Below are 115,343 nucleotides of genomic sequence, written 5' to 3'. Positions count from 1 at the left end.
AGGAGGGCGGAGGGTATGTCGTCGCCGATGACGTGGTGGAAGGTGCCTCCGAGGTCCTCGACGAGCGTGCGCTGGACGGTCAGCTCCTTCGGCGAGGCCGACGTCAGGCCGTCGCTGCGGGCGATGTAGACGGCGAGGATCTCGCTGCCTGATCCCTTGGCCGCCATCCGGGACGCGCGGCGGATGAGGGTGCGGCCCTCGGGGCCGCCGGTGAGACCGACGACGATGCGTTCGCGGGCCTGCCAGGTGGTGCGGATGTTGTGCTCGCCGCGGTACTGCTGGAGGTACTCGTCGACCCGGTCGGCGACCCAGAGCAGGGCCAGCTCGCGCAGGGCCGTGAGGTTCCCGGGACGGAAGTAGTTGGAGAGCGAGGCGTCGATCCGGTCCGGCTTGTAGATGTTGCCGTGGGCCATCCGCCTGCGCAGCGCCTGGGGCGACATGTCGACCAGTTCGAGCTGGTCGGCGCGCCGGACCACTTCGTCGGGCACGGTCTCGCGCTGGCGCACGCCGGTTATGGACTCGACGACGTCCCCGAGGGACTCCAGGTGCTGGATGTTGACCGTGGAGACCACATCGATGCCGGCCTGGAGGAGTTCTTCGACGTCCTGCCAGCGTTTGGCGTTGCGTGAGCCCGGCACATTGGTGTGCGCGAGTTCGTCCACCAGGGCGACGGCCGGGGCCCGCTCCAGTACGGCGTCGACGTCCATCTCGGTGAAGGAGGCCGAGCGGTACTCGATCGTGCGCCGCCGGATCTGTTCCAGGCCGTGCAGCATGACCTCGGTGCGCGGCCGCTCGTGGTGTTCGACGAAGCCGACGACGCAGTCGGTGCCCCGCTCCACCCGGCGGTGCGCCTCGGAGAGCATCGCGTACGTCTTGCCGACGCCGGGTGCCGCACCGAGGTAGATCCGAAGTTTGCCGCGCGCCATGGCCCCATTGTCTTCCTGAAACCGGTTCTGTTCACCGAGACCGGCGGCGGCCCAAGCGGCAGCCACCGTCGAAACTACTCCGTGGATTTCCGCCATAACGGGCGCGAGCTGCGGGCCCGGTCCGTTTTGACGTAATTCTGATGCCCGGGCGCGGCCCTCACGGCCGGACCCGGGCATCCGGTGCGTTCAGCCCGTTCCCGTGTCGCGCACGAGCGCCCGCAGCGCGATGTTGAGCTGGAGGACGTTGACCCGAGGTTCGCCGACGAAGCCGAGGATGCGGCCGTCGGTGTGCCGGTCGACGAGCTTTTCGACCTGTGCGGCGTCGAGGTGGTTGCGGGCGGCGACGCGGTGCACCTGGAGTTGTGCGTAGGCCGGGGAGATGTCCGGGTCCAGTCCGGAGCCGGAGGAGGTGACGGCGTCGGCCGGCACCTGGGAGGGGCTGACGGGGTGGCCGGGGACGGAGTTGTCCTTGACGACGGCGGCCTTCGCCGTGGTGACCCAGTCGATGAGCTCGTTGTTGTCGCCGGAGCGGTTGGTGGCGCCGGAGAGGATCAGGTCGTACCGGGTGTTGACGCTGTTGGTGCCGAGGCCGTTGGAGGGCCGGGGCTGGAACCACCTGAGGTCGGGGTCCGGGGTCTCCTGGCCCTTCCTGAGCGGGAGGTCGTAGCGCTGGCCGATGAGTCCGGAGCCGACGACCCTGCCGTTCGCCGAGACCTCGGATCCGTCCGCACGACCGGGCATGAGGCCTTGGGCGACGCCGGTGACGGCGAGCGGGTAGATGACGCCGCAGACCAGGGTCAGGACGAGAAGGGCGCGCAGTCCCGCCCAGAGGAGTCGGGCGGAGTTTCCTACGGAGTTGTTCATGGCAGGTCAGCCGATTCCGGGGATGAGGGAGATGATCAGGTCGATGATCTTGATGCCGATGAACGGGGCGATCAGGCCGCCGAGCCCGTAGACGCCGAGGTTCCGCCGGAGCATCGAGTCCGCACCGCTGGGCCGGTAGCGGACACCCTTCAGGGCGAGCGGCACCAGCGCGACGATGATCAGCGCGTTGAAGATCACGGCGGACAGGATCGCGGACCGCGGTGAGGACAGGTCCATGATGTTGAGCTTGTCCAGGCCCGGATGGACCACGGCGAACATCGCGGGGATGATCGCGAAGTACTTCGCGACGTCGTTGGCGATGGAGAACGTCGTCAGTGCGCCGCGGGTGATCAGCAACTGCTTGCCGATCTCCACTATCTCGATCAGTTTGGTCGGGTCGGAGTCCAGGTCCACCATGTTCCCGGCCTCCTTGGCGGCCGAGGTGCCGGTGTTCATGGCCACGCCGACATCGGCCTGGGCGAGCGCGGGGGCGTCGTTCGTGCCGTCGCCGGTCATCGCGACGAGCCTGCCGCCCGCCTGCTCCCGCTTGATGAGGGCCATCTTGTCCTCGGGGGTGGCTTCGGCGAGGAAGTCGTCGACGCCGGCCTCTTCGGCGATGGCCTTCGCGGTCAGCGGGTTGTCGCCGGTGATCATGACCGTACGGATGCCCATCCGGCGCAGTTCGGCGAACCGCTCCCGCATGCCCGCCTTGACGACGTCCTTGAGGTGGATGACGCCCAGCACCTGGGCGCCCTCCGCGTCCTGGCGGGCCACCAGCAGCGGGGTGCCGCCGGCCGCGGAGATGCGATCGGTGAGGGCCTGCGCGTCCGGCGAGACGGTGCCTCCCCGCTCCTTCACCCACGCGACGACCGATCCGCTCGCGCCCTTGCGGACCTTGCGTCCGTCGACGTCCACGCCCGACATACGGGTCCGGGCGGTGAACGTGACCCACTCGGCGTGTGTGAGCTCGCCCTGGTGTCGTTCGCGCAGGCCGTACTTCTCCTTGGCGAGGATCACCACGGACCGGCCCTCGGGTGTCTCGTCGGCCAGCGAGGACAGCTGGGCGGCGTCCGCCAGTTCGGCTTCCGTCGCCCCTGCGACGGGGAGGAACTCGGCGGCCTGGCGGTTGCCGAGAGTGATGGTGCCGGTCTTGTCGAGCAGCAGCGTCGAGACGTCGCCTGCGGCCTCGACGGCCCGGCCGGACATGGCGAGCACGTTGCGCTGGACGAGGCGGTCCATGCCCGCGATACCGATCGCGGAGAGCAGGGCGCCGATGGTGGTCGGGATCAGACAGACCAGCAGCGCGGCCAGGACGATCATGGACTGCTCACTGCCGGCGTAGATCGCGAACGGCTGCAGGGTGACGACCGCGAGCAGGAACACGACGGTGAGGGACGCCAGCAGGATGTTGAGGGCGATCTCGTTGGGTGTCTTCTGCCGGGCGGCACCCTCGACCAGGGCGATCATGCGGTCGATGAAGGTCTCGCCCGGTTCGGTGGTGATCCTGACGACGATGCGGTCGGAGAGCACCTTCGTACCGCCGGTGACGGCGCTGCGGTCGCCGCCGGACTCCCGGATGACCGGGGCGGACTCGCCGGTGATCGCGGACTCGTCGACGCTCGCGACGCCCTCGACGACGTCCCCGTCGCCCGGGACGATGTCGCCTGCCTCGCAGACGACGAGGTCGCCGACGCGCAGCTCGGTGCCGGGGATCCGCTCCTCGTTCGCGCCGGTGACCCGGCGGGCGACGGTGTCGGTCTTCGCCTTGCGCAGGGTGTCGGCCTGGGCCTTGCCCCGGCCCTCGGCGACCGCCTCCGCCAGGTTGGCGAAGATCGTCGTCAGCCACAGCCAGAGGGCGATCGCCCAGCCGAACCAGTCGGTCGGGTCCAGCACCGCGAGCGCGGTGGTCAGCACGGAACCGACGGGCACCACGAACATCACCGGTGCCTTGACCATCACCCGTGGGTCGAGCTTGCGTATCGCGTCGGGGAGCGAGGCGATCAGCATCCGGGGGTCGAACAGCCCGGCGCCGACGCGCCCTTCGGGAGCGGACCCGGCCGGTGCGTCCTGGTGCGGTGCGCGGGCCGGAGTGGGTGTGGACATCGCGTCCTCTTGCTTCGTACGGATGGTCATGACGCCAGCCCCTCGGCCAGCGGCCCCAGGGCGAGGGCCGGGAAGTAGGTCAGACCGGCGATGATCATGATGGTGGCGACCAGCAGGCCGCTGAAGAGCGGTTTGTGGGTGCCGAGGGTGCCGACGGTCGCCGGTACGGGCCGCTGCCCGGCCAGCGAGCCGGCCAGGGCCAGGACGAACACCATGGGCAGGAAGCGGCCCAGCAGCATCGCGAGGCCGATCGTCGTGTTGAACCACTGGGTGTCGGCGTTGAGCCCCGCGAACGCCGAACCGTTGTTGTTGGCCCCGGAGGTGTAGGCGTAGAGGATCTCCGAGAAGCCGTGTGCGCCCGAGTTGGTCATCGAGTTGCCCGGCGTGGGCAGGGCCATCGCCACGGCGGTGAAGCAGAGCACCAGGGCCGGTGTGATCAGGATGTAGCAGGCGGCGAGCTTGATCTCACGAATACCGATCTTCTTGCCCAGGTATTCCGGCGTACGGCCGACCATGAGACCGGCGAGGAAGACGGCGATGACCGCCATGATCAGCATCCCGTAGAGGCCGGAGCCGGTGCCGCCGGGTGCGATCTCGCCGAGCTGCATCCCTAGCATCGTGATGCCGCCGCCGAGGCCGGTGTACGAGGAGTGGAACGAATTGACCGCACCGGTCGAGGTGAGGGTGGTGGCCACCGCGAAGATGGACGAGCCGCCGACGCCGAACCGGTTCTCCTTGCCCTCCATCGCTCCGCCCGCGATGTCGAACGCGGGCCCGTGGTGGGCGAATTCGGTCCACATCATCAGCGCGGTGAAGCCGAGCCAGATGACGCCCATGGTGGCGAGGATCGCGTACCCCTGCTTGAGCGAGCCGACCATGCGGCCGAAGGTGCGCGTCAGGGCGAAGGGGATGACGAGGATCAGGAAGATCTCGAAGAGGTTGGAGAGGCCGTTGGGGTTCTCGAACGGGTGGGCCGAGTTGGCGTTGAAGTAGCCGCCGCCGTTCGTGCCCAGCTCCTTGATGACCTCCTGGGAGGCGACCGCGCCGCCGTTCCACTGCTGCGAGCCGCCCGTGAACTGGCCGACCTCATGGATGCCGGAGAAGTTCTGGATCGCTCCGCAGGCGACCAGCACGAGCGCGGCAATCACCGCGATCGGCAGCAGGATCCGCACGGTGCCGCGCACCAGGTCGGCCCAGAAGTTGCCGAGTTCACCGCTGCGGGTGGCCGCGAAGCCACGGACGAGCGCCACTGCGACGGCGATGCCGACGGCGGCCGAGACGAAGTTCTGCACCGCCAGGCCGCCGGTCTGCACGACGTGGCCCATGGCCTGCTCGCCGTAGTACGACTGCCAGTTGGTGTTCGCGACGAACGAGGCCGCCGTGTTGAACGCCTGGTCGGGGTCGATCGATGAGAAGCCGAGCGAACCGGGCAGGGAACCCTGGAGCCGCTGAAGCAGATACAGGAAGAGGACGCTCACGGCGGAGAAGGCGAGAACGCCGCGCAGGTAGGCGGGCCAGCGCATCTGCGTGTTCGGGTCGGCGCCGATGGCCTTGTAGATCCACCTCTCCACCCGCAGATGGCGGGGCGAGGTGTAGACGCGGGCCATGTGGTCGCCGAGCGGGCGGTAGGCCAGACCCAGCGCCACGACGAGGGCGAGTACCTGGAGCACGCCTGCGAGGACGGGGCTCATATCGGGCTCAGAACCTCTCCGGGTACAGAAGGGCGAGGACGAGGTAGCCCAGCAGGGCTGCGGCCACGACGAGGCCGGTCACGTTTTCGGCACTCACAGCTTCGCCACCCCCTTGGCGATGAGTGCCACCAGCGCGAAGACCGCGATCGTGGTGACGACGAAGGCCAGGTCGGCCATCGGATGCTCCTGGATGAGGTGCGGATGTCTCGGACCTCTTGAGCAAACCTCCCGATCGCGCCCCCGTGACCTGCGTTGATGGCTTCCTTACGGGTACGGGCCCGGCCTTGACGGCGCCTGTACGTGCCCGATACGCGCCCCATACGGCACTCGCCGCGCACACAGAAGCCGGTGGCCCGTACCCCTGCGAAGGGGTACGGGCCACCGGCCGGTGCTTACGGGTGCGGGTCAGCGCACCTCGGTGATCTCGGGACCTCGCTGGAGACCCGCCATGCCGCCGGAGAACTTCGAGCCCTCCTGCTCCTCCTGCTGCACGCCCTCGGGAACCATCTGGGCGTCGTTGGGGAGCTTGAGGACGATCGGGTCGCGCGGGGCCATCGGGCCCTCGCCGCGGACGACCACGGTGTCCCGGAAGACCGTCTCCAGGAGCCCGGCGGCCTCCGGCTGCACGGCGCCCTGGCCGGAGATCACTCCGCGCAGGAACCAGCGCGGACCGTCGATGCCGACGAAACGCACCATCTGCACGCCGTTCGCCCCGTCGGGGAGCTGTACGGGGACCTGCGCACGCAGCTCCCAGCCCAGCGGGCCCTCGACCTCGTCGATGATGCCGCCCTGCTGGGTGATGCCGGAGGCGATCTCCTCGCGGACCTCGCCCCAGATGCCCTCCTTCTTGGGGGCGGCGAAGGCCTGCAGCTGGATGGCGCTGTCACGCAGCACGACCGTGGCGGCGACGATCGCGTCACCGGCGACCTCTACGCGCAGCTCCATGCCCTCGACACCGGGTACGAAGATGCCGCCCAGGTCGACCCGGCCCTCGCCGGGCTGGGAGACCTCGTCGATGTCCCACGGCCCGTCCGGCCGCGGTGCCGGCGGAAGGTTCGTCCGACGCGATCCGCTCCCGGCGTCATCGCGCTCGTCGACGACCTGCTCGGCCTCGCGCGCTTCGTCCGCCGTGTCATCGGCGGAACCACTGTTCTTGCGACGTCCGAACACGTCACTTTCCTTCCCGGTCGGATTCGACCGAAGCGTAGCTGTTCCCGCCCTGGGGAACCCCGCCCCGGACGCCATCAACATCAACGGCGGCATGACCGCCGGTGGACCCGAAGCCCCCTTCGGCCCGCGCCGAACCGGGAAGCTCCGACACTTCGTGGAAGCGCACCTTCTCGACCTGCTGCACGACCAGTTGGGCAATCCGGTCGAACCGCTCGAACCGCACGGACTCGCGCGGGTCGAGATTGATGACGATCACCTTGATCTCTCCACGGTACCCGGCATCCACCGTCCCCGGGGCATTCACCAGGGCGACTCCGCAGCGTGCGGCGAGCCCGGACCGTGGGTGCACGAACGCGGCGTACCCGTCCGGCAGGGCGATCGAAACCCCGGTGGGGAGTACGGCCCGCTCACCGGGCCCCAGCTCGGCGGCCTCGGTGGTGACCAGGTCGCATCCGGCGTCGCCCGGATGCCCGTAGGACGGAATCGGGACGTCCGGGTCGATCCGGCGGATCAGGACGTCGACGGGGTGGCGCATCAGGGATTCACCTCGAAGGCACGGGCCCGCTTGACCTGGTCGGGGTCCGCCATCGCCGCCTGGATCTCCGCCGGGCGGCCGTTGTCGATGAAGTGGTCGACCTTGACCTCGATGAACAGGGCCTCGGCGCGGACCGCCACGGGTCCCTCCGGGCCGCCGATGCGGCCGGTCGCCCTGGAGTAGATCTTCCGCCCGTGCACCGCGGTGATCTCGGCGTCCAGGAACAGCACGGTGTCCACCGGCACGGGACGGACGAAGTCGGTCTCCAGCCGTCCGGTCACCGCGATCACGCGCAGCAACCAGTTCAGCGAACCGAGGGTCTCGTCCAGCGCCGTGGCGAGCACTCCGCCGTGAGCGAGGCCCGGGGCGCCCTGATGTGCGGCCTGCACGGTGAACTCGGCGGTGACACCGACCCCCTCACCGGCACGCGCCTGGAGGTGCAGCCCGTGCGGCTGTCCGTCGCCGCAGCCGAAACAGTGTTCGTAGTGCGCGCCGAGCAGTTCGCCGGGGGCCGGGGCGTCGGGATGCCGGACCGGTTTCACCGCGTCGGCGGGGGGCTTCAGAGCCGCAGATGTTCCACTCACAGGCGCAGACCTTACCCGCGCGGGTACCCGCAGGTCGCGCCGTGCCAAGCTTGGGTTCATGCAGCCTTCCACCCCGCCGTTCGACGAACGTCTCACCGCACCCCGTTCGTGGTGGCTGATCGCCGCCCTGGTCGGCATCGCCTTCGCGCTGATGCTCCTGCCGCTGGGCACCCTGCCGTTGCTCGCCGGGCTCGCGGGCGGCACCGTGCTGTCGGCGGTGGCGGTCAGCTCGTACGGCTCCGCCCGGATCCGCGTCGTGGCCGGGGCCCTTGTCGCGGGCGACGCGCGGATCCCCGTGGCGGCGCTCGGTGAGGCCGAGGTGCTGGACGCCGAGGAGGCGCGCGCCTGGCGCTCGCACAAGGCGGACACCCGGGCCTTCATGCTGCTGCGCAGCTACATTCCGACGGCCGTGCGGGTGGAGGTCACGGATCCCGAGGACCCGACTCCGTACGTCTATCTGTCGACCCGTGAGCCGCAGGCCCTGGCAGCTGCCCTGAAGGCGGCGGGCCCGGCCTAGCCCTTCGGCTTGCCGGGGTGCTTCGGGTCCTCCGGCAGGGCCGGGTGCGGGTGCTCGGGCCGCTCCAGCGGGGGCAGCTCCGGCAGGCGGTCCCAGGGGACCTGCCGCTTGCGCAGGTCCTTCCTGACCCGTTCGGCAAGCTTCTTGGTGTCGCGCCGGTTCATCATCGCGCCGACGGCGGCGCCGATCATGAACGGGATGAGGTTGGGCAGGTCGCGCACGGTGCGCTTCATGATCTGCTGACGCAGCTCACGCTTCATCTGGCCGCCGAGCGCGGCGTTCACCGTCGTGGGGTGGCTGACATCGATGCCGCGCTCCTCCGTCCAGGACGTGAGGTAGGCGGTGGAGCGCTGGGCGAGATTGCCGGGCGGGCGCAGTCCGTAGACCTCGTGCAGCTCCGCCACGAGCTTCATCTCGATCGCGGCCACACCGGTGATCTCCGCGGCCAGCTCGGCGAGCATGGCGGGCGGAACGGGCATCATGGCCGCCGCGCCGATTCCGGCGCCGACGGTTGCGGTGGCCCTGCCCGCGCCGGCGACGAGCCGGTCGGCGATCTCGTCGGGCCCCAGGCCCGGGAACTGCTTGCGCAGGGTGGCGAGGTCGCGCACAGGGACGCGGGGAGCGGTGTCGATGATCAGGTCGGCGATATGACCGATCGCCGCCTTGGCGCTCTCCCCGCCCTTGCGTACGCCCCGTTTCACTGACTTCAGACGGCCTGCCCCGGTCACGGGCTCCGTCCTGTCGACCTGTCCGGCCCTGTCGGCCGTGTCGACTTCCGCCGCCGCCTCGATGGCCGCGACAGCTGCTTCGACTGCTTCGAGCGAGGCCGGCCGGCCCCGCTCGTCGTCCTGTTCGCCCGGCGTGGTGGGCAGGGCGGACCGCTCAGCAGGCGCTGCTACGCCCTCTGCCGGGCCTGTACCGCCCTGATGCGCCTCCGGCGCGTCCTTGCGCCGGGAGCGCCGCTTGCGGAACGGTGTGTCCCCTGCCACGGCCGACCGGACCTCAGTCGCAGTCGCGGCAGATCGGCTGGCCGTTCTTCTCGCGGGCCAGCTGGCTGCGGTGGTGCACGAGGAAGCAGCTCATGCAGGTGAACTCGTCGGCCTGCTTCGGCAGGACCCTCACGGCCAGTTCTTCGTTGGACAGGTCTGCGCCGGGCAGTTCCAGTCCTTCGGCCGCGTCGAATTCGTCGACGTCGACGGCGGAAGCCGTCTTGTCGCTCCGGCGAGCCTTGAGCTCTTCAAGGCTGTCCTGATCGACGTCGTCGTCGGTCTTGCGTGGGGTGTCGTAATCCGTTGCCATTGTCGCTCTCCCCCTCTGGGTGTCTGCGGTGTCTCAGCGCACGTAACGCGTGAGAGGCCGGACTTGTGCCCGACCCGAGGCGGAGATTTTGCCTCACATCAAGGTCTGTTACTCAATCGACACCCAAAAGGACCGCTCGAGAGTGATCGGCTTGGGTGGCGATGGGGACCGTACACGGTCCCGGCGGTGCTGTTCGCCAGCACCACCCCGTGTACTTCCCGTGATATCGGCCCCCGAAAACCCGACTTTTGCCGGATTTCCGGTGGGATCCCTGATCACGGAGCGTGGACGGGCGGAAATTCGCTCCTGTGATCGATCACACACGGCCCCTTCGGGATCGAGTCCCGAAAATTCCGCTCAAAGCGAACAAAAATAATCCGTGCGCATCGCGCCTCGCCCAGCTTCTCAGACAGGCAGTGAGACGCGCATCACAAGACCACCCCCCTCGCGGGGCTCGGCGATGATACGGCCTCCATGAGCGCGCGCGACGGAGCGCGCGATCGACAGGCCGAGACCCACCCCCTTGTCGCTGCCCGTCCGCTCCGTACGCAGCCGCCTGAAGGGCTCGAAGAGGTTGTCGATCTCGTAGGCCGGCACCACGGGTCCGGTGTTCGCGACGACCATCAGGGCCTGTCCCGGCAACAGCTCGGTGCTGACCTCGACCCAGCCGTCCGACGGGACGTTGTAGCGCACCGCGTTCTGTACGAGGTTCAGCGCGATCCGCTCCAGCAGGACACCGTTGCCCTGGACGACGGCCGGGGCCAGCTCGCTGCGCATCTCCACACCCTTGGCCTCCGCCTCGCCCCGCGTCTGATCCAGCGCGCGGGAGGCCACCTCGGCCAGGTCGACGGGCTTGCGCTCGACGATCTGGTTGTCGCTGCGGGCGAGCAGCAGCAGGCCCTCCACGAGCTGCTCGCTGCGTTCGTTGGTGGCCAGCAGGGTCTTGCCCAGCTGCTGGAGCTCGGGTGGTGCCTGGGGGTCGGAGAGGTGGACCTCCAGGAGCGTGCGGTTGATGGCCAGCGGGGTGCGCAGCTCGTGCGACGCGTTCCCCACGAACCGCTGCTGCGCGGTGAAGGCGCGCTCCAGCCGGTCCAGCATGTCGTCGAAGGTGTCGGCGAGCTCCTTGAGCTCGTCGTCCGGGCCGTCGAGTTCGATCCGGCGTGACAGATCGGTTCCGGCCACCCGGCGGGCGATGCGGGTGATCCTGCCCAGCGGCGAGAGGACCCGCCCCGCCATGGCGTAGCCGAAGGCGAAGGCGATGACGCTCAGGCCGACGAGGGCCAGCAGCGACCGGTTGAGGAGCGTGTCGAGCGCCTGCTGGCGCTGGTGGTTGACGCAGGCGTTCATCGCGGCGTTGAAGTCGTCCGGAGCCGCCTTCTCGGGCAGGTTGCAGACCTCGCTGGTCACCTGCCCGTTGGCGATCTTGAACGGCAGCTCGCTGCCCACGTGAAGGGCCTGGGCGGCCAGCATGTAGATGATCGACAGCAGCAGGATGCCGGCGATCAGGAACATGCCGCCGTACAACAGCGTGAGCCGTATCCGGATGGTGGGGCGCAGCCAGGGGTACGGGGGCTCCTGCTGCTTGGGCTCCCAGGTGGGTTTGGGTGGCGCCGACGCGGGCGGCGGGACGGTGGGCACCGGCGTCAGATCCGGTAGCCGGAGCCGGGCACCGTGACGATCACCGGCGGCTCGCCGAGCTTGCGCCGCAGGGTCATGACGGTCACCCGGACGACGTTGGTGAACGGGTCGGTGTTCTCGTCCCAGGCCTTCTCCAGGAGCTGCTCGGCCGAGACGACGGCGCCCTCGCTGCGCATCAGGACCTCCAGCACGGCGAACTCCTTGGGAGCGAGCTGCACCTCTTGATCGTCGCGGAAGACCTCACGGCGGTTGGGGTCGAGCTTGATTCCCGCACGCTCCAGGACGGGCGGCAGAGCGACCGTCGTACGGCGGCCGAGAGCCCGGACCCGCGCGGTCAGCTCACTGAAGGCGAAGGGCTTGGGCAGGTAGTCGTCCGCACCGAGCTCCAGGCCCTCCACGCGGTCGCTGACGTCGCCGGACGCGGTGAGCATGAGCACCCGGGTCGGCATGCCCAGCTCGACGATCCGGCGGCAGACGTCGTCGCCGTGCACCAGGGGGAGGTCCCGGTCGAGGACCACGACGTCGTAGTCGTTGACCTCGATGCGCTCCAGGGCCGCCGCGCCGTCGTACACGACATCGACGGCCATGGCCTCACGGCGCAATCCGGTGGCCACCGCATCGGCGAGCAGCTGCTCGTCCTCCACGACGAGTACGCGCACGGCGCTTCCTTCCTTAAAACTTCACGGCAGAACTTCACTGCAGAACTTCAGGCCAGAACTTCACTGCGGGAATCACAACGCTCCCGACGGGCCGGCTGAGCGTCCGGACGGGCCCGTGGGTCATGATCCGGACCGCGTCCCGGCACGGTCTGTGCGGCTCCATCCTGCCTGCAACGCGTATAAACCGGCGGTAAGGCGGCGCGGTCCGACCTGCGGCTTCCGGGAATTCGGAGGATTTCCGGGCCAGTTGAGGTTTCTCTGAGGGTTGGGCAGGGGAGGACGAATTCACACCCGCGATCACGCCGTACGTGGCGTGCCACAGGCCCCTCCGTCCCCCGGAGAGTGCGTGATCACCCGCCCTACCGCTTCGGCGGAGGGAAACCCGGGCACACCCCCGTGCCACCGACCCACGATGAGGGGGCGCTCCATGGACGCTTTCACCGCAGGTCTGCTGCAACGCATCCAGACCACCGAGTCCGACCTCACGAAAGCCCGCGAGACGGGCGACGACTTCCTCGCGGACGTCGAGCAGGGCGAGCTGGACGACCTGCACCGCCTCGCGGCCGAGCACGGCGTGCACATCGGCGCCACAAGCGTCTGAGCCGTTACGAGAAGGCCCCGCGGTGCGCACCGGCACTCCGCGGGGCCTTCTTCGTTCCGGTGCCGCTCACGGCCCGTACAGCGGCTCAGTCGTGCCAGGCGCCCAGCTCTTCCAGCAGCGTCTGCAGGGGTTCGAACACACCGGGTGACGCGGCCACCGTCAGCCCGCCGTCCGCGGGCAGTCCCGGCCGACCGCCGGTCAGCGCGCCCGCCTCACGGGCGATGAGGTCCCCGGCCGCGAGGTCCCACGGGTGGAGACCGCGCTCGTAGTAGCCGTCCAGGCGACCGGCGGCGACGTCGCAGAGGTCGATCGCCGCGGAGCCGCCACGCCGGATGTCCCGCAGCCGAGGGATGAGCACGCGCGCCACGTCCGCCTGGTGCGCGCGGACGTTGGCGACGTAGTTGAAGCCGGTCGACACGAGCGCCTGATCGAGCGGCGGGGCCGGCCGGCAGCGCAGCCGGGCGCCTTCCCCGTAGGCCCCGCCCTTTGCGTACGCACCGCCGCCGAGGACCGCGTGGTAGGTCTCCCCGCGCATCGGGACCTCGACGACGCCCACGATCCGCTCGCCGTCGCGTTCCGCGGCGACGGAGACGGCCCACGTGGGCAGGCCGTAGAGATAGTTCACGGTGCCGTCGAGCGGGTCGATCACCCACCGGACGCCACTGCTGCCCTCGGAGCTGGCCCCCTCCTCGCCGAGGAAGCCGTCGTGCGGGCGGCGCTCGGACAGGAAACCGGTGATCAGTTTCTCGGCGGCGATGTCCATCTCGGTGACGACGTCCACCGGGCTGGACTTGGTCGCGGCCACTCCCAGGTCGGCGGGGCGGCCGTCGCGCAGCAGCGCACCGGCTCGGCGGGCGACGTCCTGGGCGAGGTCGAGCAGCTCGGGCAGCAGGGGGTCGGTCACGGCGCTCCCAGGGTGTGAGGGGTTACGGATGGGGTCGGCGGCTCTACGCGTAAGGGCTGTCGGCGCCCGCGGCGGCGGGCTTGAGCGTCCGGGCCGGGCAGCACCCGACCGGGCACAGGTCGTGGCTCGCTCCGAGGCTCCCGAGCGCGCACCGCTCCCGGCCGAGGCCGCGTTCGGTGGCGGCACGCTCCAGCACCAGGTCGCGCACGGCGGCGGCGAACCGCGGATCGGCACCCACCGTCGCGGACCGGCGCACCGTGAGTCCCAGCTCGGCCGCCTTCGCGGTGGCTTCGGTGTCGAGGTCGTAGAGGACCTCCATGTGGTCCGAGACGAACCCGATGGGGGCCATGACCACGGCGGGCACGCCGTCACCGTGCAGCGACTCCAGGTGGTCGCAGATATCGGGTTCCAGCCACGGGATGTGCGGGGCGCCGCTGCGTGACTGGTAGACGAGCCGCCAGGGGTACTCGACACCGGTCCGCTCGGCCACGGCGGACACGATCAGCCGTGCGACGTCCAGGTGCTCGGCGACGTACGCACCGCCGTCGCCGTGTGCCTCCACCGGGCCGGAGGTGTCCGCGGCGGAGGTGGGAATGGAGTGCGTGGTGAAGGCGAGGTGCGCCCCCGCCCTCTTCTCCGCCGGCAGCTCGGCCAGCGAGGCGAGGACCCCCTCCACCATGGGCTCGACGAAGCCGGGGTGGTTGAAGTAGTGCCGCAGCTTGTCGACGCGCGGCACGGGCAACCCCTCGGCCTCCAGGGCGGCCAGCGACTCGGCGAGGTTCTCGCGGTACTGCCGGCAGCCGGAGTACGAGGCGTAGGCGCTGGTCGCCAGGACGGCGATACGGCGGTGCCCGGCCAGGACCATCTCGCGCAGGGTGTCGGTCAGGTAGGGCGCCCAGTTCCGGTTGCCCCAGTACACGGGCAGATCCGGTCCGTGCTCCGCGAAGTCCTTGCGCAGGGCGTCGAGCAGCGCCCGGTTCTGGGCGTTGATCGGGCTGATGCCGCCGAAGAGGAAGTAGTGCTTGCCGACTTCCTTCAGCCGCTCTTCGGGGATCCCCCGGCCGCGGGTCACGTTCGCCAGGAAAGGAACCACTTCGTCCGGGCCTTCGGGGCCTCCGAAGGAGAGCAGCAGCAGGGCGTCGTAAGGAGCGGGATCGCGCAGATCGGACATGGCAACGATCCTGCCACCCGGCCCCGGCCCGGCTCCCACCGACACCTGCCGCCCGCCCCGGCACGCTGCCGTCGGCCGCCGGGCGCGGCCGCCCGGAATCCCGCTGTCGGACCCTCCGGTACGCCCGTAAGCTGTATAGGCCACGTTCACCCCTGACACCGCGTGTGACCACGCCGTAGCGGAGCCCCCCTTGCCCAGTCCCTACCGCGCGATCTTCGCTGCCCCCGGCACCAAGGGGTTCTCCTCGGCCGGCTTCTTCGGCCGGATGCCGCTGTCCATGATGGGCATCGGCGTGGTGACCATGATTTCTCAGCTCACCGGCCGCTACGGGCTGGCGGGCGCGCTCTCCGCGACGCTGGCGATGTCGGCCGCGGTGGTCGGGCCGCAGGTGTCCCGACTGGTGGACAGGTACGGACAGCGCCGGGTGCTGCGCCCTGTGACGCTAGCCGCGCTGGCGGCCGTCGCCGGTCTGCTGGTCTGCGCACAGCAGCGGCTGCCCGACTGGACCCTCTTCGTCTTCGCGGCGGGCGCGGGATGCGTGCCCAGCGTCGGGTCGATGGTCCGGGCGCGATGGGCGGAGATCTACCGCACCTCGGCGCGGCAGCTGCACACCGCGTACGCGTGGGAGTCGATCGTCGACGAGGTCTGCTTCATCTTCGGCCCGATCATCTCCATCGGACTCTCCACCGCCTGGTTCCCGGAGGCGGGCCCGCTGGTCGCCGCCGGGTTCCTGCTGGTCGGAGTCCTCTGGCTGACCGCCCAGCGCGCCACCGAACCGGTGCCGCACCCGCACGCCCGGCACACCACCGGCTCCGCTCTGGGTTCCCGCGGACTGCAGGTGCTCGTGGTCACCTTCGTGGCGACCGGGGCGATCTTCGGGGCGGTCGACGTGGTGACGGTGGCCTTCGCCGAGGAGGAGGGCCACAAGGCGGCGGCGAGCCTGGTGCTGGCGGTGTACGCGCTGGGGTCCTGTCTGGCCGGGGCCGTGTTCGGCCTGCTGCACCTCAAGGGCAGATCGTCCACCCGGTGGCTGGTGGGAGTGTGTGCGATGGCCGTGAGTATGATCCCCCTCCAACTGGCCGGGAACCTGCCGTTCCTGGCCGTGGCGCTCTTTGTCGCGGGTCTCTCCGTCGCACCGACGATGGTCACGACCATGGCCCTCGTCGAACAGCACGTACCGCGCACCAGACTGACCGAGGGCATGACCTGGACCAGCACCGGGCTCGCCGTAGGCGTGGCGCTCGGCTCCTCGGCCGCGGGCTGGGTGGTCGACGCGTCCGGGGCGGAGGCGGGGTACGCGGTGCCCGCCGTGGCGGGAGCGCTCGCGGCCGCGGTGGCGTTCCTGGGGTACCGCCGGCTCACAGGGCCGGTTCCTACGGAAGGGCGCGGGGAAGATGACCGACACCTACGCACGGACGACGACGAGCGCGTGGCGTAACTGGGCGGGAAACGTCACCGCCCGCCCGGTACGGGCCGTGTCCCCCGCCTCCGTGGACGAACTCGCCGAGGCGCTGCGCAGGGCGGCCGAGGACGGGCTCAAGGTGAAGCCGGTCGGCACCGGCCATTCGTTCACCGCGACCGCCGCCACCGACGGGCTGCTGATCCGCCCCGATCTGCTCACCGGCATCCGCGACATCGACCGGGCGGCGATGACGGTGACCGTCGAGGCCGGCACCCCGCTGAAGCGGCTCAACACCGCGCTGGCCCGCGAGGGGCTCTCGCTCACCAACATGGGCGACATCATGGAGCAGACCGTCGCAGGCGCCACCTCGACGGGCACCCATGGCACCGGCCGCGACTCGGCGTCCATATCCGCGCAGATACGCGCCCTGGAACTGGTCACCGCGGACGGCTCGGTGCTGACCTGTTCGGAGACCGAGAACCCCGACATCTTCACCGTCGCCCGGATCGGCCTCGGCGCGCTGGGCGTCATCACGGCCATCACCTTCGCCGTGGAGCCGGTCTTCCTGCTGACGGCCCGCGAGGAGCCGATGCCCTTCGACAAGGTCACAGCAGACTTCGATCAGCTGGTGACGGAGAACGAACACTTCGAGTTCTACTGGTTCCCGCACACGGGGAACTGCAACACCAAGCGCAACAATCGGAGCGCGGGCCCCGCGGCCCCGCCCGGAAGGGTGAGCGGCTGGGTCGAGGACGAGTTCCTCTCCAACGGCGTCTTCCAGGTGGCCTGCTCACTCGGCCGGGCCGTCCCCGCCACGATCCCGTCGATCGCCAAGCTCTCCAGCCGGGCCCTGTCGGCGCGTACGTACACCGACATCCCCTACAAGGTCTTCACCAGCCCGCGCCGGGTGCGGTTCGTGGAGATGGAGTACGCCCTGCCGCGCGAGGCCGCCGTGGAGGCGCTGCGCGAGGTCAAGGCGATGGTGGACCGTTCCCCCCTGCGGATCAGCTTCCCGGTGGAGGTGCGTACCGCCCCCGCGGACGACATCGCGCTCTCCACGGCCTCGGGCCGGGAGACCGCGTACATCGCCGTCCATCTGTACCGGGGCACGCCCTATCAGGCGTACTTCACGGCGGTCGAGCGGATCATGACCGCGCATGGCGGCCGCCCGCACTGGGGCAAGGTCAACACCCGTGACGCCGAGTACCTGGCCGGGGTGTACCCGCGCTTCGGCGAGTTCACCGCCGTACGGGACCGGCTGGACCCGGACCGGCTCTTCGCCAACGACTACCTGCGCCGGGTCCTGGGCGACTGACGCCCGTCCGGAACGCCGTCGGCCTCCGCCCGGGACCGGGCGGAGGCCGACGGCATCCGATCGAGATGTGCTCCCCGGTCCACTCACTCCCCGGCGTCGTCGCCGGCCGGTGCGCGGTCCTCCTGCGCGGGGGCGCTGCCGGTGTCCGTGGGGTCGGGGACGGTGCTGCTGCCGTCGTCCGTGGCCGTCGGCGTGGGCTCGGCGGCCGGGTCCGTGCCGTTACCGTCCCCGGCGGAATCCGTCGGGGCCGGGGTGGGCGTCGGGTCGGCCGTGGAGGCACCACCCCGGTCAGGATCCGGGTTCGTGTCCCGGCCGTCCTGGGGGTCGGCACCGGGGTCCGTGCCGTTGTCCTCGCCGGGCGCCGTGGCGCCCTGCTCCGGGTCGGTACCGGTGGACGGTGCGGGGTCGGAGGAACCCGGGCCCCGCTCGCCGCGCACGACGGAGCCGACGGTGGTTCCCTGACCGCCGCTCAGGTCGTTGCCGGAGACCAGCTCGAACGTGGTGATCCCGATCATCGACACGACGAACACCAGGGCGGCCCCGAGGGCCGAGCGCTTCCAGCCGCGGATCCTGGTGCCGTGCGTGGTCGCCTCGGTGAACTCGTCGTCCGGCGCCGGGGCCGCCGTGAACCGCCGGGTCCCGTGCGGCGTCCCGATCAGCTGTGTACGGTCCGGGTCGGCGGTCACCTTGCGCAGCACGGTCGTGGCGTCCACCGGGCGCAGGACGGTCGTGGCGTCGGCGTCCTGCGGAATGCCGCCCCCGGGCCCGTCGGCGGGGCCCACCTGCCGCAGAACGGTCGTGGCATCCAGCGGGCGGAGCATCGCCGTGGCGTCGGCGGAGCCGCCGGTCCGGCGCAGGGCCACCCGCGTACCGGCGGTCTCCCACCGGGCGTCCGGGTCACCGCCGTCACGCGTCTGACGCGTGTGGACCGTCACCTCGCGGCCCGGGTGCTTCACCTGGACCGTCACCTCGCGGATCTGCTCGCCCGTGCGGCGGAAGAAGTGCTGGAAGACCGAGCCGCCGCAGGTGGCCACGATGCTCATCACACCGGCGCCGAGAATCGTCCCGTACACGCCCAGTTGGGAGGCCGCCACCGCCGCCGCGACCGCCGCCACAGCACTGCCCGCCACCTGGGGCAGGCTCAGATCTATCCGCCTCTCTCTGGGTTCTGTGTCACTTTCCGGCTTCTGCACCATTTCCAGCCCTTGGTTGACATCTTTCCCACCATGCAACAACAAGGGACATTTGAGCGAAGCGGATAGTTCCGTTTACGGTGATTCTGTGAAGGAGGACACGCATTGCGGGCATCCCGCCCTCAACTGGGTACCTCAACTCCCGTGCCGCACGAGAACTTCGGCGGCGCGGCGGTCCACCCCCATGGGCCGAATGGAGTACTGTGGCGAGCCCTGGGGCCGGACTCCCGCATGGAAGTCCGGAACCTTCGGGAGGGGGCCGAAGGAGGCACTCGATCCGGCGGCGCCACGGCATCGCACGGGGGCCAGCTACACGGAGTGACCATCGGTCACTTTGTGTTGCGCAAGAGGTCACCGTGCCATACCGGCGATCAAGGGCTCACGCCCGACACGCCGGGCAACACGGCAATGTTGTGGCAGGCTGCACCCGGGCAGGCCACACTCGACTAGCGGAAGCAGCGACGCACGTGACGTCGGCAGGCACCACCCGGGAGGTCCCCATGCCCGAACTGCGTGTCGTGGCCGTCTCCAACGACGGCACACGACTGGTGCTCAAGGCTGCGGACAGCACGGAGTACACGCTTCCGATCGACGAGCGGCTGCGAGCCGCCGTGCGCAACGACCGCGCGCGGCTCGGCCAGATCGAGATCGAGGTGGAGAGCCACCTCCGCCCCCGCGACATCCAGGCCCGGATACGAGCCGGTGCCTCCGCGGAGGAGGTCGCTCAGTTCGCCGGAATCCCGGTCGACCGTGTACGCCGCTTCGAGGGCCCCGTGCTCGCGGAGCGTGCCTTCATGGCCGAGCGGGCCCGGAAGACTCCTGTGCGCCGTCCCGGCGAGAACACCGGCCCTCAACTCGGCGAAGCGGTGCAGGAGCGCCTCCTGCTGCGCGGCGCCGACAAGGAAACCGTCCAGTGGGACTCGTGGCGCCGCGACGACGGCACCTGGGAGGTCCTCCTGGTGTACCGCGTCGCCGGCGAGCCGCACTCGGCGAGCTGGACCTACGACCCGCCACGCCGGCTGGTCCAGGCCGTCGACGACGAGGCACGCTCGCTGATCGGTGAGACCGACGACGTCGCCGCACCCGAGCCCAGTTTCCCGTTCGTCCCCCGGATCGCCCGGCTGCCGCGCGACCGGCCGCTGGACCGCGCCCTGGACCGGCAGATGGAGCGCCCCACGCCGCCTCCGCCCCCGGAGCCCGAGGAGCGCATCGGCGGGGTCACCGCGAGCGAGCGCGATTCGCTCACCAGCCTGCTGGAGGCGGTGCCGAGCTTCCGCGGCGACATGGTCGTACCGGAGCGGCCCTCACCCCCCGAGCCCCCGGCTCTCGAACCCGCCGTCCACGAGCCGGAGGCGGAGGAGCCGCCGGCACCGGCCGCCTCGGCGGGAGCGGGCTCCGCGTACGCGGACGTACTGATGCCGCGTGCCGTGGCGGGTCACCGCGACCGGCTCACCGGCACGACGGACCGGCAGGCCGAGGCGGACGGGGTCCGGCCCGGCCGGCGGGCGGCGGTGCCGAGCTGGGACGAGATCGTCTTCGGCACCCGCCGCAAGAAGCAGGACTGAGAGTCCGGATGGCAGCAGCATGACGAGGGCCCGTACGCGGCTGCGTACGGGCCCTCGTGCGCCGTCCCGGCAGACACCGCTCCCCCGGCATGGCCCGGCGTCTCCGCTACTGCGGATCGGGCCCCGTGGCGACCGGGCGGGACTCGTCGCGCGTCCAGTGCGACCAGGAACCCGCGTAGAGTGCGGCGCCCGCGAATCCGGCGATCTCCAGCGCCAGCACCTGATGGGCGCCGGAGACCCCCGAGCCGCAGTAGACGCCGACCTCCACCGTGTCCTCGGTGACCCCCAGCTCGAAGAACCGGGAGGCAAGCCACTCGGCGGGAAGGAAATGCCCGTCCGCGCCGACGTTCTCCGTCGTGGGGGCCGACACCGCACCCGGGATGTGCCCGCCCACCCGGTCGAGCGGCTCCACCTCACCCCGGTAGCGTTCGCCGGCGCGCGCGTCGAACAGCAGGCCCGAGCGGGCCAGTGCGGCCGCGCCGTCCGCGTCCAACAGGGGCAGCGCACCGGGCACGGGCACGAAGTCGCCCTCCGGGGGGTTCGGAATCTCCTTCGACAGCTCACCGGTCCAGGCGGCGAGACCGCCGTCCAGCACCCGGACGTCCCGGTGCCCCGTCCAGCGCAGCAGCCACCAGGCCCGGGCAGCCGCCCACCCCTGGCCACCGTCGTACACGACGACCGAGCTGTCCCGGCCCACTCCGGCACGGCGCATGACGGCACCGAACTCCTCCGGATCGGGCAGGGGGTGGCGTCCGCCCTCACCCGCCGGTCGCGAGAGCTCCGCCTCCAGATCGACGAAGACCGCGCCGGGGATGTGCCCGGCCTCGTAGTCGGGCAGGCCGTGGGGGCCGCCCAGCTGCCAACGTACGTCCAGGAGCACCGGCGGACGCGGACCCGCCGACTCGCTCGCACATTCGGATGCGGTGATGATGGGCTTCATGCGTGCCATCCTCGCGCAGAGGTCCGCCCATCCGTAACAACCCCGGAAAGCATGTATCACCACAAACCGGACCTCCTCTGTCGAGATCATGGAAAGAGCGGCGCGGCCGGGACGCATCACGCGCCGGGTGGTGCAAGCATCTGCACGGGGCGTACACATCCCGTACCGCACAACGGCGCGCCGGCCCCGTTCCCCCCGTACGGCCACCACGATGGCCGGAGGAGAGTGTGACGATGACCGAGGCTGCCGCCCGGCGTACACCCGGAACACCTTGCTGGGTGAGCTTGATCGTGCACGGCCTGCACACGACCCAGAACTTCTACGCCGAGCTGTTCGGCTGGGAGTTCGGGCCCGGCCCCGAGCAGCTCGGCCCGTACGTCCGGGCGCTGATCGACGGGAAGGAAGTCGCGGGCATCGGACAGCTTCCGCCCGACCGGCACCTCCCGGTCGCGTGGACGACCTATCTGGCCACCGACGACGCCGACCTCACGGCGGAGACGATCCGTGCCTGCGGCGGAACGGTCGGTGTCGGACCCCTCGACGCCGGGGAGGCGGGCCGGATGGCCATCGCCTCCGACCCGGTCGGAGGCGTGTTCGGTATCTGGCAGGCGGCCGCGCACGTAGGGACCACGCTGGCCGGCGCGCCGGGCACTCCGGTCTGGAACGAGCTGGTGACCCGGGAGACCTCGACGGTCGCCAAGTTCTACCAGGCGGTCTTCGGCTACGAGACGGAGGCGGTCGTCTCGGCCGACTTCGACTACCAGACCCTCCACCTGGACGGCCGCCCGGTGGCCTCGCTGCACGGTGTCGGCCACGCCCTTCCGCGCGACCGGGGCCCGCACTGGATGACGTACTTCGAGGTCGACGACACGGACCAGGCCGCCCAGCGCGTGGTGGAACTCGGCGGACACATCCTGCAGCCGCCCAGGGAGGGTTCCGGCGGCCGGGTGGCCACGGTCGCGGACCCGGAGGGCGCGGCGTTCACGATCGTGCGGTCGACGGGGCGCTGAACCGCTCGCTCACCGGCCCGGGGCACGCGTTCCCGGCGCCCTGGAGGTGACCAGCAGGCCGGCGGCGAGACAGGCGAGGGCCATGCCGCCGGCCGCCCACCGCAGCGCGGTCGTGTAGGCGTCGAGCAATGCGGTCGTCACCTCGTCGGGCCCCGACAGATGGCGCAGCTCGGCGGCGAGAACGGCGGCCAGCACTGCTCCGCCGATCCCGAGGCCCAGCTGCTGGCCCGCCGTGACGGCTGCGGAACGCGTGCCGGAGAGTTCGGGGCCGCCGGCGGTCGCGGTGGCGAAGAGCGGCAGGAAGGCGAGACCGGTACCGAAGCCGGTGAGGAGCAGGCCGGGCAGCACCTCGGTGAGATAGGTGCTGTCGACTTCGAGGCGGCTCAGGAGCAGCATGCCGACGGCCATGATCGCCAGACCGCTCACGATCAGGGCACGAGGCGCGACGCGGGGCAGCAGGCGGGCGGACACCTGCGTGGAGCCGATGGTTACTGCGGCGACCATGGGCAGGAAGGCCACGCCGGCATCGAGAAGGGTGTCACGGCGGACGTTCGTCAGGAAGACGTCCACGGCCACGAACGATGTCATGACGCCGAACCCGGTCGGCAGCATGACGAGGAAGCAGCCGAGACGGTCCGCTCCCGTGACGCCGGACGTCGAAGGGAAGGAGTCCGTCCGCATGGTCTGCCGTACGAGGAAGACAACGAGCAGGAGGGTGCCCACCGTCAGCAGGCCCAGGACCAGCGGGTCGGTCCAGCCGCGCGGATCGGCCTGGGCGAGGCCGTAGGTGAGGGCGATGAGTCCGCCGGTGCCGAGCACCGTTCCTGCCGTGTCCGTGCGGGCATCGGTGCTTCCGGGACGCTCGTGTACGAGGGTCGCCGCACCGATCAGCGCGATCACGGCGAAGGGGATGCAGACATAGAGCGAGACTCGCCACGAGAGGCTCTCCATGAGCGTTCCGGAGACGAGCACGGCCAGTGCCGTGCCGCCTCCGGCGACGGCGGCGTAGATCCCCAGGGCCCGGCCCCGTTCCTTCGGGCCATCGAATCCGGTGCTGACCAGGGCCAGCGCGGCCGGGGTCAGCAGTGCGGCGGAGGTGCCCTGCAGAAGACGGGCCAGGATCAGCAGGCCGGAGCTGTCGGCCGTACCGGCGAGCGCGGACGCCAGCACACAACCGACCAGGCCGATCACGAACACACGTTTGCGTCCCATGCGGTCCGCGAGATTCCCACCCACCAGCAGCAGGCCGCCGAACGACAGCGTGTACGCCGTGAACATCGAGCTCAGACTGTCGCCGCTCATGCCCAGGTCGGCCTGGACGGCCGGCGCCGCCATGTTGAACGTGGTCGCGTCGAACAGCACCATCAGTTGCGCCAGGGCGATCACCACCAGCCCCCACCAGCGCCGGGGATGCGGCGGCGCCCCGTCCTGAAGGAAGGGCGACGGGAATGTGGACCAGGTGCCCTGGGGCGGCGGTCCGAATCCCGGCGGCGGACTGATCTGCGCCGGGGCGGTCGGGGCGTAGGCGGGCGGCGGCGGCAGGGGTTGCGGCTGCACGGCCTTGACCAGCAGATCCGACCCCGTCACGGGTGCGTCCACGGGCAGTTCGGGAGCGTAGTCCAGCAGTTGGGCCGCATGGCGTCCGAGCTGCGCGAGAATCGCGCCCGGCAGCCATTCGGTCGCCGAATCCTGCGCCGTGCGCGCGGCCACCTCCTGGGGCGTGGGCCGCTTGGCGGGGTCCTTCTCCAGACACGCGCGGACGAGACCGGCCAGGCTCTCCGGTACGCCGGTGAGATCCGGCTCGTCCTCGGCGATCCGGAAGAGATGGGCGGGCAGGCCGGTGTCCGCGGCTCCGAAGAGCAGGCGCCCGGTGGCCGCGTGGACGAGGACGGCTCCCAGACAGAAGATGTCGCTGGCCGGGGTGAGTTCGAGGCCGCGGACCTGCTCGGGTGACATGAAGCCCGGGGATCCGATCAGCATGCCCGTGCGCGTGTGCAGGCTGTCCCCGGCGAGGCTGTCCATGGCCCGGGCGATGCCGAAGTCGATGACGCGGGGCCCGTCCACGGTGACGAGGACATTGGACGGCTTGAGGTCACGGTGGATCAGGCCCGCCTCGTGCACCGCCTGCAGGGCGAGGGCCAGGCGGTTGGCGAGGATGCGGACGGAGTACTCGGGCAGGGGGCCGAAGTCGTTGGCGACGACGGCGCTCAGGTCGGGCCCCGGGATGTACCGGGTCGCCACCCAGGGCACCGCGGCCTCGGGGTCGGCGTCGAGCACCTCCGCGGTCCAGTGACCGCCCACCCGGCGCGCGGCCGCCACCTCACGGGCGAACCGCCTGCGGAACTCCTGGTTCCCGGCATACTCGGCCTGCACGACCTTGACTGCCACGGTACGTCCGGCCTCGGACCTGCCCAGATAGACCAGCCCCATACCGCCCTCACCCAGCCGGGCGATCAGGCGGTACGGGCCGATGCGGGCGGGATCCTCGGGAGTCAGCGGTTTCACGAAAGTAAGATAGGCCAACTGGTGTACGACGGTGGGTGATCGGCGCAATAGCCTCGCTCCTGCGCTTCGAGCGGCCTGATTCGGCGGCCTGCCCCCATGGGTGGAGACACCGGACCTGCGGCTGCGACGGCGGTGCGGGCAGGAGGCCACACCATCGACGTCCGCCCGGATCGCCGTGCGCGGCTGCGTGGCAGACTGTCGGAACGCGCGTGCTGGTCGGGGGATTTGAGGGGCGTCGGATGCTGGGGCAATTACGTGGGACGTCACCGCGCACTGTCGGACCGTACGTGACGCTGGCGCGGCTGGGTGCGGGAGGCATGGGCGAGGTCTTCCTGGCCCGTCCGGAGCGCCTCGACGCCGGATACGGACCGGCGGACCTCGTGGCCATGAAGGTGATCCGCAACGAGGTGGCGAGGGACGAGGAGTATCTGCGGCGCTTTGCCCGGGAGGCAGCAGTCGCCGCATCGGTGACCAGCCCTTACGTGGCACGCCTCACAGACAGCGATATGACGGGCGATCTGCCGTGGCTGGCGACGGAGTTCGTGGTGGGGCCGACCCTGGCCCAGGCAGTGGGGCGGCACGGCCCTCTGCCGTCCGGGGCCCTCGCCCGGCTCGGCGAGGACATGGCCCGGGCACTGTTGGCAGTGCACGCCGCAGGCGCGACGCACCGCGACCTGAAGCCGGCGAACGTGCTGCTCGCCGCGGATGGGCCGCGGCTGATCGACTTCGGCGTGGCCCGGACCCGCACCGCCACGACCCTGACCTCGACAGGACACATGGTCGGCACGCCCGCCTATATGTCACCGGAGCACATCGCCGGTGGGCGCCTCGTGGTGTCCGCCTCCGATGTGTTCTGCCTGGCGTCGGTCCTTGCCTACGCGGCCACGGGCCGGGATCTGTTCGGGAACGGGCCGGTCGCGGCGGTGCTCTACCGCGTGGCGGAGGTCGACGCCCCGCTCGACGGGCTTCCCACCGAACTGGTGCCCCTGATCACGGCATCCCTGGCGAAGGATCCGGCATCGAGGCCGACCGCGGACGAACTCGTGGAGCGGTTCGCCGCACTGCGCGCGACGCACGGCGAGGAAGGCAGTGGCTCCGGGGCCGGCTGGCCGGCCCCCGTGGTCCTGGACATCCAGGCCGAGCACCGCGACGTGACAGCGCTGTGTGCGACCGGGTCCGCGCTGCTGCCGCTACCGACTCCCGCCGCCGCCCAGGAGCCGTCCGCCAAAGGCCCACTCGGTGCGGGCACCCTGGCTCCGCACCAGTTCCCGACCATGGGGCCCACCCCGCCGATGCCTGCCGCGCACCCGGCGCCCCACCACCGACGGCTCCGAGCGCTAGCCGTGGTGGCGGCGGTGGCTGTCGCCGGGGCGGGTGTGGGCGCGTATCTGGCCCTACGGGGCACGGGCGACGGGGACGGGACCGGCGCCGGCGGTGTGCCCGCCCCGACGACGACTCTGACACCTGCTCAGCTCGTGGCCCGCGCGGGCGTCGACGGCTCCGGCACCGTCGACCGCAGCGGCTACGTACCTCAGTTCGCCGCGCAGCGGGCCCCCGGCTGGAAGCCCTGGCAGGCCCGGCTGGGCGGAGCGCGCATGAGCTGCTCCGCGGACACCCGGGCCGTTGTGTGTCTGCTGACCGATGGCACGTACGAAGCGGTCTCGGCAGCCGACGGGCATCGACTGTGGGTCTCCGGCGGCGCGTCCGGCGCCCAGGACGGCCCGGGCGAGGCCTATTTCGGGAAGAGTGGCAATCTGCTCATGGCGGGCGACTCGCTTGCTCCGCAGGTGAGGGGCGGGCGCGCCCTGATCGCATCGGACGGCGAGCTGCAGCTGCGCGACTCGCGCACCGGTGACGTGCTCTGGCAAACCGCGCCCCCTCCGGGGCAGGGGGAGTTCAGCGCACAGCCCCTGCTGGCCGATGACACGGTCATCGCCACCGTGGAGGGCAAGAACGTGAGCGAGACGCCGAAGGGCGCCTCCCTGCGCGCGTACGACGTCACCGACGGCAGCACCCGATGGGACCTCCCGCTCGACGAGAGCGACGGTCCGAGCCAGGCCGAAGAGGGCCGGTACGCCGCCCGGGCGCTGATCGACGGCGTGGTGTACGCGCACACGCCCGACGGACTCGTCGCGGTCGACGCCCGCAAAGGCGTCGTTCTCGGCCGTGCGGCGCCGGCGACGGGCACCGGCTGCCGCACCGTGTTCTCCGGCGGCGGCACGATCCAGTGCGACGACAGGGTCACCGAGGAGGAGCCGGACCCGAACGGGGAGAACGTCGAGATCCGGGTCGAGCGCTACACACCTCGCACCCTCGAGCCCGTGGGCCACTACTCGTACCTGCTCGACCAGAAGACCACGCAGGTCGATGTCACCGTCACGGCGACTGACAGTACGTACTCCCTCGCCCGGCACAGCGACGACAACAACGACACCGGCCTCATCACCCTGACGGATCTTCGCACCGGCAAGCAGCGGCAGACCCTGAAGTCCCCCGTGGTCGGACCGAGCGTGTCCGACCCGCTCCTGGCCGACGGCCAGGCGGTGTTCGCCGACAACCACGCCCTCTACCTGGCGCCGCTGGACACGCGAAGCGGGCATCTCGGCAAACCGCGAGTCGTCCCGCTGCCTGGCGCTCCCGGCGATCGCAGCGAGGCCCAGAACGACGGGAACATACTCGTCATCCGTGACCAGGTCCGTCCGCCGCAGATCCTGATGCTGGGGGGCGTGGCCCACGTGGTCTTCGACCACGGCACGATTTCCTCGGTGAGGCTGCCGTGAGCGATCCGCTCGCTGCGGACGAGGACCGGCCGTGCTGACCCCCTGGCAGGGGCCGGTCCGACGCGTCGGCCCGTACCGGCTCATCGGCCGGATCGGCGCGGGCGGGATGGGCGAGGTGTTCCTGGCCCGCCGGGAAGTCTCGGGCGGAGTGGTGGCCGGGCCACTCGTCGCCGTGAAGACCGTGAAGACCCCGACCGACGGGAGCGACCCCGACGCCGACTTCCGGACGCGCTTCCGCCGCGAGATCCAGGCGGCGCGTGCGGTCACGGGGCCCTTCACCGCCGCGCTCCTCGACGGCGACGCCGACGCCCCGGTCCCCTGGTTGGCGACGGAGTACGTCGCCGGGCCCGCGCTCGGCGAAGCGGTGGCCCGGTGCGGCCCACTGCCGGTCCCCGCCGTACGAATCCTGGGCGCGGGGCTCGCCCGGGCGCTCGACGCGGTGCACACCGCTCGTATCCTGCACCGCGACCTCAAACCCGGCAATGTGCTGCTCGGTGCCGACGGGCCGCGCCTGATCGACTTCGGCATCGCACAGGCTTTTGACGCGACGGCCCTCACCGCGACGGGCCTGCTGATCGGAACGCCGGGTTACATGTCGCCCGAGGTCCTGATCAGCGGCAACGGACAGGTACCCGCATCGGACGTGTTCTGCCTGGGCGCGGTCCTGTGCTTCGCCGCGACGGGCCGCGGCCCCTTCGACGACGAGGAACCGGCGTCGGTGCTGTACCGCATCGCTTCGGGCGCGGCGGACCTGTCCAAGCTGCCATCGCCGCTGCGCGACATGGTCAGCCAGTGTCTCCGACCCGATCCGGCGGCGCGCCCCACGGCTGCGGAACTGGCGGCGGAACTGTCCGCCGCCGCCCTCGGCGAGCCGCTGTGGCCCGCGTCCTACCTCTCCCTCGTCGCCGCCCACCGCGAATCCGTGGAACGGTGCGAACAGGCGGCGGGCACCGTCCCGTTGGAGCAAGCGGCAACGTCTGCCGCGGCACCTGCGCCGCCCCTCGTGGCGCCGCCCTCACCGACGGCGCTCTCCGGGCGTCCCGTACCGCCGCCTTCGGCACCGCCCACCGCGCCGCGTCGTTGGCCGTTGGTCGCGGGGGCCGCGGCCCTGGTCACCGCGCTCGCCGTCACGCTGGCCGTGGTGCTGCACGACGACACCACGCCCACCCCGGCCCCCGCGGCGGAAGGCAAGCCGAAACAGGAGCGGACCGGTCCGCTCGCCCTTCCGGACGCCGACGCCGGGCACAGCGGCGAGTTCAGCGCCACCGCACTCGACGCGAAACAGCGCCCTGCCGGCTGGCGCCCCTGGGCCCAGAGCGTCAAGGGCACGGGAAACACCGGCGGTTGCGCTGCCGGTGCCGGGCTGCTCGTCTGCGGTGACGGTCACGGCGCATCCCGCGCCCTCGATCTGGCCACCGGCGAGGAGAAGTGGCGTACCGAGGGTTTCGCCGAGAGCAGGACGAGCGACGACAACTTCCCGGAGACACCGCCGGGCGATCCCGCCATCGCCCCCGTCACGGACGGCACCCTCTTCTTCGTGCCCGCACAGGCCGGCGTCAGCGCCGTGGACGCGGCGACCGGGCTCGTCAAGTGGCGGTACCAGAGAATGAGTTTCACTGGCCTGCGCGCCCTCTCCTACGCGGCCGGCAGGCTGTACGTGGCGAACGTCGACGACCAGGCGGACTCCGATGCCGAACTCGTCGAGGTGAAGGCCCTGCGCACGCGGGACGGTGCCCAGGAGTGGTCGGGCCACCTTCCGGACGCGAACGGCCCCTTGGTCGTCCACGACGACCACGTCTATCTGACGCTGACCGACGGGTCGGTGGGCTCTCTGGACACCAACGAAGCCGTGCCCGTGCCCCGGATCCGCGACGACGTCGACTGCTCCGGTCTGCTCGCGCACGACGACACGCTGCTGTGCTGGTCGACCCGGCACCGGGGCGTCACCCTCCTCACCCCGGCCACGCTGGCGACACGGCGGACTCTGGCCCCCTCGGTCGCACCCGCCGCCGCGCCGGTGGCGGGTGACCGCGGCGTCCTCGTCCTGCGGGATACGAGCGGACGGCTGAAGGGTTTCGACTGGCGTACGGGCAAGCCCCTCTGGGACCGCACCGCACCGGCCGCGACCGGTGGCATCGCGCTCGCCGACGACCGCGTCTTCGCCGTGGGACGCCACGAGCTACGGACGCTCGACATCACCGACGGCTCCACCTCCGGGGCCGTACGCCTGCCCACTCCCGCGGGCCTTCGCCTGGATCTCGGGCCGCTCGCCGAGCCACTCTGCCTGGGCGGTGTCCTCTACCTCACGACACAGAGCGGCTACACGGGCTCGGTCGCCGCACCCGGAGCCCCGGCTTCCTGAGGTCAGTACCCAGCGGCGTTTCACCACCGGGGGCACGTGCTGTCAGGTGGAGGCCACCGGCAGGGTGTCCGGGGACAGCGCCGCCGCACGGGCTGTCGCAGCGGTCAGGCGGCGGTGGTGGTGGCGGCGGCAGAGCACCTCGTAGCCGACCTCTCCCGGCGACCGGTCGACGTCGCCGACCACGACCTGAGCGCCCTCGACCACCATCTCCCCGCGCACCGTCCGGGCGTTGTGCGTGGCGCGGGCGCCGCACCAGCACATCGCCTCGACCTGCAACGTCTCTATACGATCGGCCAGTTCGATCAGCCGCTGGGAGCCGGGGAAGAGTTTCGTACGGAAGTCGGTCGTGATGCCGAAGGCGAAGACGTCCAGGCCCAGCTCGTCCACGACATAAGCCAGCTGGCCCACCTGCTCGGGATCGAGGAACTGCGCCTCGTCCACGATCACGTAGTCCACCCGGCCCCCGTGCGACATCTGCCCCACCAGGTACGCGTAGAGATCCATGCCCGGCGCCGCCTCCACCGCCTCCGTCACCAGGCCCAGCCGCGAGGACAGCTTCCCCTCCCCCGCCCGGTCGTCGCGGGTGAAGATCACGCCTTGGAGCCCGCGTGCCGAACGGTTGTGTCCGATCTGGAGGGCCAGCGTGCTCTTTCCGCAGTCCATCGTTCCGGAGAAGAACACAAGCTCGGGCATGGCGGGGTGAGCACCTTTCGGGTCGGGCGAGGGGGTGGGCTGGGCAGAGGACGGATCTAGGTACGTACTTCGAGGAGCGGGACGAGCTGCTCGACGGGCGTCATCGAACCGTGCATGCCGACCATCGCGGATTCGTGCGGCTCGTTGACCGATGCGGTGATCACCACGTCGTCGTGGGCCGCGGCGACCACGTCCCCGATCCTGCCGAGGACGCGCTCGTCGATCCGCGGGCCGAACCAGCCCGCCGCTACGGCCTCGTCACGGCTCGCCACCCAGAACTGCTCGCCGAGCACCTCGCGCCAGACCGTCAGCACATCGGCCTCGGCGCCGGGGACGGCGTAGACGTGCCGGGCGCGCCCCTCACCGCCGAGCAGTGCGACGCCCGCGCGCAGCTCCCAGTCCTCGTCGAAGTCGATCCTGGACTGCTCGTCGAACGGGATGTCGATCATGCCGTGGTCGGCGGTGATGTACAGCGCCGAGCGCGGCGGAAGCTGCTCTGCGAGGCGCCTGGCCAGCCCGTCGACGTACATGAGCTGACCGCGCCAGGCGTCGGAGTCGACGCCGAAGCGGTGTCCCTTGCCGTCGACCTCGCTGTAGTACGTGTAGACGAGGGACCGGTCACCGGCGGCCAGCCGTTCGGCGGCGACGTCCATCCGTTCCTCACCGGTGAGCCGGCCGAGGAAGGATCCGCCGCTGAGCGCGACCTTGGTCAGCGGGGTCTGCTCGAAGGTGGGGGCGGAGACCTGGGCGGTACGCACTCCGGCGGCGTCGGCCAGCTGGAAGACGGTGGGGTACGGCTGCCAGACCTTCGGAGGTGTCCACGGCTTCCAGCGGAGCTGGTTCATCAGCTCGCCTGTCTCCGGGTTGCGGGCCGTGTAGCCGGGCAGGCCGTGCTCGCCCGGCGGGAGGCCGGTGCCGACGGAGGCCAGCGAGGTGGCGGTGGTGGCCGGGAAACCGGCGGTGACCGGGCGGCCGGTGCCGCCGCGTGACGTGGGCAGGAGGGAGTGCAGGAAGGGCGCCTCGTCGGGGTGTGCCTTGATCTGCTCCCAGCCGAGACCGTCGATCAGGAAGACGCAGTTACGGTCGGCGGGCGCGAGCTCGGGGATCGCCGCCGTGAAACCGGGGACGCCCTGTCCCGCGACGAGCGTGGGGAGCAGGTCCGCGAGAGAACCGCTGCCGTACTCCGGGACGGGGGCGGTGTCGACGGGCAGCAGGACGGGGTCGTCCTGCCAGGCCGGGTGAGGCATCAGCGGCCGGCCGCCGAGGTCACGGCCGTGGCCTCGGAGAGCGCCTGGGCGAACGCGAGCGTCTGGCGCACGGTGTCGGGGCCGTCGCCGGCCTCGCTGACCCGCAGGCTCAGGTCGTCGGCGGTGGAGCTGCCGGTGTAGCCGTGGTCGGCCTCGCAGTTGGGGTCGCCACAGGCGGCCGGTTCCAGGTCGATCCGGGAGACGGCACCCCAGCCGATGGTCAGGACGACCTCGCGGGGCAGTGTGCCCGGGACGTACTTCTCCGGGTTGGCCACGACCCGGCTGACCACGACCGAGGAGATCCGGTCGAGCTTGACCGACTCGGTGGAGGTGGTCGCGTACGGCGTCGGGGAGCTGGTGTCCGCGTTCTGCTCGTCGGTGTGGCTGACGATGAAGCGGGTGTCCGTGAGCACCAGGACCGTGACGTGCCTGCGCACCTCGTTGGAGTCGAAGGTCGTCTCCTGGTGCACCAGGTACGAAGCGACCGGCTCACCGCCCACGGCGGCCTCCACCGCCTCGGCCACGAGGGCCGGGTAGTAGCCGCTGCGCTCGATCGCCGCGCGCAGCCCCTGGGTCGTCGTACCGGTCTTAGCCATACGCACCATCCTACGGGGGGCCGGTGGCTGCCGGGGACGTCCCGCCGCCCTCACCGGACGGGGGAGGGAGACCGGCCGGGTCAGTAGTTGGACAGGCGGCGGGGGCCGAGGTCGGTCCGGGCCGGCGGCGGCGAGAGCCGGACGCTCGCACCGAGGACGGTCAGCCCGTGGGTGGCGACCACGACCGGTTCCAGGGCGATGGAGACCACCTCCGGGTGGTCGTCGACCAGCCGTGAGACCCGCAGCAGCAACTCCTCCAGCGCGGCCGTGTCCACGGGCGCCGATCCGCGCCAGCCGAAGAGGACCGGGGCCGCCCGGATGGACCGGATCAGTTCCGCGGCGTCGCGGTCGGTGGCGGGGACCAGACGGTGCGCGGTGTCGCCGAGGAGCTCGGAGGGCGCACCCGCCAGACCGAAGGAGAGGACGGCACCGGCCGCCGGGTCGATGGTGGCGCGCACGACGGTGTCGACGCCGCGCGGGGCCATCGCCTGCACGACGGGCCGGAGCTCGGCGGGCTTGCCGAGCAGGTCGGTCAGTTCGCCGTACGCCCGGCGCAGCGCGGCCTCGCCGTCGAGGTCCAGGCGGACTCCGCCGAGGTCGGCCCGGTGGCGCAGATGAGGTGCTGTCGTCTTCAGCGCCACCGGGTAGCCGAGCCGCGCCGCCGCGGTGACGGCCTCTTCCGGGCCTGGGGCCGGAAGGGTCGGCCGGACGGTGACGCCGTAGGAGGCGAGCAGCGCGCGGGCCTCGTCGGGCTCCAGGGGCCTGCCGCGCGGATCGGGGTCCTGGCCGAGCAGGGAGTCGATGAGGACGCCCGCGGCGGATTCGTCGATGGTGTCGTCGAGGAACTCGGGCACCTTTCCGGGCACGGCGGCCTGGCGTCGCCACTGGGCGTACCGCACGGCCTCGGCCAGTGCCCGGACCGCGCGTTCGGCAGCGGGGTAGGCGGGGATCCGTCCCACGGAGCGGGGGGCGTCGGACGGGGGGACCGCGTCGTCGGAGGCCTTGTCGGGGGTGGGGGCCGGCCGGCCGGTGGCGGTCGTCCCTGTGTCCGGTCCGCCCGGCCGCTCGGGAGCGGCGCCTGCGGGTCGCCCCGGTGCCCCGAGGGCGGGCGCCGCCGTTGCCGGCCGTTGCTGCGCCACCGTGCTGGTCGCGGCGGCCAGGGCCTCGGCGAGGCCGCCGATCTCCACATGGACCACGGCCACCGGCTTGGCCGGGCCGGTCGCGGCCGCCGCGTGCAGCGCCGTGGCCAGGACCTCCCCGTCGCCCGACTCCGCCTCGCCGTTCTCGCCCACCCACGGGATCGCCGTCACCACGACCGCGTCGCAGCCGTCGTCGGCCAGGGCCTCGGCCAGCGCGTCCCGGAAGTCCTGCGGGGTGGCGGCCGTGGTGAGGTCGACGGGCGGGCGCGGGCGCAGTCCCTCCGCGAGGCAGGCGTCGTACGTGAGCAGGCCGAGCGACTCCGAGTTGCCGAGGATCGCCACCCGTCCGCCGGCCGGGAGCGGCTGGTCCGCGAGGAGCAGGCCCGCGTCGACCATCTCCGTCACGGTGTCGACGCGGATCACGCCCGCCTGTCGCATCAGCGCGGAGACGGTGGCGTCCGGGATCCGGCTGACGGGGACCGCGTGGCCGGGTGGCGTGGAGCCGCTGTGCCGGGCGCCCTTCACCACGACCACCGGCTTCACGGCCCCGGTCCGCCGGGCGAGGCGGGTGAACTTGCGGGGGTTGCCGAGCGACTCCAGGTACAGCAGGGCGACGTCGGTGTCCGGGTCCTCGTACCAGTACTGGAGGAAGTCGTTGCCGGAGATGTCGGCGCGGTTGCCGGCGGAGATGAACGTGGAGAGCCCCGCGCCGCGCCGGTAGAGCCCGGAGAGCAGGGCGATGCCGATCGCGCCGGACTGGGTGAACAGGCCGATGCGTCCGGAGGCGGGCCGCTCGGGTGCGAGGGAGGCGTTGAGCCGGACCGTCTCGGAGTTGTTGATGATGCCGAAGGCGTTGGGGCCGATGATGCGCATGCCGTACGAGCGGGCCTGGCGCACCAGTTCGCGCTGGCGTTCGCGGCCCTCAGCCCCCCACTCCGCGTATCCGGCGGAGAGGACGACGAGCCCCTGGACGCCGTGCTCCCCGCAGTCCGCGACGGCCTCGGGAACCCGCTCGGCGGGAACGGCGACGACGGCGAGGTCGACCGGTTCGCCGATCTCGCCGAGGGAACGGTGGGCGGGCACGCCGTCGATCGTGTCCTGATCGGCGGCGAACGCCCTGTTCACGGCGTAGGTGCGGCCGGTGAAACCGGCGCCCAGGAGGTTGCGCAGGACCGTACGGCCGACGCCGCCGGGGGTGCGGCCCGCGCCGATGACGGCGACGGAGCCCGGGGCGAGCAGGCGCTGCACGGAGCGGGCCTCGGCCCGCTGTTCCCGGGCGCGCTGGACGGCCAGCGACTCCGCGGTCGGTTCGAGGTCCAGGGTGAGGTGGACGGAGCCGTCCTCGAAGCTGCGCTGCTGGGTGTATCCGGCGTCCCGGAACACCTTGATCATCTTGTTGTTGGCGGGCAGCACCTCCGCGGCGAAGCGCCGGATGCCGCGCTCGCGCGCGACGGCCGCGATGTGTTCGAGCAGGGCCGATGCGACGCCTCGGCCCTGGTGAGCGTCCTGGACGAGGAAGGCGACCTCGGCCTCGTCGGCCGGGGCGGATGCCGGCCTGCCCTGCGCGTTGATCCGGTCGTAGCGGACGGTGGCGATGAACTCGCCGCCCACCGTGACGGCCAGGCCCACCCGGTCGACGTAGTCGTGATGGGTGAAGCGGTGGACGTCCTTGGCGGAGAGCCGGGGGTACGGAGCGAAGAAGCGGTAGTACTTCGACTCGTCGGAGACCTGCTCGTAGAAGCTGACCAGCCGTTCGGCATCGTCCGTGGTGATGGGCCGGATGCGTGCGGTGCCGCCGTCCCGGAGCACCACGTCCGCCTCCCAGTGGTCGGGGTAGGCGTGATGCGGACTCTGCTCCGGAGAGGGCTGCATGGCCAAAGCGTACGGCTCCGCCAGCGGTCGCGTGGGTGCCGGGGCCGGGGCAGTCTGAGGGTTGCCGGCCGACGGCAGGGCGCGGGCGCGAAAGCGGCCCGCGGGTCGGCCGGAGCATCGCGCCCTGCATGAGAGACTGGTCTAGACAACCATTGATTCGTGAAGGGCAGAACCATGGCTGAGCGCCGCGTCAACGTCGGTTGGGCCGAGGGCCTGCACGCCCGCCCCGCTTCCATCTTCGTCCGTGCCGCCACGGCTTCCGGCATCCCCGTGACCATCGCCAAGGCCGACGGCAACCCGGTGAACGCGGCCTCCATGCTCGCGGTGCTCGGTCTCGGCGCACAGGGCGGCGAGGAGATCGTCCTCGCGTCCGACGCCGACAACGCCGAAGCCGCTCTGGACCGTCTTTCCAAGCTGGTCGCCGAGGGGCTCGACGAGCTTCCGGAGACCGTCTGATCCCCACGGGTCACGACCGCGGATATTCCCGCGAAAGAGCCGCGGCACCCTTGACCGGGAGTCGCGGCTCTTTTCGTTCAGCAAAGGACATGGGGCACCGAACGGCCTCACATGACTTAATCGGGGCAGCGGAAAGAAAGCCCTGAATGAATGGCCATTCTTTGTATACGGCGCGTTTGTTAATGCCGCCCACTCGGGGTGTTTACGGCATGTTGCGAAGTCCTCACCCCGCCGGTGCGGGCCGTGACGGCGCCCGGCCGGCCGGGACGGCGAAGCCGGTACTCGGCGGTGGCCCGCTCGGCGTGCTGGGCGGTCAGCGCCCTCGCCCTGTCCGCGTCCCCCCGCGCCACGGCGTCCACGATGGCTCCGTGCTCGGCCCAGGAATCGGCCGGACGGGCCGGGTGCTCGATCGCGTACATCCAGGCGGTCTTGTGCCGGAGCTGAGTGAGCAGCGCGATCAGGCCGGGGCTGCCGGAGGCCTGTGCGAGCGTCTCGTGGAACCAGCCGCCCAAGGAGCGCAGGTCCTCGCCCTCGCCCCGGCGGGCGCGCTCCTGACCGAGCCTGACCAGGCCGCGCAGCACCTTGAGGTGGGCGTCCGTGCGGCGGTGGGCGGCGCGGGCCGCCCCTAGCGGCTCCAGCAGCATCCGGACCTCCAGGAGGTCGGCGGCCTCCTGCTCGGTGGGCTCGGCGACGCAGGCTCCGGCGTGCCTGCGAGTGACCACGAACCCCTCGGACTCCAGGGTGCGCAGCGCTTCCCGCACCGGGACGCGGGAGACCCCGTAACGGCGCGCGAGCACCTCCTCGGTGAGTCGGCTGCCGCGTTCGAAGACACCCGAGACGATGTCTTCACGGATTGCCGTGCATACCGAATGCGCCGGAATGCGCATGTCCGAACCTCCGCCTTAATCCCCGCGGAACGCGGCCGATCGACGCCTGTCCTGCGACTCTATTGCAATGCGGTCGCATTTCCGACGGCGGGTGGAAATTCATGAATATCTTTTGGTCTCCGACGTTCGGGCACCGCCGCTGCGGACCGTCGGGGAACCGCCCGGCACGCCACGGCCGACCGGAAGGCACAGCCGGTGCGGACTGCGGACCCGGCGGGGACACGGCCGCCCACGCAGAGCCGGTGCCTGTCCGCGGACACGGCGAAGGCCCCGGCGTGGTGCCGGGGCCTTCGCCGAGGGGTCTTCGGAGAGGTCAGACGGAGACGCCGTGAGCGCGCAGGTAGGCGACCGGGTCCATGTCCGAGCCGTACGAGGGCGTGGTGCGGGCCTCGAAGTGCAGGTGCGGGCCGGTCGAGTTGCCGGTGGAGCCGGAGAGGCCGATCTGCTGGCCGGCGCCCACGCTCTGCCCGACGGACACGCCGATCGAGGAGAGGTGGCCGTACTGGGTGTACGTGCCGTCCGTCATGCGCAGCACGATGTTGTTGCCGTACGCCCCGCCCCAGCCGGCCTCGACGACCGTGCCGGCGCCGACGGCGACGACGGAGCTGCCGGATGCGGCGTGGAAGTCGATGCCGGAATGGCTGCCGGAGGACCACATGGAGCCGCTGGACTTGTAGCCGGTGCTCACGTACGAACCGGTCACGGGGAGCTGGAAGGAGCCGAGCCGGGTGCGCTCGGCGGACCGGGCGGCACGGGCCGTGCTCTCGCGGGCCTCGGCCTTCGCCTTCGCGGCGGCCTTGGCCTTGGCTGCGGCCTTCGCCCTGGCCTCCGCCTTCTTCTTCGCGTCGGCCTTCTTCTTGGCTTCCGCCTTCTTCTTGGCCTCGGCCTTCTTCTTGGCGACGTCGGCCTGGTGCTGCTGCGCGTCCGCCTGCGCGTCGATCCGGTCCGCGAGGGTGCCTTCGATGGCGATGACCTGGGAGAGGCCGGTCTCGCTGACGGCGGGGGTCTCGGTGTCGGCGGCGAGCGCCGGGGAAGCCAGTCCGCCGATGACGCCGGCGGTGGCCAGAGTCGCGATGCCGACGGCCTTCGCGCCGGTGCGCGTCAGACGGCTCGGGGCACGGTGCTTCCCGGTGGCACGGGTGAACGCCATGAAGTGGCTGGTCCTTTCCTTCCTTCTCGCCTACCGGGTTAGCTGACGGGTTCGGAGCAGGAAGGTCTCCTACGGATCCCCAGGCCCCGTGCGAGGCTCAGGCATCCGATTCACCCCAGGGACTGCGTGGGTCCCCGGCTCCCCAGGCTCGCGCCTGACGGGGACTCGGCGATGACTGCCCGGTACGTCGCGGATGCGGCATACGAGTGACGGACAGCCGAGCCGACGCTAGACGGGGGCACTTCCCCGCACCAAACGGACAGGCGGTTTTGTAGCGCATCCCACAGGGCAGACAGGCAACCTCTCCAACAAAACAGACAAAAAGGAAACCTCTGACGGAACGCGCTCCGTCAGAGGTTTCCTTTTGCCCTGCTATCAGGGCACGTGTCCGGTCAGCCGGTGACGACCGACACCTCTCCGATGCCGAGGGCCCGGACAGGCTCCTCGATCTGCGACGCGTCTCCGACCAGGACCGTGACCAGTCGGTCCCCCGGGAAGGCGCTGACCACGGCCGCGGTCGCCTCGACCGTGCCGGTCTCGGCAAGGCGGGCGTACAGCTGTGCCTGGTAGTCGTCCGGGAGGTGCTGCTCGACCTGGTCGGCGAGGGTCCCGGCGACGGAGGCAGCGGTCTCGAACTTCAGCGGGGCGACACCCACGAGGTTCTGCACGGCCGTCTCGCGCTCGGCGTCCGTCAGCCCTTCGGCGGCCAGGGTCCGCAGGACCTTCCACAGGTCCTCCAGCGCCGGGCCGGTGGACTCCGTGTCCACGGAACCACTGATGGCGAGCATCGCGGCGCCCGTCGCCCCGGACGCGGAGGCCGGGGCCGAGGAGCGCAGCACCTGGGCGAACGCCCGCACGCCGTAGGTGTAACCCTTCTCCTCGCGCAGCACCCGGTCGAGCCGTGAGGTGAGCGTGCCTCCCAGGCAGTACGTGCCGAGCACCTGGGCCGGCCATACGCTGTCGTGCCGGTCCGCTCCGATCCGGCCGATCAGCAACTGTGTCTGTACCGCGCCGGGACGGTCCACGATCACCACGCGGCCCGCGTCGTCGGCGGTGATCGGCGGGACGGGGCGGGGCTCGGCGGTGTTGCCCGACCAGTCGCCGACGGTGTCGGCGAGCAGCGCGTCCAGGTCGATGCCCGTGAGGTCCCCGACGACCACGGCGGTCGCGGTGGACGGGCGGACGTGTGCGTCGTAGAAGGCGCGCACGGCCGCGGCATCGATCCGGGCCACGGTCTCCTCGGTGCCCTGGCGCGGGCGCGACATGCGGGCCGTGGCCGGGAAGAGCTCCTTGGAGAGCTGCTTGGCGGCACGCCTGGCCGGGTTGGCCTGCTCGTGCGGGATCTCGTCCAGCCGATTGCCCACCAGCCGCTCGATCTCGCTGTCGGCGAAGGCCGGCGCCCGCAGTGCCTCGGCGACCAGACCGAGGGCCTTGGCCAGCCGGGAGGCCGGGACCTCCAGGGAGACCCGGACACCGGGGTGGTCGGCGTGGGCGTCCAGGGTGGCCCCGCAGCGCTCGAGCTCGGCGGCGAACTCCTCGGCGCTCTGCTTGTCGGTGCCCTCGGACAGGGCGCGCGACATGATCGTGGCGACCCCGTCCAGACCCTCGGGTTCGGCGTCCAGGGGGGCGTCGAGGAAGATCTCGACGGCGACCACCTGCTGGCCCGGGCGGTGGCAGCGCAGCACCGTGAGGCCGTTGGGCAGGGAGCCGCGCTCGGGCGCGGGGAAGGCCCAGGGCCTGGCCACGCCCGGGGCGGGCTGCGGGTGGTACTCCATCGAAACTCCGGTCGCGGCAGCGTCGGTCACTTGTCCGCTCCTTCGTGCGCGTCGGTGTCGGTGTCGGCGTCTGTTTCCGCCTCTTCGGCGGATTCGGCCGGTTCGAGGGGCTCGTAGACCAGCACCGCCCGGTTGTCGGGCCGCAGCTGGGCCCTGGCGGCCGCCTTGACCTCCTCCGCCGTCACGTCGAGCACCCGGTGCACGGCCGTCAGGGCGAGCTGCGGGTCACCGAACAGCACGGCGAACCGGCACAGTTCGTCGGCGCGGCCCGCGACCGTGCCGAGGCGGTCCAGCCACTCGCGCTCCAACTGCGCCTGAGCGCGCTCCATCTCCTCGGGCGTGGGGCCTTCCTCGGCGAACCGGGCCAGCTCCTCGTCGACCGCGGTCTCGATCTGCGCCACCTCGACACCACCGGACGTCTTGACGTCCAGCCAGCCGAGCGAGGGCGCGCCCGCGAGACGCAGCAGCCCGAATCCGGCGGCGACGGCCGTCCGGTCGCGGCGCACCAGGCGGTTGTGCAGCCGGGACGACTCGCCACCCCCCAGCACCGTCAGCGCGAGGTCTGCGGCGTCGCACTCGCGGGTGCCGTCGTGCGGCAGCCGGTAGGCAGCCATCAGCGCACGTGCCGGGACCTCCTCGCGGACCTCCTCACGCAGCTGGCCGCCGATGATCTCGGGCAGCGCGCCGTCGCGCGGCGGCTGCTTGCCGTCGTGCGAGGGGATGGTGCCGAAGTACTTCTCGATCCAGGCGAGCGTCTGCTCGGGGTCGATGTCGCCGACGACGGAGAGGACCGCGTTGTTCGGCGCGTAGTACGTACGGAAGAAGGTCCGCGCGTCCTCGAGCGTCGCCGCGTCCAGATCGGCCATCGAGCCGATCGGGGTGTGGTGGTACGGGTGGCCCTCCGGGTAGGCGAGAGCCGTCAGCTTCTCGAACGCGGTGCCGTAGGGGACGTTGTCGTAGCGCTGGCGGCGTTCGTTCTTGACGACGTCGCGCTGGTTCTCCATGGACTCCTCGTCGAGCGCGGCGAGCAGCGAGCCCATCCGGTCGGCCTCGAGCCACAGGGCCAGCTCCAGCTGGTGCGTCGGCATCGTCTCGAAGTAGTTGGTCCGCTCGAAGCTGGTGGTCCCGTTGAGGGAGCCGCCGGCACCTTGCACCAGCTCGAAGTGTCCGTTCCCCTTGACCTGGCCGGAGCCCTGGAACATCAGGTGCTCGAAGAGGTGAGCCAGACCGGTGCGGCCCTTGACCTCGTGGCGCGAACCGACGTCGTACCAGAGGCACACCGCGGCGACCGGGGTCAGATGGTCCTCGGAGAGCACCACGCGCAGGCCGTTGGCCAGACGGTGCTCGGTCGCTGTCAAGCCGCCGGAGCCGGCCTGGGCTGTGGCCGTGTGACCCATGGGCATGTACGTCCCTTCGATCGCGATACTGGTTTTACTGCGAGACCTGCCACTGTAAGCAAGCGCACCGACACCTGGCGAAGTTCCCGTGCCGCGAAAGTTAGCGGGAAAGAGGGCCCGGAGCGCCTCGGGACGGGTGGAGAACGCCCTTTGGGACGGGTCGAGGTCCGGGTTGTCAGTGGGGCGGTCCACAATGGTGCGCGTCAGAACCTGAGGTTGCCCGAACAGAATCCGTGAAGGAGTCGCAGCAGCGATGGCCCGCCGCAGCACGAAGACCCCGCCGCCGGTCGACTTCGAGGAGAAGATCCTCGACATCGACGTCGTCGACGAAATGCAGGGCTCCTTCCTCGAGTACGCGTACTCGGTGATCTACTCACGGGCCCTGCCCGACGCCCGGGACGGCATGAAGCCGGTGCACCGCCGCATCGTGTACCAGATGAACGAGATGGGCCTGCGCCCGGACCGCGGCTTCGTCAAGTGTGCCCGCGTGGTCGGCGAGGTCATGGGTAAGCTGCACCCGCACGGCGACGCGTCGATCTACGACGCGCTGGTGCGGATGGCGCAGCCGTTCTCCATGCGGCTCCCCCTCGTCGACGGGCACGGGAACTTCGGCTCCCTCGGCAACGACGACCCGCCGGCCGCCATGCGGTACACCGAGTGCCGGATGGCCGACGCGACCTCGCTGATGACGGAGTCGATCGACGAGGACACCGTCGCCTTCCAGTCGAACTACGACGGCCAGGAGCAGGAGCCGGTCGTCCTGCCTGCCGCCTACCCGAACCTCCTGGTCAACGGCGCCACCGGTATCGCCGTCGGCATGGCGACCAACATGCCGCCGCACAACCTGGGCGAGGTCATCGCCGCCGCCCGGCATCTGATCAAGCATCCGGGCGCGGACCTCGAGACCTTGATGCGGTTCGTGCCCGGTCCCGACCTGCCGACCGGCGGGCGGATCGTGGGGCTCGGCGGCATCAAGGACGCGTACGCGGCCGGCCGCGGCTCGTTCAAGATCCGCGCGACCGTCGCCGTGGAGAACGTCACGCCGCGCCGCAAGGGCCTGGTCGTCACCGAACTGCCCTTCACCGTCGGCCCGGAGAAGGTGATCGCCAAGATCAAGGACCTGGTCTCGGCGAAGAAGCTGCAGGGCATCGCCGACGTGAAGGACCTCACGGACCGCTCGCACGGTCTGCGCCTGGTCATCGAGGTCAAGAACGGCTTCGTCCCCGAGGCCGTGCTGGAGCAGCTCTACAAGCTGACGCCGATGGAGGAGTCCTTCGGCATCAACAACGTGGCCCTGGTCGACGGACAGCCGCTCACGCTGGGCCTCAAGGAGTTGCTGGAGGTCTACCTCGACCACCGCTTCGACGTGGTGCGCCGGCGCAGCGAGTTCCGCCGGACCAAGCGCCGCAACCGGCTGCACCTGGTCGAGGGCCTCCTGATCGCCCTGATCGACATCGACGAGGTCATCCGCCTCATCCGTTCCAGCGACAACTCGGCCCAGGCCAAGGAGCGGCTCATCGAGCACTTCTCCCTGAGCGAGATCCAGACGCAGTACATCCTGGACACGCCGCTGCGCCGGCTGACCCGGTTCGACCGGATCGAGCTGGAGAGCGAGCGGGACCGGCTCGACGCCGAGATCGCCGAGCTGACCGCGATCCTCGAATCGGACGCCGAGCTGCGCAAGCTCGTCTCCACCGAACTGGCGCTGGTCGCGAAGAAGTTCGGGACCGACCGGCGCACGGTGCTGCTGGAGTCGGCCGGTTCGCAGGTCGCTTCGGTGCCGCTGGAGGTGGCGGACGACCCGTGCCGGGCGCTGCTGTCCTCGACCGGTCTGCTGGCGCGTACGGCCAACGACGAACCGATCGTGTTCGCCGAGGACGCCAAGCGGTCCAAGCACGACGTGATCGTGTCGGCGGTGCCGGCCACGGCGCGTGGCGACATCGGCGTCGTGACGTCCACCGGGCGGCTGTTGCGGCTCGCGGTGATCGACCTGCCCCAGCTGCCGGACACCCATGCGGCGCCCAACCTGTCGGGCGGGGCGATGGTCGGCGAGTTCCTCACGCTGGAGGCGGACGAGGAGGTCGTCTGCCTCACCACGCTCGACGAGTCCTCACCGGGGCTGGCGATCGGCACCCTGCAGGGCGTCGTGAAGCGCGTGGTGCCCGACTACCCCGCCAACAAGGACGAGCTGGAGGTCATCACCCTCAAGGACGGTGACCGGATCGTCGGTGCGGCGGAGCTGCGCACGGGCGAGGAGGACCTGGTCTTCATCACCTCGGACGCGCAGCTGCTGCGCTACCCGGCGGCCCAGGTGCGCCCGCAGGGCCGGCCCGCCGGCGGCATGGCGGGCGTCAAGCTCGCGGAGGGGGCGGAGGTGCTCTCGTTCGCCGCGGTGGATCCGGCGGTGGACGGCATGGTGTTCACGGTCGCGGGTTCGCACGGCACGCTGGACGACTCCGTGCTGACGTGCAAGCTCACCCCGTTCGACCAGTATCCGCGTAAGGGCCGGGCCACCGGTGGGGTGCGCTGTCAGCGGTTCCTGAAGGGCGAGGACGTGCTGGTGTTCGCCTGGGCGGGTGCGACGCCGGCCCGGGCCGCGCAGAAGAACGGCACGCCGGCCTCGTTGCCCGCGGCCGATCCGCGGCGCGACGGTTCGGGGACGCCGCTGGAGAGCCCGGTCGCGGTGATCGCCGGCCCCGTTTAGGCCGCGAGCCCGGCGGCGCAGCACCTCATGCGTCGTCGCCGGGCTGCTGCACGTACCGCAGGACGCCCCACATCGCTCGCTCATGTGCGGCGTCCTGCGGCGTTTCCCCCTGCGGCTCCGGCGCCGTGCAGCCTTCCAGTTCCTTGCGCAGGGCCTGGGCGTCGATGCCGGATCCGATCAGCACGAGCCGGGTGAGCCGCGGCTCGCCGCGCGTCCAGGACCTGGGGGCGAATCGCAGGAACCTGCCGACGGCGTGCACCACGTACGCATTGTCCGTATCGCCCGGACCGAAGTCGGCGTAGCCCTTGATCCGGTAGAGGCCCTCGGGCCGGGAGTCCAGGAACTCCATGAGCCGTCGGGGGTCCATCGGCACGTCGGAGGTGAAGTCGACGCTCTCGTACGCCGTGTGCAGGTGCTCCCCGTGCTCCTCGCCGGCCTCGTGCGCCCGCTCCTCCAGGTACAGGTCCTCGAAGGTGAGCTGCCGCGCCTTCTCCTCGCCGTCGGGCCGCAGCGCCGGATCGAAGAGCAGTTCCGGGTCGATGCGCCCGTACGTGGCGGGAACGACGGCCGCCACACTGCCGGTCGCCGCGACGGCCTCCCGGATGAGCTCCCGCTCCTTCTCCCCCGCCCGGTCCGTCTTGTTCAGCACGACGAGGTCGGCGACGGCGAGATGCCGGAAGATCTCCGGGTGGCGCTCCCGGGTGGCCTCGAACTCGGCGGCGTCGACCACCTCGATCAGGCCCCCGTACAGGACATGCGGGTTGTCACTGGCCAGGATCATCCGTACGAGTTCCTGAGGTTCCGCGAGCCCGCTCGCCTCGATCACGATCACATCGAGGCGAGCGGCGGGCCGGGTCAGGGTCTCCAGGTAGGTGTCCAGCTCGCTCACGTCGACCGCGCAGCACAGACAGCCGCCGCCCAGCGAGACGGCGGAGCCGACCTGCCCCGAGACGGTCATGGCGTCGATCTCGATGGACCCGAAGTCGTTGACGATCACCCCGATGCGGTTCCCCGCGCGATGGCGCAGGAGGTGGTTGAGCAGCGTCGTCTTGCCGGATCCGAGGAACCCCGCAAGGACGATGACGGGGATCTTCCGGCCGGGGGGCGGGGGCGACGCGTTCAACGGGGGCCTCTCTGCGATGTCACATTGCCGGGACGGGCTGCGGCGGGGGCGGGCCGACGTAGCGGGCCGCCGGGCGGATGATCTTCGAGTCCTCCGCCTGCTCCAGGATATTGGCGCTCCAGCCGACCACTCGCGCCGCGCAGAAGGTCGGGGTGAACATCTCACGGGGCAGCCCGCACAGTTCCATGACCACCCCGGCGTAGAACTCCACGTTGGTGTGCAGTTCGCGCCCCGGCTTGAGCTCGGCGAGGATCGCCTCGACCTGCCGTTCCACCTCTACGGCGAAGTCCACGAGCGGGCCGCCGAAGCCCTGGGCGATGGACCGCAGCATGCGCGAACGCGGGTCCTCGGTGCGGTAGACCGGGTGTCCGAAGCCCATGATCCGGTCGCCGGCGAGTACGCGCTCGCGGATCCAGCCGTCGATGCGGTCGGGGGTGCCGATGGCGTCCAGGGTGTCCAGGGCGCGGCTGGGCGCACCGCCGTGCAGCGGACCGGAGAGCGCGCCGACGGCGGCCACGAGGCAGGCGGCGACGTCCGCGCCGGTGGAGGCCACGACGCGGCCGGTGAAGGTGGAGGCGTTGAAACCGTGGTCGACGGTGGAGATCAGATACTGCTCGACGGCCCTGACCCGGTCGGCGTCCGGCACGGAACCGGTCAGCATGTAGAGGTAGTTGGCCGCGTACGGCAGGTCGTCGCGCGGTTCCACCGGTTCGAGCCCCCGGCCGAGGCGGTACAGGGCGGTCAGCACGGTGGGGACGGCTGCGCAGGCGGCCAGGGCGTCGTCGCGGCGCCGGCCTGCGCCGATGTCGTACACCGGCCGGAATCCGGCCGAGGCGCCGAGCAGGGAGAGCGCGGTTCGCAGCCCCGCCAGGGGGCCGGCCGCTGCACCCGCGCGGGCTATGGCGGGCAGGGCGTGGCCGACCTCGTCGGGCAGACGGCGCAGTCCGGCGGTGCGGGCGGCGAAGTCGGCGCGGGCGGCCGGTCCGGGCAGCTCGCCCTCGGTCATCAGGTACCAGACGTCCTCGAAACTGCGGGTCTGCGCAAGCTCGATCGCCGAGTACTGCCGGTAGTGGTAGAAGCCCTCGCGGCCCCGGACGTCCCCGAGCGCGGTATCGGTGACCACGACGCCCGCGAGGCCCCGGGGGGCGTCGAGCGGTGCTGTGGCGGTGGTGGTCGTCATTGCTTCCTCCATGGCATTCGGGGCGCATCCCGGAGACAGACATTCCGGTGCTGGACTTCCGATGACTACTGACATTGATTCGACTGTCCATGCTTGACTTTGGTTCTGTCAACATTGATTGAATCAATATGGATACGGTGGACAGCATGACGGATCAAGCAGGCGCGAGCGGCTTCACCGAGCCCCCGGCACCGCGGCTCAGCACGCGGGAGACGGCGGAACGCCTGGGCGTGAAGCCCGAGACGGTGTACGCGTACGTGAGCCGGGGGCAGCTCAGCAGCAGCCGCGCCCCGGGCGGGCGCGGAAGCACGTTCGACGCGGCGGAGGTCGACGCCCTGGCACGGCGTACGGGCCGCAGGGAGCCCACCGCAGCGGCCGGCACGCTGTCCTTCCCCACCGGCATCACGCTCATCGGGAGCGACCGGTACTACTTCCGGGGCGTGGACGCCGCGGAGCTGGCCAGGCGCCATGCGTACGAGGAGGTCGCGGAGTGGCTCTGGACCGGGGAGCTGCGGCCCGGCATCCGCTTCACGGCGCCGGCCGAGGCGCTCTCCGCGGCCCGCCGCGCCGTCGGTGCGCTGCCCCCGCACTGCGGCTCCACGGACCGGCTGCGGGTGGCGGTCGTCGCGGCGGCGGCGGCGGATCCGCTCCGCTTCGACCTGTCGCGCGAGGCGGTACTCGGGGGTGCCCGGAGCCTGATCCCGACTCTGGCGGCCGCACTGCCGACGGTCGCCGAGGAAGAGGCGGGAGGGCCGACGCCTCCCGGTCTCGCGCGTCAACTCTGGCCGAAACTCACCGGTCGCTCGGCCGATGCCGCGTCACTGGCCGTACTGGACACCGCTCTGGGATTGCTGATCGACCACGATCTCGCCGCTTCCACATTGGCGGCGAGGGTCGCCGCCTCCGCCCGCGCCCATCCGTACGCCGTGGTCTCGGCAGGGCTCGGGGTGCTGGAGGGTCCTCTGCACGGCGCCGCGAGCGGACTGGCGCACCGCATGCTCACCGAGGTTCTGGAGCGGGGCGGGGCGGCTCCGGTGGTCGCGGACCATCTGCGTACCGGCCGCAGGGTCCCGGGACTCGGCCACCGGCTCTACGCCGGCGAGGACCCCCGGGCCCGCACCCTGTTCGAACTGCTCGCCGAGGTCCCCCGGGCCGCGCCCGCCCTGGCCGCCGCCCGTGACGTCGTGGCCACGGCCGCCCGGCACACACCTCTGCACGCCAACGTGGATCTGGCGCTGGCCGTCCTGTCCGTCTCCTCGGACATGGCCGTGGAGGCGGGCGAGACGGTGTTCGCGATCTCCCGCACCGCGGGCTGGATCGCGCACGCCCTGGAGGAGTACGGGGAGCGTCCGCTGCGCATGCGCCCCAGCGGCCAGTACACCGGACCTCAGCCACCCCAGCCGCAGCCGACCGCCACCACGCCGCGGTCGCAATAGGCGATGTCCGCGACGTAAATTCGCGACGATCAGCGGGAAGCGCCGCGCGGAGGCTGGGCCGTCGAGCCCCGCACCACCAGCTCAGGCTCGAAGAGCAGCTCGTCGGAGGGCACGGCACGGCCACCGATCTGCACGGAGAGCAGTTCGACAGCGGCCCGCCCCATGGCCTCGATCGGCTGACGCACGGTGGTGAGCGGCGGCTCGGTGCAGTTCATGAACGCCGAGTCGTCGTAGCCCACGACCGAGACGTCCTCGGGCACCGAGAGTCCCCGGCGGCGGGCCGCCCGCACCGCCCCCAGGGCGAGCGGGTCGCTGGCGCAGATGAACCCGGTGACACCCTGCTCCAGCAGTCGCGCGGCCGCCGCCTGGCCGCCCTCCAGAGAGAACATCGCCCTGGTCACCCACTCGTCCGGGATGGTCGCGCCGGACGCCTCGGCGAGCGCGCGGGCAGCCGCCAGCTTGCGCTGCGAAGGCATGTGGTCCGAGGGGCCGAGAACCAGGCCGATGCGCTCGTGGCCCAGCGAGACCAGATGGCGCCAGGCCTGCTCGACGGCCACGGAGTCGTCGCAGGAGACACAGGGGAAGCCGAGGTGGGCGATGGCGGCGTTGATCAGGACGACGGGGATCTTCCGGTCGGCCAGCACCTTGTAGTGGTCGTGCGGGGCGTCGGCCTGCGCGTAGAGACCACCGGCGAAGACCACGCCCGAGACCTGCTGCTGGAGAAGCAGCTCGACGTAGTCCGCCTCGGAGACTCCGCCCTTGGTCTGGGTGCACAGCACCGGGGTCAGGCCCTGCTGGGCGAGCGCACCGCCGACCACCTCGGCGAAGGCCGGGAAGATCGGGTTCTGCAACTCGGGCAGGACCAGCCCCACCAGACGGGCCCGTTCACCGCGCAGCTGCGTCGGGCGCTCGTAGCCGAGGACGTCCAGCGCGGACAGAACGGCCTGCCGCGTGGCGTCGGAGACGCCCGGCTTACCGTTGAGCACCCGGCTGACCGTGGCCTCGCTGACTCCAACCTTCTGTGCCACCTGAGCAAGTCGTCGCGTCATGCGCGCAAGATTAGCGCAAAAAACGCAAGCCGATTGCGTGGAGCTGGAAACGAGACGAATTTCGGAAAGCGCCGGAATGCCCTTTACCGTTTGCACGATGAGCGCCCCACCGCCCACGGCCGGAAGGCCGCGCCGGCTCGGCTGGCCCCAGCGGGTCTTCTCGCAGGTACTGCTGATGCAGCTGGCCATCGCCACCGGCGTCACCGTACTCGCCACCGGCCTCTTTCTGGCACCCCTCAGCGCACAACTCGACGACCAGGCCATGCGCCGGGCCCTGTCCATCGCGCAGAGCACAGCCGCCCAGCCGCAGATCGCCGAGGCGCTGCTCACCACGGATCCGGCGCCCCGGGGCCCCGTTCAGACCGCCGCCGAGCGGATCAGACGTGCCACGGGCGCCGAGTACGTCGTCGTCATGGACCGCCATGGGGTGCGCTGGTCGCACCCCGATCAGGCCCGGATCGGGCGGGTCGTGTCGACCGATCCCGGAAAGGCACTCGCGGGGCGGGACGTGATGGAGATCGACAGCGGCACGCTCGGTCGCTCGGCCCGGGGCAAGGTGCCGTTGCGAGACGACTCCGGGCACATAGCCGGTGCGGTCTCCGTCGGCATCGCTTACGACAACGTCCGCGCCCGGCTCCTCGCGGCGATTCCCGGCCTGTTCGCGTACGCGGGCGGCGCTCTGGCCGTGGGTGCGCTCGCCGCCTACCTGATCTCCCGGCGCCTGCAGCGGCAGACCCACGATCTCGCCTTCTCCGACATCGCCGCGCTGCTGACGGAGCGCGAGGCGATGCTGCACAGCATCCGGGAAGGGGTTGTGGCGCTCGACCGCAGCGGCCGCATACGCCTTCTGAACGATGAGGCGCAACGACTGCTCGGGGTCGGGCCCGAGGTGTCTGGCCGCGCGCTGGCCGAGGTGTTCGGCACCGGGCGGACCGCCGGTGTGCTGGCCGGCGACGTGGCGGGCGAGGACCTGCTGACCGTCCGCGGCAGCCGGGTGCTGCTCGCCAACCGCATGCCGACGGCCGACGGAGGAGCGGTCGTCACCCTCCGCGACCGCACGGAGCTCGAACACCTCGGCCGCGAACTCGACTCCACCCGCGGCCTGATCGACGCGTTGCGCGCCCAGGACCATGAGCACGCCAACCGTCTGCACACACTCCTCGGCCTGCTGGAGCTGGAGCTCCACGAGGATGCGCGGGAGTTCGTCACCGAGGTCGTCGGGGTCCACCGGGCCACCGCGGAACAGATCACCGAAAAGGTCCATGACCCGCTGCTCGCCGCGCTGCTGGTCGGCAAGGCAACGGTCGCCGCGGAGCGTGGTGTGGCCCTGCGCATGGCTCCCGGAAGTCTGCTTCCGGACCGGCTCGTCGATCCACGCGGGCTGGTGACGATCGTGGGCAACCTGGTCGACAACGCCCTGGACGCGGCCGCCGGATCGGCCGGTTCCCTGATCGAGGTGGGTCTGCGCGCCGAGGGCCGTACGGTGGTGCTGCGGGTCCGCGACAGCGGTGCCGGGGTCCCGCCCGCACAGCGTGAGTCGATCTTCACGGAGGGCTGGTCGACCAAGGACCTACCGGCGCACGGCAAGCGCGGCCTCGGGCTCGCGCTGGTGCGGCGGCTGGCCGAGCGGCAGGGCGGCAGCGTGGCGCTGGAGGCGGCCGACGAGGGCGGCGCCCTGTTCGCCGTCGTACTCCCCGAGGCCATGACCGAAGCGGAATCCGACAAGGCGGGAGCGGCGCAGTGATCGAGGTCCTGGTCGTCGACGACGACGTCCGAGTCGCGCGGATCAATGCGGCCTACGTCTCGAAGGTCCCCGGCTTCCGGGTGACCGCCCAGGCGCACTGCGCCGCCGACGCGCTCGCCGCGGTCGAGGCGAAGCCGGTGGACCTGATCCTGCTGGACCACTACATGCCCGACCGCAGTGGGCTGGCCGTGGTGCGGGAACTGCGCAGCCTCGGCCACCGCACCGACGTGATCATGGTGACGGCGGCGCGCGATGTCGCCACCGTCCAGGAGGCCATGCGCCAAGGTGCCCTGCAGTACCTGGTGAAGCCGTTCACCTACGCGGGACTGCGGACCAAGCTGGAGGCGTACGCCGCGTTGCGAAGCACCCTGGAGAACGGCGGCGAGGCGGAGCAGAGCGAGGTGGACCGGCTCTTCGGCGCCCTGTGGGCGGCCGGCGAGCCCGATCTGCCCAAGGGCCACTCGACCACGACGGCCGAACTCGTCCGCGACGCGCTCCGCGGCGCCGGCGGCCCGCTCTCCGCCCAGGAGATCGCGGAGAGCGCCGGGATGAGCCGGCAGACCGCCCAGCGCTACCTGAAGCTGCTGGAACGGTCGGGACGCGTCCGGCTGACCCTGCGCTACGGCGAGACCGGGCGTCCCGAACACCGCTACGCGTGGGTCACCGGCAGCCGATGACCTGGCGTCGGGGCTCTACGGCTCTTGGCGGTCCGCAACGTGGGCTGCCCGAGGCTCGGGGTGTTCCGAGTCGTAGGCGGTCTGGCTGAGCTCGATGCCGGGGTTGTTGTCGACCGCCCACTCCGCCAGCTTCACGGCGGGCTCGATCAGGGTGCGTCCACGCGCCGTGAGTTCGTACTCGACCCGCGGCGGGACCTCGGGGAACACGGTGCGGGAAACCAGGCCGTCCCGCTCCAGGTGCCGGACCGTGCGGGTGAGCATGCGCTGCGAAATGCCGGGGATGCGCTGCTGGAGCTCGGTGAAGCGCATGCGTTCGCCGTCCAGGGTGGCGACGACCAGCAGGGTCCACTTGTCACCGATGCGGTCGAGGATGCCCCGGATCGCCCGGCCCCCGTCGCCCCGGATGAGGCAGCTGTGGCGGTACTTCGACATCGGCGCCCCCTGTTCGCAACGCACACCTGTGTGCCTTTTGTAAGCGTTCCGATAGTCACCGATCATGTGCTTACTTACAAGTCGTAACCATGACGGAGGACGACAATGGAGATCGCCTACTGGATCGTCGCCGGGCTCCTGGCGGCGTTCTACCTCTACGCGGGTGGCAAGAAGGTTGCCCAGAGACAGGAGCAGCTGGCCCCCATGATGGGCTGGGTGGACACGGTTCCGATGTGGCTGGTCCGGGTCATCGGCATCGTCGAGATCCTCGGTGCGGCCGGTCTGGTGCTGCCGCCGCTCACGGGAATCGCGACCGTCCTCGCGACGGTGGCAGCCCTTGGCCTGCTCGTGCTCCAGGTGCTCGCAGCCGTACTGCACCTGTCCCGGAGCGAGGTCCGGGAAACGGGTCTCAACGGCGCCCTCATCGTGCTCGCCGCGGTGGCCGCATGGCTCGCAACGACCTGGTGAGGTGGGGGCGGGCGGGGCGGTGAGCCCTTGTCCGGTCACACGGCACCGGCTCCCGTCAGCGCACGCACCTCGGTCTCCGCATGCTTGGCCTCGTCGGCCGGCTCGGCCGAGGTGACCGTGCCGATCCAGCCGGCCAGGAAGCCCAGCGGGATGGAGACGAGACCGGGGTTCTCCAACGGGAAGAGCTGGATGTCGACCCCGGGGAACAGGGAGGTGGGGCTGCCCGAGACGACCGGGGAGAGCAGGACGAGCACCACAGCGGGAACCAGACCGCCGTAGACCGACCAGACCGCCCCGCGCGTGGTGAACTTCCGCCAGAACAGCGAGAAGAGCAGCACCGGCAGGTTCGCCGAAGCAGCGACCGCGAAGGCCAGACCCACCAGGAATGCCACGTTCAGGTCCTGGGCGAGCAGGCCCAGTCCGATGGCGGCCACCCCGATGCCTGCCGCGGCCACCCGGGCCACGGCGACCTCGCTGTACTGCCGGGAGCCCCGTCGCCTGAGTGAGGCGTACAGATCGTGGGCGACGGAGGCGGACGAGGCGAGGGTGATACCGGCGACCACGGCGAGGATGGTCGCGAAGGCCACCGCGGCGACCACGGCGAACAGAATCGTTCCCCCCGTCGAGCCCTCACCGCCGCCGAGGACCAGGGCGAGCAGCGGAACGGCCGTGTTCCCGGCGGGGTTCGACGCGCGCACCTCGGCCGAGCCGACCAGCGCCGCTGCTCCGAACCCGAGCACGATCGTCATCAGATAGAAGCTGCCGATGAGGCCGATGGACCAGACGACGGACCTGCGGGCGGCACGGGCCGTGGGCACGGTGTAGAAGCGCGACAGGATGTGGGGAAGGCCCGCCGTGCCGAGCACCAGGGCCAGCCCCAGGCTGATGAAGTCGACGCGCGCCGTCCAGCTCCCGCCGTAGCGCAGTCCGGGTGAGAGGAACTCCTTGCCGTGACCGCTGCGGCCGGCGGCGGAGTTGAGCAGCTCGTTGAAGTTTCCGTGGAAGTGGACCAGGACCAGAACGGTGAGCACAACGGTGCCCGCCATCAGCAGTACGGCCTTGACGATCTGGATCCAGGTGGTGGCCCGCATGCCCCCGAGGGACACGTAGACGACCATGAGCGCCCCGACACCGATGACCGTCCAGGACCGTGCGGCGCCGCTCGTTCCACCGAGGAGCAGGGCGACGAGACTGCCCGCCCCCACCATCTGCGCCACCAGGTAGAGCACGGAGACGGTGACGGACGACGTCCCTGCCGCGATCCGGACCGGGCGCTCCGCCATGCGGGCCGCCACCACGTCGGCAAGGGTGAACCGCCCGCAGTTGCGGACGAGTTCCGCCACGAGCAGCAGGACGACGAGCCAGGCGACCAGGAAGCCGACCGAGTAGAGCATGCCGTCGTATCCGTAGAGGGCGATCACTCCGGAGATGCCGAGGAACGATGCAGCCGACATGTAGTCACCGGCGATGGCGAAACCGTTCTCCATGGGCGAGAACAGCCGGCCTCCCGCGTAGAACTCCTCGGCCGATCCCTGCCGGTTGCGGCCCACCCAGGTCGTGATGCCGAGGGTGACCGCGATGAAGGCGCTGAACAGCAGGAGCGCCAGGGTCTGGTGGTTCCCGCTCAACGCCCGATCCCCCGCGTCATCTCCTGGGTGTCCCAGCGCAGATCGAGCGCGGCGCGGTCCCTTCGCAGCCGCGCGTGCCGCGCGTACGCCCCCGTGAGCAGGAACGTGGTGAGGAACTGCCCCAGTCCCGCGACCATGGCGACGTTGACCGCTCCGGCCACCGGGCGGGCCATCAGGCCGGGTGCGGTGACCGCCGTGACGACATAGGCGAGGTACCAGACGAGGAAGGCGGCAGTGGCGGGGACGACGAATCGCCGGTACCGGCGGCGCACTTCCTGGAAGGCCTCGCTTCGCTGGACCTCCAGATAGATCTCCGCGGCGCTGTGGCCGCGCCCCGGTGCGACGGGGCCGGGTACCGCGACGGGCGCGAAGCTTCCCGTACCGTCCAGCTCCCCCCATCCGGATGCCAGTGCGTCGTACCACGGGTCATCGAGCCGCATCCCTGCGGCTTCGCGCCCTGCTTCCTTCTCCACCGAACAACTCCCCTTGTCCACGGACCACTTCGGCCGCGTACCCAAGAATGGGCAGATCGGGAAGATCCCGGGCACTTCATTCCCCGGACTTCACCTCTTCAGGTGAAGGTTGACCCGGGCGGCTGTGCGATCCCTCGAACGTACGCATAACGGACCGCCTGGGCCCGGTCGCGAAGCCCTCCCTTGGCGAACAGGTTGTTGATGTGGCTCTTCACGGTGGCCTGCGAAATATGGAGGCGACGGGCGATCTCCGCGTTGGACATCCCCTCGGCGATCAGGACGAGCACTTCGGCCTCCCGGGGAGTCATCCCGTCGGGCAGCTCCGCTCCACCGCTCCTCGGCCGCGGCCCCTCGGTGACCTGCTCCACCAGACGGCGCTGAATGGTGGGCGAGAGTCCCGCCTCGCCCGAGAGCACGGCCTGGATGGCCCGCACGATCTCGTCACCCCCGGCGTCCTTGGTCAGGTAGCCACGGGCTCCCGCCCGGAGTGCCGGAAAGAGCGATTCGTCGTCGGCGAAGGTCGTCAGAACCACGACCTGCGTGCCGGGAAAGCCGCTGCGGATGCGGCGCGTTGCCTCCACGCCGTCGCAACGGGGCATCCGCAGGTCCATCAGGACGACGTCCGGGGCGTGCTCGGCCACCAGGGCGACGGCCTCCTCCCCGTCCTTCGCCGATCCGACCACCTCGATCCCGGGCAGCAACCCCAGCAGCATCACGATTCCCTCGCGCACCACCGACTGATCGTCGGCGACCACCACCCGCGCGTTCACGCGGGTACTCGCAGACTCACCACGAACCCCTCCTTGCCGGGACCGGCCTCCAGGCTGCCGCCCAGCAGTTCGGCGCGCTCCCTCATCCCCGGCAGACCGTAGCCGGAGCCACTGACAGCGAGCTCTCCCCCGGCCCCGTCCCCACCCGAATCACTGACCTCCAGAGCGACTGCGTCCCGTTCGTACTCCAGCCTGATCAGCACCCTGGCCCCCGGCGCGTGCTTGCGCACATTGGTGAGCGCCTCCTGCGCCACGCGCCGGACGGTCTGCGAGGCCTCTGCGGTCAGAGGCCGCTGCTCGCCCTCCACCCTGACCTCGACCGGCTCGGCCCCCACCAGCTGCCGCAGGAACTCCTCCACGGGCGAGACTTCACCGCGCAGGGCCGAAAGTGCCTGCCGGGTCTCGGCAAGCCCCTCACGGGCCATGGAACGGGCCGCGACCACCCGCTGCAGGACCTGGTCCCGGAACTCCCCCGCCGGCTCCCTCTCGATCAGCAGGCGCGCCGCCTCCAGGTGCACCAACTGCGCCGAGAGGCTGTGCGCGAGCACATCATGGATCTCCCGGGCGATCCGGGCCCGCTCGTCCAGCGCGGCCGTCTCGGCTTCCGCCACCCGCGCCGCCCGCTCCTGGGCGAGGAGGCGCTGCGCGCTTCCACGGGCCTCGGCGTCCAGACGCAGCACGTACCCCGCGAGGCAGAGCCCGGCCGTGGTCACGGCCGTGGTCAGCCAGTCGTCGGTGTTCACCACTGCGTAGGCGATGAGCGCCACAGCTGTGCACGGGACACCTACGGCAAGTGGAAGCCGCTCCAGCGCGGTGACGGCGCAGCCGCACCAGAGCACCGTCGCGGGAACGTCGGCCCCTGCCTGCTGCGCCCCGAACGCCGCGAGCATCAGCAGGAACAACAGGCCGAGCGACGGCCACAGGCGGTTTTTCAGGCTGGCCCTGAAGAAGGCCACGGCGACCGCGGCGCAACCTGCCACCCCGGCGAGGCCGGCCACGATCTCCCACGGGCCGGACGGGCCGTCCGTGAAAGTCCCCCACAGCATCAGGGTGATCAGCCCGGCCGTCCGCACCACCCGGCCGACAACGGTCCGTGAGCGGGTACGGGTCTCCCGCGCGAGCGCCTCCTTCGACGGCCAGCTCGTCCAGGCAGCGGCAGTCACACACGCTCCTTCCACACCGGCCGGCAAGCCGTGCCTTCGACGGGACCACTGGACGGCTCGGGTATCTCCGAGGCCCGGCGGGTCAGGACGGCGCTGCGCACCAGCAGGGTGGCCGCGAGAGCCGTCATCAGGGAGGGCCCGCCCTGATGTATGCCCATGGCAGCGGCAAGCCCGTACAGGCCCGCTCGCAGGATGAGGCCCGCGCACCAGACGCAGGCGGTCGCCCTGGTGCCCTTGCCCCAGAGGGTCCCGTCCTCCGTGCGCCAGAGCCGGGTGGTCCATGCCCAGCCGGCACCGGTGACCAGACCCACGACCAGTTCGGCGCCCAGGACGACGACGGACAGCGCCGCATGGCGCGGATCCACGAGTCCGGGTTCGCGCAGTGCCATGACCAGCAGCAGGCCCGGGAGGACCCACCAGCGGCGGTCGCCCGGGATCTGCTGCGCCGAGCACTGGCGGACCACGACGAGAGCGATGACCACGACGATGACCAGGACATTGACGGGCCCGGGCATGGGCGCCTCCGAGTAGCGGGAAGTGCTGACACTTCGACGCTACGGAAACGGCCCGCGCGGCGGATCGGCTCAGGGGTGGATCACGGGTGGAGCCGTTGTCTCCACCCGTGGATGGAGACAACGGCTCGGTCCGGCGCCATGCCGGGGACGACGCGGTCAGACGTCGATGCGGGAACGGTCCAGCGTGGCTGCCGAGCTGGTGATGAACTCCTTGCGAGGCGCCACTTCGTTGCCCATCAGCAGGTCGAAGACCTTCTCCGACGACTCCAGGTCGCCGATGTTGATCCTCCGCAGGGTGCGGTGGCGCGGGTCCATGGTCGTCTCCGCCAGCTGGTCGGCGTCCATCTCCCCCAGACCCTTGTAGCGCTGGATCGAGTCCTTGTACCGGACGTTCTTCCGCTGGAGCTCCAGCAGCCGCTGGCGCAGCTCGTTGTCCGAATACGTGTAGATGTACTTGTCCTGCCCCTTCTTCGGCTGGACCAGCTCGATCCGGTGCAGCGGGGGCACCGCGGCGAAGACGCGCCCCGCCTCGACCATGGGACGCATGTACCGCTGGAAGAGCGTCAGCAGCAGGATGCGGATGTGGGCCCCGTCCACATCGGCGTCGACCAGCAGGACGATCTTGCCGTAGCGGGCGGCGTCGATGTCGAAGGTCCGGCCGGATCCGGCTCCTATGACCTGGATGATCGCCCCGCACTCGGCGTTCTTCAGCATGTCGGAGACGGATGCCTTCTGAACGTTGAGGATCTTGCCGCGGATCGGCAGCAGCGCCTGGAACTCGCTGTTCCGTGCCAGTTTCGCGGTGCCGAGCGCGGAGTCGCCCTCCACGATGAACAGCTCGCTGCGCTCCACGTCGTCACTGCGGCAGTCGGCGAGCTTCGCCGGCAGCGAGGAGGACTCCAGGGCAGTCTTGCGACGCTGCGCATCCTTGTGCTGACGGGCGGCGATCCGGGTACGGGCGGCTGCCACCGCCTTCTCCAGTACGGCCCTGGCCTGGGCTTTCGCATCCCGCTTGGTGGAGGTCAGGAACGCCTTGAGCTCCTTGGCCACGACGTTGGCGACGATCCGATTGGCCGCGGAGGTACCCAGTACCTCTTTCGTCTGCCCCTCGAACTGCGGCTCCGCCAGCCGTACGGTCACGACCGCGGTCAGGCCCTCCAGCGCATCGTCCTTGACGATGTCGTCCTCGGCGACACGCAGCATCTTCGCGGACCGGAGCACCTCGTTGACCGTCTTGGTCACAGAGCGCTCGAAACCGGTCACGTGGGTGCCGCCCTTGGGGGTGGCGATGATGTTGACGAAGGACTTGACGACGGTGTCGTAACCGGTGCCCCAGCGCAGCGCGATGTCCACCCCGAGCTCGCGGGTGACCTCGGTCGGGATCATGTGGCCCCGCTCGTCCAGGACCGGCACGGTCTCCTTGAAGCTGCCCTGCCCCGTCAGCCGCTGGACGTCGCAGACAGCCTTGTCCTGCGCCAGGTACTCGCAGAATTCGCTGATGCCGCCGTCGTAGTGGAAGGTCTCCTCGATGACGGGCGCGCCGTCGATCCCGCGCTCGTCGCGGACGACGAGGGTGAGGCCGGGGACCAGGAACGCCGTCTGACGGGCGCGCTGGTACAGCGTCTCCAGGTTGAGCTTCGCTTCCTTCAGGAAGATCTGCCGGTCGGCCCAGTACCTCGTGCGGGTGCCCGTGCGGGTCTTCGGGATCCGCTTGGTCTTGCGCAGCCCGTTGGCGGGATCGAACGGGCTCTCCGCCCCCTGCTCCGTGAAGATGCCGGGAACGCCGCGGCGGAAGCTGATCGAGTGCGTCGAGCCGTTGCGGTCGACCTCGACGTCCAGGCGCGCGGAGAGCGCGTTGACGACCGAGGCGCCCACGCCGTGCAGACCGCCCGAGGCGGCATAGGAGCCGCCGCCGAACTTTCCGCCCGCGTGCAGCTTCGTCATCACGACCTCGACGCCGGAGAGCCCCGTCTTGGGCTCCACGTCGACCGGGATGCCGCGCCCGTTGTCACGGACCTCGACGGAGGCGTCCTCGTGGAGGATCACCTCGATGTGGTCACCGTAACCACCGAGGGCCTCGTCGACGGAGTTGTCGATGATCTCCCAGAGGCAGTGCATGAGGCCGCGGCTGTCGGTGGACCCGATGTACATGCCGGGGCGCTTGCGAACCGCTTCGAGCCCCTCGAGTACGAGCAGGTGCCGCGCGGTGTAGTTGGAACCGTCTCGGTCTGCTCCGGTCAGCAGCGCAGTGGACGGCACGGACGTATCGGCGGTCACGCGGTTCGCTCCTCGCTGAATTTCATTTGGGGCCCAGTGGGTAACGGGCTCGGCTTCGGTCGCCGCTGAGAGGGTACCGAGGCCTGGTAGAGCGGGTGTACCGCCACCCTCGGAGAACCCTCACACTAGTCCAGCCTCGCATGCACGTTCGATCACTCCTTGGAGTGACGCGCACATCACGTTCCCTTCCAGGCATGAACCATTTAGGCTCCGGGCACGTCCTCATGAACAACCGGCAAGCCAGCCGGCGGGACCGACCGAGACAAGCAACGCGAAACCGTAGCGCCACGCAATACGGCACATTCGCCGCGAACCGGCAACAGACAGCCATCCTGAGAAGAAGTTTCGAAGAAATGCCACGAGCGGGAACGTTTTCGGCCTGGTTGGATGTTGACCCTGGTACGACAGCTCGTCGAGCTAGAGAAGAGGCGACGTGACTACTGTTCTGACCCCCGCGAGCCCGCTGACCGCAGCAGACCGCTGTGACCGTTGCGGCGCCCAGGCCTACCTGCGCGTCGTCCTGATCAGCGGCGGTGAACTGCTCTTCTGCGCCCACCACGGTCGCAAGTTCGAGCCGGAACTCAAGAAGATCGCCGCGGAAATACAGGATGAGACGGACCGACTGACGGCCGTGCAGGCCCAAGCCGCCGAAGAGGAACAACACTGACACCTCGCATCCACGACGAGCCAGGGGCCGGTCCCGCACCGGCCGACGGGCGGCTTCCCACGTGGGAAGCCGCCCGTTCTCGTACTCGCTCAGCCGCCGCGGGTCAGCCTGCGGCCTCCATCCACTCGATGGCGGCGGAGATCCGCGTGTAGACGCCCGGGCTGCCCGCGCGACCGCACCCGCTCCCCCAGGACACGAGGCCCACAAGCCGCCCCTGGGCCACCAGGGGCCCTCCACTGTCCCCCTGGCAGGCGTCGTACCCGCCCTCGGGTTCGCCGGCGCAGAGCATCGCGGAGGCGTCGTACGTGCCGTTGCTGCCCCCCGGGTAGGCCTGCTCGCAGGAGCTGTCCGGGAGTACCGTCACCCCTGCAGACCGGAGCGACGACGCGTAGTCACCGTTGCCCGTCGTATCGCCCCATCCGTAGACCACCGCGGCGGTACCCGGGTCGTACGCGGAGTCACCGGCCCCGGCCATGGGGATCACGCTCTGTTCGGGCAAGGCCTCGGCGAGGGTGAGCACCGCGACGTCGCCGCTGTTGGTGGCGGCGTCGAAATCGGGGTTCACCCACGTCCCGCTCACTGCGATCTCCTTGCCGTCGGTGCCGTTCAGCTCGTCGCGGCCCGAAATGATCCGCAGATCACGCACCTGGCCCACATCGACACCCAGCGCTTCCCGGTTCAGGCAGTGCGCGGCCGTCAGCGCCTTCTTGGGTCCGACGACGACGGCTCCGCAGAACTGGCCGGCGCGGGTACCCCCGAACCGGTCACGGCTGGAGAGCGCCACCACCCACGGACTGTCCTTGACGTGAGCGGGCTGGCCGCCGATGACGATGCTGTCCGCGGCTGCCGGGGCAGGCGAGGCGAGCGGTATCACAGCCGTTGCGGCAGTGAGGGCGAGCGCCCCGGTCATGGTGCGGACGACGGTACGGGACATACGTACTCCTGACTCTGTGATGAACGGTGTCCACCCAGAGTCATTCCGCCGACCGCAACCCGCACCTGCACCCGCACATGGGCCGAGGGCCCGGATCCCCACGGATCCGGGCCCTCGGCCGATGTGACCGGGCGACCTAGTCGAGATAGTCGCGCAGGACCTGCGAGCGCGACGGGTGGCGCAGCTTGGACATCGTCTTGGACTCGATCTGACGGATGCGCTCACGCGTCACGCCGTAGACCTTGCCGATCTCGTCCAGCGTCTTCGGCTGCCCGTCGGTGAGACCGAAGCGCATGGAGACCACGCCCGCCTCACGCTCGGACAGGGTGTCGAGCACCGAGTGCAGCTGCTCCTGGAGGAGCGTGAAGCTGACCGCGTCGGCCGGAACGACCGCCTCGGAGTCCTCGATCAGGTCACCGAACTCGCTGTCCCCGTCCTCACCCAGCGGGGTGTGGAGGGAGATCGGCTCACGTCCGTACTTCTGGACCTCGATGACCTTCTCGGGGGTCATGTCGAGCTCCTTGGCCAGCTCCTCCGGGGTGGGCTCACGGCCCAGGTCCTGGAGCATCTGACGCTGCACGCGCGCGAGCTTGTTGATGACCTCGACCATGTGCACCGGAATACGGATGGTGCGGGCCTGGTCGGCCATGGCGCGGGTGATCGCCTGACGGATCCACCAGGTGGCGTACGTGGAGAACTTGTAGCCCTTGGTGTAGTCGAACTTCTCGACGGCACGGATCAGACCGAGGTTGCCCTCCTGGATCAGGTCCAGGAAGAGCATGCCGCGGCCGGTGTAGCGCTTGGCCAGCGAGACCACGAGACGGAGGTTGGCCTCCAGCAGGTGGTTCTTGGCGCGGCGGCCGTCCTCGGCGATGATCTCCAGCTCGCGCTTGAGCTTGGGAGCGAGCTTGTCGGAGTTCGCCAGTTTGTCCTCGGCGAACAGACCCGCCTCGATGCGCTTGGCGAGCTCGACCTCCTGCTCGGCGTTGAGGAGCGGGACCTTGCCGATCTGCTTCAGGTAGTCCTTGACCGGGTCGGCCGTGGCGCCGGCGACGGCGACCTGCTGCGCAGGCGCGTCGTCCTCGTCGTCGTCGGAGAGGACGAAGCCCTTGTTCTCGCCCTCGCCCTCCTCTTCATCGCCCTTACCGGCCTTGACTTCCTCGGCCGCGTCATCGCCGTCGAGGATCTCGTCGTCCTGCTTGCCGGCCTTCTTGGAGGCGGTCTTCTTCGCCGCCGTCTTCTTCACGGCGGTCTTCTTGGCAGCCGTCTTCTTGGCTGCCGCCTTCTTCGCAGGTGCGGCCGCAGCGGCGTCATCGGCCACCGCGTCCACGGTCTCGGCCGACGCGGCGGCGGTGGCCGCGACGGTCCGCGTCACGGTCGTCTTGGCCGCGACGGTCTTGGTGGCGGTGCGCTTGACCGGGCTCTTCGCTGCGACGCTGCTCTTGCGGGCGCGCTTCGACGGCTCCGCGGCACTGACCATCAGCGTCACACCCTCTTCCTCGAGGATCTGGTTGAGGCTGCGCAGAACGTTCTTCCACTGGGTTGGCGGAATCTGGTCAGCCTCGAAGGCCCGACGCACGTCGTCGCCGGCGATCTGCCCATCAGCCTTTCCCCGCTCGATGAGCGCCATGACAGATTCGGACTCGGCGATCTCCGGCGGGAGCGTACGGGATGTGCTGGCCGACACGAACAACCTCTCGGAACGATGGAAACGGCTTCCGGCCCGGCCCTGAGAGGGCTGGAACCGACGACCGTCGGGCTGGGAATGTACCGACGGCGCGGGCTAGGCCTCAGAACTGCACAGCGCACTGAACGGCTGCTGTATTCCTTCCGCGGCGGTCACCTCTTAAGTCATCGCGCTGTTTCGAGGAGTGTTACGCCCAATCCGCGTGGCCCGAGTCACACCTCAATTGCGACGAACGAGACCAGGAGTGACATCCCTCCACAATTGTGCCGCCGGACCTCGGGGGCCCGACGACACATGGCCCGTACACCGTGACCGCGCCGCGGTCAGTGCTCGCGCGGCGCAGGCACCACTCGCTCCACCTGGACCACGAGCAGCTGCCGCATGGCCGCTTCGGCACCCGCGGAGTCGCCGGTCGCAAGGGCGTCGACAATGCGGGCGTGATGGCCGAGGGACGCCTCGTTGGGCCGGTCACAGCCGGTGACCGGCCCGCCCGAGACCTGAAGCGCGGCCGAAACGATGCCGGAGAGGTGCTCCAGCATGCGGTTCCCCGCGGCCTGGATGAGCAGGGAATGGAACTCCGCATCGGCACGGGCGCAGGTGATCACGTCCCCCTGTCCGAGCGCGTGTCCCATGATCTCGACCATGTCCCCGAGCCTCTGCTGGAGATCATCACGCTTGTGACCGGCTGCCAGCCGGGCGGCAAGAGGCTCGATCGTCCACCGGAGCTCAGCCAGCTCGCGGCGCTGGTCGTCGCGCTGCGGGCCGTACGCACGCCATTCGATGATGTCGGGGTCGAGCAGATTCCAGTCACTGACCGGACGGACCCGGGTGCCCACATTGGGCCGGGCGCTGACCAGGCCCTTGGCCTCCAGTACGCGCAATGATTCCCGGACGACGGTGCGGGAGACCTCGAATCGCTGGCCGATCTCCTCAGGCACCAGGGGCCGGTCGGCGCCGAGGTCGCCGGAAACGATCATCTGACCGAGCTGCTGAACAAGTTGGCCGTGCAGGCCGCGGCCCCGGCTGGCCGATCCCCTTCGGCCCACACGGCCGAGCTCGGTATCGGGATCACCCCAGGACCGGACGGCGGCACGCTCGCCGGCCGGCGCGTCCGCGTGGGTGTATCGGTCGAGTTCGCCCGGGCCGGCGAGGCCGGTGTCGGCGGTGCGGGCGGCGGTCATCATGGTGTGCGCAAGGGTACTCACGCATCCTTTGTCGGCGCGGCTCAGCCACCCCTTGAGGTCTTTGGTGAAAAGCACACGAAAGGGTGATCGGCACCCGCCTCCCAATTGACGCCTTTTTGGTATAAAGCGGGCATTTCTCATGGAGTTGTGGATCTCGGCAGGCTCAGATTCTCTCCGGCGATCACCAACGCACTCTGCCGCGAAGGCTCATGAACAAATACGCGCAGACAAGGACCGACAGCGACAGGGTCAGGGCGGTGCCCACGGGGTGCGCCACCACCCGCACCAAGGCCATGACCCACCGGTCGGCCTCATGCGGCCACTGCAGCCAGGCCAGTTCCCTGAGCCGGCCCGGGAGTCCGCTCACCGAACGGGTGGTGGGCGCCTTCGGCATCGCCTGGATGAGCGGAACCATCAGCACGGGGACAGCCAGTACGGCGGCTACGCCCGCCGCCGTCACACGGAAGATCCCGGCTGCCAGCAACCCTGCCCAGGCACAGCCGACCGTCAGGCCGGACCAACTGACGGCCAGCGAAACCGCATTCGAAGGAACCCGGACCAAGTCCCCGCCGTACGCGAGGCGGAGACATTCGGCCGAGGTGAGCACGACGAGCAGCGCAAGCGACAGCGCTACGCCCGCCGAAACGGCCAGCTTGGCGAGGAGCAGCCCGAGCCGGCGCGGCACGGTCCCACGGCCGGCGGCGAGCGCGGGGTAGCGGAACTCGTCGCCGAAGGACAGGGCGCCGAGCAGTCCGGCGCCGAGCGCGGCGGGCGGCAGCGGCAGCAGCGAAGGCCAGGCGACCAGTACGTGCGGCAGCGGGGTACGGCCGTTGCGGGCGAGCACGAGCGACAGGGCGGCCGAGGCGACGAGAGTGGCGGCGACGATCAGAGTCGTGGTCCTGACGCCGAAGAGACGGCGCAGTTCGTAACGCACCGGGCGCAGCGGGCCGCGGGCCGGACGCCGCCTGATCGGCGGCGGCGACTGCGCTCCGCCGGAGTCCACGGCGGGGCGAGTGACGCGCTCGGGGCCGCCTGCGGCGTCCCCGGAAGCAGCTCCGAACACAGCGGCCCCCTGGGTTTCACCGGCCTCCGCCGGGGCGCCGCGGCCGCCACCGGGGAGGCGGTCATGGTGAGGCGCGGAGACGGAACCGGCGTCACCGACCTCGTCGGCCAGCTGATGCACGGGCAGCCCGTGGCGGAATGCCGCGTCCCCGATCTCGGCACAGCTGCTGCCGTAGACGGAGAGCCGGCTGCTGCTCGCCTCGGTGACGACTTCGACGGAACGCCGTGCGGCGCGCGCCTCGCGGCTGACGACCGCGGCGAGGCGGGCAGCGTGCGGGGAACGGACCGCGACGCGGGGACGCAGACGGGTGCGGGAGAAGTCCGCGGCGACCTGATCGGCGACGAGCCTTCCGGAATCGATGGTCACCACATGGCCGGCCGACCGGGCGGCTTCCCTGGGATCCTGCGTGGTGTACAGGACCGTTCCGCCACGATCGGCATGGGACCTGAGCATCCCGTGCAGCCAGTCCGCCTCCCGCGCACAGAGGCCTTCCACGGGTTCGTCGAGGATCAGTGTGTGCGGGTCGGCGAGCAACGCGGAGGCGAGCGCCAGTCTGCGGTCCATGCCCAGGGAGAGCGTGCCGATGCGCTGGTCCTTCAACCCTGCGAGGCCCACGGAGTCGAGCAGGTCGTCGGCCCTGGACGCGGGCACTCCCGCAGCGGCGGAGAGCATGCGGAGCTGCCCGCGGACCGTGCGGGCCGGGTGCCCCGGCACCTCCCCGAGCAGCACGCCCACTTCCCGGGCCGGCTGGGCCACACGATGCAGGGGCCTGCCCCGGAAGTACGTGATGCCACGCCCCGGCTCGAGCTCGAGCATCAGACGCAGGGCCGAGGTCTTGCCTGATCCGGGCGGGCCCAGCAACGCCGTCACACAGCCGGATCCCGCTTCGAACGTGAGGTCGTCCACGGCGGGCCGCTGTCCGCGGTGGCGGGTGCTGGTGAGTCCGATGACCTGGAGCATCGCTTCTCTCGCAGGAGGTGAGGCCGCTCGACGGCAGAAGGTACCGCAGCACGATAACCCGACATATCGGACTTTTCGCGCAAGGCTCGGTACACGGCGCTCCGATGGCCCCGTACCGACGAGGCCTGCGGAACAGCACGGGAATCAAACGTGGGTCAGGACCGCAACGCACCCGCGGCGGGCCCTCGGCGGCCGGACCGCAACGCTCAGACCTCGGGCCGCAGCATCGGCGGGTTGAGCACGGTGGCCGATCCCGACCGGAACAACTGGGCGGGACGGCCGCCCTGCCTGGTGGTCGTGCCGCCGGCCGGCACCAGGAAGCCGGGCGTGCCCGTCACCTTGCGATGGAAGTTCCTCGGGTCGAGCACCACGCCCCACACCGCCTCGTACACCCGGCGCAGCTCGCCGACGGTGAAGGTGGGCGGGCAGAAGGCGGTGGCCAGGGAGGAGTACTCGATCTTGGAGCGGGCCCGTTCCACCCCGTCGGCGAGGATCCGGGCGTGGTCGAAGGCCAACGGTGCCTGCCGTTCACCGTCCCGCCCATAGCCCCCCTCAGGCCCGAGCAGGTCGTCGACGGGTGCCCAGCGGGCGCTGTTCGCGTCACCGCCCGCCCGCGGAGCGGGCAGATCAGGGGCCAGCGCGAGATGGGCGACGCTGACGACCCTCATACGCGGATCTCGCGCGGGGTCCCCGTACGTGGCGAGCTGTTCGAGATGGGCGCCGTTGCCGACCACCGGGTTCGCCGGGTCGTGCGCACACAGGCCGGTCTCCTCGACGAGCTCGCGCGCCGCTGCGGCGCCGAGGTCCTCGTCGGCCCTGACAAAACCGCCGGGCAACGCCCACCTGCCCTGGAACGGTGTCTCGCCTCGGCGGACCACGAGGGCACAGAGCGCGTGACGGCGCACCGTGAGCACGACCAGGTCGACCGTGACAGCGAAGGGCGGGAAGGTCGACGGGTCGTAGGGCGGCATGCCGTGATCATAGTCGTCTGCCTGACGATAAACACTCCCTTCGTGAGGCTCTTCATCGGCCGTCGCGCCCCCGGCGGGACCCGGGCCGCGGGGCCCGGGCCGCGGGGCCGGGATACGCGAGACCTGCGGCGCGGTGCCGCACACCGCGAGGCCGGGGCCCCGCGGTGCCGCACACCGCGAGACCCAGGACTCGGTTCCTGCACACCGCGAGACCCGGGGGGCGGTGCCGGGGTCCGGCACCGCACCACTCTCATCGTCCGGTCCTGGTCCCGCGTCGGCCCTGAGCGGGCAACTGGCCGGTCCGGCGTCGGCCGGCCGTCGTGCCGGGCCGGGCGGAGCCGGGCCGCGTCCGACGTCGGCCGACCGCCTGGGATCGCGCGGAACGGGCGGAACGGGCCCCCGCGACCCGTCCCGTACCGTGACCGCGCCGCACGGTCCGCGTGCCGCGCTCCCCGCGCAGGCAACGTCGCAGCGTCTCCGGATCAAGGCCCTGGTTGCAGGCCTCGTGCAGCAGCTGGGCGAAGGTGTACCCAGGATCCAGCCGCAGGGCGAGACCCAGCGCCACCCTCGCCGCCGGCTCGTCACCGGTCGACCACGAGACCCAGCCCGCCAGGGTGAGCGGCGCCGCCGCATGCTCCTCGTACGGTGCGACACAACGACGCGCCAGTGCCCGCCACAGTCTCAGCGCAGGCTCCGCGTCCGGTCCTTCCATCCACTCAGCGGCCCTGTCCCGGGTCTCCCGGTCCTGAAGCCCGAGGATCACCGCGGCCGCCTCCTCATGGCTGATCAGCCGGTCGTCGTTGAGGTCGGACAGCGAAGGCGTCGCCGCCGGGGCCTGGCCGAGACGTTCCATGAGCCGCCGGGCAAGCTCCAGCGTGGCGCCGCCGACCTCCCTGCGGCTCTCCTCGTCGAGAAGTTTCGGCACCAGGGCGGACCCGGCCGCGTCCAGGGCCCTTTGCTGTTCCCCGCCTGCCGCACTCGGCTGAGGGGCCAGCCTGGACTCCATCTCACGCAGAGATCCCCGCACCTGGATGCCGGCATAGGCCGCCGCCGCGGCCATCACGGAGGTGCCCGGCATGGCCAGGGGATTTCCGTCGGCCGGGCAGCAGCGGGCGTCGGGACAGACGTAGGACCAGAACCTGCCGCCAGAGATGCAGAGCGCTTCGAGCACCGGCACGTCCAGCGCCCCGCAGGCGGTCCGCAGCCGCTGAGCCAGGGGCCGCAGACGCTCCATGGTCTGATGGCCCGTTTCCCCTTCGGCCGGATCCTGGCAGAGGAAGACCACGATCGCGTCGGGTCGGCCTCCGCGCCGCTCGCTCCCCTTGATCAGGCACTCGGCCAGCTGCTCGGCCACCGATGGCCACTCGTGCGCGGACTGCGGGATGCCGAGCCTCAGCCGCCCGCCGAAACGGCCGCGGCCGCCGTGCAGCGCGACCATGACCACGCTGTCGTTCGGATGGAATCCCATGAGATACGGGAGGGCGTCGGCCAGCTCCGCGGGCCCTCGCAAGGTGATCTGCTGCTCGTCGGACGGTCCGGTGGATTCGTGGTGCTTGTTCATGGGATGACCGTCCCCCGGCCGGACAATTTCCGCGACCCCCTGTGGATAACTTATCCACAGGTACCGCGCGGTCGTTCGCGGTTTGTCGTACCCATCGGGTTGCATGGGGGCATGACCAACGCAGACCGTGCAGAGCTCAGGGCTTCGGCCGATTCCGTACTGGCACGACTCGTCGGGGACGCCTCCGGCACTGCCCGGCTGCGCGAGGACCAGTGGCGGGCGATCGAGGCACTCGTCGCAGACAAGCGCCGTGCGCTGGTCGTCCAGCGGACCGGGTGGGGAAAGTCCGCCGTGTACTTCGTCGCCACCTCGCTGTTGCGCGCGCAGGGCAGCGGGCCGACCGTGATCGTCTCGCCGTTGCTGGCACTGATGCGCAACCAGGTCGCAGCCGCGGCCCGGGCCGGAATCAGTGCGCGGACGATCAATTCGTCCAACACCGAGGAGTGGGACACCGTGCAGGCCGAGGTGGCCGCGGGTGAAGTGGATGTGCTGCTCGTCAGCCCCGAGCGGCTCAACAATCCCGACTTCCGGGATCAGGTCCTGCCCAGGCTCGCCGCGGCCACCGGACTGCTCGTGGTCGACGAGGCACACTGCATCTCCGACTGGGGCCACGACTTCCGCCCCGACTACCGGCGGCTGCGGACCATGCTCGCCGATCTGCCCGCGGGTGTGCCGGTCCTCGCGACCACCGCCACGGCCAACGCCCGCGTGACAGCGGACGTCGCGGAACAGTTGGGGACCGGAGCGGGGACGGACGCGCTCGTCCTGCGCGGCCCGCTGGACCGGGAGAGCCTCAGCCTGGGTGTCCTGCAACTGCCCAATGCCGCCCACCGGCTGGCCTGGCTCGGCGACCACCTCAAGGAGCTCCCCGGTTCGGGGATCATCTACACCCTGACCGTCGCGGCGGCCGAGGAGATCACCGCCTACCTCCGCCAGTGCGGGCACACCGTCGCCTCGTACACCGGCCGTACCGAGAACGCCGACCGGCAGCAGGCCGAGGACGATCTGCTCGCCAACCGTGTCAAGGCGCTGGTCGCGACCTCCGCGCTGGGCATGGGATTCGACAAGCCGGACCTCGGCTTCGTCGTCCACCTGGGCTCGCCCTCCTCCCCCATCGCCTACTACCAGCAGGTGGGCCGTGCGGGCCGCGGCGTCGAGCACGCCGAGGTGCTGTTGCTCCCGGGCAAGGAGGACGAGGCGATCTGGCAGTACTTCGCGTCGGTCGCCTTCCCTCCTGAGGAGCAGGTCCGGCGCACGATCGATGCGCTCGCCCAAGCCGGCCGCCCGCTCTCGCTGCCCGCTCTGGAACCTCTCGTCGACCTGCGGCGCACCCGCCTCGAAACCATGCTCAAGGTGCTCGACGTCGACGGAGCGGTCCGCCGGGTCAAGGGCGGCTGGATCGCCACGGGAGAGCCCTGGGTCTACGACGCCGAGCGATACGCCTGGGTGGCGCGCCAACGGGCTGCCGAACAGCAGGCGATGCGCGACTACGCGACAACGGACGGCTGCCGGATGGAGTTCCTGCGCCGCCAGTTGGACGACGAGGAGGCGACGGCCTGTGGCCGTTGTGACAACTGCGCCGGAGCCCGCTTCGACGAGGCCGTCTCCACGGCCGCCCTGGACACCGCGCGGGGCGAGCTCGGCCGCCCGGGCGTCGAGGTGGAGCCCCGCAAGATGTGGCCGACCGGTCTCGCCGCGGTGGGAGTCGACCTGAAGGGCCGGATCCCCGCGGGCGAGCTGTCCGGGACCGGCCGGGCACTGGGCCGCCTCTCCGACATCGGCTGGGGCAACAGGCTGCGCCCCATGCTGGCCGCGCAGGCGCCCGACGCTCCGGTGCCGGACGATGTGGCCGACGCCGTGGTGACCGTGCTGGCCGACTGGGCCCGGGGCCCGGGCGGCTGGGCGCCCGGCGCGGCGAACGCCGTCCCCCGGCCGGCCGGCGTCGTCACCATGGCCTCCCACAGCAGGCCCCAGCTCATCCAGTCCCTCGGCAGCCGTATCGCGGAGGTCGGACGGATGCCTCTGCTGGGCAGCGTCGGCCATCTTCCCGGAGCAGACGCGGCCCGGATCTCGCAGACCAACAGCGCCCAACGGGTCAGGGCACTGCACGAGAGGCTCGTCGTGGGGCCCGAGCTGGCCGATGCCCTGGCAGCGGTGGACGGTCCCGTCCTGCTCGTGGACGATCTCTCGGACACCGGCTGGACCCTCGCCGTGGCAGCGCGGCTCCTGCGGCGGGCCGGAGCGGACGCCGTGTTTCCGCTGGTCCTCGCTGTTCAGGCGTGACAGGTGGCGTCATCCGGTGCCGGACTGGGCAGGGATATCCGTGTCATTCCGGCTGATTACCGTCAGCTGCGCCAATTGCTCGTTGCCGCCCGCCGATACGCCAGGAAGAATTGGACTCGCTCCCCGCACGGTCTTCTCGCGGGCCCGGAAGGGCTGTGCCGCGGCGCGCCCTCACCCGACCCTGCCCGCATCGTGGGCGCGTATGCGAAGGGAGGACCGTGACCTTCGGATTCGCTCCGTCCGCAGCCACTTCGATGTCGCCTGCCGCCGACTCGGCCAACCGCCTGGCCAGAATGCTCGAACCGGCCGAGTGGGCGGCAGCGGGGATACCGCTGTTGCGCAGCCCGCGTGAGGTTGTCAGCGGCCTGCACTCAAGGCACAGGCCGACTCCGCAAACCGCAGTCGTCGCCGTGCTCGACCATGAGGAACGCCTTACGGCCAGCGCCTCGTTCGCCCGTCGTTCGGTGACGGCGGACGGCTGGGAATTCCGTAACGCCCTGCTGGCGCACCTGCGCCGGGTGATCCCTCACGATCTGCGCCGCCGTGCTCCCGTCCGTACCGCGGTACTGCTCTACTGCCGCGAGGGGGACGAGCGTTGGACCGAGGAGGACGGGGCCTGGATGTGGGGGCTGCGGGACGCCTGCACCCTGCACGGGCTGCGGTGCGGCGCGTACATCACGCTCACCCGCGGCGGCTGGCAGGTGCTCGGGGAGGGACGAGGCGGCCGTCGCCCCAACTCCACGTCGCAGCCGTCCTCCCTCGCCGACGCCGCACTGGACCAGGATCCTGGCCCGCTGCGCACGGGCGGCGGCGCGGTTCACGCATTGCACCGCACCGCGGCTCGCTGACCCGGGCCGTGGGCCCGGCCACCCTCACGGGCAGCCGGGTCACCACGGGCCGGTAGCACCGCGACGACGGCGCGCGGGCCGAGGACGCCGCACCATCGATCCGCTCCGGCCCGGACATCCGCACCTGGCACATCACCAGATCGGCTCCGGACCGGGGCCGGGCATCCGCACGGAGCGCACCGTCGGACCCGGTCCGGCTCGGACGACCGCGCCGAGCAAGCGCACCGTCAGACCCGATCCGGCTCAGACACCCGCGCCGAGCACGCTGTTGATCCGCTGCGGGTCGCCGCAGACGATCAGCAGGGCTTCGGCGCGACGCTGTGCCGCAGCCAGCGCACGCGCGGCGGTGTCGTCGTCGGCGTCGTTGACCGCAACGACGACCACCGGCCGCGGCTTCACCCGGTCCGCGGCTTCGGCGCCGGCGAAGAACACGTCGTCGCCCGTTTCGTGCTGGGCCCAGTAGGCGGCCTCACCGAAGGAGAGCTCGTGGGTCGCCCACGGGTGCTGCCCACCAGCGGTGAGCACCAGGATGTCGCCGGGCGCACGACCGGAGTCGAGCAGCAGGTCAACCGCCTCGTCGGCGGCGTCGAGCGCACCGTCGGCCGCGGCGGGGATCACCTGGAGCTGAGGTGCGGAACGGTTCTCCGGCGGGGCCGCCTGGGGCCGACCGGAGGTGGAGTGCGGGCGCGGCGCCGGGGGCGCGGGCCTCGCGGGGCCAGGACCCGGGTGACCGGGGCGCGGCGTGGCCGCGGAACGCGGACCGGGTACGGGACGAGGGGTCGACGCGGTGCGGCCGGTGGCCGTCGTGGCGCGGGGACCCTGGGCGCTCTCGTGAATCTGAGGCTCCTCGGGGATGAGAGGCATGGGTGGTTGTCTATCAAACGCCGACGCGCGAGGCATCGGTGGGTGGGCACATGTACGCGATCAGAAGTCGAAGCCGAGCTGGCCCCCGCTTTCCAGTGCGGCCGCCTCGGCGGAGAAGCGGACCTTCTTGAGGTGCTGCCACCTGGGCAGCGCGTCGAGGTAGGACCACGAGAGGCGGTGGTGGGCCGTCGGGCCCCGCTCCTCCAGTGCGGCCCTGTGCACAGGGGACGGGTAGCCGGCGTTGGCACCGAAGGCGAAGTCGGCGTACTCGCCCGTCTCCGCGCCGAGTTCGGCCATCACCGTGTCCCTGCGCACCTTCGCGATCACCGACGCCGCGGCGACCGCGACGCAGGACTGGTCGCCCTTGATGACCGTACGCACCCGCCAGGGCAGGCCCAGGTAGTCGTGTTTGCCGTCCAGGATCACCGCGTCGGGTCGCACCGGCAGCGCCTCCAGGGCCCGGACGGCGGCGAGCCGGAGCGCTGCGGTCATCCCGAGTTCGTCGATCTCCTGCGGGGTGGCGTCGCCAAGGGCATACGCGGTGACCCAGCTCTCCAGGAGCGGCGCGAGCTCCGCGCGGCGCTTCGGGCTGATCAGCTTGGAGTCGGTGAGTCCGGCGGGAGGCTTACGGAGGCCGGTGACCGCGGCACACACGGTGACCGGTCCCGCCCACGCTCCGCGTCCGACCTCGTCGACACCGGCGACGGTCTTGGCACCGGTGGTGGCGCGCAGTGAGCGCTCGACGGTGTGCGTGGGTGGTTCGTACGGCATGGCGCCAGCAAGCGTACGCCGATGGGGGCGCCGAGAACACCCCGGGGCGTACCTGGGCCGTCCCCGTCCGGCGTCGGGTCGCCGCACGAGGACGGGAGCGCTTCTCGCCGGGCGTCCGGCGAGGTTCGACGCGCAGGCCTCAGCAGGGCGCGGCGCGGAAGAACGGGACCGCTACCTGGTCGATCAGGTCGGCGATGTCCCCATCGGTCCATTCGCTTCCGCACACCTTGCTGCGGTACATCATCATCGCGGGGATGACGTCGAAAGCGAGCCCGCGCAGCGCGTCGGCGCGCACCTCGCCGCGGTCGACCCCCCTGCTCACGACTTCTCTGATCAGAGCGGTCGTGGGCCCGACCACGCCACTGAGGATCACCGACTGGAACCGTTCCGCCGTATCCGCGTCACATTCGTGAAGGACGGCGCGCAGCGCGGAGCCGGACTTGGAGAGCATGGCGTCACGGAGCCCGCAGCACAGTTGGTAGAGGTCCTCACGGATGTTCCCGTGGTCCGGCGCATCACGGATCGCCGGAAGGGCGCTGCGGAGCGCGTCCGCGACCAGGTCCTCCTTCGAGGGCCATCGCCGGTAGATCGCGGCCTTGCCGGTCTGGGCGCCGGCCGCGACGCCCTCCATCGTCAGCCCGCTCCAGCCGACCGTACTCAGCCGCTCCAGCGCGGCGTCGAGGATCGCACGTTCCAGTACGGGTCCGCGGCGCCTCAGGGACACCACCGGCTGCCGGGCGGCGGCTGCCGATCGCGAAGTAACCATGAGCTTCTCTCCATCGGAACAGGTCGATACGCCCGCGCCGGCCGGCCGGCGCTCGGACCGGGCGGGCAGTGGCAGAACGGGCGTCGCAACGGATCGGCGCGGAACTGAGCAGGTTCCGGCCGGGACGGTGGATCCGGACGTGGCACGAACAACGCAGATTCAGTGAACGCTTGCGTTCACTGAAGGGGACTCACTAACGTTGACACGACAGTGAACGGATCCGTTCACTAATTCTCTTGTGGGGGAACCATAGTGACAACCTCTCAGTTAGAAGCACGGAGCGCACCGGGCGCGGCACGACGGCAAGGCCGCCCGGGGATCGCCCTGGCCGTCATCGCCGCCTGTCAGTTGATGGTTGTGCTCGACTCCACGATCGTCAACATCGCCCTCCCGAACATCCAGGACGCGCTCAGCTTCTCGACCACTGATCTCTCCTGGGTCCTCAGCGCCTACACGCTCACTTTCGGCGGCCTGCTGCTGCTCGGCGGCCGGGCCGGGGACATCCTCGGCCGCCGCCGCGTCTTCATGACGGGCATCCTGGTCTTCACGCTGGCCTCGCTGCTGGGCGGATTCGCCCAGGAGCCCTGGCAGTTGCTCGCGGCCCGCGCGCTCCAGGGCATCGGCGGCGCCATCGCCTCACCGACCTCGCTGGCGCTGATCACGACCACGTTCCCCGAAGGACCCGAGCGCAACCGCGCGTTCGGTGTCTTCGCCGCGGTGTCGGCGGGGGGCGGGGCGATCGGCCTGCTGGCGGGCGGTCTGCTCACCGAATGGCTCGACTGGCGCTGGGTCTTCTTCGTCAACGTGCCGATCGGCGTTCTGATCGCCGTCCTGGCACCGCTGTACATCAACGAGTCCCAGAAGCATCCGGCCCGCTTCGACATCTCGGGTGCGCTGACCTCGACACTCGGCATGGCATCGCTCGTGTACGGGTTCATCCGGGCCTCCGAGGAGGGCTGGCGGGACTCCCTGACCCTGGCCTCGTTCGCCGCCGCGGTGATCCTGCTCGCCTCGTTCGTCGTCATCGAGATGCGCGCCAGGGAGCCGATCACCCCGCTGCGCATGTTCGCCGACCGCAACCGCTCGGGGACGTACGTGATCATGCTCAGCCTGGCCGCGGCCATGTTCGGCATGTTCTTCTTCATCGTGCTGTTCGTGCAGGACGTCCTGGCCTACAGCCCCATCGAGTCGGGCCTGGCGTTCCTGCCCGTGACCGTCGCGATCATCGTGGGAGCGGGGCTCTCGCAGCGGTTCCTTCCGGTGCTCGGGCCCAAACCGTTCATGGTCACGGGCTCGGCGTTCACCGGCGTGGGCCTGATCTGGCTCACGTTCATCTCGCCCGGCAGCAGCTATCTGTCCGGGGTCCTGGGTCCGATGCTCGTTTTCGGCTTCGGCATGGGGCTGAACTTCGTGACCCTCACGCTGACGGCGGTGTCCGGAGTCGCGCAGCACGAGGCCGGGGCAGCCTCCAGCCTGCTCAACGCGAGCCAGCAGGTGGGTGGTTCGCTGGGACTCTCCATCCTGGTCACGGTCTTCGGTACGGCGAGCCGAAACGAGGCGGAGAAACAGGTTCCGCAGTTCCTCGCGCAGGCGTCACCGGAGCAGAAGGCGGAGTTCGCCAAGACGCATGAGCTGCCCGGGAGCTGGGGGCACGCGGTGCTCTCCCAGGGCATCTCGACCGCGTTCCTCGCCGCAGTGGCCATGGCGGTTCTCGCCCTGCTGACCGCGCTGCTGGTGATCCGGGTGCGCAAGAGCGATCTGGAGGCGCTGAGCGGAAAGGCGTCGGCGGGAGGACCGGCCGCCTAGCGTGCGGACGGCCGCCATGCAGAGGCTCGCGGGTGCGGGCGAGCCCCTGTGCACTGGAATCATCGCCACCGCAGCCGTACGTCCGAACGGAAGCGGACCGCCCCCGAGGGGGACGGCCCGCTTCCGGTGCGATCGGTGCGATGAGCGCTACGACGGTCAGTACGGGTCGTAGGGGTCGTACGGATCGTCCACGTCGCCGCGTTCGCTCCCGTTGTCGCCCGACCCGAGGCCGCGGCAATCGCGCGCCCGGGAGCCGGGATCCCAGTCCCCGAGGAGGTCCCGGGCCCTCGCCTCGCCCCAACTCGTGGCGTACCACGGTTCGTCCGAGCTCCGCAGCGTCCGCTGGATCTCCTCGAGCGCGCAGGAACGCAGGGGCTCGGGGAGGGTGTCGAGAGCCGGCACGGCATCGGCCGAGAGGCCGCGGAGGTACTCGATGTCGATCGAGTGATGCCGGCTGTACCGTTCGACGTTCTGCTGCGCGATCAGGCCGTCGGGGGAGATGAGACCGAACGCCAGGACGCCGGCGGCCGCACTCGCCGCGACGGCGCGCGGCAGCAGCTTCGCACCGAAGGCACCGGCGGCCATGATCAGTACGAGGACGACACCCAGCCACAGCTCGACCGCCGCCACGGAGATCCGCAGCCTGGTCAGGCCGTACGCATCGACGTAGAGGTCCATGCGTCGCAGCGCGGAGGCGACGACGACGAGCGTGAGCAGACACAGGGTGCCGAGGACGCCGCGTACGAGCGTACGGTCGCGTGCTCCCCCGCGCGGCGCCCAGCGAAGCGCGAGCGCGATGACCAGCAGGGTGAGCAGCGTGGCCCAGAGCAGTTGCCAGAATCCCTCGCGGGCGTACTGGGAGTAGCTGAGATCGGTCTCGGCCATCACCTTGTCGTAGCCGCCGAGCAGCACCGTGAGCTGGATGGCGAGGAAGGCGGCGAAGAGCAGGTTCAGGACGACCAGGGGCAGGGCCCATTCGAGACGTCCGCGCGCCTTGCCCGGGCGGACCGTCAGACCGTCCCAGCGCACGGGCGCGGCTGCGGTGTACGCGGCGGCGAGCGCGCCGACGAGGCCGAGCGCGCCGAGGAGGAACCGCCACGGACTGTCACCGATGGACACGTCGGGCATCAGACTGCCGAGTACGTCGGCGAACGCTGCGTCGGCGCTCGCGAAGAGTGCTCCGAACACGATGAGCAGGACGACCGCCACGACCGTGGAACGGAAGACCACGCCCCAGCGGCCCCGCGACCCCGCCATCCGGTCGCGAACACCGCGGGCGCCCCAGCCCAGTGATTCGGCGACGGATGTGAGCAGGCCCAGCGAACCGAGGAACATCCCGAGCCAGCTGCGGCTGCCGTGCAGCGCGAGCGACCCGAGCGCGAAGGCGGACACGATGGCGAGGAAGCTAGGCCAGCCGGCGTCGCGCAGTGCCGGAACGACGAGCAGGGCAAGCCCGCCGACCGCCCAGACGGCGGTCCACGGACGCAGCCGTCGAGCCGCCGCACGGGCGGCGAAATAGGCCGCGAGTGCGGCGGGGACCGCCACGACGAGCAGATTCAGGCCGATGCCCTCGCCGAGCAGCAGGGCGCTGAGCAGTCCGGTCGCGAGTACGGCCCAGAGCGTGGCGCCCGGGATTCCTCCCGGCTTGACGGGGCGGAGTCGCGAGAGCTCCGAAGGCTTCTGCTGCTTGGGGTATCCCCACGGATTGGGCTGCGGCGGCCGCTGCTGCTGCTGCGCGTAGGCCGGAACCTTCGGAGGCTGCGGTCCGGTGTCGCGCGGCTGCGGGACGCCGGGGTCCTGCGCGTGCCCGTGCGGCTGCGGTGCTCCGGTGTGCGGGCCCGCCGCAGCGGCCGGCGACGCCCCGGCGCCGTTCTGCGGGCGCACGGTCTCTGCGCGCTCGGCCGACGCCTCCGACGGCCGGGCGTCCGCGGATCCCGGAGCCTGTGCGGGCACCGGTTCCGGATCCGCCGCCTCCGACGTCCCCGGCGCACGCTCCGGCCGGGGTGATTCTGACGTGTGATCTGACACGGGACCCCTCCCCACCGAGGTCCGCTCACGCGAGCCCTGGGCAGCGCGGCCCCCCGGCGTCTCGTTCGGTGCACACCCGTCGTGATGATCACCGCGGGCGGCGTGGCCGAAAGAGTAACCCCCCGTGACCGCCGTCAGCCGTACGGGGCGACGCTGTGGCAGTTCCGTGACAGTCGGGCGGCGTGGCGGACTACGGGGCCATCCAGTCGGGGAGCTCTTCCGTCTGCGCCGTCCACTCCGCCGGCGGGGCGCCCGCCGTCCCCGCCGCGACCACTCCGCCCACGATCGCGCACGTCGTGTCGACGTCTCCGCCGGCCTGCGCGGTCACCCAGAACGCGTGCTCGAAATCGCCGAGAGCACGTGCCGCGGACCAGAGAGCGAAGGGGACCGTGTCGTGCGCGCTCGTACGGCGCCCGTTGCCGAGGACCGCCGCGACCGTGCCCGCGTCCTTGTAGTCCAGCATGTCGCGCGCCCTGCGCAGCCCTGCGCCGACCGCGCTGCGCGGAACGAGAGCGATCACGCCGTCGAGGAGATCCGTCGGCGTCGGCGGCCCTGCGGGCGAGGCCGCGAGCGAGGCGGCCGCCGCGACGGCCATCGCGCCTACGACGGCCTCTCGGTGCTGGTGCGTGGTGTACGACGAGATCTCGGCCTGGTGCGTGGCCTGCTCGGGGTCGTCCGCGTACCAGGCGCCGAGCGGTGCGATGCGCATCGACGAGCCGTTGCCCCAGGAACCCTGGCCCTGGAAGAGCGCGGAGGCCAGCTCCCGCCAGTCCCCACCCTCCCGGACCAGCCTGAGCAGGCGGTTCACGGCGGGGCCGTATCCCCGGTCGAAGTCATGGTGCACCGCGAAGGAGTGGGCGAGCGCGTCCTGGTCGATACGGCCGTGCTTGCACAGCACGGCCAGCACCGAGGCGGCCATCTCGGTGTCGTCGGTCCACTGCCAGGGCCCGGGCGGCAGGGAGCGGTCCTTCAGGAGCGGATAGTTGGCGGGCACGAAGAACTGGGAGCCCAGAGCGTCTCCTACGGAGAGGCCACGCAGGCTGGCGAGGGCGCGTTCGAAGCGCTGGTCGGAAGCGGATTCGGTCATCGCTTCCACTCTATCCGGTGATGCCGTACGGCTCAGGGGTACGCCAGCGCTCGAACGGCCTGTCCAGCGTGTAGCGGCCGTCCTTGCCGAGTACGAGCGTCCGTGACTCCCCGTTGTCGGGGTTGGACAAGGATTCGAATTCGGCCACGGACCAGTGGAACCAGCGCATGCAGAACAGCCGCATGGTCAGTCCGTGCGTGACGAGCAGGACGTTCGGCGGGTGGTCCGGGTCCTCGAAGCTCCGGTACAGGCTCTCCAGGAACGCGCCCACCCGGTCGTACACATCCGCACCGGACTCCCCCTGCGCGAAGCGGTAGAAGAAGTGCCCGTAGGCGTCCCGGTACGCCTTCTGGAGGCGCACGTCGTCCCGGTCCTGCCAGTTCCCCCAGTCCTGCTCGCGCAGCCGGGGCTCCTCGCGCACCCGGACGCGTCCGGGATCCAGCTCCAGCGACCGGAACGTCTCGTGCGTCCGGCGGTAGGGCGAGACGTACACGCTGACCCGCTCCTCGTCGAAGAGCTCGCGCAGCCGCACTCCCGTCTCGCGGGACTGCCGCAGTCCGGTCGGGGTGAGCCTCAGTGCGTGGTCGGGCTCGCGCTCGTACACGGTGTCGTCGGCGTTGCCCTCGGACTCGCCGTGCCTGACGAGGACAATGCGTTGCGGTCTTGCCATGTACCGACCCTAGATCGAGTCGCGGCCGTTCGAGCAATTGTCCGGAATCCGACGGTGCATGTCGCCGGTGAAACGGCGGCCGCACCGGCCGGTCACACCGTCCATGCCGGTTCGAGCTGGACGACGTCACCCGCGAGCGAGGCCACGTCGTCGTCGGTCTGCGCCCGCTGCGACAGCCGCTCGACACTCGCCGGCCGGTACTTGCCGCGCTCCGCGCTCGACTGCCACATCGACAGGACCAGGAACTCGTGCCCGGGCGCCTCGCCGAACACGCCGCGCAGCATTCCGGGCGAGCCCGCCATCGCCGGATTCCATACCCGCTGCTGCATCAGCGCGAAGTGCTCGACACGGTCCTCGTGCACCCTGCTGTGGGCCACCCTGACCACATCCGCGTCGCCGAAGTGGGGTTCGAAGCCGGTCTTCACGTCGAAGCGGTACTCGAACAGCTTGACCTGGATGTCGTTGCACGTGCCGGCCTGCGCGGCGGCCAGTGCGTCGTGTCCGCGCGCCATGAACGAGTCGTAGAAGACCCTGTTCTCCCAGAACGCGAAGACATGGGCCACCTCCGGCCGGCTGCGGCTCCAGCCGCCGCCCTGCCCCCTGAAGCCCGGCTCACCCAGCAGCCCCGCCCACTTCCGCTGCCCCCGCTCGAAACCGCGACGGTCCCCCACATTGCAGCGAATCCACTTGACCAGCACCGCGCCATCGTACGGGTGACGGACGTGGCGTGGGTCACGCTCCGACGGAGTGCACCAGAACCGGTCACAGCTGATCACACAATGATCGCCATGACCTCGCTGCACACCAACCCGCTGTTCGAGCGCCTCGATTCGGCAGAACGCATCCTCGTCGCCGGGGCGGGCGGCGGCTTCGACATCTACGCCGGCCTCCCCCTCGCGCTCTCCCTGATCCACCGGAACAAGCAGGTGCGGTTCGCCAATCTCTCCTTCAGCGCGCTCGAGGGGCTCCCCCTCGACTCCTGGCTCGCTCCCGACCTCGCCGTCATCACCCCCGAGACCTCCCTCCACCAGCTCTACTTCCCGGAACGGACCCTCGCGCAGTGGCTCGCCCTGCACGGTTACCCCTGCGACGTCCATGCCCTGTCCCGTACAGGCGTCCAGCCGCTGCGCGACGCCTATCGCGCGCTGATCGAGCGGTACGAGATCGACGCCGTCGTCCTCGTCGACGGCGGGACGGACATCCTGATGCGGGGCGACGAGTCGGGCCTGGGCACCCCGGAGGAGGACATGACCAGCGTCGCGGCGCTCGCCGGGATCGAAGGGCCCGACCGCCTGGTCGTCTCCATCGGTTTCGGCGTCGACGCCTACCACGGCGTGAGCCACGGTCTCGTCCTGGAGAACATCGCCGCACTCGAACGCGACGGCGCGTATCTGGGCGCGTTCTCCGTGCCCCGCACGACCCGTGAGGGCGCCCTGTTCGTCGACGCGGTCGCCCATGCCCAGGAGCACACGCCCGATCACCCGAGCATCGTCAACGGATCCATTGCCGCTGCGGTCCGGGGAGAGTTCGGGGACGTCCGGTTCACCTCCCGCACCGGCAACAGCGAGCTCTTCATCAATCCGCTGATGGCCCTGTACTTCGCCTTCGAGCTGGAGGGGATCGCCCGCAACTGCCTCTATCTCGACCGCATCGAGCAGACCCACCTCATACGTCAGGTCAGCAGCGCGATCGAGGCGTTCCGGGACGAGGTACGACAGCGTCCGCCGCGCCGGATCCCGCATTGAGACAGCCGGCCCCCACGGTGGCCCGATTGCGCCCACCACCCTCAAGACGGTTGGTTCCACGGGCCGTTACGGACATGATCGGGTGATAGAACCGGAGCGACGGCCCCGCGTGAAGGAGCGAAGTCCGATGAGCACTCCCAACAAGGACATCGAGAAGGTCGAGGTCAGGGTCAAGTGGGATCCCAGTCCGCACGGTGAACCGGCCAACGACCTCGACATCATCGCGGCGACCTATCCGGCCGACGAGCCGTACGGCGACCCCGCGTATCTCGTGCACTTCGACAGCCGCGCGCCCGACGGCACCATCACGCTCAACCGCGACAGCAGGACCGGGCAGGGCCTCGGGTACGACGAGGTCATGACGCTGGAGCTGGACCGGCTCTCGGACGCCTACGCCCGGGTCGTCGTCGGCATCGCCATTCAGCAGCGCGACGGCCACAAGACGTTCGGGGCGATAGGGAACACCGGCGTACAGATCCGCGAGGGGTACACCAGCCTCGCCGAGGACGACTTCTCGACGGTCCCCACGGCGACGGCGGCGGTCGTCGCCGAGTTCGTGCGGGACTCCTCCGGGGTCTGGGAGTTCCACGACACGGTGCGGGGGTTCGACGGGGACGCCGACTCGTTCGCCGCGGCGATGGGGAGCCGTTCGTTCGGGGCGTGACACAGCGCAGCGGAAGGGGGCGGGCAGGAACTCCGCGATCGGAGTCCTGCCCGCCCCCCTTCAGCAGGGCGGTCGCCCCTCTCGGGGCACCCGCTTCGGTCAGCTGCAACCGCTGGTCGAGCCGCAGCCCTCGCAGATGTAGCAGGAACCTGCGCGCTGCATCTTCGTACCGCAGGAGAAGCAGAGCGGGGCGTCGGCGCTGATGCCGAGCTGCATCTCGACGAGCTCCGCCGAGGTGTGCGCCGTCTTCGGCTCGGCCTTCTCCGTCTCCTGGACGGGAGCGACCGCCTTCAGCGGCTCCGTCCGCACCGGGGCGGACTGGGCCAGGCTCTCGGCCTCCAGCTGCTCCTCCTCGAACGACGGCTCGTAGGAGCCGGTGTCCAGGTGGCGCTGACGCTCTTCGGCGGAGTGGATACCGAGGGCCGAGCGGGTCTCGAACGGCAGGAAGTCCAGTGCCAGGCGGCGGAAGATGTAGTCGACGATCGACTGCGCCATCCGCACGTCCGGGTCGTCCGTCATACCGGCCGGCTCGAAGCGCATGTTGGTGAACTTGGAGACGTACGTCTCCAGCGGGACGCCGTACTGCAGCCCGACCGAGACGGCGATGGAGAAGGCGTCCATCATGCCCGCGAGGGTCGAGCCCTGCTTGGACATCTTCAGGAAGACCTCGCCGAGACCGTCGTCCGGGTAGGAGTTGGCGGTCATGTAACCCTCGGCGCCACCCACCGTGAAGGAAGTGGTGATTCCGGGACGTCCCTTGGGCAGACGCTTGCGGACCGGGCGGTACTCGACGACCTTCTCGACCGCGGTACGGATGGTGTCCTCGGCCTTGGCCGTGACGGCCTCCTTCTCCTTCTCCTTGGTCTTCGCGGAGAGGGGCTGGCCGACCTTGCAGTTGTCGCGGTAGATCGCGAGCGCCTTGACGCCCATCTTCCACGCCTCGAAGTAGACCTCTTCGACGTCCTCGACGGTGGCCGTCTCCGGCAGGTTCACCGTCTTGGAGAGCGCGCCGGAGATCCACGGCTGGATGGCCGCCATCATGCGCACGTGACCCATCGCGGAGATTGAACGCTCGCCCATCGCGCAGTCGAAGACCTCGTAGTGCTCGGTCTTCAGGCCCGGGGCGTCGATGACATTGCCGTTCTCGGCGATGTGGGCGACGACCGCCTCGATCTGCTCCTCCTGGTAGCCCAGGCGGCGCAGGGCCTGCGGGACGGTGCCGTTGACGATCTGCATCGAGCCGCCGCCGACCAGCTTCTTGAACTTGACCAGGGCGAGGTCGGGCTCAAGACCGGTGGTGTCGCAGGACATCGCGAGACCGATGGTGCCGGTGGGGGCGATGACCGACGCCTGTGCGTTACGGAAACCGTTCTTCGCGCCGAGACGGATGACGTCCTGCCAGGCCTCCGTCGCGGCGGCCCAGATCGGGTTGTCCAGGTCGTCGGCGTGCACGGCCACGGCGTTGGCGTCGGCGTGCTGCTTCATGACGCGCTGGTGCGGCTCGGCGTTGCGGGCGTAGCCGTCGTACGGGCCGACGACAGCCGCCAGCTCGGCGGAACGCTTGTACGAGGTACCGGTCATCAGCGAGGTGATGGCTCCGGCGAGCGCACGGCCGCCGTCGCTGTCGTACGCGTGGCCGGTCGCCATCAGCAGGGCGCCGAGGTTGGCGTAACCGATGCCCAGCTGGCGGAAGGCGCGGGTGTTCTCGCCGATCTTCTCGGTCGGGAAGTCGGCGAAGCAGATGGAGATGTCCATCGCGGTGATGACCAGCTCGACGACCTTGGCGAAGCGCTCGGACTCGAAGGACTGCTTGCCCTTGCCGTCGTCCTTGAGGAACTTCATGAGGTTCAGCGAGGCGAGGTTGCACGACGTGTTGTCCAGGTGCATGTACTCGCTGCACGGGTTCGAGCCGTTGATGCGGCCGGACTCGGGGCAGGTGTGCCACTGGTTGATCGTGTCGTCGTACTGGATGCCGGGGTCGGCACAGGCCCAGGCCGCCTCGGCCATCTTGCGGAAGAGGGACTTGGCCTCGACCTCCTCGATGACCTCGCCGGTCATGCGGGCGCGCAGCCCGAACTTGCCGCCGGACTCGACGGCCTTCATGAACTCGTCGTTGACCCGGACCGAGTTGTTGGCGTTCTGGTACTGGACCGACGTGATGTCGTCGCCGCCCAGGTCCATGTCGAAGCCCGCGTCACGCAGGGCGCGGATCTTCTCCTCCTCCTTCACCTTGGTCTCGATGAAGTTCTCGATGTCGGGGTGGTCGACATCGAGGATGACCATCTTGGCCGCGCGACGGGTGGCACCGCCGGACTTGATCGTTCCGGCGGACGCGTCGGCGCCGCGCATGAAGGAGACGGGCCCGGAGGCGTTGCCGCCGGAGGAGAGGAGCTCCTTGGAGGAGCGGATACGGGAGAGGTTCAGGCCGGCACCGGAGCCGCCCTTGAAGATCATCCCCTCTTCCTTGTACCAGTCGAGGATCGACTCCATGGAGTCGTCGACGGCCAGGATGAAGCAGGCGGAGACCTGCTGCGGCTGGGGCGTGCCGACGTTGAACCAGACCGGCGAGTTGAAGCTGAAGATCTGGTGCAGGAGGGCGTACGCCAGCTCGTGCTCGAAGATCTCGGCATCCGCGGGAGAGGCGAAGTAGCTGTAGTCCTCGCCGGCCTTCCGGTACGTCTTCACGATCCGGTCGATCAGCTGCCGCAGACCGGTCTCGCGCTGGGGGGTGCCGACAGCCCCGCGGAAGTACTTGCTGGTGACGATGTTGACCGCGTTCACCGACCAGAAGTCGGGGAACTCGACGCCACGCTGCTCGAAGTTGATCGAGCCGTCGCGCCAGTTGGTCATGACGACGTCACGGCGCTCCCACGCCACCTCGTCGTACGGATGCACGCCGGGGGTGGTGTGGATGCGCTCGATACGCAGGCCCTGCTTGGTCGCAGTCGACTTGGTCCCCTTGGTGCGGGAACCTCGTGCCGGGCCGCTCGCCGTCTCTGTCATGCCGCCTCCCATATGTGGGCAAAAACGCCCTGAAGTGCCGAGAACTTCCCCGGGCACAGTGTGTGTCTGATGCTTCGGACGCCGCGTACGTCATGCGTCGCCCGGAGCAGGTCCAGGTGCCGGCCCGCAGCCGATCCTCCGATCAGCGGGGCCGACGGTGCCGCTCAGTCGGCGGCGACGGCGGGAACGGGGACCTCGCTGGTCTCGCCGGTCCCGCGTCCTTGTACGGGAGGCCGCCGCTCGCGGAGTTCCACGATGGCGGCCTCGAAGTCCTCGAGGCTGTCGAACGCCCGGTAGACGGACGCGAACCGCAGGTACGCGACGAGGTCGAGTTCCTGCAGGGGGCCGAGGATGGCCAGACCCACGTCGTGAGTGGTCAGCTCGGCACTGCCGGTGGCGCGCACCGCCTCTTCGACACGCTGGCCGAGCTTGGCGAGGGCGTCCTCGGTGACCGGCCGCCCCTGGCACGCCTTGCGCACGCCGGAGATGACCTTGGTACGGCTGAAGGGCTCGGTGACGCCGCTGCGCTTGACCACCATGAGCGAGCAGGTCTCCACCGTCGTGAAACGGCGGGAGCAGTCGGGGCACTGGCGACGCCGGCGGATCGAGGTCCCGTCGTCGGTGGTGCGACTGTCGACGACCCGGCTGTCGGGGTGCCTGCAGAAGGGGCAGTGCATGGCTCCCAACCCTCCTTCACAGCACGACTGAATAGCCTCTTCAGGCCCGCTGACGGGCCTTCGAAGCGGTCTCAAGCATAGGCGATGACCACAGCCCCGACGGACGGGGACCACAACTTCTGGGTGGCTGTAGCAATCCAACCACTAGATCTTGGGTTTGGTCGCGCATTTGGCCCTGGCGCGTGTCGCGCGCCCCGGGTGGCCGGAAGGCAGCGTACGACCGACCACGAGGGTACGGGAAGCGGGCGGCGCGACCCAGTTCGGGTCGGCCACCCCGCCGCCCCCGAACAGCCGGGCTGCCGCCGCCGCGGGCGCCGCCGGCAGCCCGGTCGGCCACCCCGCTCACCGGCGCCGCGGGCTCGGACGGTAGCGTAATGGTCCGAATTGCGGGTCGGTCCGCGCGCGTGGGCCGGGGGCGGGGCCCGACGGCGGAACACCCCTCCCGGCCTCGCTCATACACCCGGCACTGAACACTCGACAGACTTTTATTCGTTTTTCACTCGAACGTGTGTTTGGCGCAACCTTTCGAAAGCTACTACCGTTGTCCAGCTAGGGAGACCATTCGAGAGGGGCCGACGTGACCACCACCGCAGACAGTGCCATCATCACTGCCCAGGACCGCTCCCAGAGCCGACTCGAGCCGGTGCATGCCATGAATGACTCAGTCACGAACACGGAGGGGCCGGAGCCCGCGCGCCCAGCGCGCTCGCTGCCCGGACGACCTCCTGGAATCCGGGCGGACAGCTCGGGGCTCACGGACCGGCAGCGGCGAGTGATCGAGGTCATCCGGGACTCCGTGCAACGACGGGGTTACCCCCCGTCGATGCGGGAGATCGGTCAGGCGGTGGGCCTTTCCAGCACGTCCTCCGTCGCACACCAACTGATGGCCCTGGAGCGCAAGGGCTTCCTCCGCCGCGACCCCCACCGCCCGCGGGCGTACGAGGTCCGTGGCTCGGACCAGCCCAGCACGCAGCCCACGGACACCACCGGGAAGCCCGCGGCGTCGTACGTGCCGCTGGTCGGCCGGATCGCGGCCGGTGGGCCGATCCTCGCCGAGGAGTCGGTCGAGGACGTGTTCCCCCTCCCCCGCCAGCTGGTCGGGGACGGCGAACTCTTCGTGCTGAAGGTCGTCGGTGACTCGATGATCGAAGCGGCGATCTGTGACGGGGACTGGGTCACCGTGCGGCGCCAGCCCGTGGCCGAGAACGGGGACATCGTGGCCGCCATGCTGGACGGCGAGGCCACGGTCAAACGCTTCAAGCGCGAGGACGGCCATGTGTGGCTGCTCCCGCACAACTCCGCGTACCAGCCGATCCCCGGCGACGAGGCGACCATCCTCGGCAAGGTCGTGGCGGTGCTGCGGCGGGTGTGAAGCCCTCCGTGTCCCACAGGGCCCCCGGATCCGCTGCTCGGATCCGGGGGCCCTGCCGTGTCTCCACGGCCGGCGCGGGCCTACCGCCCGTCGGCCTTGGCCGACGCGTCGATCGCGGCGAGCGAGCGGCGAGCCTGGTTCGGGTCGGTCGTGTACCAGAAGTCGGGGAGCGAGGCGCGCAGATAGCTGCCGTACCTGGCATTGGCCAGCCGAGGATCGAGTACGGCGACGACGCCCTTGTCCCCGGTGGCCCGGACCAGACGCCCGGCGCCCTGGGCCATCAGCAACGCCGCGTGCGTGGCGGCCACGGCCATGAAGCCGTTGCCCCCTGCCTCCTCGACCGCCTTCTGGCGGGCGCTCATCAACGGATCGTCGGGGCGCGGGAACGGAATCCGGTCCATGACCACCAGCTGACAGCTCGCGCCGGGGACGTCGACGCCCTGCCAGAGCGAGAGCGTGCCGAAGAGACAGGTCTCGGGGTCGGCCGCGAAGTTCTTGATCAGCTCCCCCAGCGTCTCCTCGCCCTGGAGCAGGATCGGCTTCTCCAGCCGGCCCCGCAGTTCCTCGGCGGCGGCCTGGGCCGCCCGCATGGAGGAGAACAGTCCGAGTGTGCGCCCGCCCGCGGCTTCCACCAGCTCGGCGAGCTCGTCCAGCATGTCGGTGCGGGACCCTTCCCGGCCGGGGGTCGCCAGATGCCGGGCGACGTACAGGATCCCCTGCTTCGGGTAGTCGAAGGGCGAGCCGACGTCGAGGCCCTTCCATTGCGGGACGTCATCGCCCGCGGTGCCCTCCGGGGAGAGCCCGAGGGACGCGCCCACCCCGTTGAAGTCCCCGCCGAGCTTGAGGGTGGCCGAGGTGAGGACCACGGAGCGGTCGGCGAAGAGCTTCTCGCGCAGCAGCCCGGAGACCGAGAGCGGGGCGACCCGCACGGAGGCTCCGAAGCGGTCGTGCCGCTCGAACCAGACGACGTCGTACTCGGAACCCTGCGTGATGCGCTCGGCCACACCGTGGATCGACTCCACCGAGGCCAGCGCCTGCTTGCGGACCGCGTCCTCGTCCGCGACGGACTTGTCGCGGGTGGAGCCGAGCGCGGTGATCACCGTACGAGCCGCGTCGCGCAACGCCATCAGCGCGTATCCGAGGTCTTCCGGCACTTCCTCCAGGCGGCCGGGCAACGCCAGCTCCATCACCCGCTCGAAGCCCTCCGATGCCGTCTGAAGGGCGTCGGCGGCCTTTTCGTTGACGAGCTTCGCCGCGCGGCGCACCGCGCGGTTCACCTGGCCGGGGGTGAGCTCGCCGGTGGCCACTCCGGTCACCCTGGAGACCAGCTCGTGGGCCTCGTCGACGATCAGCACCTCGTGCTGCGGGAGCACCGGGGCGCCCTCGATGGCGTCGATGGCGAGGAGCGCGTGGTTCGTCACCACCACATCGGCGAGCTTGGCCCGCTCCCGGGCCTGCTCGGCGAAGCACTCGGCCCCGTACGCGCACTTGGTGGCGCCCAGACACTCGCGGGAGGAGACGGAGATCTGTGCCCAGGCCCGGTCCGAGACTCCGGGAGTGAGGTCGTCCCGGTCGCCCGTCTCCGTCTCGTCCGCCCAGTCCCGCATGCGCAGCAGGTCCTGGCCGAGCTTGCTCGACGGGGCCGCCGCCTCGAACTGGTCGAAGAGCCCTTCTTCCTCCTCCTGCGGGACGCCCTCGTGGAGGCGGTGCAGACAGAGGTAGTTCGACCTGCCCTTGAGCATGGCGAACTGCGGGCGGCGCCGCAGCAGCGGATGCAGGGCGTCGACCGTACGCGGAAGATCGCGCTCCACGAGCTGGCGCTGGAGGGCCAGGGTGGCCGTGGCCACCACGACGCGCTCGCCGTGTGCCAGGGCGGGCACCAGGTAGCCGAGCGACTTGCCCGTCCCGGTGCCGGCCTGGACGAGCAGATGGGATTGGTCGTCCACGGCGTCGGCGACGGCACCGGCCATGGCGGCCTGGCCGGGTCGCTCCGTACCGCCGACGGCGGTCACGGCGGCGTGCAGGAGCTCGGGGAGGGATGGCTTCGTCATAGCCCGGCCAGCCTACGGGGCGCCACTGACAACAGCGCTCACGACCCGATGCACGCGGAGAGGTGGAGCGGGTTGGGCACCGTGCCGTGGACCGCCGCGTGCGGGCGCTCGGGCCGGTCGCGGTAGCCGTCCAGGTGCAGGCGGTTGCGGTTCAGACAGAGGCGTTCGATGCGGGGCGTCAGCATGTCGAACAGCTCGAACCTTTCCTTCAGCTCGGGAAAGCGGGCGTGGTGGCGAAGGATCTCCGCCCGGACGAGTGACCAGAACACGCTCTCGGGGACGCCGAGCTGCTCCTCGCAGAGCGGGGACAGGAAGCGGAAGACTCCGGTGAAGAGACCGGAGTGGATGAACTGGGTGAGGAAGGCGGGCTCCTCGGTGAGCAGGACGCGGCGCACGTCCGGCGGCATCGCGTCGTGCTCGGGCAGCGGCTGTGCGCTCACGTTGACGTCGTCGACGAAGTCCTTGATCGCCAGGCGCACCGGGACGTCGTGCTCGTCGAAGACCACGATGGCGTTCTCGCCGTGCGGGGAGAAGACGGTGCCGTAGCGGTACAGGAAGTGCAGCAGCGGCGGGAGCAGCGCGCCGAAGAGCCGGGTGAGCCAGACGGTCGGCGTGAGACCGGAGCGGGCTACCAGCTCGGCGGTGAAGGCGCGGCCCTGGGGATCGGTGTGCAGCAGCGAGGCGAGCGTGCGGGCCCGCTCGCCGGGCGCGAGGCGGGGCAGGAGGGGCTCGCGCCAGATCGCTCCGAGGATCTCCTTGAACTGGTACGGAGTCTCGGGGAGGTGGTCGTAGAGCGGATGCTCGACCGTGACGGAGGCGACCTCGCCGAGGAGGATGACGCCGCAGGTGTCGCGCAGGAACGGGTCGTTGTCGCGCATCCCCTGCACCCAGCTCGTGACGGCGGGGGCGGCGAGGGTGCGTTCGGTCGGCAGGCCCCGCCAGACCAGCGTGTTGAGGATGGACAGGGGCAGCTTGAGCGTGTGCCGGTCGGGCCGTGCCAGGTTGGCGAAGGTCCGGATGGACTGCTGCGGCAGCCGCAGGTCCGGGTCGGCGTGCAGGGGGACGATGTCGCCTGCGGCGATGGCCGGGGCGAACAGGGGCACGATCCACTCGTCCCACTGCCAGGGGTGAACGGGCAGGCAGTAGTAGCCGTCGGGGTCGAGACCGCGCTCGCGCAGGACGGCGGAGAAGGATTCCAGGACCGCGGGGTCCAGTTCCTGCGCGTAGAGCCGGCCGGGGTCGGCGAGCTCGCCGACGCCCCGGTAGGCGGCGATCCGCGTGGCGACGGCGATCCACGGCAGGGTCACCGGTGTGCGGGCCTCAGGGGTGAAGCGGGCCGCGTCGGTGGCGGAGAAGCCGAGTCGCCCCTTGTTGGCGACGATCCAGGGGTGGCCCGTCTGGTGGCCTTCGAGCTCGGCGTAGTCGAGGTCGGCCAGCGCGGCGGCGCCGAGTGCTCCGTGGTCGAGGCGGGCGTCGGCGGTGAGCGTGGTGGTGAGCTCGCGGACGAGATGGCCGAGGGTCGCGCCGTCCAGGTCGAGGAGACGGCGTGCGCGGGCGAGGAACATCAACGGATCGCGGAACGGGACACTGCCCGCGACCTGGCCCCGGACCGGTGTCCCGGCCCCTGCCCCGGCGCCGCCCCCCTCGTTCGCACCGCCCTCCGCCACCGAAGTGCCGGACGCGTCGGCCTCCGTCGCCTCACTGCTCGCCTCACGGATCGAGTCGGGGTCGACGCGCCAGCTGCCGTAGACCCCCCGCCGGGCGGTGAAGCTGAGGCTGCCGCCGTCGTCGAGCACGAGGGTGTACGTATCGCCCCCGGCGGATCGTGGGACGGGCCGGACCACTTCCTCGTAGGAGAATTCGCCGAGCATCTTGGCGAGCAGCCGGGCGGCGGCCCGGTCCCAGACCGCGCGGTTCAGCTCCGGGGTGCTCAGCAGCAGGGGCGACCGGGCTGCATCACGGCTCGCGGGATATTTCGGCACGGGGACTCCTCGGGTGGGAACCGACGGGGTTCGAGCGGTGTGGGCGGGGCAGCGGATCGTTCACAGCCGGGCACGGTGGGCTCGGTCGCGGACCATCAGGGCGGCCCGCTTCTCCGGGAGTTCGACCTCTGCGGAGTAGCGGAATCCGGCACTCAGGAAGGCGGAGACGGACGGGGTGTTGCGGACGTCCGGCTCGGCGACGACCCGTGTGCACCGGGGGCGGTTGTCGAGGACGAGGTCGGAGACGGCACGCAGCAGGGTGCTCCCGATCCCGTGGCCCCGCTGATCCACCTCGCCGATGAGGAGGTGGACCCCGGTGTCGTGCGGCCGGACCCGGCAGTGCCGGGCCAGGGGGTCGAGGTCGGCCCGGTAGATCTCCCAGTAGCTCATCGGGACACCCGAGAGCACCCCAAGACAGGGGACGCTGCGTCCGTCGCCGCCCAGTTGGGGCGTCAGGTGCCTCGCGGTGACGGTCTCCGACCCGGCGAGTTCCCAGAAGGCCGCGACGGCGGGGTCGTTCATCCAGCGGCTGATCACCGAGAGGTCGCGCTCCAGTCGCACGGGGACGAGCTGGAGCACGCCGGCCGGTGTGGTGACCGGTTTCCACTGCTCCGGCCGGTCGAGCAGTCCGGAGCCCTCCGGGCCGTCTCCGTACACGGAGGTGTCCTCACCCAGCAGGGCGAGGAGTTCGGCGGTGAGCCGCAGGTCCAGCGTGTCCTCGGCGCCCGCGCCGGCCTGGGGAGCGGGCCCGGGGTCGGTGGGCGCATCAGCGGGAGGCACCGTGACGCACTCCTCTCTCGACGGTCGGTGTCCGGCTGGGGGGTGCTTTCCTCAGCCGCACAGGGGGTTGGTGATGGTGACGTAGACGGACTGGGTGTCCACCGGTCCGACGAGTTCGTCGAGCCCGCGCAGACGCGTGAGCATGTTGGCCTTGCAGCGCAGGCGGGGGGCTTCCAGCAGCTGCGCGGCGAGGGGGGATCCCAGCGCGGTGGCCGATCCCAGGAACCGGCGGAAGGCGGCGAGGAGCATCTGTTCGTCGGCGAGCTGCTGGGCGCCGAACGCCCCGATCAGTCCGAACACGTTGTTGATGCCGAGGTAGTACGCGAAGCGTTCATCCGTCACGGCGTCGGAGACGAAGGTGTCACTGACCGATCCGATGCCGGGGAGCCTGCGGTCGAGCGCGGCGCGGTGGGACTCGCGGAAGTAGTAACCCTGATTGTCGCGGTAGCGACCGCCGACCGGCCAGCCCTCGGCGTCGAGCAGGACCAGGGTGTTCTGCTGGTGGGCTTCGAGAGCGACCCCCGCGTGGCCGTCGAGCCAGAGAACCGGCCGCACCACGTGGTCCAGGTAGCGCAGGAACCACTCGGCGGCGACAGCGGTCGTGGTCCGTCCGGTGGCGGCGCCGAGGCGGTGGACGAGGTCGGCGAGGCGGGAGCGCATGCCCGGCCCGTCCGGCCAGGGGCGCGGTGCGGTGAGCCCGGCGATGCAGACCGCGTCGTCGTACGGGGCGAAGGGGTTGTGGCGGAGCATCACGTCGAGGCCCGGGATGTGTTCGCCCTCGGGGGTGTCGACCGCGAGCCAGGCGGGGTCGCGGACGATGTCGAATCCGGGGTGGACCGCGTGCCACTGCCGGGCGAGTCCGCTGCGCAGCAGCCTGTGGACCTCCACACCCCGGTGGAGTTCCTTGCGGAGGTTCTCCCGGCGGGAGTTGGTGATGCGTACGCCGAGGGAGAGCTTCAGCATGAGGTCGGCGCCGGGCCGTTGCACGGTGCGCACCGAGGAGGTGGGGTGCCAGCGCTCGCCGTACGGGCCGAGGTCGTGGAGCAGGCCGGAGTCGGCCAGGGCGGCGACTTCGGGCCGCATCGCCAAGTCGCGGGCCTGCCAGGGGTGGAGCGGGATCGGCGTCGTGTGCGCGGGGACCCGCAGGCCCTCGGCGTGGCGGGCCACGAGTTCCGCGGCCGGGACCGGCCGGCCGTGGTCGGTCCAGGCGGAGTCGGTGGCCAGCACGGACCGGTCGACGGCCATCCAGTGGAGCGGGAAGGAGCCGTGCGATTCGGGTGAGTAGAGGCGGGACTCGGAGTCGGAGAGGCCTTCGCGGCTCTTGGGCGAGGGGTGGAGCGGGTGGCCGAGGAGCAGGGACTGCTCGGCCGTGAGGAAGAGGTCCGCTTCGGGGCGCGGGGCGGGCCGGCGCCGTTGTACGTCGATGAATCCGGCGGTCCGCCGTACCGAGTCGGCCACCCTGGCGACCATGTCGGCGCCCTCGTTGTCGCCGCCCTCCCGGCCCAGGAGGGCGGCGACGGTGACGGCGTCGGCGGCGGGTGAGCCCTGGGGGGCCTGTTCCAGGAGGGGCGGTCCGAAGCGGTGCCAGCCGGTGGCGGACCAGTGGCGGACGGGGACGAGCAGGGCGGTGCCGCTCGCGGGGAGCGGGATGCGCAGGGTCTCGCCCTCCGGGCGGGGCAGGCCGCATTCACGGACCCAGCAGCGCAGCAGGTTCTCGATGCCTGCCGCGTCGGCGGCGCGGAGCGGATCGGGGTGGTCCAGCGGGTCGAGGTCCGGTGCGGGGCAGGCCGTAGCCGTTCGGTTGGCGTGCCACTGACCGTGCGGCACCTCCTTCTGGCGCGGCACGGTCGACGCCTCGACGGCGAGGTGACCGGAGGTCCCGGCCTCTCCCCGGTCATGGATGGAGGGAGGGCCGTCGGCCTCGGGCGCGGGGGTGGGGTTCACGGCGGTCTTTCCTGTGATGGTTTCCGGGGTCAGCGGATCGACCCGGTCGCGGTCCGTCGGTGCGGGGAGCGTTCGGCGGCTGCCAGGGCATCGGCGAGACGGTCCACGACCGCTGCCGCCTGTTCGTCGGTGAGCGTGAGGGGTGGAAGCAGGCGTACGACCGTGGAGTGACGGCCGCCGAGTTCGACGATGAGCCCGCGGCGCAGGCACTCCTGCTGGACCGCCGTGGCGAGGACGGGGTCCGGAGGCGCTTCGCCGCCCGCACCCACCGGGGCGGCCTCGGGGTCGACGAGTTCCACGCCGATCATCAGGCCCCGCCCGCGGACGTCGCCGATGCAGGGGTGCCGGGAGGTCAGTGACCGAAGGCTCTCCAGCATCCTGGCACCGAGCCCGGCGGCCCGCTCGGCGAGCCGGTTCTCCCGCACGTGAGCCAGGGTGGCGGTGCCGGCGGCCATGGCGAGCTGATTGCCGCGGAAGGTGCCCGCGTGCGCACCTGGCTGCCAGGTGTCGAGTTCGGAGCGGTAGACGATCACTGCGAGCGGGAGCGAGCCTCCGATGGCCTTGGACAGCACCATCACGTCGGGCACGATGCCGCTGTGCTCGACGGCCCAGAACGCACCGGTCCGGCCGACGCCGGTCTGGACCTCGTCGGCGATCAGGGGGATGGACCGGGTCGTGGTGATCTCCCGCATCCGGCGCATCCAGCCGTCAGGGGCGGGGTTGACCCCGCCTTCGCCCTGGACGGGTTCGAGGATCATGCCGGCCGGTGCGGGGGTTCCGCTCTTGGGGTCGTCCAGCACGCTCTCGGTCCAGCGCGCGGCAAGCTCCGCACCCCGTTCGCCACCGGTGCCGAAGGGGCAGCGGTAGTCCTGCGGGAACGGAAGACGGGTCACCCGTACGTCCTCGGCGCCACCGGACGCGGCAAGCGCCCCCGCTGTCATGCCGTGGTACGCCCCGGTGAAGGCGAGCAGGCCGCTGCGGCCGGTGGCGGCACGGACCAGGGTGAATGCCGCCTCGACCGCGTCGGTGCCGGCCGGCCCGCAGAACTGGATCCGGGCGTTGTCCGCGAACTCCCGCGGCAGTGTCGCGAACAGCTCCGTGGTGAAGGCGTCCTTGACCGGTGTGGCCAGGTCGAGCACGTGCAGAGGCGCACCGGAGTCGATGACCTTCTTGATCGCCTCCAGGACGACCGGGTGGTTGTGCCCGAGAGCGAGGGTCCCGGCTCCGGACAGACAGTCGAGATAGCGTCGCCCGTCCGCTCCCTCGATGGTCAGTCCCCGTGCCCGTACCGGCACGATCGGCAGCGAACGCGCGTAGGTGCGCGCGGCCGATTCTCGCAGCGACTGGCGGCGCAGGATGCCTTCGTGGGGCGCGAAGGGTGGTGCCGGAGCTGGTTCGGTCACGGCCACGGCTGTTGATCCTCCCGCTGTAACAGTTGCGTTGCACGTCAGCACGATTCCGCAAGGACGGACTGCGGGGGTGAACGCTGTCTCCGTGTCCCCCGTACGTACCAACGACGCCGGGCGCGGCGGATCACGGGTAAATCCGAAGATCCTTGCGGGCCCGAACCAGGGCCCTGCCGCACGCAGTCGAGAGCCGCACCGGCATAGTGGGGGACCGTGCCGTGGCGCCGGGGCAGGCTCCCGGCAGCCGTGGCCTGCCCGGAAAGGCACCAGGACCGCCGTCCGCCGGAGCCGGCCCGTGTGGCGTCGAGCAGTGCAGAAGTGCAGTACAGAAGCGTTGGGTTACGAAGTCCCAGGGGGATCACGAGATGCGACTCATTCGACCAGGATTCACCGAACGCCGTGGGGGAAGCGCTCGCCGCGCCCCTTCCACCGTGTTCGCCACGGCGGCGGTCGCCGCCGTCCTCGCCCTCACCGCGACGGCCTGCGGGCCGGGCGAGGACGACGCGAGCGCCGAGCCGAGCGGCAGTTCCGCGGGCCAGACGTCGGACAACAAGATCACCATTCCGGATGATCTGAAGAACCGGCTCAAGGAACACGGGATCGACCTCGGCCAGTGGAGGAACGGCGAGTGGAAGAACTGGGACAAGGACAAGTGGCTGCGTGAGGCCAAGGACTACATCAACCCCGTCATCGAGGACCTCTGGGACCCGGACCGGATGCGGGACGCCGACAAGGCGCCGGAGCAGCCGGTCGAGAACGACATCTCCGGCGACGAGGGCGTGACCGACCCGACGCCCGTCCCGGTCCGGGCCGTTGGCGTACAGACGCCGTACCACGACAACGCGGCCGAGTCGGGGAAGCTGTTCTTCGACGGCCCCGAAGGTTCGATGGTCTGCTCGGCGACCGTGGTGAAGGACCCGGCCCACCCGGGAAAGTCGAACATGGTGTGGACCGCGGGCCACTGCGTGCACGCGGGCAAGAAGGGCGGCTGGTACCGCAACATCGCCTTCGTGCCGTCGTACAACGACAGCGGGCTGTCGACCGATGAACTGCGCAACAACCCGCCCAAGGAGAAGGTCGCCCCGTACGGCGTGTGGTGGGGTTCGTGGGCGCAGACCTCCGAGCAGTGGATCGACCAGGGCGCTTCGGCCGGCGGCCTGGGTGCCCCGTACGACTTCGCCGTGCTGCACGTGACGCCGGAGAAGGGTTCGACCGGGAAGTCCCTGGAGGAGACGGTCGGTTCCGCGCTGCCGGTCGACTTCAACGCCCCGGCGGTGCCCAGGATCGCCGACATGACGGCCACCGGTTTCCCGGCCGCTCCGCCGTACGACGGCCAGAAGCTCTTCCAGTGCAAGGACAAGCCGGGCCGGCTGTCGCTGACCAAGGACGACCCGACGATGTACCGCATCGGCTGCACGATGACCGGTGGTTCCTCCGGTGGCGGCTGGGTCGCGGCCGGGCAGGACGGCAAGCCCGCGCTGGTCTCCAACACCTCGATCGGACCGGTGACGGCCGGCTGGCTGGCCGGGCCCCGGCTCGGCAAGGAAGCCAAGGGCGTCTACGACTCGGTCAGCAGGAAGTACGCGGGACAGTAGGGACGGATCGTCGTCCGCCGGGGTGCGGATGACGGCATTTCAGGGGCCTTCGGCGGGACACCTTCCGCCGAAGGCCCCTGAGCAAGCAGCGCGGCGCTCACGGCCGGCCGGCAAATGGCGCCGTCGGGGCCGCCCTGGAGTGGTCCCCGCACGTCACCGGCGATCGGCCGGCCCGGCATTCAACATGACACGCTCATGCCATTTTAGGCTTTTCAGGGGGAATCTTTCCATGCGATCCATACGTCCGCTGCTCGCCGCGACCGGCCTCGTGGCCGCGCTCGCGCTGACGGCGACGGCCTGCGGTCCGAGCGAGGACCCCGCGGCCGACAAGCCCGCGGCCACCGCGTCCGCCGGTGGCACCACCTCCGGCGGCATGTCCGCCGATCTGGCCGACACCCTGAAGAAGCACGGTGTCGACCTGGACAAGTGGAAGGACGGCGAGTGGAAGGACTGGGACAGGGACAAGTGGCTGCATGAGGCCAAGGACTTCGTCAACCCGGTCATCGAGGGGCTGTGGAAGCCCGACCGGATGAAGGCGGCGAAGGACCCGGCCAAGACGATGTCGGCCGGGGACCTGTCCGGCGACCAGGGCGTCAGCGACCCGGAGCCGGAGCCGGTCACGGCCGAGCGCGAGAAGACGCCGTACCACGACTACGCCGCCCCGGTCGGCAAGGTGTTCTTCGACTCCCCCGAGGGGTCCATGGTCTGCTCGGGGACCGTCGTCAAGGACCCGAAGAACCCGGGCAGGTCCAATCTGGTGTGGACGGCAGGCCACTGTGTGCACGCCGGCGCGAAGGGCGGCTGGTACCGCAACATCGTCTTCGTCCCCGCCTACAACGACCAGGGCAAGGACGCCGCTTCGCTGAAGAACGCGCAGCCGCAGGAGATCGCCCCGTACGGTGCCTACTGGGCGGACTGGGCCAGCACCTCCGGCGAGTGGCTGGCCGACGGGGGCCCCACCGGCGGAGAGGGCGCCCCCTACGACTACGCGGTCCTGCACGTGACGCCCGAGCGCGGCACCAAGTCGCTCGAGGAGACCGTGGGCAACGCGCTGCCGGTCGACTTCGACGCCCCTCAGGTGGCACAGATCAGCGCGATGGGTGCCTGGGGCTACCCGGCCGCTCCGCCGTACGACGGTCTGATCATGCACAAGTGCGTCGACCGCCCCGGCCGGCTCTCCATCAGCCCCGCCACTCCCACGATGTACCGCATCGGCTGCACGATGACCGGCGGCTCGTCCGGCGGCGGCTGGTTCAGCGAGGGCGCCGACGGCAAGCCGGCGCTGGTCTCCAACACCTCCATCGGACCGGTGACGGCCGGCTGGTTGGCCGGACCGCACCTGGGCGACGGCGCCCAGCAGATCTTCACGATGATGAGCGACAAGTTCGAGGCCCGATAGCACCCGCGCCGAAAAACGGACGGAGGGCCCGCACCCCGTGGGGTGCGGGCCCTCCGTCCGTGTGTGCTGCGGTCAGTGCGCCGCGGGTACGAACGCGGCGAGGTCCGAAGCGAGCTCCTCGTGCACCCGCGCCTTGAGCAGCGTGCCCTCCGACGTGTGCTCCTCGGAGATCACCTCGCCCTCGGCATGCACCCGGGAGACGAGCCCGCCCTGGGTGTACGGCACGAGCGCCTCGATCTCGACCGACGGCCTCGGCAATTCGCTGTCGATGAGCGCGAGCAGCTCGTCGATGCCTGCGCCGGTCCGTGCCGACACCGCGATCGCGTGCTTCTCGTTGCGCAGCAGCCGCTGGAGGACCAGCGGGTCGGCCGCGTCCGCCTTGTTGATCACCACGATCTCGGGCACGGTCACCGCACCTACCTCGCGGATCACCTCACGCACCGCGGCGAGCTGCTCCTCCGGCACCGGGTGCGAGCCGTCCACCACGTGCAGGATGAGATCGGACTCGCCGACCTCCTCCATGGTGGAGCGGAAGGCCTCGACCAGGTGGTGCGGCAGATGCCGTACGAACCCGACGGTGTCGGCGAGCGTGTAGATCCGGCCGCTCGGCGTCTCGGCCCGGCGCACGGTCGGGTCGAGGGTGGCGAACAGTGCGTTCTCCACCAGCACGCCCGCGCCGGTCAGGCGGTTGAGCAGCGAGGACTTGCCCGCGTTGGTGTAGCCCGCGATGGCGACCGAAGGCACCTTGTTGCGCTTGCGCTCCTGCCGCTTGATCTCGCGGCCCGTCTTCATCTCCGCGATCTCCCGGCGCATCTTCGCCATCTTCTCGCGGATCCGTCGACGGTCCGTCTCGATCTTGGTCTCACCGGGACCACGGGTGGCCATGCCACCACCGCCGCTGGAACCGCCGCCGCCCATCTGACGGGACAGGGACTGGCCCCAGCCGCGCAGGCGCGGCAGCATGTACTGCATCTGTGCCAGCGACACCTGCGCCTTGCCCTCACGGGACTTGGCGTGCTGGGCGAAGATGTCGAGGATCAGGGCGGTCCTGTCGACCACCTTGACCTTGACGACGTCTTCCAGGTGGATCAGCTGGCCGGGGCTGAGCTCACCGTCGCACACGACGGTGTCGGCCCCCGTTTCGAGAACGATGTCGCGCAGTTCGAGCGCCTTGCCGGAACCGATGTAGGTGGCCGGGTCGGGCTTGTCGCGGCGCTGGAAGACGGCGTCGAGAACCTGGGCTCCCGCCGTCTCGGCGAGTGCCGCCAGCTCCGCGAGGGAAATCTCCGCGTCGTGCACCGTGCCCGAGGTCCAGACACCGACCAGCACCACGCGCTCCAGGCGCAGCTGCCGGTACTCGACCTCGGTGACGTCCTCGAGCTCGGTGGAGAGTCCCGCCACGCGCCGCAGCGCGGCGCGGTCGGAGCGGTCGAGCTGGTCGCCGTCCCGCGCTCCGTCGATCTCGTGGCTCCAGGCGACGTCCTCTTCCATCAGGGCGTCGGCCCGAAGGCTTTCGGTGAGGCTCTCGGTGACGTTCTCCGTGGCACTCTGCGCGTCCTGCGCGTCCTGGGGAAGGGAAGAAGAGGAGGTCATTGGATCCTTACGTCGATAGGAGTGGGTTACATCAGTCACAACGCGTAACCTCCCAGGATGATTCCCACTGGGGGTTTCTCCCGTCCGGCTGCTGCGGCGACTCGTCGATAGTGGCACGGCGGACCCTGCCCGTCACGCGGGTTTACCGCTCCCCCGCCGGTGTCGTGCTCTCCCAGTCCGGGTGCCCCGGCATGGGCGGCGTCCTCTCCTCGTACAGCCAGGCGTCGAAGAACGCGGTCAGATCGCGCCCGGCGACCCGGGACGCCAGGTCGGCGAAGTCGGCCGTCGCCGCGTCGGAGTCACGGTGCTTCCTCACCCAGAGTCTCTCCAGCCGGTCGAAGTCGCCCTCGCCGATCTCCTGGCGGAGCGCGTACAGAACCAGTGCGCTTCCGTCGTACACCACCGGCCGGAACAGGCTGATCTTCTCGCCGGGTGCCGGCGCGGCGGGGCGGGCCGGCGGGCCGCCTTCGGCGCGCCAGCCGTCCGAGCGGGTGTAGGCGTCGCGCATCCGGCGCTCCAGCGATTTGCCGGCGTGGACCTCGGCGTAGCGCGCCTCGTACCAGCTGGCGTGCCCTTCGTTGAGCCAGAGATCGGACCAGGTCCGCGGGGAGACGCTGTCGCCGAACCACTGGTGGGCCAGCTCGTGCACCATGACGGAGTCGACGTACCACTCGGGGAAGGCGCCGTCCGTGAACAGACGGCGCTCGAAGAGGGAGAGGGTCTGGGTCTCCAGCTCGAACCCGGTCTCGGTGTCGGCGACGAGCACGCCGTAGTTCTCGAACGGGTAGCGGCCGACCTGCTGTTCCATCCATTCCAACTGGCCGGGCGTCTTCCTCAGCCAGCGTTCCAGCTTCTCCCGGTCGGCGGCGGGCACGACGTCGCGCACGGGCAGCCCGCGCGGGCCGGTGCGCTCGACGACGGCGGACCGGCCGATGCTGACCTGGGCCAGTTCCGTGGCCATGGGATGGGCGGTGCGGTAGGTCCACGTGGTGCGGTCGCCGTGCCGGATCCGCCCGGTCCGCTGACCGTTGGCCACGACGGTGAGCTCCTGCGGGGCGGTGACGCGGAAGGTGAAGTACGCCTTGTCCGCGGGGTGGTCGTTGCCGGGGAAGACCCGGTGTCCGGCGTCGGCCTGGTTGGCCATGGCGAGCCCGTCGGCGGTCCGCACCCAGCCCCCGCTGTCCGGCTCGCCCGAGGGGTCGCTGGTGTGGCGGACGGTGATGCGGAGCGGCACGCCCTCCGGGAGACTGCCCGGTGGTTCGATGATCAGGTCCTCGCCCCGGGTCGCGAAGTCCACGCCCAAGCCGTTGACTTGGACGGAGTGCACGGTGCCGCGGGTGAAGTCGAGGTTGATGCGGTCCAGCGGCTCGGTCGTCCGCGCGTCGATGGTGGTGACGGCGTCGAGCGGTTCGCTGTTGCGGCCCCGGTAGCTGAGGCCGATGTCGTAGGCGAGTACGTCGTAACCGGGGTTGCCGAGATGGGGGAAGAGGGGGTCCCCGATACCGAGGGGCACCGGCGCGGGCAGGGTGGCGGCGACGAGGGTGGCCGACGCGGTGGCCAGGAGGGCGGCCCGCAGACGGCGGGAGAGGAACGGCATGGACTACGGCTACCAGCGTCGCCCCTGCGGTACCGGGACGGCGCGCACCGCGCCACCCGAACGAGATCCGTCGTGGCGGAGGTGCGCGGAGGTGTCAGAGGGCGGCGGCCGGGTGCTGGGCACGGCTCACGTCGTACACCCCCGGTACGTCACGCATGGCGCGCATCAGCGCGGGAAGTCCGGCTGCGTCGGGGAGTTGCAGGGTGTAGGTGTGGCGTACGCGCTGTTCGCTGGGGGGTTCGACGGTGGCGGAGATGACCGCTGCGTCCGCACCGGCGATCGCCTCCGTCAGGTCGGCGAGGAGCCGGGGCCTGCCGAAGGACTCGGCGACCAGGGTCACCCGGCATTCGGCCGCGTCGCCCCAGCTCACGACGACCGGCACCCGGCCGACGGCCTCCATGCCGGCCACGACCGGACACTCCAGCCGGTGCACGGTGACGGCGCCGCCGCGCACCGTGAATCCGGTGACCTCGTCGGGGGGAACGGGGGTGCAGCAGCCCGCGAGGCGCACGGTGGTGTCGGGCCGTTCGACCACGGCGCTCACGGTCCGGCCGGCCGTTCCGGCGGATCCGGAGCGCATCGGCCGGGCGGCCCGGTCCGACGGCTGCGGGCCGGTCCGGCTGTCGTCCGCCGGACTTCCGGCGGCGGGTTCCGCGGCCTGGGGATGGGCATCGAGCCAGCCGGTGATGGCGATGCGGGCAGTGGGCGTCCGTGCGTGGTCGAGCCAGTCGGGCGAGGGCCCGGACGCGGCGTCCTCGGCGAGGAGCGGCTGGACCGTGTCGCCGTCGCCGAGGACGGTACTGAGCGTGGCCAGCCGGCCGTTCACGCGGGCCCCGATGCAGCTGTGTGCGGCGTCCCCGTACTGCGCGTATGCGGCGTCGACGCACGTGGCGCCCGCGGGCAGGCCGAGCGTGCCGCCGTCGGTGCGGAAGACGGTGATCTCGCGGTCCTGGGCGAGGTCGGCGCGCAGGGTGGTCCAGAAGGTGTCGGGGTCGGGGGCGGACTGCTGCCACTGGAGGAGCCGGGAGAGCCAGCCGGGCCGGGTCGGGTCGGCCCGTTCGCCGTCGGCGGGTTCGACGCTCGGTGCCACGCCGTCCGCGGCGTAGGGATTGCCGAGCGCGATGACGCCTGCCTCGGCGACCTTGTGCATGCGGTGGGTGCGGATGAGGACCTCGGCGACCTCGCCCTCCGGGCCGACGACCGCGGTGTGCAGCGACTGGTACAGGTTGAACTTGGGTGAGGCGATGAAGTCCTTGAACTCGGAGATCACCGGGGTGAAGCAGGTGTGGAGCTCGCCGAGGACCGCGTAGCAGTCGGCGTCCTCGGCGACGAGCACCAGCAGGCGTCCGAAGTCGCTGCCGCGCAGTTCGCCGCGTTTGATCCGGACGCGGTGCACGGACACGAAATGGCGTGGCCTGACGGCCACTTCAGCGGTGATGTCGGCTTCCCGGAGGACCGAGGCGACGCTGTCCGCGATGGAGGTGAGCGGGTCCGACGCCGCAGTCGCCGCTGCGATCACGGCGCGTGTGTGCGCGTACTCCTCGGGATGGAGGATGGCGAATACGAGGTCCTCCAGCTCGGTCTTGAGCGCCTGCACACCGAGCCGTTCCGCGAGAGGGATCAGCACGTCCCGGGTGACCTTGGCAATCCTGGCCTGCTTCTCGGGGCGCATCACGCCGAGCGTGCGCATGTTGTGCAGCCGGTCGGCGAGCTTGATCGACATGACCCGGACGTCGTCGCCGGTGGCGACGAGCATCTTGCGGAAGGTCTCCGGCTCGGCGGCTGCCCCGTAGTCGACCTTCTCCAGCTTGGTCACGCCGTCGACGAGGTAGCAGACCTCCTCGCCGAACTGCTCCCGCACCTGGTCGAGGGTCACCTCGGTGTCCTCGACCGTGTCGTGCAGGAGTGAAGCGGTCAGGGTGGTGGTCTCGGCGCCGAGCTCGGCGAGGATGAGAGTGACCGCGAGGGGGTGCGTGATGTACGGCTCGCCGCTCTTGCGCATCTGTCCGCGGTGCGAGCTCTCCGCGAGGACGTAGGCCCGGTGCAGTACGGAGAGGTCGGCGTCGGGGTGGTGAGCCCGGTGCGCCTCGGCGACGTGGCCGATGGCGTCCGGCAGCCGGTCCCGGGAGACCGGGCCGAGCAGGGCGACCCGGCCGAGCCTGCGGAGATCGATCCGGGGACGGCCCCGCCTGCGGATGGGAGCACCTGGGTTGGTGGCCTCTGCGCTCATGGGGCACCTCCGGCAACGTCGACCGGCGGTGGGAAGGTGCGGTCGCGCCTCCGGGGCCGGTGCTTGATGCTACCGACCCCACCACGTGGGGGAGTCCGGCTCTCGCCCAGCGTGAAACGGATCACCCATTCGAGCGAAGCTCTCCGCTTCAAGCGTTTCGAACCGGCCCGGAACGATCAAGTCCCCGCCCGCTGCAGCGCTTCGAACCGGCCCCGGGCGATCAGGCCCCCTGCCCCTTCAGTGCTTCGAGCCACACCGGATCGATCACGCCCTCGGCGACGATCACGGCGGCTCCGGTCATCTCGATCTCGCCGTCCGGATGCTCGGTGATCACCAGGGTCCCGCCCGGCAGATCGACGGTGTACGTGACCGGAACCCCGGTCTCCGCCGGGTCCGCCTCGTCCCGGCGGGCCGCCGCGACGGCCACGGCGCAGGCGCCGGTGCCGCAGGAACGGGTCTCGCCCGAGCCACGCTCATGGACCCGCATCGCGACGTGCCGGGCTCCGCGGTCCACGACGAATTCGATGTTGACCCCGTCGGGGTAGACGGCTGTGGGCGTGAAGGACGGCTCGCTGAACAGGTTTCCGGCGTGCGCCAGATCGTCGACGAACGCGATGGCGTGCGGATTGCCCATGTTCACGTTGCGGGCGTCCCAGCTGCGGCCGCCGACGGTGACGGTGACCCCGTCGTCGGGAAGCAGGGCGCGTCCCATCGAAACGGTGACGTCGCCGTTCTTGGCGAGGTGCACCTTCTTCACCCCGCCGCGAGTGGCGACCGCGAGGTCGCCCTCCTCCACGGCGCCGACGTGCTGCAGATAGCGGGCGAAGACCCGCACGCCGTTGCCGCACATCTCGGCGACCGAGCCGTCCGCGTTGCGGTAGTCCATGAACCACTCGGCCTCGCCCGCCATCGCCCGCGCCTCGGGGTGGGCGGCGGACCGCACGACGTGCAGCAGGCCGTCACCGCCGATGCCGGCGCGACGGTCGCACAGCCCGGCGACGAGGGACGTCGGCAGGTCGATGGCGTTGTCCGGGTCGGGAACGATCACGAAGTCGTTCTCGGTGCCGTGGCCCTTGAGGAAGGCGATCTGCGAGGTGGTCACAGGACAACTGTACGAGCCCGCACCGACAGCGCGGCGAACCGGCCCGCCGGGCGGGGGACTCCCCGGTCCGGCCCGTCAGCCCCGCAGCCGGGCCACGCGCCAGACGGCCAGCGCGACCAGTACGGCGCACACCGCCACGTACAGGGCGATCACCCGCCAGTCGGCCCGCTCCCCGGAACCCCGGGACGGCAGCCCCGGCCAGGTGTGTCCCACGCGGCGGGCGGCCATCATGCCCCAGCCCGCGGCGCAGCAGCTGATCAGCAGCCCCAGCATGGCGACCACCGGACCGCCGTCGCCCACCTCGAAGGCGAGCGGGAAGGCGAACATCAGCGATCCCAGTGCCGCCAGCATGACGATCGGCGCGAGCTGCCAGATGCGCATCCGACGGGCTGGACGCAGCTCCACCTCGACCTCAGGGGTCACGGCGAGCTCATCGGGCCCGTCGGGGCTCAGGCGTCCCGCTTCGTGCTGCGTGTCCGGTGCGTCCTGCTCTGTGTCGCGAGGGCCGGCCTCCATCGCCACGCGCCCTCCCAACTCGGACTCCACTGGTCGATCGATGCTCGATGATGGCACGCCGCAGGTCGCCGAAATGACGGGCAGGGCTTCCCGATGCCATCACGTGATCAGGCTGTAACCGCTCGTTCGACCAACGCCAGCGCCCGCCCGGGGAGTTCCCCGCGGTGGTCCGCGGCACCGTTCAGCCACTGGACGCGCGGGTCGCGGCGGAACCAGGAGTCCTGACGGCGTGCGAAGCGTTTGGTGGCACGCACGGTCTCGGTGCGCGCCTCGCCCTCGGAGCACTCCCCGGCGAGAGCGGTGAGCACCTGCTGATAGCCGAGCGCCCGCGACGCGGTGCGCCCTTCCCGCAGCCCGCGGGCCTCCAGGGCTCGTACCTCGTCCACGAGTCCGGCCTCCCACATCCGGTCGACGCGCAGGGTGATGCGCTCGTCCAGTTCGGGGCGGGCCACGTCGACGCCGATCTGAACGGCGTCGTAGACCGCGTCGTCGCCCGGGAGATTGGCCGTGAAGGGCTTGCCGGTGATCTCGATGACCTCGAGGGCCCGCACGATGCGCCGGCCGTTGCTCGGCAGGATCGCGCGGCCCGCCTCGGGGTCTGCCGCACTGAGCCGCTCGTGCAGCACTCCGGAGCCGTACTCGGCCAGGTCCGCCTCCAGCGCGGCCCGGACGCGGGGGTCGGTGCCGGGGAACTCCAGGGCGTCGATCGTGCCCTTCACGTACAGACCCGAGCCACCCACCAGTACGGGCGTGCGGCCCTCGGCGAGCAGACGGTCGATCTCCGCGCGGGCCAGGCGCTGGTACTCCGCCACGCTGGCCGTCTCCGTGACGTCCCAGATGTCCAGCAGTCGATGGGGCACCGCGCCACGCTCGGCGAATGTCAGCTTGGCGGTGCCGATGTCCATCCCCCGGTAGAGCTGCATGGAGTCGGCATTGACCACTTCGCCCCCGAGCTGCTGAGCGAGGAACACCCCCAGGTCGGACTTTCCGGCTGCGGTGGGACCGACGACGGCGATGACCCGCGGTGCGGGAGCTGGACTTCTCACCGCCCCAGTCTCGCAAACCTCGGAGCCGTTCCCGAATGGGTGATGTGACAGGCCGTGGGGTGGCGGGCTCGTCACGCGCCGCCGGGTAAAATGGTGTCTACATATGGGTGGTTTCTCATGGTTCTGCCGTTTGTCCTCCAGGGCCGGTGATCCTGCGGCCGGGAGAGTACGGGACAGCGTGGCGGGTACCGGGACCGGAGAGAGCACGCGCACGCAGCCCCCAGCAGAGAAGGTGTCCGATGGGCTTCATGGACAATTTGAAGGCGAAGCTGAGCCCGGCCAAGGACAAGGTGAGCGACCTCGCGCAGCAGCACGGGGACAAGATCGACCAGGGGCTCGACAAGGCAGCGCGGACGGTCGACGCGAAGACCAAGGGCAAGTACAGCGACAAGATCGTGTCCGGCACGCAGAAGGCCAAGGGAGCTGTGGACCGGCTGGCCCACAAGGACGGGGACGGTACGCCGCCCGCCCCGGGCAGCACTCCCCCTCCGGGCAGCACTCCGCCGCCGCCCGCTTCCTGACACCGGCCGGGCAGGGCAGCGCAACGGCCGTGGGGCGGCATCGCTCCACGGCCGTCGTGCGTTCTGGGCGCGCGAGAGGTCAGGACCAGGCCGCGACCATGTAGCCCACTCCGTACGGGGCCTCGTCGTAGAGCAGCCGCCCGTCCAGTCCGGCCCCCTCGGCCGCCCCGGCGAGGACCTGCCAGGGTGCTCGGCCCGCGGCCTTGAGTTCGTACGCCAGCGCCTCGTCCAGTGCGATCAGCGCGGCCGTGTCCGCCGCCCCCAGCGCTCGCGAGGCCTCCGCGTCGAATCCGGCGGCGCGCTCGTCGAGGTACCCGGGCGCCTTCAGGGTGCGGCAGGCGCTGCCGTCGCCCATCACCAGCAGCGCGACCCGGTCGGCGCGCGCGGCCAGCGCACGGCCCGTCTCCGTGCAGCGGCCGGTCTCCAGCGGCTCCCCCACTCCGAGCCCTTCGACCGGGGTGCCCGCCCACCCGGTGCGTGACAGCAGCCATGCGCCGACCGCCAACGACGGGGCGAGCGGGCGCTCGGCGACCGCGCCCAGGTCCCGCCCCAGTCGTACGTCGAGGTCCACGCCGAACTCCTGGAAGCCTCCGACGGCCCCCTCGGGGTGCGGGCCGCGGCCCGCGAGGCCGGCCGGGCCGATCACGATCAGCAGATCGGGCCGGGAGGCCGCGAGGACGCCCAGCGCGTCGGTGCACGCGGTCCTCGCTCCGTCGAGTTCGGGCGCGGCACCGGCGGCGACCTCGGGGACCAGCAGCGGCGGGCAGGGGCAGACAGCGGCGGCGACAAGCATGAGGGGCAGCGTACTGTCCGGCCCCCGGCTCCCCGCGCGGGGAGCCGTACCGTGCCGTCAGTCGCAGCCGCAGCCCGGTGCCGAGGCGGCCGGCAGCGGGGCCGGTGCGCCGATTCCGGGCAGGCCCAGCATGACGCCGGCCGGCTTGGCGGCCGTGGCGGCGGTGCGCTTCTCCCAGGCGTCCCCCGAGCGGGTCCGCCGCACGCCCAGGGGCGCGCCCTCGGCCAGCAGGTGGTGCGGGGCGGCGTAGCTGATCTCGACGGTCACCACGTCGCCGGGGCGTACGTCCTCGTCCGGCTTGGTGAAGTGGACCAGGCGGTTGTCGGGGGCGCGGCCGGACAGGCGGTGGGTGGCGCCGTCCTTGCGGCCCTCGCCCTCCGCGACCATGACGTCCAGGGTACGGCCGACCTGCTTCTTGTTCTCCGACCAGGAGATCTCCTCCTGGAGGGCGGACAGGCGCATGTAGCGCTCCTGGACGACCTCCTTGGGGATCTGCCCGTCCATGTCGGCGGCGGGCGTGCCCGGGCGCTTGGAGTACTGGAAGGTGAAGGCGTTGGCGAAGCGGGCCTCGCGGACCGCGTGCATGGTCTGCTCGAAGTCCTCCTCGGTCTCCCCGGGGAAGCCGACGATGATGTCGGTGGAGATCGCGGCGTCGGGCATCGCGGCCCGCACCTTGTCGATGATGCCGAGGAAGCGTTCCTGCCGGTACGAGCGCCGCATGGCCTTCAGCACGGTGTCGGAGCCCGACTGCATCGGCATGTGCAGCTGCGGCATCACGTTCGGCGTCTCGGCCATGGCCGCGATCACGTCGTCGGTGAAGTCGCGCGGGTGCGGTGAGGTGAAGCGGACCCGCTCCAGGCCCTCGATCCGCCCGCAGGCACGCAGCAGCTTGGAGAAGGCCTCGCGGTCGCCGATGTCGGAGCCGTACGCGTTGACGTTCTGACCGAGCAGGGTGATCTCGGACACGCCTTCGGCGACCAGGGCTTCGATCTCGGCGAGGATGTCGCCGGTCCGGCGGTCCTTCTCCTTGCCGCGCAGCGCGGGGACGATGCAGAAGGTGCAGGTGTTGTTGCAGCCGACGGAGATCGACACCCAGGCGGCGTACGCGGACTCCCGGCGGGTGGGCAGCGTCGAGGGGAAGGCTTCCAGGGACTCGGCGATCTCGATCTGCGCCTCTTCCTGGATGCGGGCGCGCTCCAGCAGCACGGGCAGCTTGCCGATGTTGTGCGTACCGAAGACGACGTCGACCCAGGGCGCCCGCCGGACGATGGTGTCGCGGTCCTTCTGCGCGAGGCAGCCGCCGACCGCGATCTGCATCCCGGGGCGCTTCGTCTTCATCGGGGCGAGCCGGCCCAGGTTGCCGTAGAGCTTGTTGTCGGCGTTCTCCCGCACCGCGCAGGTGTTGAAGACGACGACGTCGGCGTCACCGTCGGATCCCTCGGGCGCCCGCACGTAGCCGGCGTCCTCCAGGAGCCCCGACAGCCGCTCGGAGTCGTGGACGTTCATCTGGCACCCGTAGGTGCGCACCTCGTAGCTTTTTCTGACGTCCACTGCTTCGCTCCGGTTGCCGCTGCTCATGCGACAAGGGTAGGCGCTGTACGGACACCTCCCGCCGCGGCCGCCCTCCCGGCCCCGCACCGGCCGCCTCGGCGGGCTGTGAGATCCGACGGCACCCCTGGCCAGGGCCGGGAGCCACCTGGCAGGATCGCGGCCATGCTCCCGGCTTTGTCCCGAATCGGCCGGCGTCGCTCGCTGCGGGCGGGCGCCGCCGCCGTCGTCGTGCTCGGACTGCTGCTCTGGTGGGTGCTCCCCCTCGGGGATCCGGCGCCGAACGGGACGCTGACGTTCAGCACCGGGGTGCGCAGTGGCGTGTACCAGCGCTACGGGGAGCGGCTCAAGGCCGCGCTCGCCAAGGATCTGCCCGAGGTGTCGATACGGCTCCAGACCAGTGAGGGCTCGCAGCAGAACATCGCCCGGGTGGCGGCGGGCAGGGCCGACTTCACCATCGCGACGACCGATGCCGTCGCCACTTACCTGCGCGACGGGAAGCCGGGCGCCGAGCGGCTGCGGGGTTGTGTCCGGCTCTACGACGACTACGTCCAGCTGGTGGTGGACCGGGGGTCGGACATCCGCAGTGTCGCCGATCTGCGGGGCCACAGGGTCGCGGTGGGGCAGCCGGGATCGGGTGTGCGGCTGCTGGCCGACCGGCTGATGACGGCCGCCGGGCTGGACCCCGTCAACGATGTGACGCCGATGTCGGTGGGCATCGACACGATGCCCGAGCTGCTGGAGCAGGGCCGGCTCGACGCGTTCTTCTGGTCCGGCGGGCTGCCCACGAGCGCGGTGGCCGATCTCTCGGACCGGTTCGCGATCCGGCTGATCCCGCTGGACGACCCGCTCATCAGGCAGCTCCAGTCGGCCGGCGGGTCCACCCGTTTCTACCGCTCGGCCGTGATGCCCGCCGATGCCTACGGCAACGCGCAACAGGGGCAGGCCGTCCCCACGGTGGCGGTGGCCAATGTGCTGGTGACCACGGACCGCACCGACGCGGCGATGACGGAGGCGTTCACCCGCACCGTGATCGACAGCCGGGACCGGATCGGGCGCGAGGTGCACGCGGCGCAGCTGGTGGACCTGAGGACGGCTATCTACACGGATCCGCTGCCGTTGCACGAAGGGGCCAAGCGCTACTACCGCTCGGTCAAGCCCTGAGGACTCCGGTCCGGTTCCTCAGCCCTGAGGACCCCGGTCCCGTTCGCCGGCCCTGAGGGCCCCGGCCCCGCTCCTCAGCCCTGCGGCCCGTTCCGTGGCACCGTGACTGTCACGCGCAGCCCGTGGGGTTCGTTCCGTTCGCAGGAGAGCGAGCCGGCGCTCGCGGAGAGGAGCGCCTTCGAGATGGAGAGGCCGAGGCCTGATCCCCGTACGTTCTGATGCTGGGAGCTGCGCCAGAACCGGTCGCCCACGCGCTCCATCTCCTGTTCGGTGAGTCCCGGTCCGCCGTCCGCGACGACGACGGAGACGGACGTGCTGTCGGAGGCGACCGTGACCCGGACCTCCTCGTCCCCGGGAGTGAACTTGAGGGCGTTGTCGATGATGGCGTCGAGCGCGCTGGACAGGGCGATGGGGTCTGCCCAGGCGGTGACGGCCCCCATGCCGTCCGCCCGCAGCCGTACGCCCTTCTCCTCGGCCACCGGCCGCCAGGAGGCGACCCGTTCGGAGCTGAGGGCGCCGATGTCCGTGAGCCGCAGATCCGCGTCGGCGTGCTCGGCGAGGGCCAGGTCGAGCAGGTCGTCGAGCACCTGGCCGAGGCGCTTGCCCTCCGTGCGCACGGAGGCGATCTCCTGGTTGCCCTCGGGGAGTTCCAGGGCGAGCAGCTCGATCCGCAGCAGCAGGGCGGCCAAGGGGTTGCGCAACTGGTGCGAGGCGTCCGCGACGAAGGCGCGCTGCTGCTCCAGCACGTCCTCGACGTTGTCGGCCATCTCGTTGAAGGAACGGGCCAGGCGCCGCAGTTCCGGAGGTCCGCCGGACGCTGCCACCCGGGACCGCATCCGGCCGCTGGCTATGTCGTGGGCGGCGACGTCCAGCGTCCGCACGGGAAGCAGCACCCAGCCGGTGAGCCGGTTCGCGGCGCCGACGGCCACCAGCATCGCGATCACCTCACCCGCGGCGATCACCAGCCAGCCGCGCAGAGTGGCGGCGCGCATCTGGTCGGTGGGCGAGTCGATCACGACGACGGCGATCACGTCACCGTCCCGCACGACGGGCGAGGCGACGACGACCCGGCCGTCCTGCCAGGGCCAGACCTGCGGCGGATCATGGCTGCGGCGGCCCAGCAGGGCCTCCTTGAACGCCTCGCGGCCCTCACCCTCGACGGGCAGCCGCCAGGACGCCGGAGCCTTGGCCATCGCGGTGTCGTCGCGGTAGAAGACGCCGGCTCTGATGCCGTACACGGAGTCGTACGTCTCCAGCTCGCCCTGGAGGGTGCGGCGCCGTTCGTCGTAGCCGCTGGTGCGTTCGGTGATGAACTGCGCGAGTGCGGCGAAGCGTGCCGTGTCGTCGATGCGGTCGATCACGACGCCCTGCTGCTGGGCGGCGGCCACGCTGACGGCCAGCGGGAAGCCGAGGGCGAGCAGGACGCCCGCCATGAGGACGATGAGCAGCGGAAGCAGCCGGGTACGCAAGGGGAACGTACGCCTCTACGCGGACGGGGCGACGAGGCGGTAGCCGACCCCGCGCACGGTCTCGATCAGGGCGGGCAGCCGCAGCTTGGAACGGAGGGAGGCGACATGCACCTCCAGGGTGCGTCCCGTCCCCTCCCAGCTCGTACGCCACACCTCGCTGATGATCTGTTCCCGGCGGAACACCACGCCGGGCCGCTGGGCGAGCAGCGCGAGCAGGTCGAACTCCTTGCGGGTGAGCTGGACCTCGCTCCCGTCGACGCTGACCCGTCGGGTCGGCAGCTCGATGTGGACGTGCCCCAGTCGCAGCGCGGCGACGGGCGTGGGCGCGGTGTCCTCGTTGCCCGTCTTGCGCCGGCTGACGGCGTGGATACGGGCGAGCAGCTCGCCGGTGTCGTACGGCTTGGTCACGTAGTCGTCGGCGCCGAGGTTCAGCCCGTGGATCCGTGAGCGCACATCAGCACGCGCGGTCACCATGATCACGGGTACGGAGCTGCGCTTGCGGATCTTCCCGCAGACCTCGTAGCCGTCCTGGTCGGGCAGGCCGAGGTCGAGCAGCACGACACCGAAGGGCTCCGTATCCGTCGGGAGGAGAGCCTGCAGCGCTTCCTCGCCGCTGCGGGCGTGCACCACCTGGAATCCGTGCCGGGCGAGGATCGCGGACAGGGCGGCGGCGACGTGGTTGTCGTCCTCCACGAGCAGCAGCCTCATGGCGCCCCCTCTCCGCATGTGCGTGGTCCGTATCGGTCGCGTACACCTCGGGTTACTTCCCCGTACCGGGGCGTTTCACGTCAGGGTGTACCAGAGCATCCACCCCGATGACGGGGGGCCAGTCAAGTGCCCGCCTGTTGCATCCGGGTTTCCGTTATGCACCCGGTACGCCCCGGGGCCCGGAAAGGCGCCCCGTTCACACGGAGTGTCCGGTTGCGGCCGGATCGTTATGCTCAATTTCCGCTCAGATGTAATGACGCTGGTCGCACTGCGTCACTAAGGTCCTTCCCAACCGAGGAGGACGGAGCATTAAGCCGATGAGCGGAGTTTCAGTGACCAAGGGCGCCGAGGACGCTGCACCCGCGGCCGGCGACGACCTGGTCGTGCTGAGCAACGTCAACAAGCACTTCGGCGCGCTGCATGTGCTCCAGGACATCGACCTGACGATCGCCCGCGGCGAGGTCGTGGTCGTCATCGGGCCCTCCGGGTCCGGGAAGTCCACGCTGTGCCGCACGATCAACCGCTTGGAGACGATCGACTCGGGCGCGATCTCGATCGACGGGAAGCCGTTGCCCGCCGAGGGCAAGGAACTGGCGCGGCTGCGTGCCGACGTCGGCATGGTCTTCCAGTCGTTCAATCTCTTCGCGCACAAGACGGTGCTGGAGAACGTGACGCTCGGCCAGCTCAAGGTCCGCAAGACGGACAAGAAGGCTGCCGAGGACAAGGCGCGTTCACTGCTCGACCGGGTGGGCGTCGGAACCCAGGCCGACAAGTACCCCTCCCAGCTCTCCGGCGGCCAGCAGCAACGTGTGGCGATCGCGCGGGCGTTGGCGATGGACCCGAAGGTCATGCTCTTCGACGAGCCGACCTCCGCGCTCGACCCGGAGATGATCAACGAGGTGCTGGAGGTCATGCAGCAGCTCGCCCGCGACGGCATGACCATGGTCGTCGTCACCCACGAGATGGGTTTCGCCCGCTCCGCGGCCAACCGCGTCGTCTTCATGGCGGACGGAAAGATCGTCGAAGAGGCAACGCCCGACCAGTTCTTCAGCAACCCGCGCAGTGACCGGGCCAAGGACTTCCTGTCGAAGATCCTTCACCACTGATGGAGCCTTCGGCGCCGGTCTCCGGACCGGCCGATCACTCACATCGCGTCAACTCTAGGGAATTTCACCATGCAGCTTCGTAAGGTCACCGCCGCCTCGGCCGCCGTGCTCGCCCTCGCCCTGACCGCCACCGCCTGTGGTTCCGACGACAAGGACGACGCGTCCGGTTCGGGCGGCGGCAAGAAGATCACGATCGGCATCAAGATCGACCAGCCCGGGATCGGCCTGAAGACCCCGGACGGCAAGTACACGGGCTTCGACGTCGATGTCGCCACGTACGTCGCCAAGGAACTCGGCTACGACGCCAAGAACATCGAGTTCAAGGAGACGAAGAGCGCCGACCGTGAGACGGCGATCGAGCGCGGTGACGTGAAGTTCATCGCCGCCTCCTACTCGATCAACGACGAGCGGCTGCAGAAGGTCGACTTCGCGGGCCCCTACCTCCTCGCCCACCAGGACATCCTGGTCCGCGCGGACGACACCTCGATCAAGTCGCCCGAGGACCTGAACAACAAGAAGCTCTGCTCGGTCACCGGCTCGACCTCGGCGAAGAACGTCAAGGAGAAGCTGGCCCCGAAGGCGCAGCTCCAGGAGTACGGCGGTTACTCGGAGTGCCTGACCGGCCTGGAGAACAAGGTCATCGACGCGCTGACCACGGATGACAGCATCCTGGCCGGCTACGCCTCGCAGGACGCCCACAAGGGCAAGTTCAAGCTGGCCGGCTTCAAGATGACCAACGAGAACTACGGCATCGGCCTGAAGAAGGGCGACGCCGACCTCAAGAAGAAGATCAACGACGCGCTGACCAAGATGGTCTCGGACGGTTCGTGGGAGAAGGCCGTGACGGCCAACTTCGGTCCGGCGGGCTACAAGAACGAAGCGGCCCCGAAGATCGGCAACGTCGTCAAGTGAAGCGGGGCTGACCGGGCGCGCCGCCACTGAAGGCGGCGCGCCGTGCCCTCCTACACGCGGAAGCGCGGGAGATCGTGTTCGACTTTCTTGATGGTTACGACCTGCTTGGGGCGTTCTGGGTGACGGTGCAACTCACCGTCTACTCCGCCCTCGGCTCCCTCATATGGGGAACGCTGCTGGCCGGCATGAAGGTCAGCCCGGTCCCCCTGATGCGCGGTTTCGCGACCGGCTATGTGAACGTGGTCCGGAACATACCCCTGACCGTGATCATTGTGTTCTCGTCGCTGGGCCTGTTCCAGACGCTCGACGTCAAGCTCGGCGCCAGTGACTTCACCGACATCAACTTCCGGCTCGCGGTTCTCTCCCTGAGCGCGTACACCGCGGCGTTCGTCTGCGAAGCCCTGCGATCCGGCATCAACACGGTGCCGGTCGGCCAGGCCGAGGCGGCACGCGCCCTAGGCCTCAGCTTCGCTCAGGTCCTGCGGCTGATCATTCTCCCGCAGGCCTTCCGCTCGGTCGTCAACCCGCTCTCCAACGTGCTGATCGCGCTGACGAAGAACACCACGGTCGCTTCCGCGATCGGGGTGGCGGAGGCGGCGTACCTGATGAAGGGCATGATCGAGGCGGAGGCCCAACTGCTGCTGATCGCGGCCATCTTCGCGTTCGGATTCATCGTTCTGACCCTCCCCACCGGCCTCCTTCTCGGCTGGGTGAGCAAGAAGGTGGCGGTGAAGCGATGAGCTCCGTCCTCTATGACGCCCAAGGACCGCGCGCCAAAAGGCGCAACATCCTCTACACGGTCCTCTTCGTCCTCGTCGCCGCGGTCGTGGTCTGGTGGGTCTACGACGGCCTCGCCTCCAAGCACCAGCTCGACTGGGTCAAGTGGAAGCCGTTCTTCACCAGCCCCCAGCCGTGGGAGACGTACCTCTGGCCAGGGCTCTGGAACACGCTCAAGGCAGCCTTCTTCGCGCTGATCATCGCGCTGCCGCTGGGCGCTCTGTTCGGTATCGGACGGCTTTCGGACCACCGCTGGATGCGCGTGCCTTCCGGTGTGGTGGTGGAGTTCTTCCGGGCCATTCCGGTACTGATCCTGATGATCATCGCGAACGCGGTGTACTCCGAGTACACGAACATCAGCACCGACACCCGTCCGCTGTACGCCGTGATCACCGGTCTGGTGCTCTACAACGCGTCGGTGCTCGCCGAAATCGTGCGGGCGGGCATCCTGACCCTCCCCTCGGGGCAGACGGACGCCGCCAAGGCGATCGGGATGCGCAAGGGCCAGACCATGATCTTCGTCCTGCTGCCGCAGGCGGTGACCGCCATGCTGCCCGCGATCGTCAGTCAGCTGGTGGTGATCGTGAAGGACACCGCCCTCGGTGGCGCGATGATGACGTTCCCCGAACTGCTGGCGTCCGTCCGGCCCATGTCGGCCAACTACGGGGCGAACACCATCGCGTGCTTCACCGTCATCGCCCTGATCTACATCGCCTTGAATTTCTCCCTCACCTCGTTCGCCGGCTGGCTCGAGCGGCGGCTGCGGCAACGGAAGCGGAGCGACGGCAAGCGGGGCGCACCGACGATGGCCGGTGAGCCGGTGCTCGTCATGGACTCGACCTCCACCTGACGGCTGGTCGGTAGACATCCCGCGAGGGGCGGGGGGGCCCCGCGCCCCCCCCCCCCCC

The 115,343-nt window shown here is 70.6% G+C and carries 94 protein-coding genes and 1 riboswitch (1 of these 95 running past the window's edge); of the genes, 29 read left to right on the top strand and 65 right to left on the bottom strand.

Annotation, left to right across the window (positions count from 1 at the left end; all coding sequences use genetic code 11):
- The 8 genes from ABZ434_RS22215 to ABZ434_RS22180 form a co-directional block, all read right to left on the bottom strand.
- Positions 1 to 926: the start of a sensor histidine kinase KdpD gene (locus ABZ434_RS22215; RefSeq protein ID WP_359139459.1), read on the bottom strand. 1,618 nt of this gene lie to the left of the window's left edge; only the first 926 of its 2,544 coding nucleotides appear in the window; it begins with the start codon at positions 924 to 926; the stop codon falls past the left edge of the window.
- 186 nt (positions 927 to 1,112) lie between these two features.
- The gene (locus tag ABZ434_RS22210; RefSeq protein WP_359139457.1) at positions 1,113 to 1,790 is read right to left on the bottom strand and encodes a potassium-transporting ATPase subunit C; all 678 of its coding nucleotides are present in this window, start codon (positions 1,788 to 1,790) and stop codon (positions 1,113 to 1,115) included.
- Positions 1,791 to 1,796: 6 nt separating this feature from the next.
- Positions 1,797 to 3,923, bottom strand: a complete 2,127-nt coding sequence (gene kdpB / locus ABZ434_RS22205; RefSeq protein ID WP_359139454.1) for a potassium-transporting ATPase subunit KdpB — start codon at positions 3,921 to 3,923, stop codon at positions 1,797 to 1,799.
- Positions 3,920 to 5,584, bottom strand: a complete 1,665-nt coding sequence (gene kdpA / locus ABZ434_RS22200; RefSeq protein WP_359139451.1) for a potassium-transporting ATPase subunit KdpA — start codon at positions 5,582 to 5,584, stop codon at positions 3,920 to 3,922. Before kdpA ends, kdpB begins: the two co-directional genes overlap by 4 nt.
- A 7-nt stretch (positions 5,585 to 5,591) precedes the next feature.
- Positions 5,592 to 5,681, bottom strand: coding sequence for a K(+)-transporting ATPase subunit F (kdpF, locus tag ABZ434_RS22195; RefSeq protein WP_359139448.1), 90 nt, complete (start codon positions 5,679 to 5,681; stop codon positions 5,592 to 5,594).
- A gap of 308 nt (positions 5,682 to 5,989) precedes the next feature.
- On the bottom strand, positions 5,990 to 6,754 hold the full coding sequence (locus ABZ434_RS22190) for a DUF3710 domain-containing protein (protein ID WP_359139445.1): 765 nt from the start codon (positions 6,752 to 6,754) through the stop codon (positions 5,990 to 5,992).
- A 1-nt stretch (position 6,755) separates the two neighbouring features.
- Positions 6,756 to 7,289, bottom strand: coding sequence for a dUTP diphosphatase (gene dut / locus ABZ434_RS22185; protein WP_359139442.1), 534 nt, complete (start codon positions 7,287 to 7,289; stop codon positions 6,756 to 6,758).
- Positions 7,289 to 7,873 (bottom strand): PaaI family thioesterase, encoded by a 585-nt coding sequence (locus ABZ434_RS22180; protein WP_359139439.1) that lies wholly within the window; start codon positions 7,871 to 7,873, stop codon positions 7,289 to 7,291. The genes dut and ABZ434_RS22180 overlap by 1 nt, the downstream gene beginning before the upstream one ends.
- Positions 7,874 to 7,931: 58 nt before the next feature.
- Here ABZ434_RS22180 and ABZ434_RS22175 point away from each other — a divergent pair, with 58 nt between their 5' ends.
- Entirely contained in the window at positions 7,932 to 8,390 is a 459-nt protein-coding gene (locus ABZ434_RS22175) for a DUF3093 domain-containing protein (RefSeq protein WP_359139436.1), read from the top strand.
- Here the strand turns inward: ABZ434_RS22175 and ABZ434_RS22170 are convergent.
- From ABZ434_RS22170 to ABZ434_RS22155, 4 genes are all read right to left on the bottom strand, one after another.
- Positions 8,387 to 9,379 (bottom strand): hypothetical protein, encoded by a 993-nt coding sequence (locus tag ABZ434_RS22170; protein WP_359139433.1) that lies wholly within the window; start codon positions 9,377 to 9,379, stop codon positions 8,387 to 8,389. The two genes, ABZ434_RS22175 and ABZ434_RS22170, sit on opposite strands and share 4 nt — an antisense overlap.
- Positions 9,380 to 9,392: 13 nt before the next feature.
- Positions 9,393 to 9,689, bottom strand: coding sequence for a DUF4193 domain-containing protein (locus ABZ434_RS22165; RefSeq protein ID WP_003965732.1), 297 nt, complete (start codon positions 9,687 to 9,689; stop codon positions 9,393 to 9,395).
- Between the two features lie 405 nt (positions 9,690 to 10,094).
- Complete coding sequence (locus ABZ434_RS22160; protein WP_359139430.1) at positions 10,095 to 11,327, bottom strand: ATP-binding protein; 1,233 nt, start codon at positions 11,325 to 11,327, stop codon at positions 10,095 to 10,097.
- Positions 11,328 to 11,332: 5 nt separating this feature from the next.
- Positions 11,333 to 11,986, bottom strand: coding sequence for a response regulator transcription factor (locus ABZ434_RS22155; protein WP_359139427.1), 654 nt, complete (start codon positions 11,984 to 11,986; stop codon positions 11,333 to 11,335).
- Positions 11,987 to 12,413: 427 nt separating this feature from the next.
- Here ABZ434_RS22155 and ABZ434_RS22150 point away from each other — a divergent pair, with 427 nt between their 5' ends.
- On the top strand, positions 12,414 to 12,587 hold the full coding sequence (locus ABZ434_RS22150) for a hypothetical protein (RefSeq protein ID WP_187285335.1): 174 nt from the start codon (positions 12,414 to 12,416) through the stop codon (positions 12,585 to 12,587).
- Positions 12,588 to 12,672: 85 nt separating this feature from the next.
- On the opposite strand, the gene ABZ434_RS22145 is transcribed toward ABZ434_RS22150, so the two are convergent.
- On the bottom strand, positions 12,673 to 13,491 hold the full coding sequence (locus ABZ434_RS22145) for an inositol monophosphatase family protein (RefSeq protein WP_359139423.1): 819 nt from the start codon (positions 13,489 to 13,491) through the stop codon (positions 12,673 to 12,675).
- A gap of 43 nt (positions 13,492 to 13,534) precedes the next feature.
- Positions 13,535 to 14,662: a ferrochelatase gene (locus ABZ434_RS22140; protein WP_359139420.1), complete on the bottom strand. Its 1,128-nt coding sequence runs from the start codon at positions 14,660 to 14,662 to the stop codon at positions 13,535 to 13,537.
- 190 nt (positions 14,663 to 14,852) lie between these two features.
- Here ABZ434_RS22140 and ABZ434_RS22135 point away from each other — a divergent pair, with 190 nt between their 5' ends.
- Together ABZ434_RS22135 and ABZ434_RS22130 are read left to right on the top strand one after the other, a co-directional pair.
- The gene (locus tag ABZ434_RS22135; RefSeq protein ID WP_359139418.1) at positions 14,853 to 16,100 is read left to right on the top strand and encodes an MFS transporter; all 1,248 of its coding nucleotides are present in this window, start codon (positions 14,853 to 14,855) and stop codon (positions 16,098 to 16,100) included.
- Positions 16,057 to 17,379 (top strand): D-arabinono-1,4-lactone oxidase, encoded by a 1,323-nt coding sequence (locus ABZ434_RS22130; RefSeq protein WP_359139413.1) that lies wholly within the window; start codon positions 16,057 to 16,059, stop codon positions 17,377 to 17,379. Before ABZ434_RS22135 ends, ABZ434_RS22130 begins: the two co-directional genes overlap by 44 nt.
- Positions 17,380 to 17,462: 83 nt before the next feature.
- Here ABZ434_RS22130 and ABZ434_RS22125 read toward each other — a convergent pair whose 3' ends face one another.
- Positions 17,463 to 18,575: a hypothetical protein gene (locus ABZ434_RS22125; RefSeq protein ID WP_359139410.1), complete on the bottom strand. Its 1,113-nt coding sequence runs from the start codon at positions 18,573 to 18,575 to the stop codon at positions 17,463 to 17,465.
- A gap of 497 nt (positions 18,576 to 19,072) precedes the next feature.
- On the opposite strand from ABZ434_RS22125, the gene sepH reads away from it, so the two are divergent.
- Positions 19,073 to 20,137, top strand: a complete 1,065-nt coding sequence (sepH, locus tag ABZ434_RS22120) for a septation protein SepH (RefSeq protein ID WP_359139406.1) — start codon at positions 19,073 to 19,075, stop codon at positions 20,135 to 20,137.
- A gap of 106 nt (positions 20,138 to 20,243) precedes the next feature.
- Here the strand turns inward: sepH and ABZ434_RS22115 are convergent, their stop codons facing one another.
- Positions 20,244 to 21,077 carry a sulfurtransferase gene (locus ABZ434_RS22115; RefSeq protein ID WP_359139403.1) on the bottom strand — a complete coding sequence of 278 codons (834 nt, stop codon included), beginning with the start codon at positions 21,075 to 21,077 and terminating at the stop codon, positions 20,244 to 20,246.
- 233 nt (positions 21,078 to 21,310) lie between these two features.
- On the opposite strand from ABZ434_RS22115, the gene ABZ434_RS22110 reads away from it, so the two are divergent.
- Positions 21,311 to 22,087 (top strand): VOC family protein, encoded by a 777-nt coding sequence (locus ABZ434_RS22110; protein WP_359139399.1) that lies wholly within the window; start codon positions 21,311 to 21,313, stop codon positions 22,085 to 22,087.
- A 9-nt stretch (positions 22,088 to 22,096) separates the two neighbouring features.
- Here the strand turns inward: ABZ434_RS22110 and ABZ434_RS22105 are convergent, their stop codons facing one another.
- Positions 22,097 to 24,592, bottom strand: coding sequence for an MDR family MFS transporter (locus ABZ434_RS22105; protein ID WP_359139396.1), 2,496 nt, complete (start codon positions 24,590 to 24,592; stop codon positions 22,097 to 22,099).
- A 287-nt stretch (positions 24,593 to 24,879) separates the two neighbouring features.
- Here ABZ434_RS22105 and ABZ434_RS22100 point away from each other — a divergent pair, with 287 nt between their 5' ends.
- Positions 24,880 to 27,372, top strand: a complete 2,493-nt coding sequence (locus ABZ434_RS22100; RefSeq protein ID WP_359139392.1) for a serine/threonine-protein kinase — start codon at positions 24,880 to 24,882, stop codon at positions 27,370 to 27,372.
- 31 nt (positions 27,373 to 27,403) lie between these two features.
- On the top strand, positions 27,404 to 29,734 hold the full coding sequence (locus tag ABZ434_RS22095) for a PQQ-binding-like beta-propeller repeat protein (RefSeq protein ID WP_359139389.1): 2,331 nt from the start codon (positions 27,404 to 27,406) through the stop codon (positions 29,732 to 29,734).
- A gap of 42 nt (positions 29,735 to 29,776) precedes the next feature.
- On the opposite strand, the gene ABZ434_RS22090 is transcribed toward ABZ434_RS22095, so the two are convergent.
- The 4 genes from ABZ434_RS22090 to ABZ434_RS22075 form a co-directional block, all read right to left on the bottom strand.
- The gene (locus ABZ434_RS22090; protein WP_359139386.1) at positions 29,777 to 30,427 is read right to left on the bottom strand and encodes a thymidine kinase; all 651 of its coding nucleotides are present in this window, start codon (positions 30,425 to 30,427) and stop codon (positions 29,777 to 29,779) included.
- 56 nt (positions 30,428 to 30,483) lie between these two features.
- Positions 30,484 to 31,674 carry a nucleotide pyrophosphatase/phosphodiesterase family protein gene (locus tag ABZ434_RS22085; protein WP_359139383.1) on the bottom strand — a complete coding sequence of 397 codons (1,191 nt, stop codon included), beginning with the start codon at positions 31,672 to 31,674 and terminating at the stop codon, positions 30,484 to 30,486.
- Entirely contained in the window at positions 31,674 to 32,270 is a 597-nt protein-coding gene (locus ABZ434_RS22080; protein ID WP_359139380.1) for a DUF5998 family protein, read from the bottom strand. The genes ABZ434_RS22085 and ABZ434_RS22080 overlap by 1 nt, the downstream gene beginning before the upstream one ends.
- 80 nt (positions 32,271 to 32,350) lie before the next feature.
- Positions 32,351 to 35,281, bottom strand: a complete 2,931-nt coding sequence (locus tag ABZ434_RS22075) for a GNAT family N-acetyltransferase (protein WP_359139377.1) — start codon at positions 35,279 to 35,281, stop codon at positions 32,351 to 32,353.
- 174 nt (positions 35,282 to 35,455) lie between these two features.
- Here ABZ434_RS22075 and ABZ434_RS22070 point away from each other — a divergent pair, with 174 nt between their 5' ends.
- Complete coding sequence (locus ABZ434_RS22070; RefSeq protein ID WP_266410823.1) at positions 35,456 to 35,737, top strand: HPr family phosphocarrier protein; 282 nt, start codon at positions 35,456 to 35,458, stop codon at positions 35,735 to 35,737.
- Positions 35,738 to 35,916: 179 nt separating this feature from the next.
- On the opposite strand, the gene ABZ434_RS22065 is transcribed toward ABZ434_RS22070, so the two are convergent.
- From ABZ434_RS22065 to ABZ434_RS22050, 4 genes are all read right to left on the bottom strand, one after another.
- Complete coding sequence (locus ABZ434_RS22065; protein WP_359139373.1) at positions 35,917 to 36,624, bottom strand: GntR family transcriptional regulator; 708 nt, start codon at positions 36,622 to 36,624, stop codon at positions 35,917 to 35,919.
- A gap of 313 nt (positions 36,625 to 36,937) precedes the next feature.
- A complete protein-coding gene (locus tag ABZ434_RS22060) occupies positions 36,938 to 37,774 on the bottom strand; it encodes a M23 family metallopeptidase (RefSeq protein WP_359139370.1) in 837 nt (278 codons plus the stop codon).
- A 12-nt stretch (positions 37,775 to 37,786) separates the two neighbouring features.
- A riboswitch (cyclic di-AMP (ydaO/yuaA leader) is annotated at positions 37,787 to 37,955 on the bottom strand.
- Positions 37,956 to 38,166: 211 nt separating this feature from the next.
- Positions 38,167 to 39,549 (bottom strand): pitrilysin family protein, encoded by a 1,383-nt coding sequence (locus tag ABZ434_RS22055; RefSeq protein ID WP_359139477.1) that lies wholly within the window; start codon positions 39,547 to 39,549, stop codon positions 38,167 to 38,169.
- Between the two features lie 26 nt (positions 39,550 to 39,575).
- The gene (locus ABZ434_RS22050) at positions 39,576 to 40,952 is read right to left on the bottom strand and encodes a pitrilysin family protein (RefSeq protein ID WP_359139367.1); all 1,377 of its coding nucleotides are present in this window, start codon (positions 40,950 to 40,952) and stop codon (positions 39,576 to 39,578) included.
- Between the two features lie 247 nt (positions 40,953 to 41,199).
- Here ABZ434_RS22050 and ABZ434_RS22045 point away from each other — a divergent pair, with 247 nt between their 5' ends.
- A complete protein-coding gene (locus ABZ434_RS22045) occupies positions 41,200 to 43,650 on the top strand; it encodes a DNA topoisomerase IV subunit A (RefSeq protein WP_359139364.1) in 2,451 nt (816 codons plus the stop codon).
- Positions 43,651 to 43,675: 25 nt separating this feature from the next.
- On the opposite strand, the gene ABZ434_RS22040 is transcribed toward ABZ434_RS22045, so the two are convergent.
- Together ABZ434_RS22040 and ABZ434_RS22035 are read right to left on the bottom strand one after the other, a co-directional pair.
- Positions 43,676 to 44,773, bottom strand: coding sequence for a GTP-binding protein (locus ABZ434_RS22040; protein WP_359139361.1), 1,098 nt, complete (start codon positions 44,771 to 44,773; stop codon positions 43,676 to 43,678).
- A gap of 19 nt (positions 44,774 to 44,792) precedes the next feature.
- The gene (locus ABZ434_RS22035) at positions 44,793 to 45,953 is read right to left on the bottom strand and encodes a citrate/2-methylcitrate synthase (RefSeq protein WP_359139358.1); all 1,161 of its coding nucleotides are present in this window, start codon (positions 45,951 to 45,953) and stop codon (positions 44,793 to 44,795) included.
- Between the two features lie 146 nt (positions 45,954 to 46,099).
- Between ABZ434_RS22035 and ABZ434_RS22030 the strand changes: the two genes are divergently transcribed.
- Entirely contained in the window at positions 46,100 to 47,389 is a 1,290-nt protein-coding gene (locus ABZ434_RS22030; RefSeq protein ID WP_359139356.1) for a citrate/2-methylcitrate synthase, read from the top strand.
- Between the two features lie 29 nt (positions 47,390 to 47,418).
- Here ABZ434_RS22030 and ABZ434_RS22025 read toward each other — a convergent pair whose 3' ends face one another.
- Positions 47,419 to 48,438, bottom strand: coding sequence for a LacI family DNA-binding transcriptional regulator (locus tag ABZ434_RS22025; protein ID WP_359139353.1), 1,020 nt, complete (start codon positions 48,436 to 48,438; stop codon positions 47,419 to 47,421).
- A gap of 97 nt (positions 48,439 to 48,535) precedes the next feature.
- Here ABZ434_RS22025 and ABZ434_RS22020 point away from each other — a divergent pair, with 97 nt between their 5' ends.
- Positions 48,536 to 50,182: a sensor histidine kinase gene (locus ABZ434_RS22020; protein WP_359139350.1), complete on the top strand. Its 1,647-nt coding sequence runs from the start codon at positions 48,536 to 48,538 to the stop codon at positions 50,180 to 50,182.
- Positions 50,179 to 50,859, top strand: coding sequence for a response regulator (locus tag ABZ434_RS22015; RefSeq protein ID WP_359139347.1), 681 nt, complete (start codon positions 50,179 to 50,181; stop codon positions 50,857 to 50,859). Before ABZ434_RS22020 ends, ABZ434_RS22015 begins: the two co-directional genes overlap by 4 nt.
- A 15-nt stretch (positions 50,860 to 50,874) precedes the next feature.
- Here the strand turns inward: ABZ434_RS22015 and ABZ434_RS22010 are convergent, their stop codons facing one another.
- Positions 50,875 to 51,291 (bottom strand): helix-turn-helix domain-containing protein, encoded by a 417-nt coding sequence (locus ABZ434_RS22010; protein ID WP_359139344.1) that lies wholly within the window; start codon positions 51,289 to 51,291, stop codon positions 50,875 to 50,877.
- A gap of 105 nt (positions 51,292 to 51,396) precedes the next feature.
- Between ABZ434_RS22010 and ABZ434_RS22005 the strand changes: the two genes are divergently transcribed.
- Positions 51,397 to 51,759: a DoxX family protein gene (locus ABZ434_RS22005; protein WP_359139341.1), complete on the top strand. Its 363-nt coding sequence runs from the start codon at positions 51,397 to 51,399 to the stop codon at positions 51,757 to 51,759.
- 35 nt (positions 51,760 to 51,794) lie between these two features.
- On the opposite strand, the gene ABZ434_RS22000 is transcribed toward ABZ434_RS22005, so the two are convergent.
- The 6 genes from ABZ434_RS22000 to ABZ434_RS21975 form a co-directional block, all read right to left on the bottom strand.
- The gene (locus ABZ434_RS22000; protein ID WP_359139339.1) at positions 51,795 to 53,387 is read right to left on the bottom strand and encodes a cation acetate symporter; all 1,593 of its coding nucleotides are present in this window, start codon (positions 53,385 to 53,387) and stop codon (positions 51,795 to 51,797) included.
- On the bottom strand, positions 53,384 to 53,827 hold the full coding sequence (locus ABZ434_RS21995) for a DUF485 domain-containing protein (protein WP_359139474.1): 444 nt from the start codon (positions 53,825 to 53,827) through the stop codon (positions 53,384 to 53,386). The genes ABZ434_RS22000 and ABZ434_RS21995 overlap by 4 nt, the downstream gene beginning before the upstream one ends.
- A 131-nt stretch (positions 53,828 to 53,958) precedes the next feature.
- Positions 53,959 to 54,630, bottom strand: coding sequence for a response regulator transcription factor (locus ABZ434_RS21990; protein ID WP_359139337.1), 672 nt, complete (start codon positions 54,628 to 54,630; stop codon positions 53,959 to 53,961).
- A complete protein-coding gene (locus ABZ434_RS21985) occupies positions 54,627 to 55,793 on the bottom strand; it encodes a histidine kinase (RefSeq protein ID WP_359139334.1) in 1,167 nt (388 codons plus the stop codon). The genes ABZ434_RS21990 and ABZ434_RS21985 overlap by 4 nt, the downstream gene beginning before the upstream one ends.
- The gene (locus tag ABZ434_RS21980; RefSeq protein WP_359139331.1) at positions 55,790 to 56,308 is read right to left on the bottom strand and encodes a DUF1453 domain-containing protein; all 519 of its coding nucleotides are present in this window, start codon (positions 56,306 to 56,308) and stop codon (positions 55,790 to 55,792) included. Before ABZ434_RS21980 ends, ABZ434_RS21985 begins: the two co-directional genes overlap by 4 nt.
- Positions 56,309 to 56,464: 156 nt before the next feature.
- Positions 56,465 to 58,585, bottom strand: coding sequence for a DNA topoisomerase IV subunit B (locus tag ABZ434_RS21975; RefSeq protein ID WP_359139328.1), 2,121 nt, complete (start codon positions 58,583 to 58,585; stop codon positions 56,465 to 56,467).
- A 433-nt stretch (positions 58,586 to 59,018) separates the two neighbouring features.
- Between ABZ434_RS21975 and ABZ434_RS21970 the strand changes: the two genes are divergently transcribed.
- A complete protein-coding gene (locus ABZ434_RS21970) occupies positions 59,019 to 59,252 on the top strand; it encodes a hypothetical protein (RefSeq protein WP_024489001.1) in 234 nt (77 codons plus the stop codon).
- Positions 59,253 to 59,355: 103 nt separating this feature from the next.
- On the opposite strand, the gene ABZ434_RS21965 is transcribed toward ABZ434_RS21970, so the two are convergent.
- From ABZ434_RS21965 to ABZ434_RS21940, 6 genes are all read right to left on the bottom strand, one after another.
- Positions 59,356 to 60,186 (bottom strand): serine protease, encoded by an 831-nt coding sequence (locus ABZ434_RS21965; protein ID WP_359139325.1) that lies wholly within the window; start codon positions 60,184 to 60,186, stop codon positions 59,356 to 59,358.
- Between the two features lie 136 nt (positions 60,187 to 60,322).
- Positions 60,323 to 61,873, bottom strand: a complete 1,551-nt coding sequence (locus ABZ434_RS21960; RefSeq protein ID WP_359139320.1) for an RNA polymerase sigma factor — start codon at positions 61,871 to 61,873, stop codon at positions 60,323 to 60,325.
- 323 nt (positions 61,874 to 62,196) lie between these two features.
- Positions 62,197 to 63,057 (bottom strand): FadR/GntR family transcriptional regulator, encoded by an 861-nt coding sequence (locus ABZ434_RS21955; protein WP_359139471.1) that lies wholly within the window; start codon positions 63,055 to 63,057, stop codon positions 62,197 to 62,199.
- A 181-nt stretch (positions 63,058 to 63,238) separates the two neighbouring features.
- Complete coding sequence (locus ABZ434_RS21950; protein ID WP_359139317.1) at positions 63,239 to 65,080, bottom strand: ABC transporter ATP-binding protein; 1,842 nt, start codon at positions 65,078 to 65,080, stop codon at positions 63,239 to 63,241.
- 206 nt (positions 65,081 to 65,286) lie between these two features.
- Complete coding sequence (locus tag ABZ434_RS21945) at positions 65,287 to 66,051, bottom strand: NUDIX domain-containing protein (protein ID WP_359139315.1); 765 nt, start codon at positions 66,049 to 66,051, stop codon at positions 65,287 to 65,289.
- 250 nt (positions 66,052 to 66,301) lie between these two features.
- Positions 66,302 to 67,612 (bottom strand): DUF4192 family protein, encoded by a 1,311-nt coding sequence (locus ABZ434_RS21940; protein ID WP_359139313.1) that lies wholly within the window; start codon positions 67,610 to 67,612, stop codon positions 66,302 to 66,304.
- A 111-nt stretch (positions 67,613 to 67,723) separates the two neighbouring features.
- Here ABZ434_RS21940 and ABZ434_RS21935 point away from each other — a divergent pair, with 111 nt between their 5' ends.
- Together ABZ434_RS21935 and ABZ434_RS21930 are read left to right on the top strand one after the other, a co-directional pair.
- The gene (locus tag ABZ434_RS21935; RefSeq protein ID WP_359139310.1) at positions 67,724 to 69,895 is read left to right on the top strand and encodes a RecQ family ATP-dependent DNA helicase; all 2,172 of its coding nucleotides are present in this window, start codon (positions 67,724 to 67,726) and stop codon (positions 69,893 to 69,895) included.
- Positions 69,896 to 70,113: 218 nt separating this feature from the next.
- On the top strand, positions 70,114 to 70,743 hold the full coding sequence (locus ABZ434_RS21930) for a hypothetical protein (protein ID WP_359139308.1): 630 nt from the start codon (positions 70,114 to 70,116) through the stop codon (positions 70,741 to 70,743).
- 243 nt (positions 70,744 to 70,986) lie between these two features.
- Here ABZ434_RS21930 and ABZ434_RS21925 read toward each other — a convergent pair whose 3' ends face one another.
- The 3 genes from ABZ434_RS21925 to ABZ434_RS21915 all read right to left on the bottom strand — a co-directional run bounded on the left by ABZ434_RS21925 (position 70,987) and on the right by ABZ434_RS21915 (position 73,144).
- Complete coding sequence (locus ABZ434_RS21925; RefSeq protein ID WP_359139305.1) at positions 70,987 to 71,607, bottom strand: hypothetical protein; 621 nt, start codon at positions 71,605 to 71,607, stop codon at positions 70,987 to 70,989.
- 60 nt (positions 71,608 to 71,667) lie between these two features.
- Positions 71,668 to 72,378 carry a ribonuclease HII gene (locus tag ABZ434_RS21920; RefSeq protein ID WP_359139302.1) on the bottom strand — a complete coding sequence of 237 codons (711 nt, stop codon included), beginning with the start codon at positions 72,376 to 72,378 and terminating at the stop codon, positions 71,668 to 71,670.
- A 139-nt stretch (positions 72,379 to 72,517) separates the two neighbouring features.
- Positions 72,518 to 73,144 (bottom strand): TetR/AcrR family transcriptional regulator, encoded by a 627-nt coding sequence (locus ABZ434_RS21915; RefSeq protein WP_359139300.1) that lies wholly within the window; start codon positions 73,142 to 73,144, stop codon positions 72,518 to 72,520.
- A 252-nt stretch (positions 73,145 to 73,396) separates the two neighbouring features.
- Between ABZ434_RS21915 and ABZ434_RS21910 the strand changes: the two genes are divergently transcribed.
- Positions 73,397 to 74,950 carry an MFS transporter gene (locus tag ABZ434_RS21910; RefSeq protein ID WP_359139298.1) on the top strand — a complete coding sequence of 518 codons (1,554 nt, stop codon included), beginning with the start codon at positions 73,397 to 73,399 and terminating at the stop codon, positions 74,948 to 74,950.
- A 156-nt stretch (positions 74,951 to 75,106) separates the two neighbouring features.
- On the opposite strand, the gene ABZ434_RS21905 is transcribed toward ABZ434_RS21910, so the two are convergent.
- The 4 genes from ABZ434_RS21905 to ABZ434_RS21890 form a co-directional block, all read right to left on the bottom strand.
- Positions 75,107 to 76,585 (bottom strand): DUF4173 domain-containing protein, encoded by a 1,479-nt coding sequence (locus ABZ434_RS21905; RefSeq protein ID WP_359139468.1) that lies wholly within the window; start codon positions 76,583 to 76,585, stop codon positions 75,107 to 75,109.
- A gap of 583 nt (positions 76,586 to 77,168) precedes the next feature.
- Positions 77,169 to 78,065 (bottom strand): ADP-ribosylglycohydrolase family protein, encoded by an 897-nt coding sequence (locus ABZ434_RS21900; RefSeq protein WP_359139296.1) that lies wholly within the window; start codon positions 78,063 to 78,065, stop codon positions 77,169 to 77,171.
- A 10-nt stretch (positions 78,066 to 78,075) separates the two neighbouring features.
- A complete protein-coding gene (locus ABZ434_RS21895; RefSeq protein WP_359139294.1) occupies positions 78,076 to 78,735 on the bottom strand; it encodes a histidine phosphatase family protein in 660 nt (219 codons plus the stop codon).
- A gap of 92 nt (positions 78,736 to 78,827) precedes the next feature.
- Entirely contained in the window at positions 78,828 to 79,433 is a 606-nt protein-coding gene (locus ABZ434_RS21890) for a YdbC family protein (RefSeq protein WP_359139292.1), read from the bottom strand.
- 90 nt (positions 79,434 to 79,523) lie between these two features.
- Here ABZ434_RS21890 and ABZ434_RS21885 point away from each other — a divergent pair, with 90 nt between their 5' ends.
- Positions 79,524 to 80,480: a DUF1152 domain-containing protein gene (locus tag ABZ434_RS21885; RefSeq protein WP_359139290.1), complete on the top strand. Its 957-nt coding sequence runs from the start codon at positions 79,524 to 79,526 to the stop codon at positions 80,478 to 80,480.
- Between the two features lie 127 nt (positions 80,481 to 80,607).
- Positions 80,608 to 81,144, top strand: a complete 537-nt coding sequence (locus tag ABZ434_RS21880; protein ID WP_359139288.1) for a TerD family protein — start codon at positions 80,608 to 80,610, stop codon at positions 81,142 to 81,144.
- 99 nt (positions 81,145 to 81,243) lie between these two features.
- On the opposite strand, the gene ABZ434_RS21875 is transcribed toward ABZ434_RS21880, so the two are convergent.
- Positions 81,244 to 84,147 carry a vitamin B12-dependent ribonucleotide reductase gene (locus ABZ434_RS21875; protein WP_359139286.1) on the bottom strand — a complete coding sequence of 968 codons (2,904 nt, stop codon included), beginning with the start codon at positions 84,145 to 84,147 and terminating at the stop codon, positions 81,244 to 81,246.
- A 164-nt stretch (positions 84,148 to 84,311) separates the two neighbouring features.
- Positions 84,312 to 84,824 carry a transcriptional regulator NrdR gene (gene nrdR / locus ABZ434_RS21870; RefSeq protein WP_359139284.1) on the bottom strand — a complete coding sequence of 171 codons (513 nt, stop codon included), beginning with the start codon at positions 84,822 to 84,824 and terminating at the stop codon, positions 84,312 to 84,314.
- Between the two features lie 577 nt (positions 84,825 to 85,401).
- Here nrdR and lexA point away from each other — a divergent pair.
- Positions 85,402 to 86,196 carry a transcriptional repressor LexA gene (gene lexA / locus ABZ434_RS21865; RefSeq protein WP_219573501.1) on the top strand — a complete coding sequence of 265 codons (795 nt, stop codon included), beginning with the start codon at positions 85,402 to 85,404 and terminating at the stop codon, positions 86,194 to 86,196.
- A gap of 80 nt (positions 86,197 to 86,276) precedes the next feature.
- Here lexA and ABZ434_RS21860 read toward each other — a convergent pair whose 3' ends face one another.
- The 5 genes from ABZ434_RS21860 to ABZ434_RS21840 are packed head-to-tail and all read right to left on the bottom strand — an operon-like array spanning position 86,277 to position 94,362.
- The gene (locus ABZ434_RS21860; RefSeq protein ID WP_359139282.1) at positions 86,277 to 88,247 is read right to left on the bottom strand and encodes an ATP-dependent DNA helicase; all 1,971 of its coding nucleotides are present in this window, start codon (positions 88,245 to 88,247) and stop codon (positions 86,277 to 86,279) included.
- A 38-nt stretch (positions 88,248 to 88,285) separates the two neighbouring features.
- Positions 88,286 to 90,229: an IucA/IucC family siderophore biosynthesis protein gene (locus tag ABZ434_RS21855; RefSeq protein WP_359139280.1), complete on the bottom strand. Its 1,944-nt coding sequence runs from the start codon at positions 90,227 to 90,229 to the stop codon at positions 88,286 to 88,288.
- A 60-nt stretch (positions 90,230 to 90,289) separates the two neighbouring features.
- Positions 90,290 to 91,009 (bottom strand): GNAT family N-acetyltransferase, encoded by a 720-nt coding sequence (locus ABZ434_RS21850; protein WP_359139278.1) that lies wholly within the window; start codon positions 91,007 to 91,009, stop codon positions 90,290 to 90,292.
- A 51-nt stretch (positions 91,010 to 91,060) separates the two neighbouring features.
- Positions 91,061 to 92,953 (bottom strand): IucA/IucC family protein, encoded by a 1,893-nt coding sequence (locus tag ABZ434_RS21845; protein WP_359139276.1) that lies wholly within the window; start codon positions 92,951 to 92,953, stop codon positions 91,061 to 91,063.
- A gap of 29 nt (positions 92,954 to 92,982) precedes the next feature.
- Positions 92,983 to 94,362, bottom strand: a complete 1,380-nt coding sequence (locus tag ABZ434_RS21840; RefSeq protein WP_359139273.1) for a diaminobutyrate--2-oxoglutarate transaminase family protein — start codon at positions 94,360 to 94,362, stop codon at positions 92,983 to 92,985.
- Between the two features lie 362 nt (positions 94,363 to 94,724).
- Here ABZ434_RS21840 and ABZ434_RS21835 point away from each other — a divergent pair, with 362 nt between their 5' ends.
- The gene (locus ABZ434_RS21835) at positions 94,725 to 95,954 is read left to right on the top strand and encodes a hypothetical protein (RefSeq protein ID WP_359139270.1); all 1,230 of its coding nucleotides are present in this window, start codon (positions 94,725 to 94,727) and stop codon (positions 95,952 to 95,954) included.
- Positions 95,955 to 96,183: 229 nt separating this feature from the next.
- A complete protein-coding gene (locus ABZ434_RS21830; RefSeq protein WP_359139268.1) occupies positions 96,184 to 97,353 on the top strand; it encodes a hypothetical protein in 1,170 nt (389 codons plus the stop codon).
- Between the two features lie 72 nt (positions 97,354 to 97,425).
- Here the strand turns inward: ABZ434_RS21830 and hflX are convergent, their stop codons facing one another.
- From hflX to miaA, 6 genes are all read right to left on the bottom strand, one after another.
- Positions 97,426 to 98,946 (bottom strand): GTPase HflX, encoded by a 1,521-nt coding sequence (gene hflX, locus ABZ434_RS21825; RefSeq protein WP_359139265.1) that lies wholly within the window; start codon positions 98,944 to 98,946, stop codon positions 97,426 to 97,428.
- Positions 98,947 to 99,088: 142 nt separating this feature from the next.
- Complete coding sequence (locus ABZ434_RS21820; protein WP_359139262.1) at positions 99,089 to 100,543, bottom strand: M1 family metallopeptidase; 1,455 nt, start codon at positions 100,541 to 100,543, stop codon at positions 99,089 to 99,091.
- A gap of 94 nt (positions 100,544 to 100,637) precedes the next feature.
- Positions 100,638 to 102,773, bottom strand: a complete 2,136-nt coding sequence (locus ABZ434_RS21815; protein WP_359139259.1) for an HD domain-containing protein — start codon at positions 102,771 to 102,773, stop codon at positions 100,638 to 100,640.
- Between the two features lie 220 nt (positions 102,774 to 102,993).
- Positions 102,994 to 103,875, bottom strand: coding sequence for a diaminopimelate epimerase (gene dapF, locus ABZ434_RS21810; protein ID WP_359139257.1), 882 nt, complete (start codon positions 103,873 to 103,875; stop codon positions 102,994 to 102,996).
- Positions 103,876 to 103,950: 75 nt separating this feature from the next.
- Positions 103,951 to 104,391 carry a hypothetical protein gene (locus ABZ434_RS21805; protein ID WP_326657463.1) on the bottom strand — a complete coding sequence of 147 codons (441 nt, stop codon included), beginning with the start codon at positions 104,389 to 104,391 and terminating at the stop codon, positions 103,951 to 103,953.
- Between the two features lie 107 nt (positions 104,392 to 104,498).
- Positions 104,499 to 105,437 carry a tRNA (adenosine(37)-N6)-dimethylallyltransferase MiaA gene (miaA, locus tag ABZ434_RS21800; protein ID WP_359139255.1) on the bottom strand — a complete coding sequence of 313 codons (939 nt, stop codon included), beginning with the start codon at positions 105,435 to 105,437 and terminating at the stop codon, positions 104,499 to 104,501.
- 239 nt (positions 105,438 to 105,676) lie between these two features.
- On the opposite strand from miaA, the gene ABZ434_RS21795 reads away from it, so the two are divergent.
- Positions 105,677 to 105,958, top strand: a complete 282-nt coding sequence (locus ABZ434_RS21795; RefSeq protein WP_359139252.1) for an antitoxin — start codon at positions 105,677 to 105,679, stop codon at positions 105,956 to 105,958.
- A gap of 79 nt (positions 105,959 to 106,037) precedes the next feature.
- Here ABZ434_RS21795 and ABZ434_RS21790 read toward each other — a convergent pair whose 3' ends face one another.
- Entirely contained in the window at positions 106,038 to 106,751 is a 714-nt protein-coding gene (locus tag ABZ434_RS21790) for a class III extradiol dioxygenase subunit B-like domain-containing protein (RefSeq protein ID WP_359139249.1), read from the bottom strand.
- A 57-nt stretch (positions 106,752 to 106,808) separates the two neighbouring features.
- On the bottom strand, positions 106,809 to 108,329 hold the full coding sequence (gene miaB / locus ABZ434_RS21785; protein ID WP_359139246.1) for a tRNA (N6-isopentenyl adenosine(37)-C2)-methylthiotransferase MiaB: 1,521 nt from the start codon (positions 108,327 to 108,329) through the stop codon (positions 106,809 to 106,811).
- Positions 108,330 to 108,464: 135 nt separating this feature from the next.
- Between miaB and ABZ434_RS21780 the strand changes: the two genes are divergently transcribed.
- On the top strand, positions 108,465 to 109,463 hold the full coding sequence (locus tag ABZ434_RS21780) for a TAXI family TRAP transporter solute-binding subunit (protein ID WP_359139243.1): 999 nt from the start codon (positions 108,465 to 108,467) through the stop codon (positions 109,461 to 109,463).
- 74 nt (positions 109,464 to 109,537) lie between these two features.
- On the opposite strand, the gene ABZ434_RS21775 is transcribed toward ABZ434_RS21780, so the two are convergent.
- The gene (locus ABZ434_RS21775) at positions 109,538 to 110,932 is read right to left on the bottom strand and encodes a HAMP domain-containing sensor histidine kinase (RefSeq protein ID WP_359139240.1); all 1,395 of its coding nucleotides are present in this window, start codon (positions 110,930 to 110,932) and stop codon (positions 109,538 to 109,540) included.
- A 15-nt stretch (positions 110,933 to 110,947) separates the two neighbouring features.
- A complete protein-coding gene (locus ABZ434_RS21770) occupies positions 110,948 to 111,640 on the bottom strand; it encodes a response regulator transcription factor (RefSeq protein WP_356322011.1) in 693 nt (230 codons plus the stop codon).
- Positions 111,641 to 111,957: 317 nt separating this feature from the next.
- Here ABZ434_RS21770 and ABZ434_RS21765 point away from each other — a divergent pair, with 317 nt between their 5' ends.
- From ABZ434_RS21765 to ABZ434_RS21750, 4 genes are all read left to right on the top strand, one after another.
- Positions 111,958 to 112,746 (top strand): amino acid ABC transporter ATP-binding protein, encoded by a 789-nt coding sequence (locus tag ABZ434_RS21765; RefSeq protein WP_219571647.1) that lies wholly within the window; start codon positions 111,958 to 111,960, stop codon positions 112,744 to 112,746.
- A gap of 69 nt (positions 112,747 to 112,815) precedes the next feature.
- Entirely contained in the window at positions 112,816 to 113,658 is an 843-nt protein-coding gene (locus ABZ434_RS21760) for a glutamate ABC transporter substrate-binding protein (protein ID WP_359139236.1), read from the top strand.
- A gap of 74 nt (positions 113,659 to 113,732) precedes the next feature.
- The gene (locus ABZ434_RS21755; protein WP_359139233.1) at positions 113,733 to 114,398 is read left to right on the top strand and encodes an amino acid ABC transporter permease; all 666 of its coding nucleotides are present in this window, start codon (positions 113,733 to 113,735) and stop codon (positions 114,396 to 114,398) included.
- Positions 114,395 to 115,285, top strand: a complete 891-nt coding sequence (locus ABZ434_RS21750; protein WP_359139231.1) for an amino acid ABC transporter permease — start codon at positions 114,395 to 114,397, stop codon at positions 115,283 to 115,285. Before ABZ434_RS21755 ends, ABZ434_RS21750 begins: the two co-directional genes overlap by 4 nt.
- Positions 115,286 to 115,343 lie beyond the last annotated feature (58 nt).

Source organism: Streptomyces sp. NPDC005761 (genome assembly GCF_040630635.1).
Taxonomy (GTDB): Bacteria; Actinomycetota; Actinomycetes; order Streptomycetales; family Streptomycetaceae; genus Streptomyces.
The sequence above is the reverse complement of the archived record's forward strand: the minus strand, read 5'-3'. Positions and strand labels throughout refer to the sequence as shown.

What these genes read in the sequence shown, in the direction of transcription:
- ABZ434_RS21945 (WP_359139315.1), bottom strand. Translation starts at nt 66,051, where the DNA reads ATGCCGCCCTACGACCCGTCGACCTTCCCGCCCTTCGCTGTCACGGTC.
- ABZ434_RS22110 (WP_359139399.1), top strand. Translation starts at nt 21,311, where the DNA reads ATGACCGAGGCTGCCGCCCGGCGTACACCCGGAACACCTTGCTGGGTG.
- ABZ434_RS21995 (WP_359139474.1), bottom strand. Translation starts at nt 53,827, where the DNA reads ATGCGGCTCGATGACCCGTGGTACGACGCACTGGCATCCGGATGGGGG.
- ABZ434_RS22020 (WP_359139350.1), top strand. Translation starts at nt 48,536, where the DNA reads ATGAGCGCCCCACCGCCCACGGCCGGAAGGCCGCGCCGGCTCGGCTGG.
- ABZ434_RS22055 (WP_359139477.1), bottom strand. Translation starts at nt 39,549, where the DNA reads ATGGAGTACCACCCGCAGCCCGCCCCGGGCGTGGCCAGGCCCTGGGCC.
- ABZ434_RS22060 (WP_359139370.1), bottom strand. Translation starts at nt 37,774, where the DNA reads ATGGCGTTCACCCGTGCCACCGGGAAGCACCGTGCCCCGAGCCGTCTG.
- ABZ434_RS22045 (WP_359139364.1), top strand. Translation starts at nt 41,200, where the DNA reads ATGGCCCGCCGCAGCACGAAGACCCCGCCGCCGGTCGACTTCGAGGAG.
- ABZ434_RS21940 (WP_359139313.1), bottom strand. Translation starts at nt 67,612, where the DNA reads ATGAACAAGCACCACGAATCCACCGGACCGTCCGACGAGCAGCAGATC.
- ABZ434_RS22080 (WP_359139380.1), bottom strand. Translation starts at nt 32,270, where the DNA reads ATGGCTAAGACCGGTACGACGACCCAGGGGCTGCGCGCGGCGATCGAG.
- ABZ434_RS21920 (WP_359139302.1), bottom strand. Translation starts at nt 72,378, where the DNA reads ATGCCGTACGAACCACCCACGCACACCGTCGAGCGCTCACTGCGCGCC.
- ABZ434_RS21935 (WP_359139310.1), top strand. Translation starts at nt 67,724, where the DNA reads ATGACCAACGCAGACCGTGCAGAGCTCAGGGCTTCGGCCGATTCCGTA.
- ABZ434_RS21790 (WP_359139249.1), bottom strand. Translation starts at nt 106,751, where the DNA reads ATGCTTGTCGCCGCCGCTGTCTGCCCCTGCCCGCCGCTGCTGGTCCCC.
- ABZ434_RS21895 (WP_359139294.1), bottom strand. Translation starts at nt 78,735, where the DNA reads ATGGCAAGACCGCAACGCATTGTCCTCGTCAGGCACGGCGAGTCCGAG.
- ABZ434_RS21880 (WP_359139288.1), top strand. Translation starts at nt 80,608, where the DNA reads ATGAGCACTCCCAACAAGGACATCGAGAAGGTCGAGGTCAGGGTCAAG.
- ABZ434_RS22010 (WP_359139344.1), bottom strand. Translation starts at nt 51,291, where the DNA reads ATGTCGAAGTACCGCCACAGCTGCCTCATCCGGGGCGACGGGGGCCGG.
- ABZ434_RS21830 (WP_359139268.1), top strand. Translation starts at nt 96,184, where the DNA reads ATGCGATCCATACGTCCGCTGCTCGCCGCGACCGGCCTCGTGGCCGCG.
- ABZ434_RS22165 (WP_003965732.1), bottom strand. Translation starts at nt 9,689, where the DNA reads ATGGCAACGGATTACGACACCCCACGCAAGACCGACGACGACGTCGAT.
- sepH (WP_359139406.1), top strand. Translation starts at nt 19,073, where the DNA reads ATGCCCGAACTGCGTGTCGTGGCCGTCTCCAACGACGGCACACGACTG.
- ABZ434_RS22085 (WP_359139383.1), bottom strand. Translation starts at nt 31,674, where the DNA reads ATGCCTCACCCGGCCTGGCAGGACGACCCCGTCCTGCTGCCCGTCGAC.
- ABZ434_RS22130 (WP_359139413.1), top strand. Translation starts at nt 16,057, where the DNA reads ATGACCGACACCTACGCACGGACGACGACGAGCGCGTGGCGTAACTGG.
- ABZ434_RS21820 (WP_359139262.1), bottom strand. Translation starts at nt 100,543, where the DNA reads ATGCCGTTCCTCTCCCGCCGTCTGCGGGCCGCCCTCCTGGCCACCGCG.
- ABZ434_RS22115 (WP_359139403.1), bottom strand. Translation starts at nt 21,077, where the DNA reads ATGAAGCCCATCATCACCGCATCCGAATGTGCGAGCGAGTCGGCGGGT.
- ABZ434_RS21860 (WP_359139282.1), bottom strand. Translation starts at nt 88,247, where the DNA reads ATGACGAAGCCATCCCTCCCCGAGCTCCTGCACGCCGCCGTGACCGCC.
- ABZ434_RS21750 (WP_359139231.1), top strand. Translation starts at nt 114,395, where the DNA reads ATGAGCTCCGTCCTCTATGACGCCCAAGGACCGCGCGCCAAAAGGCGC.
- miaB (WP_359139246.1), bottom strand. Translation starts at nt 108,329, where the DNA reads ATGAGCAGCGGCAACCGGAGCGAAGCAGTGGACGTCAGAAAAAGCTAC.
- ABZ434_RS21950 (WP_359139317.1), bottom strand. Translation starts at nt 65,080, where the DNA reads ATGCTCCAGGTCATCGGACTCACCAGCACCCGCCACCGCGGACAGCGG.
- ABZ434_RS22005 (WP_359139341.1), top strand. Translation starts at nt 51,397, where the DNA reads ATGGAGATCGCCTACTGGATCGTCGCCGGGCTCCTGGCGGCGTTCTAC.
- kdpA (WP_359139451.1), bottom strand. Translation starts at nt 5,584, where the DNA reads ATGAGCCCCGTCCTCGCAGGCGTGCTCCAGGTACTCGCCCTCGTCGTG.
- ABZ434_RS22070 (WP_266410823.1), top strand. Translation starts at nt 35,456, where the DNA reads ATGGCTGAGCGCCGCGTCAACGTCGGTTGGGCCGAGGGCCTGCACGCC.
- ABZ434_RS21955 (WP_359139471.1), bottom strand. Translation starts at nt 63,057, where the DNA reads ATGATGACCGCCGCCCGCACCGCCGACACCGGCCTCGCCGGCCCGGGC.
- ABZ434_RS21980 (WP_359139331.1), bottom strand. Translation starts at nt 56,308, where the DNA reads ATGCCCGGGCCCGTCAATGTCCTGGTCATCGTCGTGGTCATCGCTCTC.
- ABZ434_RS21805 (WP_326657463.1), bottom strand. Translation starts at nt 104,391, where the DNA reads ATGGAGGCCGGCCCTCGCGACACAGAGCAGGACGCACCGGACACGCAG.
- kdpB (WP_359139454.1), bottom strand. Translation starts at nt 3,923, where the DNA reads ATGACCATCCGTACGAAGCAAGAGGACGCGATGTCCACACCCACTCCG.
- ABZ434_RS22125 (WP_359139410.1), bottom strand. Translation starts at nt 18,575, where the DNA reads ATGGTGCAGAAGCCGGAAAGTGACACAGAACCCAGAGAGAGGCGGATA.
- ABZ434_RS21815 (WP_359139259.1), bottom strand. Translation starts at nt 102,773, where the DNA reads ATGAGCGCAGAGGCCACCAACCCAGGTGCTCCCATCCGCAGGCGGGGC.
- ABZ434_RS22175 (WP_359139436.1), top strand. Translation starts at nt 7,932, where the DNA reads ATGCAGCCTTCCACCCCGCCGTTCGACGAACGTCTCACCGCACCCCGT.
- ABZ434_RS22090 (WP_359139386.1), bottom strand. Translation starts at nt 30,427, where the DNA reads ATGCCCGAGCTTGTGTTCTTCTCCGGAACGATGGACTGCGGAAAGAGC.
- dut (WP_359139442.1), bottom strand. Translation starts at nt 7,289, where the DNA reads ATGCGCCACCCCGTCGACGTCCTGATCCGCCGGATCGACCCGGACGTC.
- ABZ434_RS21780 (WP_359139243.1), top strand. Translation starts at nt 108,465, where the DNA reads ATGCTCCCGGCTTTGTCCCGAATCGGCCGGCGTCGCTCGCTGCGGGCG.
- ABZ434_RS21925 (WP_359139305.1), bottom strand. Translation starts at nt 71,607, where the DNA reads ATGCCTCTCATCCCCGAGGAGCCTCAGATTCACGAGAGCGCCCAGGGT.
- hflX (WP_359139265.1), bottom strand. Translation starts at nt 98,946, where the DNA reads ATGACCTCCTCTTCTTCCCTTCCCCAGGACGCGCAGGACGCGCAGAGT.
- ABZ434_RS21765 (WP_219571647.1), top strand. Translation starts at nt 111,958, where the DNA reads ATGAGCGGAGTTTCAGTGACCAAGGGCGCCGAGGACGCTGCACCCGCG.
- ABZ434_RS21770 (WP_356322011.1), bottom strand. Translation starts at nt 111,640, where the DNA reads ATGAGGCTGCTGCTCGTGGAGGACGACAACCACGTCGCCGCCGCCCTG.
- ABZ434_RS21900 (WP_359139296.1), bottom strand. Translation starts at nt 78,065, where the DNA reads ATGACCGAATCCGCTTCCGACCAGCGCTTCGAACGCGCCCTCGCCAGC.
- ABZ434_RS22210 (WP_359139457.1), bottom strand. Translation starts at nt 1,790, where the DNA reads ATGAACAACTCCGTAGGAAACTCCGCCCGACTCCTCTGGGCGGGACTG.
- ABZ434_RS22075 (WP_359139377.1), bottom strand. Translation starts at nt 35,281, where the DNA reads ATGCAGCCCTCTCCGGAGCAGAGTCCGCATCACGCCTACCCCGACCAC.
- ABZ434_RS22140 (WP_359139420.1), bottom strand. Translation starts at nt 14,662, where the DNA reads ATGTCCGATCTGCGCGATCCCGCTCCTTACGACGCCCTGCTGCTGCTC.
- ABZ434_RS21795 (WP_359139252.1), top strand. Translation starts at nt 105,677, where the DNA reads ATGGGCTTCATGGACAATTTGAAGGCGAAGCTGAGCCCGGCCAAGGAC.
- ABZ434_RS21965 (WP_359139325.1), bottom strand. Translation starts at nt 60,186, where the DNA reads ATGTCCCGTACCGTCGTCCGCACCATGACCGGGGCGCTCGCCCTCACT.
- ABZ434_RS22150 (WP_187285335.1), top strand. Translation starts at nt 12,414, where the DNA reads ATGGACGCTTTCACCGCAGGTCTGCTGCAACGCATCCAGACCACCGAG.
- ABZ434_RS22030 (WP_359139356.1), top strand. Translation starts at nt 46,100, where the DNA reads ATGACGGATCAAGCAGGCGCGAGCGGCTTCACCGAGCCCCCGGCACCG.
- ABZ434_RS22065 (WP_359139373.1), bottom strand. Translation starts at nt 36,624, where the DNA reads ATGCGCATTCCGGCGCATTCGGTATGCACGGCAATCCGTGAAGACATC.
- ABZ434_RS21835 (WP_359139270.1), top strand. Translation starts at nt 94,725, where the DNA reads ATGCGACTCATTCGACCAGGATTCACCGAACGCCGTGGGGGAAGCGCT.
- ABZ434_RS22050 (WP_359139367.1), bottom strand. Translation starts at nt 40,952, where the DNA reads ATGCCCATGGGTCACACGGCCACAGCCCAGGCCGGCTCCGGCGGCTTG.
- ABZ434_RS22025 (WP_359139353.1), bottom strand. Translation starts at nt 48,438, where the DNA reads ATGACGCGACGACTTGCTCAGGTGGCACAGAAGGTTGGAGTCAGCGAG.
- ABZ434_RS22035 (WP_359139358.1), bottom strand. Translation starts at nt 45,953, where the DNA reads ATGACGACCACCACCGCCACAGCACCGCTCGACGCCCCCCGGGGCCTC.
- ABZ434_RS21885 (WP_359139290.1), top strand. Translation starts at nt 79,524, where the DNA reads ATGACCTCGCTGCACACCAACCCGCTGTTCGAGCGCCTCGATTCGGCA.
- ABZ434_RS21875 (WP_359139286.1), bottom strand. Translation starts at nt 84,147, where the DNA reads ATGACAGAGACGGCGAGCGGCCCGGCACGAGGTTCCCGCACCAAGGGG.
- nrdR (WP_359139284.1), bottom strand. Translation starts at nt 84,824, where the DNA reads ATGCACTGCCCCTTCTGCAGGCACCCCGACAGCCGGGTCGTCGACAGT.
- ABZ434_RS21760 (WP_359139236.1), top strand. Translation starts at nt 112,816, where the DNA reads ATGCAGCTTCGTAAGGTCACCGCCGCCTCGGCCGCCGTGCTCGCCCTC.
- ABZ434_RS21915 (WP_359139300.1), bottom strand. Translation starts at nt 73,144, where the DNA reads ATGGTTACTTCGCGATCGGCAGCCGCCGCCCGGCAGCCGGTGGTGTCC.